Here is a 115343-nt window from a genome sequence, read left to right as displayed (position 1 = left end):
CGCGCGGCAGAAGACGGCCTGGTGCGCTCGGTAATCATCAACAGTTCGCTCGCTGAAGATATACGCAGAGCTGTGGGAAAACTGATGCCCTTGTTGGGGCTGAGGATGCTGGGAGAGCTGGGTCAGCCTCTGCAGTTTGATACGTTGAGCCGGCTGCTGAAAAGCCACTTGAGCCCGCCGACATCGCCAGCGGGTTTTCATCACGCGCATCTGATAGCCGATGAGGACGAGGTCTGCTGCGCAGTAAGACAAGGTCAGATGGAGACCTACTTCCAGCCAAAAATCAATCTGTTGAACAACCAAGCCTTTGGGGTCGAAGCGCTTACGCGTTGGAACCATCCGTCAAGTGGCCTGGTTTCGCCGGCAGTGTTTATGCCGACCATTGAACGTTGCGACTTGCTCAATGAGTTGTTTTTTGCCCAGCTCGATCATGGGCTGCAGCTGCAGCGATATTTCTTGATGCATGGCTTGCCCCTGAACGTTGCGTTCAACCTGCAGCCTTCGCAGCTTTGCGATGTGACTTTGGTCTCCAGGATTAAAGCAACCCTGGCGAGTTTCAAGCTGCCAGGAGCTGGAGTGACCTTCGAGTTGACGGAGACAGGGTTGGTGGAGGCATCGGCAATCTGCATGGAGAACCTGGTGCGTTTGCGCATGATGGGCTGCCGATTATCCATTGATGACTTTGGTAGCGGTTTTTCGTCTCTGCAACGCCTGTGTCAGTTGCCCTTCAACGAAATCAAGCTCGACGGTGAGTTCGTCCAGGCGCTTGGTGGTGACCCACGCTGCCGGGCGGTTATCAGCAGCACCCTCGCCTTGGGTAAATCCCTGGGCATGACAGTGGTCGCCGAAGGTATCGAAACACAGGAACAACACCACCAATTGATTGATCTGGGCTGCGTTCAAGGCCAAGGCTATTTCTTTGCCAAACCGATGACGAGGGATGAGCTGTGCGTGTGGTTTCATTCAAGAAAGCATCCGCCTGAAGAACGCAATGAACCACTGCCCATCACTTATCCATGACACTCCAAGCGAATCGGTACGCCGATATGAAGGATCAGCAATGCCAACACCGTCTTTACGGATACTGATTGTGGATGACCAGCCGGCGCAGCGCCTGAGCATCGAGAAAATGCTGAATCAACAGGGTTATCATCGAATAGCTCCAGTGGCTTGTTTCAAGGAGCTGCAGGCAATGCTCGAAAACGCGATAGAGCCTTTTGACCTGTTGCTAATCAACAGTGATCTTGCCGCGGATTTCGCGCTAGACCTGGATGATTTTTTTCGCCATTGCCCGGCCATTCGCCACACATTGATCTACAAAAACCTGCCGCTTCACGAGCAGGTCATGGTCCTGGCCCCCAGTTCGAAGGTGATCAAAACGCTCTCAAGACCGCCTGATAACCAGGCGCTAAAAAACCTGATGCAGATGATCGATCCGCAAAAGAGCAAAGCTACTCGCCGTCCTTGGCTGCGTAAGGTGCATTGAGTCTTGGGGCCCTTGTTACGTGAGCACAGCGCCTTTTCGATATCATTTCAAAAATGAAACGGCCTATCAGAAAGTAGGCCGTTTTTATGTCCGCCAGAAAGTTACACGATCGGCGCCCCAACACCCCTCACTCGCTGATCCGCCAGGTCAAGCGTCAAGTCATGGCTCGGCAGCATGCCCAGACGATCGTCCAGCGTCATCCTCAAGGGCTTGTCCGCATCTACCCCATACTCAAGCTCGGCACTCAGCCGTTTTTGGGAATGGCTAAGTCCGGCGCTGCTCGAGAACCCTATGTTGGTCATTGGCGGGAACGACATGGCGTGGGACTGGCTGGCGGTATAACTGAGACTCAGGCTTTTGATCCGCAGGTTTTCGCGGTTGCTCAGTGCTTGCTCGATCAGTTGTGTCTGGGGTTCACCCTCAAGGCACTTGCGCTCGATAATGCGCAGCACTTGCGGCTTGAGCTCCAGGCCGATGCTCATCGAGGTGCCTTCACCGCTCTTCAACTGGTCGAGCACTTGGGCAAACTGCGGAGCGTCCTTGAGCCATTGCACGATTGCAGCCTTGTTGGCCGGCGCAACATCATCCAGCCAGGTATGTCGTTCATCATCCTGCAAGCCAACCCGCGTGACTGTCGCTTCGACCGAGGCTAACTGACGCAACTGGTTCTGCTCCAGATAGTGCTGGTGAGCCAGGTTATCCAATGATTGGCCGATGGCCTGATACGCCTGCGACTTTGTCGGCAGTGGCGAATGGGTCGCAAAAAACTGCTGCAGCTTGGTCAGTTGTTCACCCGGCGGAAGACCAGGTAGTTCAAGGGCAGCCAAATCCGTCCTGGTCGTCGGGGAGTACCGAGACAATCGGCGCACGATGTCATCAATTTTCGACTGATCCACAGGTTCAGGTTGCTTGAAAGAGAAACTGAAGTTGCAAGACTGTGTGCGATCAAATCTCACCATGACCGAAACTTCTGGCAGGGCAAATGCAGCAACGGCGGGGCCGCCCTCCTGCCCGCTACCCAGCGTCACCATGTTCAGGGGTGCGGCGTTAAAGCCTATGCCACCCTGTCGCAAAAATTGCGCATTCGCCGCCCCCCCCTTGTCGGTAGCCGTTGCGCTGCGGCTGGTTGTCTGGCCTTTGTCCAAATGAACCAGATTGACGTTGGCGATAGGCCCGATGCCCGCACGAAGCACTGAAGCCAGCTCGGGGATATTTTCTTGTGGATTGTAGTTAAGCCGCAGTTGTGCAAGCACGTCCAGATTGAGATCGACGTTGGTTTTGGTGCTTTCACCCGTGACATGCTTTGCCCCCAGATCCAACAGATCAAGGGCATTGCCCTGCTCTGCCGTAAGGATCGCCATCATCTTGGCAAAGTCGGCTTCTTCTACATCGAAACTGACGGATGAGCCGTTGGTCCTTGCCACCGCAGCCGTCAGTTCCGCCCCCACCCTCAGGCTAGGGCCCACCGCCGCTGTACCGCGTCCAAGGGTTAACCCCGAAGCGAGCGAAGTCGCCACCCGGCGGGTGTCGTCCATGCTGATTTCAACCCTGGCTCCTTTATCGGTGCGGCTGATACTGACGCCGTTGGCATGAGACTTGGAAGCACCGACAAAGAACTCCAGTGGCGATACTGGTTTTATCCCCGTCACCATCACCCCAAGGTTTTTCCCTTGAGTGCGACTCGGCGCCAGCTTCTGGCCGCGATCTAGTTGGCGGACCTCCTGGGTCATTGCCTCTTTGATACTTGCATCGGCCGGCAACCCGAGCACGTGCGTAAGGTGCCAATGAAGGGCGGACCCAGGGGTTCCTAGGTCCTTTGCCAACAGTTTGAAGTTTTTGTATAAGGATTCTGCCTGGCCATAACTGGCGATGTTTTGGCTGGACAGTTTATGCACCGGGCTTTGAGCATAATCCTGCATCAACGTCTTCAGGGACTGCTCCACTCTTGCCAGGGCCGATGGGCTTTGGCCACTGGCATGTTCAAGTTCGGCCACCAGCTCATTGAGTTTTTTCAGGGTGTCAGCATGATGGATCAGATCGCCCACGATCAGTGCTGAAGGGTGGCTGGTATCGCGTGTACGTTCGAGATCTTTTGCCGGAAGCAACAGAGCCTGCCCTTCAAAATTGGCAAGCAGCGCAGCTGTTGGCTTGCCCGGCGAGGGCGATACTCTTTTGAACGCTTCATACAGTTGATGCAAGGTTGAGTCGGGTTGCACGATCGCGCGGTTCAGCCTGGGCTTGGCATCAAGCACCACGCCATGCGTCTCCCCTAGACGCCGGGCGCAGGACTCACTGCTTTTTTCCACCTGTACCAGCGCGGCGCCGATTTCCTTGGCCAATGCCTGTCGCGGACCGGGCTCACTCAACGCGGCAAGACGCTGCTCCAGGTCGACAGGAGCAGGCCGTTCTAGTGAAAGCGGCCTGAGCCGTTCATGCAGACGCTTGTCGTCCGCGTAGACATTCGCCAGCCCCTGACGGCCCTTGAAGTGATGCTGAATATCCATCCCCGTTTGCTTGATCCCCTCCAGAGGATGGAAGTGCGCCTTAAACCCCTGGAAAAAACCGCGCTTGAGCCCGACACCGTCACTGGTTTGCCCCATTACATTGCTGCCGACCGACAGAGCCCCATCCAGAAACGGTGCCCTCATTTGGTTGCCAGCCATTTTTTCAGCCAGTGAAAAGCCCCGCGCCTGCGTCGAAGAGGACACCGCTCGCCACTCCAGCAGCCCATCGACGGAGGTATTCAAACTATGGAAACAATTACCCCAACCGCCAATCAGCTGTTTATCCGCGCCCATTCGTAACGAGTCCAGCCGCTGCGAATCGGGTAGCATGACCCTGGTCCAGCTCAATGCTGCATCGCTACCGCCCTGCCAGTCCTGACGTGCCAACCTGAGCAGCTCACCGCCTTGGGTGTGTGCGTAAAGATGACCATCGCCATCCAGGGCCAGCGCTTGCACAGCAACGGGCTGGGCAAACGCCAACGACTTGACCTGGCCATCCAGATGAACCTGGAACCGGTTGTTTTCATCGACAGTTACGAACTTTCGTCCATCCTCGACGGCGAACCCGGTGATTCGCGCCGGCCCGCAAGCCAAGGCCTGATCAAGCGCGGCCTGGGTACGCGGTACCGCAAACCCCGACAACAGGTAACTGGCGCCTTCATGGACCGGCGCGCAAACCTGCTGGGTCGCCACTGTCTTTAACTGGCCATCGTGCAAGGCATAGGCACGGCCATCGAGCCCGCGCTCCATCCGCTCAATACCGTCTTGTGAGGTTTCTTCCCACCTTTGCGAGCGAGCATCCCAACACAACAGGCTACCCTCGTCACACGCGACCTTGCCCCGCGGCCCGAGATCAACCGCGCCAGCGAGCGCCTGGAGGCTGGGCAAGGGCAGGCCTTTCTCAATACCCTTGACCAGCACATCGCTGAGGTTCCATTCCGGCGCCAGAGAGTTCGGCCCCGTCAATGGGCAACTATGCAGTTGTTCACGCGAGTCACGTACCAGTGCGTGGAGTTGCCCCTCATCTGTATGGAAAAATCCTTCAACGCTGACCGCCCCTTTCAGCGACCGCTCCAGTGACTCAACAGGCTGCCAGGCCATCGGCAGTACACCGTCCCGAGCCTGGCTACGCTGGCCCTGGAACAGTTCGCCATAAGCGTTGCACCCATAAAGCGTATCGCCTGCCAGTCCTATGCGCGTGAGCGCCAAGGGTTTTCCGGCCTCATCCACCGGGCTCAAGGACTGCTCGCCAGCGCCCAGCAAATGCAAGACTGAAGCGCCTTGGACGTGACTCAGGGACGCCGATTTTTTGCCTTCGACGCTGCTATCTGCCACACCCACTGGAATTTTCAGCAACTGCCCCTGCGCAGTCAGGCCAATACGGCTGAGCGCACGCTTTTCAACATCTGGAAGCCAACTGTTGGTCTGTGACTCAAAACGAAACAAGCGCCCTTTGGCCAGCCGGAACTGCTCGCCGTCAACCGTGGTTTGCACATGGCTGATCTGCCCAAGGTGAGCTCTGCCCGGGTTGTCGGGAGGTGGCGCAGGCGCGCTGCCTGGTGCCGCGGCGCGACTACTGTTGATCACCGCCGCCACAGCGGGCGTGGACTGGATATGAAGCACCTGGTGCTGATCAGATTTGATACGTAGTGTGTTCGCAGCAACTGCGTGGCTATCGCAGACGTAGTGCTCATTCGCCTGGTTGAGATGACGCGCGATATCTCGACCCACTACTGTGGCGTCAGCCTGTACTCGCCCTTGCACCAGCTTGGCACCCAACAACATCGAGGTCGGGTGCAGCGATTCAAAGCGCGTCAATTCGATGGGAGGCTCTGCACTGTGATTTTTCGATAACGTACTTGAAAAACCTCGTTGAATAAGTTCGTTCGTCGTTTCTCGAGGCGGCTTCTGCGCATCCTTTGCCACAGCTTTGTCAATCGTGGTCCGCAGCGTTCTTGCCAAAATATCTAATCCCAGGTGCATAGCAACTCCAGAAATACGTCCATTGATAAAACGTAGTGATTTTCTGAAGAGCTCGGTTCCGAACCAGACCTCGACACAGCATTTCAAGAGATATGCACTTGGGCGGTTTGACGCTTTCGTTTTATTGATCAGAAATAACGAACTCTCTATCCACAACCTGCCGGCTTATCTTTGAAGCCGCGCTGTTTAGGTCGGCGCTCTCTAGCACAGGCCTCACCGACATCCAGGACGTCAACCCCTTCATTCGCCATCTGATCAGTGATGGTTGGTGAATTACCGGGCAGCTATACGACCAAGCAGATTTACGTTCGCAAACAGCAACCGGCCGATCGACACGCGGGAAGTACCAACACCGATGGATAAAGTTGACCAGTCCCGCGTGTTCGTCCGCGTCGCAGAGATGGAGAGCTTCATCAAGGCGGCCCACGTGCTCAAGCTACCCCGGGCCACTGTCTCGGCTGCTATCCAGCACCCCGACGACCTGAGTAAAGGGCATATCAGTGTTGGTTATGCTTCAGATATTTCAAGTAATGAGTCAGCGTGGGAATATCATCTGGCGGGTGTCGAGCAAGCCCTGCGATTACCCAGCAATATCATTGTCAATAACGCGGAAAACTACATTGCGTGCTGCTGTGCAGGGTTGGGATTGATCCAGGTGCCGCTGTTCGATGTACAGCACTTGATCGATTCAGGGCAGTTGGTGGAAGTTATGTCCAGGTATCGACCAGCACCGATGGACGTCTCGGCGCTGTATCCGGATCGGCGCCAGCGCTCGTTGCGCCTGGATGTGTTTATCGAGTGGTTTGAAGGGCTCATTTCGCCGTATCTCGAACAGCGACTTTCCCGCCAAAACGCCTGACCCCAGGTGCCACGCTGTATCTGCAACCCCAGGTTTACCTGTCGCGCGTCATCCCAGGAGCAACAGATCATTCTCAAAATGAACGGAGTTCACCACGTGCTTTCCTTCCAGCGCTTCAAGCCTGTTACGACCCTCTCGGTAATAGTCGCTGCCCTGACCTTGAGTGCCTGCCACAGCGCCACTGCCCCAGAGTTGCCGCCGGCTCCGGAACTGGGTTCGGGTTATCGCACCGACTTGAGCGTGCGCCACGCCGAGCGCCATATGGCTGCCGCCGCCAACCCGCTGGCGGCTGAAGCCGGACGCGACATATTGCGCCAGGGCGGTTCGGCGATTGATGCCGCCATCGCCATGCAAGCCGTGCTGACGCTGGTGGAGCCTCAATCATCCGGGATCGGCGGCGGTGCCTTTATCATGCTGTGGGACGGTAAGCAGGTGCGCGCCTATGACGGACGCGAAACCGCTCCAGCGGGGGCCACCGCAAACTTGTTCCTGAACGCCGATGGCTCCCCGATGACGTTTCCCCAGGCGCAGATCGGTGGACGCTCCGTGGCCACGCCCGGCGTACTGCGCGCATTGAAGATGGCGCACGAACAGAGCGGTAGACTGCCTTGGGCACAGCTGTTTGAACCCGCGATCCGCTTATCCGAACAAGGCTTCCGGATTTCCCCACGCCTGCACAGCCTGATCGCCGCCGACCGTTACATCAGCCAGTCGCCGGAGATGAAAGCTTACTTTCTCAACGCCGACGGCACCCCCAAAGCCGTCGGCACGCTGCTGAAAAACCCCGCATTGGCCCACCTGCTCGAACGCATCGCCAAGGAAGGCCCGGACGCTCTTTACCACGGCGCAGTTGCCGAAGAGATTGCGCGCAAGGTCCAGGGCCACCGCAACGCCGGGAGCCTGTCGCTGAGCGATCTCGCAGGTTATCGCGCCAAGGAACGTGCACCGCTGTGTACCGACTACAAACGCTGGCAAGTCTGTGGCATGCCGCCGCCGTCTTCGGGCGGAGTCGCCATTGCGCAGATCCTCGGCACCCTGCAGGCCCTGGAAGCTCGCGACCCACGCTGGGCGCTGGCACCACTCAAGCCGTTGAAGGCCGCAACGCCAGCCGGTCTGGAGCCCGCCCCTGAAGCCGTGCACATGATTGCCGAAGCCGATCGCCTGGCCTATGCTGATCGGGCCCAATTTATCGCCGACGCAGATTTCGTCCCGGTGCCGGTCGCAGGTCTCGTCGCCCCTGCTTACCTGGCGAGTCGCGCTGCCCTGATCGGCGAACGCAGCATGGGTGTCGCCAAGCCTGGCCAACCGGCAGGGATTGAAGTGGCGTATGCACCCGATCGCTCGCCCTTGCGTATTTCCACTTCCCAAGTCGTGGCGGTGGATGACCTGGGCGGCGCGGTGTCGATGACCACCACCATCGAGGCGGCGTTCGGCTCACATGTCATGGTCCAGGGCTTTTTGCTCAACAACCAGATGACCGACTTTTCCTTTATTCCCCAGGAACATGGTCAACGTGTGGCAAACCGAATCGAACCGGGTAAGCGCCCGCGCTCGTCCATGGCGCCCACCCTGGTGTTTGATCGACAGACAGGCGAGTTGCTGGCCGCAGTCGGCTCGCCTGGCGGCTCGCAGATCATCGAATACGTCAGCAAATCCCTGGTGGCCATGCTCGATTGGGGCCTCGACCCGCAAGCTGCCATCAGCCTGCCCAATTTTGGCAGCCGTAACGGCGCGACCGAGTTGGAGCAAGGGCTGTTCAGTGCGCAATTGAAGCAGGCACTCAAGGACAAGGGCCACGCCCTCAGCGAGATCGACATGACCAGCGGCACCCAAGCCATCGTCCGCGTGCGCGATGCCCGAGGCAAGGCTGCGTGGAGCGGCGGCGCGGACCCTCGACGTGAAGGGGAGGCGCTGGGGGATTGAGCAGAGCTGTGTCGATCAGCGGTTAGCCACCAGATGGGCGCCGAAGAGGACGTAGCAACCGCCGGCAAAACGATCCAGCCATTTGCGAGAACGGCTGTAGAGGCTGGTCATGCGTGCGCTGGAAAACACCAGCGCCACGCTGGTATACCAACTGAATGACAAGCTTGCCATGGTGATAACAGCCAGGGTCAATAATATCGGCGAAGGCGACGGGGGCATGGTGGAGGCGAAGATAGTTGCAACAAACAATGCCGCCTTGGGGTTGGACAGGTTACCCAGCAAGCCCAGGCGCCACGCGTAGAACAGTGAGCGTCGGGGGCCGTCGGGCACCAGGTTCTGCTCTACCTGCGGCGGCGCACGCTTGAACAGCTTCAGTCCCAGGTAGATCAGGTAACAGCCACCGATGATCTTGAACGCCAGGTACAGCATGGGTGCGGCAGTGAACAGCGATTTGATCCCCAGCCCGCCCGCCAGCCCCCATATCATGGTTCCTGTGGACACGCCCGCTGAGGTCATCACGCCATGGCGTCGCGAACAACTGGCGGCCAGCCGTGCGGTGTTGAAGAAATTCGGCCCCGGCGTTACCACCGCCACGGTCCACAACAAAGCCAGAGACGCCAGGGGCGCGGTGTAGGCCGAGTTGAAAAAGTCCATTTTTAACGTCCGAGGCGGTGTAGGAAAAGCAAGCATAGGCCAGTGTTCACGCGGCGCACAATCGTACAAGCCTGTGGCAGACAGCCGGCTCATACTCGGTTAACGTAATGCCATCCGACACTTTTCGAAAAACATCCCATGGGCAAACCCACCGCGAATATCGACTGGCTGCACCGCGCGCCACCTGCCAGTGGCCTGGAGCGCATCGAAGCGTACTTTTCCGGGTTCGGCTATGACCCTCATCGCCATGACACTTACGCCATTGGCCATACATTGCTTGGGGTGCAGAGTTTTCACTATCGCGGCAGCAAGACCCACAGCCTGCCGGGCACGACCATGGTCTTGCACCCCGACGAACTCCACGACGGCTGGGCCGGCAGTGACGAGGGCTTCAAGTACCGGATGATTTATGTGGAGCCGGCATTGATCCAACAGATTCTCGGCGGCAAGCCGTTGCCTTTTATCCACAATGGGCTGTCCAGCGATCCGCGGCTGCACCGTGCCTGCCAAGTGCTGGTACAGCGTCTCGACTGCCCGCTTGACCCATTGCTGGAACAGGACGCGCTGTTTGACCTGGCCCATGCCCTGAACAATGCGTCGGGCATCAACGTCAGCCGCAAGACCTTCGACTACCTGGCTGCCGAGCGTGCCCGAGAGTTCATCCACGGCGCCCTGAACCGCACTATCACCCTGGACGAAATGGCCGAGCACTGCGGACGTGATCGCTGGGCCTTGTCGCGGGATTTTCGGCTGCTGTTCGGCACCAGTCCCTACCGTTATCTGACCATGCGCCGCCTTGATCTGGTGCGTACCTTATTGGGCCAGGGCAGCTCGTTGGTTGACGCGGCGTTGACCGCGGGGTTTACCGATCAGAGTCATATGACCCGGCAGTTTCGCAGCACCTATGGATTGCCGCCTTCGCGCTGGGTGAAGATGCTTGGGCGCTAGGCACCCCGCCCAACTGGCCTTGCGGTGACCTGAGCCGCAACGCCAACGCCGCCCCCACCAGCGCAACCATTGCACTCCCCCACAACGCCCACTCAATCCCCTGCGCCTGGGCGCCCCCCGTCCCACTCGCGCTGTTGGCCAACGACACCAGCAACGCCAGCCCCAGCGCGCCGCCAATCTGCTGGGTGGTGGAGGCCATTCCCGCCGCCACGCCCTGCTCCCCCGACCTGACACCCAACCCCGCAGCGACCCACATCGCCGTCCACGTCATGCCCTGGCCAATGCTCAAGATGAAGATCCCCGGCAGCAACCACCAGAACCCCGCACCATTGGGCAGTGCCAGGCACATCAGGGCAATCCCCAGCGAACCGGCCAATTGGCCGCAGACTAACGTGTTGCGCAACCCGATATTGACCAGCGCGCGTTCCGCCAGCCAGATCCCCAGCGTGCACACCAGCGTCGCCGGCAAAAACGCCAACCCCGCCTGCAGCACGCTGTAGCCGTAGATCTGCTGGTAGTACAGCGCCAGAAAATAATACTGCACGCCAAAGCTGCTCATGAACACGGCAGTCAGCAGCATGGCCATGCGCAACTCGCGATAGCCCAGCAAACGCAGGGGCATCAATGGATCGCGGCCCCGATGTTCGATCCAGGCAAACAGGCCCAGCAAGGCCAGCGCCACCAGCATGCACCCCAAGGTCAGCGGCGACGTCCAGCCCCACTCGGGCCCTTGCACCAATGAAAACACCAGCAACGTGCCGCCAACGGTGACGGTCAACGCACCGCTCAGATCGAAACTGCGACCCCGTGCGCGCTCGCCGTCTACGGGGATCCAGTAGCGCGCCGCCCATGCGCAGCCACCCGCCAACGGCACATTCACCAGGAACACGGCTTCCCAGCCCCACCACTGTGTCAGCACTCCGCCCAACAAGGCACCCAGCGCCAACCCAGCCGCCGAGGCCGCGCTCCACACGGCAAAGGCACGGTTGCGCTCCGGCCCCTGCGCGTAGTGGGTATTGATCAAGGCCAGCGTCGCGGGGAACAGCAGCGCCCCGCCCACACCTTGCACCGCGCGGGCCAGCACCAGCAACAACGCGCTGCCCCCCAGCACCGCCGCCAGGGACGACAGCGCATAGAGCGCCTGGCCAAGCCGGTACATACGTCGCTTGCCGAGCAAATCCGTCGCCCTGCCGCCCAGCAGCAGAAAACCACCAAAGGCCACCGTGTAGGCGCTGACGACCCACTGCAACTGCTGGGCGTCAAAGCCAAGATGACTGCCGATCTGTGGCAAGGCGACGAACACGATGGTGGCGTCCAGGGCGATGATCAGTTGTGCGCAAGCCAAGAGCACAAGCATCCGGCTGGCGGGGCGATTCAAAGAAGTGGCGGGCATCACGGCATCCTGTCCAAAAAATAAACAGGTGCCAGTGTCTTTCATGCTCAACAGATGATAAATAGCCATACAACTCTTTCAATAATGACTTTAATCATGGATCTGAACGCCGTTCGACTCTTGGTTCGTGTCGCCCAAGCCCGCAGCTTCACCCGTGCGGCCGGTGATCTTGGCTTGACGCAATCGGGACTGTCCCGCGCCATTTCACGCCTGGAAAGCCAGTTGGGCGTGCGCCTGCTGCAACGCAACACCCGTAGCGTCAGCCTGACGCCCGACGGACAGATGTTGTATGAACGCGCCGCACCGCTGCTGGCCGAACTGGCCGAAACCGAAAAGCTGATGCTCGACCGCCGCTGCACGCCGTCCGGCCTGTTGAAAATCAGCACACCGTCGTTGTTCGGGCGCAAGGTGGTGATGCCGGTGATTGGTGAGTTGACCCTGCGTTACCCCGATCTGTGCATCGAAGCTGTGATGACCGACCGCCTGGTGGATATCGTCGACGAGGGCTTCGATGCCCTGCTGCGCACGGGCGAAATCCAGGACCAACGCGTGATCGCCAGAACGTTGAAACCATTGCGCTGGATCACGGTGGCGTCACCGGCCTACCTGGCGCGCTTTGGTACGCCACAGACCGTCGAAGACCTGAAGGATCACAGCTGCCTCACAGTGCGCAACCTGCGTAGCGCAAAGCTGGTCGACTGGCAGTTCATGCTCGACGGCAAGGTGCGCGACGTCAGTGTCGAGGGTCGGTTGATCTTTGATATTGGTGATGCACTGGTGGACGGCGCAGTCGGTGGCTTCGGCATCGCCCAGGTGATGGAGTTTGCCGTGCGCGAGGACTTGGCTGCCGGCCGCCTGGTTGCGCTGCTGGAAGACTTCGCCGGTCGCAGCCGGGCAATTTCCCTGGTGTACCCGCCGTCGCGGCAATATTCGCCAAAATTGATGGCGTTTGCCCAAGCACTTGGCCACGCGCAGTGGTAGCGCACCCTTGAATCCATCCGTCGAGTGTGAGAATAAGCACCCTGCGCTAAACCAACAGCGAGGCTATCCAAGGATGAACCTGACACTGACGCCCCCGCAGTGGGAGGACGTAAATGAGTTGCTGACGTTCGAACTGGCCAACCGCGCGTTTTTCGAGAGTTGGATCAATGCCCGACCGGACACTTACTACAGCATCGACGGTGTAACCCGAGCCATCGAGAGCGCTTTGCAGGACGCCAATGAGGACCGGGGCTACCAATACCTGGTACGCGAAAACGGTGTTCTGGTGGGGCGGATCAACTTCAGCCCGGTGCGCCGCCGGTACTATCACTCGGCATCCCTGGGCTATCGCATGGGCGCCGAGTACACCGGTCGCGGCCTGGCCCGCCAAGCCGTAGCGCTGGGCCTGGAGAAAGCCTTTGGCGAGCACGCCCTGAAACGGGTCGAAGCCACGGTGCGCCCACAAAACCAGGGCTCGTTGCGGGTGCTGCAGCGCAGCGGCTTTACCCAGTACGGTCATTCACGCAACAGCTTCCTTTTTCACAACCAATGGTTCGACCTGCTGCACTTCGAAATCCACGCACCGTGAGGCTTACGTGGACAACTGGTTGGCAAACTGTCCGACGGCGCTGACCACCTTCTGCGCACCGTCCTGAATCTCGACGATGACCGTGCCCGCCTCAGCCGCCAGGGACAATCCTTGCTCGGCCTGGGCTCGACCGTCGGTCATCAACGCCACGGCGTCGCGGGCCATGTCCTGGTTCTGACGTACCACGCCGATAATCTCCTCGGTGGCCTTGCTGGTTCGGGACGCCAGTTGCCGCACTTCATCGGCTACGACGGCGAAACCGCGCCCCTGTTCACCCGCGCGAGCCGCTTCGATGGCCGCGTTGAGCGCCAGCAGGTTGGTCTGCTCGGCAATCCCGCTGATGGTTTTGACGATACTGCCGATCACCTGGGATTGAGCGTTGAGCGCTTCGATACCTTCGCCGGCCTGTTGCATGTGCCTGGCCAGGTCACGCATCACATCCACCGCTTGGGTGACGACCGCGGTACCACGCTGGGCGCTGCTGTCGGTTTGGAGCGACGTGCTGTAGGCAATGTTCGCAGCCTCGGCCACGGCCAGCTCCTGATTGATCTGATCGGTGATCACCGTGGCGAATTTGACCACTTTATACAGGCGATGGCTGGCATCCAGCACAGGGTTATAGGAGGCCTCCAACCAAACCTCGCGGCCGTGGGCGTCGATACGCTTGAAACGCCCGGCAACAAACTCACCGGCGTTCAAACGCTTCCAGAACGCCAGGTATTCGGGGCTGTTGTAATTCTGCGGCTCACAAAACAAACGGTGATGCTTGCCCTGGATCTGCGCCAGGCTGTAGCCCATGCCATTGAGAAAGCGATCATTGGCGGTCAGCACGTTGCCGTTGAGGTCGAACTCGATCACCGCCATGGAACGCACCAGGGCGCTGATCAGGTTTTCGTGGTCCCGGGAGGTCTCGATGGTGCGGGTCAGATCGCTGGAGTACACCGAAAAACACTTGATCTGCCCGTCCACGCCACGCACCGGCTGCACGATCGAGCGCAGCCAGGCCTCCTTGCCATTGCCCCGCAGCAGGCGCACGGTGCCCGCGAAGTGCTCGCCACGGCTCAATGCCTGGTTAAAGCGCTGTTGAAATTCATCATGCTTCAAGTGGGCCGGTACAAACTCATGGATGACACGGCCGAGCAAGTCGCTGGACTTATAGACCATCTCTTCGAGGAAGTTCTGGTTGACCGATACGACACGGCCCTCAGGATCAAGGTTCAGGGCAAGCATCTCACTATCAAGGCTGTGCTTGATCTGGTGGAGGCTGGACAGTTCTTCGCGAAGAGCCGACAGCTCCTGCTTCAGGCGGGTATTGAACATGAGGGCACCGGGTGGCAAGTGAGACACTGATGTCCTAACCATCAGCGCTGGCGGTTTTTTCTGAAGAGCGCGTGATCGCCTGCCTCAACTATATTTTCAACACGCTCAACTGCCGTTGTTTCGGCACTGCCCCATGACCTGATATTCGAGAGTCTTGATGTTGCCAGCAGAGTCTTCATAGGTCATGCGCGACGGCACCACCTTGCAGGCACGAATCGGCGGCGTGACGCTGACCACCCGGGCAATATCCAGCTTCATGTCATATCGATAAACCTGCACCTCTGGTGCCGGCTTGCCTCGGTTGGCGGCGTACAAGGCCATGGCTTTCTGGTTCTGCTCCATCAGTTGGGTAAAGGTGCGATCACCGCCACCTTCGGCCCTTGCGCCAAGGGACAACGATAAAATAGCGATACCCAACATTCCTGTTAAACGGTTCATAAAATGTATCCTCGTCTGATCTGAAAAACTGAAAACTCAGATTCAAGAGTAACTAATACAACCTGTCAGAAGGTTCACCAAAAGATTACGTATTCGTCAGTTTCCATTTAACCGGCAAACGGCGAGCCGCACGTTCCCAAGGCGCCGATGGCTCTGGCCTGGATGTGCTGGAGATGCCTGAGCTCAAACCCGACCCGCGCACGGGCTGCAATGCAAATGCTTACATTCACTTGCGGTTAACTAGCACTTCTTCACAGATACCAGCCTGTCAGAACTGTAATATTGCCCTCACCTTCTTGTTAAGTTGCGCTTCATATACTGGCTGCATCGGCCGGCCAAACAGTTTTTCCAACTAATGGCGCAGGCTTTATCCGGAGAAAGTTCATGAAACCGCTTCACGTGTTATTGATCACCTTGCTGGCCGCGGCTTCGACCGGGGCCCTGGCGGAGGACGGTAGCGACCGTTCCCGCCAGAACCTGAGCCAATTTCGTCAGCAACAGCTGCAAATCCACGGTATCGGGAACGTCTCCCGACCCGCTACCGCCGTATCGGACACTCCCGTCTCCAAGGCCGTCTGATCGGCGTACACCGAGCAACATTCATCTCTGAAGCTTTTTCTATGAGGCTCCTTTGGAAAGAGATGAGTTTTTAGCGCCCCCTCCGGGCGCTTTTTTTTGCCTGATCGCCGGAATCGAATCCTCGGGCCAAGCGACTAAACGTCGCACCTGGCCCCAAATGGCGCCATAACACAGGCCGCGCCTTGACCCTGAAGCTACTTCAAGGCTCAGAATTTTCCTACACCCCGGACTACAGCCCTTTTCTGCGTAGATCCAATCACCTATTCGATCATCGCCAAGAGGTAAACCTGCATGCGCATCCTTGTCATTGAGGACGAGCTGAAAACCGCCGACTACTTGCATCAAGGCTTGAGCGAGAGTGGTTATGTCGTCGATTGCGCTGCCACGGGCATCGACGGTCTTCACCTGGCCGCACAACACCGCTACGAACTGGTGATCCTTGACGTCAACCTGCCAGTCAAGGACGGCTGGCAGGTGCTCGAGCAACTGCGCCAGGACAACACCCTGCGCGTGATGATGCTCAGCGCCCGTGGTCGGCTGACCGACAAGATCAAGGGCCTGGACATGGGCGCCGATGACTACCTGGTCAAACCCTTCGAGTTTCCTGAACTGCTGGCCCGGGTGCGCACGCTGCTGCGGCGCAGTGAGCCGATCGCCCTGCCGGAGATATTCCGCGTGTCGGACCTGGAACTGGACCCGCGTCGCCATCGGGCGTACCGGGGTACCCGGCGTATTGACCTGACCACCAAGGAATTCGCGCTGTTGCAGGTATTGATGCGCCAAAGTGGCGAGGTATTGACTCGCACGCAAATCATCTCGCTGGTCTGGGACATGAACTTCGACTGCGACACCAATGTGGTGGAAGTGTCTATCAGCCGGTTGCGGGCCAAGGTGGATGACCAGAGTGAGGTCAAGCTGATCCACACCATTCGTGGCGTGGGCTACGTGCTGGAAGCGCGTCAATGAGATCCGGCAGCCTGTCCATGCGCCTGGGGTTGACCGTCAGCCTGATGGGCGCGGGCCTGGTGTTGCTGCTGGCGACCCTGGCGTACCTGGCCCTCACCCATGAGTTGGAAAACCTCGCGCGCAAGGGGCTGGAGAACAAAATGGAGCAAATCCAGCACAGCCTGGCCCAAGGCCTCGATCCCCAAGATATCCGCGCCAGCCCTCATTCCTTGCTGGACCTGGTGATGGGGCATGACAACTTCTACCTGACCATCACCGGTCCATCGCCCGCAAACAGCGTATTGCTGAGTGTCGGCGCAAAAAGCCAGAAACCCTTGCTGCTCGACGCCGCCGCCGGACAAACCCTGGGGTTTGTGAACTGGACAGACGCGAGCGGCAATCAGATTCTCAGTGCATCAAGCCTGATGCGCCTGCGCACGGGCGAGAACGTGCGCGTGTTGCTGTCCCTGGATCGCTCGGATGATCAAGCGCTGCTCAGTGCCTACCTGCGCTCCACGGTAATCGCCCTGCCGCTGCTGTTGATGCTGATTGGCATCGGCGCCTGGTGGCTGGTGCAACGGGGGCTGGCACCGTTGCAGCAGTTCAGCCACGTCGCCGCCAGAGTCACCACACAGGACCTGACCCACCGCCTGGCGGTGGACAATCTGCCCAAGGAACTCAGTGAACTGGCCCAGGGCATCAATTTCATGCTGCACCGGCTGGATGCCGGTGTGCAGCAACTGTCGCAATTCTCCGATGACCTGGCTCACGAACTGCGCGCGCCGATCACCAATTTGATGGGCAAGGCCCAGGTCACGTTATCTCGCGCCCGAGCACCGGAGGAATACAAGTCGGTCCTGGAGTCCAGCACAGAAGAGCTGGACCGATTGGCACGGATTGTTTCCGACATGCTGTTTCTCGCCCAGGTCAGCCATCCGGCGGTGCGGGTTTCGTTTCAAACGGTGTCCCTGGCCGATGAGGCCCGGCGAGTCATGGAGCTGTTTGCCCTGAGTGCCGAAGATAAACAGTTGAACCTGAGCCTGTCCGGGGACGGATGGGTGCGGGGTGACCGGTTGATGATCCAGCGGGCGATTTCCAACCTGTTGTCCAATGCAATCCGCCATAGCCCGCGCGATTCTTGCGTGTCCTTGCTGGTAGAGAATCACGCCGGTGGTGTGTCGCTGTCGGTGAGCAACCCCGGCGCCGGAATTGAAGCACGGCACTTGCCGCATCTGTTCGAGCGTTTCTACCGCGTCGACAGCAGCCGCGCCCGCACCGAGGGCGGTACCGGGTTGGGGCTGGCTATCGTGCGCTCGATCATGAACGTGCATGAAGGGCAGGCCGAAGCCAGCAGCCTGCCGGGTGGCATCACTTTGTTCAGGTTGGTGTTTGCTCTTCGCGTCGATGCGCCCACTGATACAGTGCCGGCAACACCAGCAAGGTCAGCAGCGTCGACGAAATAATCCCGCCAATCACCACCGTTGCCAACGGACGCTGCACTTCGGCACCCGTGCCGGTGGCCAGGGCCATGGGAATAAACCCCAGAGAAGCCACCAGCGCGGTCATCAACACCGGGCGCAATCGGGTCAGCGCACCTTCGTTGATGGCCGCCGACAACGAACGCCCTTCCTCTCGCAGGTTGCGGATAAACGCAATCATCACCAGGCCGTTGAGCACCGCGACGCCCGACAGCGCAATAAAGCCCACCCCTGCCGAAATCGACAACGGAATGTCCCGCAGCCACAGCGCCATGATCCCGCCAGTCAGGGCGAACGGAATCCCGGTAAACACCAACAATCCGTCCTTGAGGTTGTTGAACATCATGAACAACAGCCCGAACACCAGCAGCAGCGCCACCGGGACCACGATCTGCAAGCGCTCGGACGCCTCCTTGAGTTGCTCGAACTGGCCACCCCAGCTCGTCCAGTAACCGGCAGGGATTTTCACCTGTTTGGCGATCGCGGTTTCGGCCTCGGCAACAAAGGAGCCAATATCGCGCCCGCGCACATTGGCACTGACGATCACCAGGCGCTTACCGTTTTCGCGGCTGATCTGGTTCGGGCCGAGGATCAGGTCCAGGCTGGCCACCTGCGACAAGGCGATAAAACCAAGCTGGTTACTCGCGCTGCCGACCAGCGCCGGAATCGGGATCAACAAGCGCGACAAGCCTTCAATGTCAGTGCGCAACGCTTCAGACAAGCGCACGACCATGTCAAAACGACGGTCGCCCTCGTACAGGGTCCCGGCCTGGCGCCCGCCCACGGCGACGGCGATGGTGTCTTGTACATCACCGATATTCAGGCCAAACCGGGCCGCCTTGTCACGGTCGATATTGATCGTCAGCACCGGCAGGCCGGAGGTCTGTTCCACCTTCACTTCTGACGCCCCATCAAGGGTTTGCAAGGCTTCAGCAATTTCCCCAGCGGTCTTGTTCAGTACCGCCATGTCATCGCCGAACACCTTCACCGCCACATCACTGCGCACTCCGGAGATCAGCTCGTTGAAGCGCAACTGAATCGGCTGCGACAACTCGTACTGGCTACCCGGCACAATGGCACTGGCGCGCTGGATATCGTCGACAAGGGCTTCGCGGGATTTGTTCGGGTCAGGCCACTGCGCCTTGGGCTTGAGCATCACATAGCTGTCGGAAATATTTGGCGGCATGGGATCGGAGGCAATTTCCGCCGTGCCGGTACGGGCAAAAACTCGCTCGACTTCCGGCACTTGAGCCATCAAGGTCTTCTCCAACTGCTGCTGCATCTGCACCGATTGCGTGAGGCTGGTGCCCGGCACGCGCAAAGCCTGCAGGGCAAAATCACCCTCGCTGAGACTGGGGATGAACTCGCTGCCCATGCGGCTGGCCACGACACCGCAAGCCACGATGCTCAATATCGCCAGCCCGAACGCCCATGAACGGTGCGCCATCACCCAATCGAGCACCGGTGCATAACCTCGACGCGCGGTGCGCATCACCCAGTTTTCTTCTTCCTTGACCTTGCCGGTGACGAACAGCGCAATGGCGGCCGGCACGAAGGTCACCGACAGGATCATCGCTCCCAGCAGGGCGAGAACCACGGTAAACGCCATGGGATGAAACATCTTCCCGGCCACCCCGGTCAGGGCAAAGATCGGCAGGTACACCACCATGATGATCAGTTGCCCGAAGATCAACGCCCGCCGCGCCTCCTTGGCGGCGGCGAACACCTCGTGCAGGCGCTCGCTGCGCGTCAACAGCCGGCCGTGGCGCTGTTGCGCGTGGGCCAGGCGGCGAATGGCGTTTTCCACAATCACGACCGCGCCATCGACAATAATCCCGAAGTCCAGCGCGCCGAGGCTCATCAGGTTGGCACTGACTTTGTTGGTGAACATCCCGGTAAAGGTGAACAGCATGGCGAGCGGAATCACCATCGCGGTGATCAATGCTGCGCGGATGTTGCCCAGGAACAGGAACAGAATCACGATCACCAGCAGCGCACCTTCGAAAAGGTTTTTCTTCACGGTGGCGATGGCTTTTTCTACCAGATTGGTGCGGTCGTAGACGGTGATCGCGACCACGCCTTCAGGCAGTGAGCGGTTAATCTCTTCAAGTTTTTTCGCCACGGCCCGGGACACGGTGCGGCTGTTCTCGCCGATCAACATGAACACCGTGCCAAGCACCACCTCACGGCCATTTTCCGTGGCCGCGCCGGTACGCAACTCACGGCCGATATCGACCTGGGCGACGTTGCGCACACGAATCGGGGTGCCATCAACGGTGTTGATCACGATGTTGGCGATGTCATCGATGGACGCCACTTGGCCTGGTGCGCGGATCAACAATTGCTCGCCACTGCGCTCGATATAGCCGGCGCCGACATTGGCATTGTTGCGCTCCAGCGCCGTGACCAGATCGTTCAAGGTCAGGTTGTAGGCCGCCAGGCGCTTGGGGTCCGGGGCGATCTGGTATTCCTTGGCAAAGCCGCCAATGGTGTTGATTTCGGCCACACCCGGCACGTTGCGCAACTGTGGCTTGATGATCCAGTCCTGGATCACCCGCAGATCTGTAGGCGTGTACGCTGAACCATCGTCCTTGCGCGCACCGTCCTGCGCCTCCACGGTCCACAGGAATATTTCCCCCAGCCCGGTGGAAATCGGCCCCATCGCCGTTTCGATACCCTCTGGCAATTGCTCGCGCGCCAGCTGCAAACGCTCGTTAACCAGCTGCCTGGCGAAAAACAGGTCGGTGCCGTCCTTGAAAATCACCGTCACCTGGGACAATCCCGAACGGGACAGTGAACGGGTCTGCTGCAATCCCGGTAACCCGGCCATCGCCGTTTCGATGGGAAAGGTGATGCGCTGCTCGGTTTCCAACGGTGAAAATCCCGCCGCCGCCGAGTTGATCTGCACCTGGACATTGGTGATATCCGGCACCGCGTCGATGGGCAGTTTCTGATAGCTGGCGATACCGATACCGGCCATCAACAGCACCGCCAGCAGCACGATAATGCGCTGCTCGATGGCAAATTGAATAAGACGTTCAAACATGGGGAATCACTCGCAGAATCAATGGGCGTGCTCGGCCGAGGCCTTGCCCAGCTCGGACTTGAGGATGAAGCTACCGACCGTCGCCACCTGCACTCCGGCATCAAGCCCTTGGCGCACTTCGACAAAACCGTCTTCGCTCAGCCCCAGTTCGACATGGCGGGTCAAGAAGCCTTCAGCAGTGCGTACAAAGACCGAGGGTTTGTCCTCCACAGTCTGGATCGCGGCCTGGGGTACCGTGATCGCGGCCTGATAGGTATCGGTCGCCACCTGCACCGCCACGAACAAACCGGGGCGCCAGGAGTCGTCGGGGTTGGGGACGGTGACCCGCACCGTCGCCGTTCGGGTTTGCTCTCCCAGCAAGCTGCCGACATAAGCCACCGTGCCCATCACCTCGGTGCCCATTTCCGTAGAACTGACCTTCACCGGCTTGCCGACCCGGACCTTGTTCAGGTCCTTGGGAAACACGCCAAACGTGACCCACACCTGGGACAAGTCCGAGAGGGTGAAGGCATTGCTGGTTTCGCTCACCACCTCACCGACTGCCAAGTGTTTTTCCACCACCACGCCGTCAAGCGGTGCCCGTAGCTCATAGCGATTGCCGCCGGCCAATACCGCGCTGCCACTCAGAGCCTGCATTTTTTGCCGGGCGTTATTCAGGGCTATCTCGGCTTCTTGCAGGGTCTGGCGCGCCAGCAGGTAATCTTGCTCCGCTGAGATCTTGTCCTGCCACAACCGGCGCTCACGCTGGAAGGTAATACGCGCCAATTCGACCCGGCGCTCACTGGCCGCCAGCTCGCTGCGCTGATCGGAAATCTGCTGGCTGGCGATCACGGCCAGCAGGTCGCCCTTTTTCACCTTCTGCCCCAGATTGATCTTCACCGACTCCACCACCCCGGCGGCACGGGGAACGATATGCGAGGTGCGGTCCTCATCAAATCGTACTTCTGCCGGCAGCGACAGCAAGGTGCTGATCTGCCGCGGTCCGGCCTGGGCCAGTTGAATGCCGGCGGCCTGGATTTGCTGTTCGCTGAGCACCAGCGTGCCTTCATCCTCCACATCCGCGTGGGCCGGTGCCTCGACGTCGGATGCAGGGGTTTGAGGCGCGACGCCTGTGGCCGGCCAAGAAACCATCAACCCGAGTGCAACAGCCAATGCAACGGCCAACGCCGCGCCTTGTTTTTTGTTCATGGGGGGAACTCCTGAAAAATCAAATGCGGGCGAGGTCGCCGTAGATTCGTTCGATCCGCACCCAGGCGTCGGTGGCCTGGGCGAGCGCAGCCAGGTATTGGGTGCGCGCGTCGATCAAGGTGCGCTGGGCGTCAAGCACCTCGAGGAAGTTGAACTTGCCCATTTCGAAGCCTCGGGTGGCGCTGTCCACGGCACTTTGGGCGGCGGGCAGGATCACCTCGTTGAAAGAGCGCACTTCGTTGTTGGCGCTTGCCCACAGGTCCAACGCCTGGCGGGTTTCAGTGCGCAGGCGCAGTTCAGTAGCGTTACGCACATCACGCGCTTGATCGGCGCGACGGCTGGCGGCGAGCACATTGCCCTGATTGCGGTTGAATAACGGGATCGGCATTGATACGCCGAGCACATTTACCCGCTCCCGGGCGCTGGCGTCGTACTGGCTACCGATGGACACATCGAGGTCCGGAATGCGCTGGGCCTTTTCCAGGCCTAATCCCGCTTCACGCTGTTGGATCTGCAACTCGGCCAGCCGCAGTTCGGCAGTCTCTTCGAGACGCGCCAGCAATTGGGTGGTGGGTGGCAGCGCTGGCGTGGCGAGGGTCCGCGACTCGACCGCCTGAAAGTCGATGCTGGCGGTGCCGGTAATCGCGGCCAGTCGTCGATAGGCATCGGTGACGCCCATTTCGGCGCGACTGAGTTCCAGTTGAATCTGCGAAAGTTGTACCTGGGCGCGAGTAGCCTCCACCGGCGACGCTTTACCCGCCGTCACCCGACCATCGGCCACCATTCGCCCGCGCTCGGCCAATGCCACCGAACGTTGCGCCAGCTCCAGCCGCTCCTGGGCCCGCAGCGCCGCATAAAAGCCATCAATGACCTCGGCCCGTAACAGGTTGCGGCGCTGTTCAAGTTCCTGGGCTGCCGCTTCCTGCCCTCGCGACGCGACATCAATCCGCGCGCCGCGCTTGCCACCCAGCTCCAGGGTCTGGGTCAATTTGACAGTGGTGGTGCGCGAATCGCGACGGGTGTCTTCGGCATCCCAGGACACCAGCGGATTGGGCAGCAACCCGGCCTGTTGCCGCCCGCCCTGGGCAATATCGATTTCCCATTTCGCTGCGGCCAGCTCCGGGCTGTTGGCGAAGGCGTTGTTTAGCGCAGATTCGAGAGTCAGGGTCTGGGCCAGCACCACTTGCCCCGTCGCCAACAACCCCATCACCGACCACAGAATTGTTCTTACACACGTTGGCATAACAAGAGTTCCACACCCATGAATTAACGGATAAATCCAAGCCGGGGCAATGTAGCCCTGGGGACTTATCAGAGGGGTGTCCGGAACATTACAAATCTGTCAGCAACAGCTCTGGGACGGGCTTTTCTCTAACCTGCCCAGCGCGAGTCGGGGGTTGCAGCAGCAAACGAAGCTCAGGCAGGCGAAAGGTGACGCCTGCCGAACAACGCCACACTCAGCACGCCCACCGCGCCCATTACCACGCAATAGCCCACGCAGATCCATGGGCTGGTGGGCATCAGCGCAATCAACATCAACGGCGTGGTGCTTGCCCACAGTGCATAGGCGATGTTGTAGGTGAAGGAAATCCCTGACACCCGCACCTGGGGCGGAAACAGGCTGACCATCACCGAGGGCACCGCCCCCACTATGCCGCAGCTCAAGCCCGCCACCGCATAGGCCGCGCCCAACCATACGCCGCCACCGATCAGGCTGGCATACAAGAGCGCGATCCCCACCGGCAACAACAGGCTGTACACCAACACTGCGCGCCAGGCGCCGATGCGGTCCACCAGCAAACCCGCCAGCACGCAGCCGATATTCAGGAAGACTATGCCCAACGCACTCAAGGCGAAGGTATGGCTGGGGCTCATGCCGAAGGTTTTCTGCATCATGGTCGGGGTGATGACCACCAGCACCACCACCGCCGAGGTGAGGACACAGGTGAGGATCATTGCCGGTAACAACGCACGGCGGTGGTCGCGCAAGACCGTGCGCAAGGGCAGTTCGGCAGCGGCCTGGCGGCGCGCCTGCATTTCCAGGAACACTGGGGTTTCGTTGAGCCAGCGCCGCAACCACACACCAATCACGCCAAACACACCGCCCAGCAGGAACGGAAAACGCCAGGCGTAATCGAGGATCTGCTCCGGGGTGAAGACTTGTGCCAACAGCGTCGCTGTCAGCGCACCGAGCAGGTAGCCGAAGGTCAGCCCGGCCTGCAGGATCCCCAGGGCATAACCCCGGTGATTGTCTGGCGCATGCTCGGCGACAAACACCCAGGCACTGGGCACTTCACCACCGACTGCCGCGCCCTGCAGGACGCGTAGCAACAACAGGATCAGCGGTGCGAAATAGCCGATCTGCGCGTAGGTCGGCATGATGCCGATCAGCAGGCATGGCAGTGCCATCATCAGGATGCTCAGGCTGAACACCCGCTTGCGCCCCAGATGATCGGCGAAGTGCGCCATCAGGATCCCACCCAGGGGGCGCGCCAGGTAACCGGTGACAAAAATTCCGAAACTTTGCAGCAGGCGTAGCCATTCGGGCATGTCTGGCGGGAAGAACAACTGGCTGAGTGTCAGCGCAAAGAACACAAAAATAATGAAATCGTAGATTTCCAAGGCGCCGCCCAAGGCAGCCAGGCCCAGGGTTTTGTAGTCGGAGCGGGAGAATCGCTGCGCCTGTGGATAAGCGGTGGCAGTCATGAACAAGCTCGGCAGACAAACAAAATGGCGTGCAGGTTATGAGCTGCGCCCAGTCATGGCAATCGCAGTCGATATATTCGTTTTACTCATTGATCGATGAAAATTACAACATTCCCAAAGCGGCAACCTTGGGTGAAGATGCTTCGATACCTTGCGAAAAATCGACAGTGGATGTCATCCAAAGGCTGAGGGACACGACTGCCGGCCCCATGGTCAGCGTCGTCAGGCTTGCCGACACCCCACTCCATAATAAATACAAGAGGTAACAAACGTGGCCGATCCTATCGACGAAAGCCGCTATGCCCGATTTGCCCTGCGTTGCTCCAACTTCGCCGAACGCTGGTTTCCTGACTCCTGGGTGTTTGCGGCCCTCGCCGTGATCATCGTAGCGGTGGCGGCCCTGGGTATGGGCGCAGCGCCCACCGAGGCGGCCAAAGCCTTCGGTGATGGCTTCTGGAGCCTGATTCCGTTCACCATGCAAATGGCTTTCGTCGTGATTGGCGGCTATGTGGTCGCCAGTTCGCCGCCGGCCGTGAAGTTGATTGACCGCCTGGCACGCATCCCGAAGAACGGCCGTTCTGCCGTGGCCTGGGTAGCGTTGATCTCAATGGTCGCGTCATTGCTCAACTGGGGCCTGTCCCTGGTGTTTGGCGGTTTGCTGGTGCGGGCGCTGGCACGTCGTACGGATTTGCGCATGGACTATCGTGCCGCCGGAGCGGCGGCCTACCTGGGTCTTGGTGCGGTGTGGGCGCTGGGCTTGTCGTCGTCGGCCGCGCAACTGCAGGCCAACCCCGCCAGCTTGCCTCCGTCGATTCTGGCGATCACCGGAATGATTCCCTTCACCGACACCATCTTTCTCTGGCAGTCAGGCGTACTGTTACTGGCGCTGGTCGTGGTATCGCTGATCATTGCCTATGTCACCGCGCCGGGCCCCAGCTCCGCGCGGGACGCCAAGGCCTGCGGCGTCGACCCAGCATTCAACCTGCCCAAGCTACAGCCGCCGACCCGCCCGGGAGAGTGGTTGGAGCACAGCCCGTTGCTGACCATTTTGCTGGCGCTACTGGCGGCTGGCTGGCTGTTTCATGAGTTTTCCACTAAACCTGCGATTAGCGCGATCTCGGGGCTCAACACCTATAACTTTCTGTTTCTGATGGTCGGAGCCCTGCTGCACTGGCGACCGCGCAGCTTCCTCGATGCGGTGACCCGTGCGGTGCCTACCACCACTGGCGTGTTGATCCAATTCCCGTTGTACGGTTCCATCGCGGCGCTGATGACCGTGGTCAAAGGCGGCGACGGCCAGACCCTGGCTCACCATATCTCGACGTTCTTCACCTCCATCGCCACCCATGACACGTACGCCCTGCTGATGGGTGTGTACTCGGCCGTACTGGGCTTCTTTATCCCGTCGGGCGGCGGCAAGTGGATCATCGAAGCGCCCTATGTGATGCAGGTGGCCAATGACCTGCAATACCATCTGGGCTGGTCCGTACAGATCTACAACGCTGCCGAAGCATTGCCGAACCTGATCAACCCGTTCTATATGCTGCCGTTGCTGGGGGTACTGGGGTTGAAGGCACGAGACTTGATCGGGTTTTCGTTCGTGCAACTGCTGGTGCATACGCCACTGGTGCTGCTCCTGCTGTGGGCGCTGGGAACCACATTGACGTATTTGCCGCCGGTAATGCCTTGACCTCATTGATAACCGCACCCGTCATTGCGACGGGTGCAGGGCAGGAAGACGCTTGAAGGTCAGCCAGAGTTGGAGCAACTGCGCCTTTAATTGTCGCCCAGCGGACGCAAGCGGTATTGCGGCGGCAACTGCTCGAAACCACTGATCGTGGTGTTCAGGCTCTTCCAGCGGCCATCCTTGATCCCATAGATACAGCCGTGAATCGACAGGCTCTGCCCGCGATGCCAGGCATTTTGCACAATGCTGGTGTGGCCGACGTTGGCCACTTGCTGGATGACGTTCAGTTCACACAGACGGTCGACGCGCTCTTCTTCAGTGGGCAATTGCGCCAGGACTTCGCGATTCTCGTAGTAAAGATCGCGGATGGTACGCAGCCAGCCGTCGATCAGGCCAAACTGGCGATCCTGCATCGAGGCGCGCACGCCACCGCAGCCGTAGTGACCGGTGACCAGGATATGTTTGACCTTGAGCACGTCAACCGCGTACTGGATCACCGACAGGCAATTAAGGTCAGTGTGCAGCACTACGTTGGCCACATTGCGGTGCACAAACAGATCGCCTGGCAGCATGCCGACGATTTCGTTGGCCGGCACACGGGCGTCTGAACAGCCGATCCACAAGTACTCCGGGGTCTGCTGGCGGGCGAGCTTGGCGAAGAATTCGGGATCTTCCTGTTTGATCGCATCCGCCCAGCGTTCATTGTTATCAAGCAGGTCTTGTAATTCGTTCATCGGGGAAAGCCTCAGGAATGATGCTCACGTATGACACAGGTCCGTTCGTCCGGGTCACGCCTTGCCGGCAGAAAGCCAAAGTGAATTTAGCTTGAATCTTGGGGCGTCATACCAGTCCACACACTATAAGCCCCACAGTATGAGGATTGGCCATGACTGAATCACGACGTCCCTACGGCGCTACACAGCCCGAACCGATTGACGACAATGAAGATCGCATGGGTTCGATGCGCGAATTGGATTTTGACGAGCGAGAGCCCACCGCCGAGATTGGCGACGAGATTCCGGCTGGGGAGCGCGAGCACCTGATGCCCGATGAACGGGTGCGTGAAGCCGGGTTGACCGGCGCCTCTACCGAGGATCATGAGCCGACCGATGACGATCTGAGCCCGCAAACGATGATCCACGAAGATGGTGCACGGGATGCCAGGGAAGAAGGTGAAGGCGAACAGGCCGATTGGGACCTGAGCATCGTCGATGAAGATGAGATTGGCGGCGGCAATGGGCTGGATGAAGCGCAGATGGCGGAGCGCGATCCAGTAGATGGTAATCGCTGAAGCACAGCAGAGCTCATTGTGGAACAGGGTCACTGTGGGAGCGGGCTTGCCTGCGATAGCATCACCTTGGTCTCACTGAAACACCGAGGTGCCTGCATCGCGGGCAAGCCCGGCTCCCACATAGGAGCCGTGTAAGCACTAGGCCTGGCGTTCAGTCGACCAGGGTGCAGGCCATGACGACCGCATCTTCGCGACCACCGATGGCGGGGTAGTAATCCCGTCGACGACCAATCTCGTTAAAACCATATCGCTCATACAGGCGAAACGCGCCGGCATTGCTGTCACGCACTTCCAGAAAGCATTCCCGTGCGCTCGCCGCATAGGCCCGGGACATCAGGTGTTCCAGCAACTTCAGGCCCAAGCCGCGGCCCTGGTTTTCAGGCTTGACGGTGATGTTCAGCAAATGGGCTTCATCCAGGATAATCTGCACCACGCCGTGTCCCACCTGCTGTTCACCTTCAAACATCAACCAGATCTGGTACTTGCCCAGCCCGTCGAGAAAAATCCCCCGGGTCCAGGGGTGACTGAACGCTGCGTATTCGATCTTCAGCACAGCGTCGAGATCCGCCTCGGTCATCGGACGGAAGGATACAGCGTCACTCATCGGTACTTTTCCAAAGCGCCATCAGCCGGCGCATGGCTTGCCAGACTTCAGCCTTACGCTGTGGCTCTTCCATTAATAATTCGAGACCCGGCAATGCCCAGGCAGAGCCGAGACCTTCGACCTGTAGCTGGCGGTACCAGGACTCGGCGTTGGCTTCGCCGGCGAAACGCACGGCGGGCAGGCCAATCAGCCACAGGCAGGCACAGGGTTCATCTTCCAGCCGGGCCGAGACAAAGCCTTGCACAAAGTCGCGCGCAGCTTCCGGGCCCTGATCCATGGTGCCGCGCACCAGCAGCGGCCAGCGCACCGGCTCGCCGACGATTTGCGGACTGTCGGGCAGGCCGGCAGCCCGCAACATGTCCTTGAGCAGCAAATAGGCAGGATCGCGGGTCTGGAAGCGCTCGCCGGTGGGCAACTCCACCAACAGCAAACAACGCCCGGCCCGCAGCAGTTGCAGGGCAAAACGTGGTGGCGGCACGACCGGGGCCTTGACCACCGGGGCCACTTCTTCGGCGACTGTGGGCTTGGCCAGCGGCGACGGGCGAGGCACTTCAATCTTCGCGCGCTCTACCGCAGGTCGCATTGGCGGGGCTGGCTGGACCACTGCCACCGGCACAGCGGCCTCCTCCCCTGAAATCTCAAGCGCCTCATAGGGCTCAAGCGTTTGCAGCAGCTCGGGCCGCGAGGGGGCAGCAAAGGGCAACTCGGTGCGCGGCAGCCAGTTGACCACTTGCATGGCGGTCAAATAAGCACGACGTCGGGACTCGATAAGCAAGGCGCGGCCACTTGTGGATAACTAAAGAGCGGGGATTCTACCGCCCTTCGGGGTTGATCGCCCACCGTTACAGTCAGCGCCCTGACCGGCTGTGGATAAATCCCGCCGCCGATGCAGTACAATCGCTGCTTTTAATCGCCAACCAGCCGGCCATTCCGATGATCGAACCCAAGCGCGTCTTGCGCGCCCTCGCCGAACACTGGGCCCTGCTTGAGCCACTGTGCGAGCACTTCGACCAAGGCACCTTGAGCCTTGGTGAGCTGCGCACACAACTGGCGGCCCAACAACTGGACAGCACGCCGCAGGACATTACCAGCCTGCTGGACGTGTGGATCCGCCTGGATATCCTGGTGCCTGTCGCCAAGAGCCCGAACCGTTTCGAGCTCAACGCACAGATCCATGACTTCCTCGCTTACCTGCGCAAGGAGCACCGGCTAGGCTTGTGCCTGGAAATCGAAGCCTACCTGCGCCACCTCGAACGCCTGGCCGGTTATATCCAGGATGCCTTCGACATCCGCGACGGACATGATCTGGCCCGCCAACTGAGGTTGCTGGACATGCGCGTGCGCGACGTGCTGAAAAAGCTTGCCAACGATGAGCAGGCCCTGGCCGCCGTGGCCGACCGGGCCAAGACCAGCGACCGGCAAATTCCGTTGCGCCAGCGCTATGCCGAAGTCCTGGCGACCTGGGACGAGTACGTCGAACCGATGATCCAACTGGTGAACGCCGACGGCGCGTTCGAGCAAGGTGTGCGCAAGGTCGAAAACGTCCTGCTGCGCATGCTCACCGAACAGCAGCGCCTCGGTCATCTGGTGGACGACGACATGCTGTTGCGCACCCACGCGCGCATCCTCGAAATGCAGACCAGCGCCCAGTTGACCCTGCGTCATGCCCGGGAACTGCTGCTACCGCTGCGAGAAGAGGCACGCCGGCACAACGCGGTGACCCGTGGCGCAGCATTGGCCTTGTCGGCCATCCGCCGCAAGGGCCTGGACGCGGTACCGCAAGCAGCAATGCCGATGTTTACCCGCCCGCAAAGCACATTCCTTGGCAGTGCCAGTCAGGTCGAAGCCTACGTGTACGCGCTGGCGAATTTCGAGCCCAAGCCTGCGCGCTTCCCCAAGGCCCACAAACTCCACAAGGGCGAAGCCCAGCGTGCGCCGCGCACGGTCAAGGAAATGCTCGAGCGTTGCGAAGACGCGCTGCCAATGCCAGACCTGATGAGCTGGCTGCTGGAGCAGGAACCGGACGGCGCAACCGACGAGTTGCTGTACTGGTTCTCGCGTCTGTCGCGGGAGAAGCGTTTCAAGCGCGAGCGCCTGGAACGCCGGGATTACCATACTCACGAGCACCAGGTCAGCCTGCGCTCATTCGCCCTGCTCCCGGCCAGCCTTGACGCGGCCGAGCATTCTGCGAGCACCCCTCATGCATCTTGATCTATCCGAACTGTCCCAACTGGCACCGATCTTTCGCGAACTGTTCAAGGGTTACCACGTCAGCCGCCGCGACCCGGAGCTGTACGCGCAACTGTCGAACTTCCAGGACCAGTACCGCACGCTGTTCAAGGCCCTGGGCTTTGAGCTGGTATGCGACACCCGTGGTTTCTACTATTTCGTACCGGACACCGCCGTCGCTGCCGCGCAGGTCAACAAGACCGCGCAGCGCCTGGCGCTGTTCACCTTCATCATTGTCGAGCACCTCGCCGACCAGGGCCGTGACCCGATCGCAGTACTCGACGGTGGCAGCCTGGGCCGTGACGAATTGCCGTCCCTGCTGGATAAGTACCGCGACCTGTTTATCCAGGCCGAAGTGCAGACCCAGGAAGAACTCGAAGAAAAAATCATGCGCCGCATGACCCAGCTCGGCTTTGCCAGTGAAGAGAACGGTGCCTATCGCTTCCTGCCGCCGATGCACCGCTTCCTCGACGTTTGCCTCTCGGTCCAGGCAGACCGCGACCTCGCCGCCAGCGTACACAGCGTGCTGCCATTGCCGGCACCGGTGATCATCGACGAAGACAGCGATGAAAAACTGCTCAGGACCGACGACCCGCTGGACCTTAGTGACTTCGCAGAAGAAAGCGAAGAAGACGCGCTGGCCCGTGCCATCGCCGAAGAACAGGAGACTGATGCATGAGCAAGGAACGCTACGGCATTCGCCGCTTCGCCCTTTTGAACACTGCAGGTTACAGTTTGGGTCTGTTCCCGCTGGAAGAGCCTTTGTCGGTGTACGGTGCGAACAACCTGGGCAAATCGGCCTCGATCAACGCCTTGCAGTTCCCGATTCTGGCGCGCATGTCAGACATGAGCTTCGGCAAGTACACTCTGGAACAGTCGCGACGCTTCTACTTTGCCACCGACACCAGCTACATCCTCGTGGAAGTCCTCCTGCCCCACGGTCCGCATGTGATCGGCGTCGTCGGTCGTGGCCCGGGCGGCGGTTTCGGTCACCAGTTCTTTGCCTACGCAGGCAAGCTCGACCTGGCCCACTACCAGAAGAACGACACCTGCCTGCGCCAGAAAGAGCTGTTTACCAACCTGGAGCGCGAAGGCCTGAAAGCCTATGAGCTCAAGCCCGATGAACTGCGGCGCTTGCTGGTGGGCGGCCACACTTCGATCCCGTTGGACCTGACCCTGATTCCGCTGCGCTCTACCAGCGAGCAAAGCCTGAAGACCTTCCGCGCACTGTTTATCAACCTGCTGCATATGCGCGAAATCACTGCGGCCAAGCTCAAGCAACTGTTCCTCGACGCGTTCGAACACAGCCTGCGCTCCGGCAGTGTTGATTACATTGCCGCGTGTGAAGAAGCGTTCCGCGATGTGCGACGCATGGAACAGGACTACAACTCGCTGGTCGCCGCAGGCCCATTGGTCGAGGCGCTGGCTAACGGTGTGAAGCAGCGCGACATCCTGCGCGGTAAATTGCATCGCCTGTCGCCGCTCCTGGATTCGCTGCTGGGCACTTGGTCGGACTACGCCGGTGCGCGCAAGGAAGAGCTGACCATCCAGGCCGAGCATTATCGCAACGAGCAAGACGCCCTGCAGAACGATCAGCGCGGCGGCACTCAGGAGCTGATGCGCCTGGAGCGCGAGATCAGCGGGATTCAGCGTTGGCTGGGAGAGCTGTCGGTACTCAAGCACCGCTTTGCCCTGGTGGATAACGTCAAGGTGCTGGAACAGCAACTGTTGGCGGCCAAGGATGCCCACGATGAATTGGCGGGCGCCCTGGCGCAGTCCCGGCAGTTCAGTGCCGAGGACCTGGACGAACGCTTGCGTGACCTGGAAAAACGCCTGAAGTCGGTCAAGCAGCAGCTGGATCATGCGGACAACAACAGCTACGCCAAGCTGCGCGAGGAGTTTTCACAGCAGGATGTCGAGCGGCTGATGCGTCTGTTCAACAGCTCGTTGTTCAGCCTGCCGCTGGGTGAGCACGGCATCACCCTGGATGAGGATGGCCAGTGGGTGAAGTCGCTGGAACTGATCCTCGATGGCTTCAAGGGCGAACGTTTCGAAGTGCCGGGATTGTCGATCGATATCTCGCACATCGAACCGCCAGCGCTGCAGGCTCTCGCCGATCGCGCGGCATTGCGCGACCAGAAGGAGCGCCTGGAAAAAGAACTCAAGCAACTGAAAACCCAGGCGGCGGTAGTATCTGACCGCGCGGCGAGCAAAACCCAGACGGAAGCGCTGTACCAGCAAGTGCTGGACGCCCAGAAAGCCCTGGAAGATTTCCGCCGCACGCAAACCTTGAGCGCCGAAGAAGGCGAAAAACACGAACAACTGGCGCAGATGGAAGCGGCGCAGGACGAGTTGAAGCGTTCCAGTGATGCTTTTACCGAGCGCGTCCAGCAACTGTCGGCCAAGCTGCAACTGGTGGGCCGCCAGATCGCTGACATGGAAGCCAAGCAACGCACGTTGGATGACGCCTTGCGCCGTCGTCAGTTGCTGCCGGCAGACTTGCCATTCGGTACACCGTTCATGGATCCGGTCGATGACTCCATGGATAACCTGCTGCCGCTGCTCAACGACTATCAGGACAGCTGGCAAGGCCTGTTGCGCGCCGATGGGCAAATCGAAGCACTGTACGCTCAGGTACGCCTCAAGGGCGTGGCCAAGTTCGACAGCGAAGACGATATGGAGCGCCGCCTGCACCTGCTGATCAACGCCTATGCCCACCGCACTGACGAAGCCCTGACGCTGGGCAAGGCACGACGTGCCGCAGTTACCGATATCGCGCGGACACTGCGCAATATTCGCAGCGACTACGACAGCCTCGAGCATCAACTGGCGCTGTTCAACCGAGAGATCAACAAGCGCCAGGTGTCCAACCTGCAAAGCTTCCGTATTGTGCTGGCGCCGAACAAGGAAGCCCTCAAGCATATCGACCAGATTATCCACAGCGCCGGTCAGTATGAAGAAGGCGAAACCCTGTCGGTGTTCGATCTCAGCCAAAGCGCCGAGCAGGACAACAAGAACGAGGAGGCCAAGGAATACCTGGCACGCCTGGTCGCGGCGAACCATAACCAATTGGGCCTCAAGGATCTGTTCGAGCTGGCATTCGAGATCACCAAGGTCAACGGTCAGCCAGTGATCCATACCGACATCGACGGTGCAGCGTCCAACGGCACTACCATGACCATCAAGGCGCTGACCAACATGTACTTGTTGCTGCACTTGATGGATCGCGACCAGGCTGGTCGCGTGCGCCTGCCCTACTACCTTGACGAAGCGGCAGACATCGACGAGAAGAACCAGGCAGCGTTGCTGGAAACCAGTCTGCAACTGGGCTTCGTGCCGATCCTGGCCAGTGTGAAACCACAGGTTTGCGCCCAGGTCGCCATCGACCTGGAGGGTGGCAGCGGGCCGAACGGGATTTACATCGATGAGGCGGACTGGAAATACATTCGCCGCCACGATGTGGTGAAGTCGACGGTAAATGTACAGGCAGATGAGCCAGAGCTCAATGAGGTCTGATCGGCTGCACTGAAATGCAAAAAGGCCGCGATCCATTGGATCGCGGCCTTTTTCATGGGCTTACCTTTACTTACCTAGCGGGATCTTCGGCGCCCAGATCAGCCATTCGTCTTCAAACTTGTCGAACAATGGAAAAGTCTGTTCGGGCAGCGCGCGGTTACCCATGCGTTCACCTTCAGGAGTGGCAAACGCAATACCACCCTGGATCAGGGTTTCCAGCGACTCAGTACGCACGGTCGCCCCTTTGAACAGACCGAAGTCGACACCAAAGCCACTGGTGTTCCAGAAACGGCTTCCGCCGCGTACCAACGGCGCATATTTGGGCTCGATCAGCACATGGATCAACACACGGTCGGCGCTCTGGCCCAGTTCATAACCGGTGACCTTGCCCACGGTGACTTCACGGTAGGTCACCGGCACCCCGACCTTAAGCGAACCGCGACGGGCAGCACTGAGCACCAGGCTCAATCCGGCCTCCGGCACATGGACCTCTGGCGGCTGGGCCAGGGCCACGAAGTTTTTTTGCGGGCCAGCGCTTTTTACCGGTGGCAATACTTCAATGTACTGACCGGTCACCAGCGTCTCCAGGTTCGCGGTTTTCATCAAGCCAAGCTCAGGCTTGACTACCCAGAACTGGCTGCCGGCACGGGCAATTCGCTCGGGCACCTGCGTGATGCGCGCACTGAGCAACACAGACTGCATATCGGCGCTCAAATCGACACTTTCGATCTTGCCCACATCCAGGCCCTTGAAACGGATCGGTGTGCCGGGACTCAGGCCATCGGCCCGATCGACCTTGATCGTCACCAGGGTCCCGCTCTGACTGGCAGCCTCATGATCAGCAAACAGGCGGAAGCGTGGAATGCGGTTCTTCAGTTTCACGTTTTGCTCAGGGGTCTCAAAGGCGATACCTCCAGCCATCAGGCTTTGCAGGGACTCGCTTTTCACCTGGATGCCGCCGGTGAGTCCACCGGTCAAGGTCACGCCGCTGGCATTCCAGAAACGTGTCGAGCCGTTGACCAGCCCTTCATATTCCTTCTCGATATGGACGCCAATCACCAACTGTTTGCGCTTGCGCGAGAACTGATAGCTTTGCACCGAACCGACCTTGACCTGTTTGTAGAGGATCGGGCTTCCGACCTCCAGGGACCCGAGGTTGTCGGTGAGCAAGACGAGGTGCAGGCCAGGTGAGCGCAAGTCCAGTGGCGGGGCTTTGGGACGTGCCTCGAACTCACGCTGGGGAGTGGCGCCTTTATCGCCAGGACGGATAGCGATGTAGTTACCCTTGACCAGGGCTTCCAGGCCGGTGATGCCCGCCAGGGATATGGACGGCTTGACCACCCAGAATTGCGTACCTTCGACCAGATAATCTTCGGCCAGTGGATCCAGGGTCAGTTCGGCGCTGGCGCTGGAAAGGTCGGCATCGACCTTCAGGGCCTTCAAGCTGCCAACCTGGATGCCTTTGTACATTACGGGTGTACGACCTGCTTGCAGCCCTTCGAAGTCACTGAGTTTGACCTTGATCCGGATACCTGCCGCAGCGGCGTCAAAGTCTTCGTACAGACGGAACGGCAGGCTTGGGTCTGTCGGCGGACTGTCCTTGCGATTTTCCGGGGTGGCGAAGGCGATCCCGCCGGATACGATGCTGGCCAGGGATTCGCTGCGAACCTTGACGCCTGACAGGTTGGCGTCGATGCTGATGCCGCTGGCATTCCAGAAACGCGTATGTTTACGCACCAGATTGGCGTAAGTCGGCTCGATGTAGAGCTTGATCTCGACGGTGCTCTGATCGGCGGAGAGCAGGTAGCTTTTAACCTGGCCGACCTGGATCTGCTTGTAGAACACTGGGCTGCCGCGGTCGAGTGAGCCGAGTCGGTCGGCCTTGACGGTCAGGTGCAGGCCGGGCTTGGCGTCGGACAATGGCGGCTCTTCGGAGAGTGCCTTGAACTTGCGGGTGGGTTCGCCATCGCCAGGACTGGCAGCGATGTAGTTACCCGAGACCAGGGTTTCCAGGCCAGTGATCCCGGCCAGGCTCACGCTGGGCTTGACCAGCCAGAAGCGCGTGTTGGACTTGAGGTACTGCTCGACGTCCTTGTTCATCTCGATCGTGGCAATCACCCCACGATTACTGCCCTCATCATCCAGCGCGAGGGTCTTGACCTTGCCCACGGGCATGCCTTTGTAAACCACCTCGGTCTTGTTGACCTGGATCCCTTCACCACTGTCAAAACGTACCTGGATCTCGATACCCGTCTGGCTGTAGGCCCGCCATCCGAGCCAGCCGCCAATCACCAAGGCGATCAGAGGCAGCACCCAAATGGCCGACCAGTTCGAAGCTGGGCGGGTTTTAGCCGTTGGCAAATCAGTCATGGTCGTTGTCCGACTCCGTGTTATCCCAAATCAGTCGGGGATCAAAAGTTACTGCAGCAAGCATCGTCAAAATCACCACGCTGGCGAAAGCCACGGCGCCGAGATTGGCCTCGACACTGGCAAGTCGCCCAAAGTTGACAACCGCCACGAGGATGGCGATCACAAAGATATCCAGCATCGACCAGCGTCCGATGAACTCAATGAAGCGGTACATGATAATGCGTTGCCGGGCGGAAAGCGGCTGATGGCGTTGCACCGAAAAGAGTAACAACCCGATCCCTACCAACTTGAAGGTCGGCACCAGGATACTCGCGACAAACACCACGGCGGCAATGGGGAACATGCCATGCTGAACCAGCTCGATTACACCTGCCATGATGGTACTTGGAGCACCCTGCCCCAGTGAGCTGACCGTCATGATCGGCAACAGGTTAGCCGGGATGTACAAGATCGCGGCAGTAATCAGCAACGCCCAGGTACGCATTAAACTGTTCGGGCGCCGCGCATGGACCAACGCACCGCAACGGGTGCAGGTTTGCTCATCGGCATCAAGCTCTTGCCTGTTCAGTTCGTGACATTCCATACAGATCAGAATGCCTGCATCAATCGCCCGCATGTGCATCCTCTCCAGACAACGCTTGCCAGATCTGGTGAGGCGACATCACCACCTCCAGCAGGACCTGAACTATCAACAAGCTGACAAAACATGCCAGCCCCAGCCCCAGGGTGAGGGACGCCATGTCGGCCAATTTGACGATAGCGACCAGCACGCCCATCAGATAGACCTCAAGCATTCCCCAATCCCGCAGGTGGTGATAAATACGGTAGAGCAACAGGCCATAGCTACGGCCAATGTTCCAACGAATACTGAGCAATACCGCGAGCTGGCAGAGAAGCTTGACCAACGGAATGCCCATGCTGCAAAGGAACACCACCCCGGCAACGCCCTGCATGCCGGTATTAAACAAAGCGACAACGCCACTCCAGACCGTGTCCTCAGAGGACTGCCCGAGCAGATTGAGCTGCATGACAGGTAGAAAGTTCGCAGGGACGTACAGCAGCAGGGCCGCGAGCACCAAGGCTAGGCTTCGTTCGATGACATTGTGGCGATGGGCATACAGCTCATAACCACAGCGTGGGCATTGGGCTTTTTCACCGTGGGCAAGCTCTGGCTTACGCATCAGCAAGTCGCACTCGTGGCACGCCACCAAGTCATCGAGCGGCAAATCCGACACCTTTAGGGTATCAACCGGATCGGGCATATAGGGCTCGAACTCTAAAAATGATTAGGGGCCTATTCTAGTGTTCTGGCTCGGAAATAACTGTGCAAATTTGTCGGCACTACACAGAGTGGTCTGCCGCCACTTTTCGACCATGCAAAACAAAACCCCACCTGCTTTCGCAAATGGGGTTTCGGAATTTAATCTTGACGATGACCTACTCTCACATGGGGAAACCCCACACTACCATCGGCGATGCATCGTTTCACTACTGAGTTCGGGATGGGATCAGGTGGTTCCAATGCTCTATGGTCGTCAAGAAATTCGGGTACTGAGTCGTGACCAGATGGCCTCGCTTCAGCAAATTGGGTATGTGACAGCGTTCGGTGTTTTGTGAGCGCAAACTTTCGGTTTGTATCGTCTTCACACACCGCAATCTGATGCTCTTTCGAGTACTCAAATTGCTTGGGTGTTATATGGTCAAGCCTCACGGGCAATTAGTATTGGTTAGCTCAACGCCTCACAGCGCTTACACACCCAACCTATCAACGTCGTAGTCTTCGACGGCCCTTCAGGGAACTCAAGGTTCCAGTGAGATCTCATCTTGAGGCTAGTTTCCCGCTTAGATGCTTTCAGCGGTTATCTATTCCGAACATAGCTACCCGGCAATGCCACTGGCGTGACAACCGGAACACCAGAGGTTCGTCCACTCCGGTCCTCTCGTACTAGGAGCAGCCCCTCTCAAATCTCAAACGTCCACGGCAGATAGGGACCGAACTGTCTCACGACGTTCTAAACCCAGCTCGCGTACCACTTTAAATGGCGAACAGCCATACCCTTGGGACCGGCTTCAGCCCCAGGATGTGATGAGCCGACATCGAGGTGCCAAACACCGCCGTCGATATGAACTCTTGGGCGGTATCAGCCTGTTATCCCCGGAGTACCTTTTATCCGTTGAGCGATGGCCCTTCCATACAGAACCACCGGATCACTAAGACCTACTTTCGTACCTGCTCGACGTGTCTGTCTCGCAGTCAAGCGCGCTTTTGCCTTTATACTCTACGACCGATTTCCGACCGGTCTGAGCGCACCTTCGTACTCCTCCGTTACTCTTTAGGAGGAGACCGCCCCAGTCAAACTACCCACCATACACTGTCCTCGATCCGGATAACGGACCTGAGTTAGAACCTCAAAGTTGCCAGGGTGGTATTTCAAGGTTGGCTCCACGCGAACTGGCGTCCACGCTTCAAAGCCTCCCACCTATCCTACACAAGCAAATTCAAAGTCCAGTGCAAAGCTATAGTAAAGGTTCACGGGGTCTTTCCGTCTAGCCGCGGATACACTGCATCTTCACAGCGATTTCAATTTCACTGAGTCTCGGGTGGAGACAGCGCCGCCATCGTTACGCCATTCGTGCAGGTCGGAACTTACCCGACAAGGAATTTCGCTACCTTAGGACCGTTATAGTTACGGCCGCCGTTTACCGGGGCTTCGATCAAGAGCTTCGCGTTAGCTAACCCCATCAATTAACCTTCCGGCACCGGGCAGGCGTCACACCCTATACGTCCACTTTCGTGTTTGCAGAGTGCTGTGTTTTTAATAAACAGTCGCAGCGGCCTGGTATCTTCGACCGGCATGAGCTTACGGAGCAAGTCCTTCACCCTCACCGGCGCACCTTCTCCCGAAGTTACGGTGCCATTTTGCCTAGTTCCTTCACCCGAGTTCTCTCAAGCGCCTTGGTATTCTCTACCCAACCACCTGTGTCGGTTTGGGGTACGGTTCCTGGTTACCTGAAGCTTAGAAGCTTTTCTTGGAAGCATGGCATCAACCACTTCGTCATCTAAAAGATGACTCGTCATCAGCTCTCGGCCTTAGAATCCCGGATTTACCTAAGATTCCAGCCTACCACCTTAAACTTGGACAACCAACGCCAAGCTGGCCTAGCCTTCTCCGTCCCTCCATCGCAATAACCAGAAGTACAGGAATATTAACCTGTTTTCCATCGACTACGCTTTTCAGCCTCGCCTTAGGGACCGACTAACCCTGCGTCGATTAACGTTGCGCAGGAAACCTTGGTCTTTCGGCGTGGGTGTTTTTCACACCCATTGTCGTTACTCATGTCAGCATTCGCACTTCTGATACCTCCAGCAAGCTTCTCAACTCACCTTCACAGGCTTACAGAACGCTCCTCTACCGCATCATCCTAAGATGATACCCGTAGCTTCGGTGTATGGTTTGAGCCCCGTTACATCTTCCGCGCAGGCCGACTCGACTAGTGAGCTATTACGCTTTCTTTAAAGGGTGGCTGCTTCTAAGCCAACCTCCTAGCTGTCTAAGCCTTCCCACATCGTTTCCCACTTAACCATAACTTTGGGACCTTAGCTGACGGTCTGGGTTGTTTCCCTTTTCACGACGGACGTTAGCACCCGCCGTGTGTCTCCCATGCTCGGCACTTGTAGGTATTCGGAGTTTGCATCGGTTTGGTAAGTCGGGATGACCCCCTAGCCGAAACAGTGCTCTACCCCCTACAGTGATACATGAGGCGCTACCTAAATAGCTTTCGAGGAGAACCAGCTATCTCCGAGCTTGATTAGCCTTTCACTCCGATCCACAGGTCATCCGCTAACTTTTCAACGGTAGTCGGTTCGGTCCTCCAGTTAGTGTTACCCAACCTTCAACCTGCCCATGGATAGATCGCCCGGTTTCGGGTCTATTCCCAGCGACTAGACGCCCTATTAAGACTCGCTTTCGCTACGCCTCCCCTATTCGGTTAAGCTCGCCACTGAAAATAAGTCGCTGACCCATTATACAAAAGGTACGCAGTCACCCAACAAAGTGGGCTCCCACTGCTTGTACGCATACGGTTTCAGGATCTATTTCACTCCCCTCTCCGGGGTTCTTTTCGCCTTTCCCTCACGGTACTAGTTCACTATCGGTCAGTCAGTAGTATTTAGCCTTGGAGGATGGTCCCCCCATATTCAGACAAAGTTTCTCGTGCTCCGTCCTACTCGATTTCATGACTAAGAGATTTTCGCGTACAGGGCTATCACCCACTATGGCCGCACTTTCCAGAGCGTTCCGCTAATCTCAAAGCCACTTAAGGGCTAGTCCCCGTTCGCTCGCCACTACTAAGGGAATCTCGGTTGATTTCTTTTCCTCAGGGTACTTAGATGTTTCAGTTCCCCTGGTTCGCCTCTTGCACCTATGTATTCAGTACAAGATAACCATCTTATGATGGCTGGGTTCCCCCATTCAGACATCTCCGGATCAAAGTCTGTTTGCCGACTCCCCGAAGCTTTTCGCAGGCTACCACGTCTTTCATCGCCTCTGACTGCCAAGGCATCCACCGTATGCGCTTCTTCACTTGACCATATAACCCCAAGCAATCTGGTTATACTGTGAAGACAACATTCGCCGAAAATTCGCAATTACTCACAAATTTTACCTTAGCCTGATCCGTTACCAGTGAAAGTAACGTCCAGTCTATCTTTCTATCACATACCCAAATTTTTAAAGAACGATCTAATCAAAGACTAGAAATCAATATTCGCTTAAGAATATTCATTTCTAAACTCTAACAAGTAGAAGCAGTTAATGGTGGAGCCAAACGGGATCGAACCGTTGACCTCCTGCGTGCAAGGCAGGCGCTCTCCCAGCTGAGCTATGGCCCCGCTTTTTAACGGGTTGCGACACTAAAATTGGTGGGTCTGGGCAGATTCGAACTGCCGACCTCACCCTTATCAGGGGTGCGCTCTAACCAACTGAGCTACAGACCCAATTTTGATGCGTTACGCAATCAAACTTGAAGCTTGTAGCTTAAAGCTTGAAGCTGCTTCTATCGTCTTCTTCAATGAATCAAGCAATTCGTGTGGGAACTTATGGAGCAGCTGATGTCGTCGATTAAGGAGGTGATCCAGCCGCAGGTTCCCCTACGGCTACCTTGTTACGACTTCACCCCAGTCATGAATCACACCGTGGTAACCGTCCTCCCGAAGGTTAGACTAGCTACTTCTGGTGCAACCCACTCCCATGGTGTGACGGGCGGTGTGTACAAGGCCCGGGAACGTATTCACCGCGACATTCTGATTCGCGATTACTAGCGATTCCGACTTCACGCAGTCGAGTTGCAGACTGCGATCCGGACTACGATCGGTTTTGTGGGATTAGCTCCACCTCGCGGCTTGGCAACCCTCTGTACCGACCATTGTAGCACGTGTGTAGCCCAGGCCGTAAGGGCCATGATGACTTGACGTCATCCCCACCTTCCTCCGGTTTGTCACCGGCAGTCTCCTTAGAGTGCCCACCATGACGTGCTGGTAACTAAGGACAAGGGTTGCGCTCGTTACGGGACTTAACCCAACATCTCACGACACGAGCTGACGACAGCCATGCAGCACCTGTCTCAATGTTCCCGAAGGCACCAATCTATCTCTAGAAAGTTCATTGGATGTCAAGGCCTGGTAAGGTTCTTCGCGTTGCTTCGAATTAAACCACATGCTCCACCGCTTGTGCGGGCCCCCGTCAATTCATTTGAGTTTTAACCTTGCGGCCGTACTCCCCAGGCGGTCAACTTAATGCGTTAGCTGCGCCACTAAGAGCTCAAGGCTCCCAACGGCTAGTTGACATCGTTTACGGCGTGGACTACCAGGGTATCTAATCCTGTTTGCTCCCCACGCTTTCGCACCTCAGTGTCAGTATCAGTCCAGGTGGTCGCCTTCGCCACTGGTGTTCCTTCCTATATCTACGCATTTCACCGCTACACAGGAAATTCCACCACCCTCTACCATACTCTAGTCAGTCAGTTTTGAATGCAGTTCCCAGGTTGAGCCCGGGGATTTCACATCCAACTTAACAAACCACCTACGCGCGCTTTACGCCCAGTAATTCCGATTAACGCTTGCACCCTCTGTATTACCGCGGCTGCTGGCACAGAGTTAGCCGGTGCTTATTCTGTCGGTAACGTCAAAATTGCAGAGTATTAATCTACAACCCTTCCTCCCAACTTAAAGTGCTTTACAATCCGAAGACCTTCTTCACACACGCGGCATGGCTGGATCAGGCTTTCGCCCATTGTCCAATATTCCCCACTGCTGCCTCCCGTAGGAGTCTGGACCGTGTCTCAGTTCCAGTGTGACTGATCATCCTCTCAGACCAGTTACGGATCGTCGCCTTGGTGAGCCATTACCCCACCAACTAGCTAATCCGACCTAGGCTCATCTGATAGCGCAAGGCCCGAAGGTCCCCTGCTTTCTCCCGTAGGACGTATGCGGTATTAGCGTCCGTTTCCGAACGTTATCCCCCACTACCAGGCAGATTCCTAGGCATTACTCACCCGTCCGCCGCTCTCAAGAGAAGCAAGCTTCTCTCTACCGCTCGACTTGCATGTGTTAGGCCTGCCGCCAGCGTTCAATCTGAGCCATGATCAAACTCTTCAGTTCAAACATCTTTGGGTTTTTAAGAAACCCTAAACTTGGCTCAGCAATCGTTGGTTACATCTTTGATTTCTCGCGGAGTAACTTGTGATGCTGATAATCTTGTTGACTATCAGTCTGACTCCACAAGCACCCACACGAATTGCTTGATTCAGTTGTTAAAGAGCGGTTGGTTAAGATCTTTCGTCTCAACCGAGGCGCGCATTCTACAGCAGCCTCTGTTGCTGTCAAGCGGTTATTTTAAGAAGTTTTCAAAGTTTCCTCTGCAACTTCAACCACTTGCGCTTCCGATCTCTCGTTAGCGGGAGGCGAATTCTACAGCGTTACACGCTGCTGTCAACACCTCTTTTTCTCCGCTTTCGACCGAGAAGATCGAACCGTTAATAGAGCCAAACAACCTTGCTCTACCAACTCCTTCCAGGCTTCGATGATCTGAAGCAGGTCGCTGTCGAATTCCGCATAACTCTTTGTTTACCAAGGAGTTTTCCGTTTCGACTGCGCCGGAAGTGGGGCGAATTATAGACAGATATAAATCGCCGTCAACAGTTAATTACGCTTTTATTGCCCAAAGCACTTATTTGGCCGTCAAACGCGGAATTCGGCGCATTACCGGGGGCAAACGAAGCATCAGAAGCAGCGCACCTATAGATGCATAAATAGCCCACTCCTTCAGATCTGCCCGAACGATCCATAACATATGCAACAGGCCAAGCCCCAGAATCACATAGACCAAGCGATGCAGCTTTTTCCAGCGCGCGCCCAGCCTGCGCTGACTATACCGGTTCGAAGTCACCGCCAACGCCAAGAGCCCCATAAACCCCAGCGCCCCGACAATAATGTATGGGCGCTTAAGCAGCTCGACACCCAGTTGCGACCAATCAAGACCCAGGATAAACACACAGTAAGCCGCCAAATGCAGCACCGCATAAGTGAAACACCACAACCCCAACTGGCGGCGTACGGCAATCCACCCCGCCCAACCGCTCAACTTTTGCAGCGGAGTCATGCTCAAGGTCACCAGCAACAAAATCAGCACACCCAACCCCAGCCGATCTACCAGCACTTTTCCTGGGTCAGGCCCGAGCGCAAGGTTCCACGCTTCATATAACCAAAGCAACGGCCATACTGCTGCCGCGACGAAGACGCCGAAACGCCAGACCGGATAACGCATCAATAGTTCTTCCGCAGGTCAAGGCCGGTATAAAGAGAAGCGACTTCTTCGGCGTAACCGTTGAACATCTGCGTCTCCCGCACGTTAGGACTGAACAACCCACTCGGTAATCGACGCTCCCGCGCCTGCGTCCAACGCGGGTGATCAACCGTGGGGTTAACATTGGCATAGAAGCCATATTCATCCGCGGCTATGCTTTGCCAAGTAGTTTTCGGCTGCTCGCTGACCAGGCTGATACGCACAATGGACTTGATGCTCTTGAAGCCGTACTTCCAAGGCACGACCAATCGCAACGGCGCACCATTCTGATTTGGCAGCTCGCGACCGTACATCCCGACCGCCAGGATCGCCAAAGGATTCATCGCCTCATCCAGACGCAACCCTTCTATATAAGGCCAATCGATCAGCGCAAAACCGGATCGTTGCCCTGGCATACTTTTCGGGTCCTGCAACGTCTCAAAGCGGATGTACCTGGCCTTGGATGTCGGCTCGACCTGCTTGAGCAATGCCGAAATCGGAAACCCGATCCACGGAATAACCATCGACCACGCCTCGACACAGCGCAAACGGTAGATTCGCTCTTCCAATTGATAGGGCTTCATGAAGTCCTCCAAGGCATAACGCCCCGGCTTCGCGACCTCACCATCGATTACTACGCTCCAGGGGTCGGTCTTGAGTGATCCTGAATTGGCAGCCGGATCCCCTTTGTCAGTCCCGAACTCATAGAAGTTGTTGTAATGGGTCGCGTCCTTGAACGGTGTAATAGCCTCGTCCTTGACGGTAATTGCTTGCCACTTTGTGTCAGGCAGCTTTTCGACAAACCAGCCAGGAGCCTTGCCAGGCTCTACATCGGAATAACGCGCCGCGTCGTCGGCACTGGCCCAACGAGGAAGGCTACTCGCAGCGACACCAACCAGCGCTCCGCCGAGGAGGCTGCGGCGAGAAAAATAGAGGGATTCGGGGGTTACTTCCGACTCGTGACAATCGGAAGTTTTTGGCACTTTGATCAACATGGCAACTCCGCAGTCCTGGAGGGTTATGCACCAATAGACTGCGGAGTATGGGAGAAATTACATTAAGACAACGTTTTGCGCCGGCGAAGATGCAGCAAGTATTGCACCGGGCCAGACGCTGCATAAGCGAGGAATACCAAGAGCAGGATACGCGGCGGGTCACTGAAGACCACTGCAAATACCAGGACCACCGCAAGAATGGCCACAAATGGCACGCGGCCCTTAAGGTCCAGCTCCTTGAAGCTGTTGTACTTGATATTACTGACCATCAGCATTCCCGCTGCCGCCACCATCAAGGCCACCAGGAACGACATCTTGGAGCCCTGGATCCCGTAGTCACTGAACGCCCAGACAATACCCGCCACCACGCCCGCCGCAGCCGGACTCGCCAAGCCGATGAAGTAGCGCTTATCCGCCGTCCCCACCTGCGTGTTGAAACGAGCCAACCGCAATGCCGCGCCCGCCACATAGATAAAGGCAACCATCCAACCGACCTTGCCCATATCCCCCAGCGCCCAGGCAAATGCCAGCAGCGCCGGCGCAACACCAAAGGCAACCATGTCCGATAGCGAATCATATTCGGCGCCAAAAGCACTCTGGGTATTGGTCATCCGGGCCACGCGCCCGTCCAGGCCATCAAGGACCATGGCAACGAAGATCGCAATCGCGGCGAAACCGAAATACTTGCTCGCACTGGCGGCATCACCGGCTGCCAGGGCGCTTTGGGCGCTCATGGAGTTGATGATGGAATAGAAGCCGGCAAACAGGTTCGCCGTGGTGAACAGGTTGGGCAGAAGATAGATACCACGGTGCCGGACTTTACGGCCTTCAGCGTCATGCCCTTCTTCGACATGCTCATCTATCGGCAGCAGGCTTTCGGCGTCAGAGGCCTGGTTTGGCTCTTCGGGACGTTCGCTCATGGACTTTACCTTGCAACGGTGTGAAAAAATTCGACAGACATTTACGGCATATGTTCGACCGCAAACGATGCAGCTTTATACCAGAAGCTGCCCTCCAAACGAAAAAACGCGGCCTAAGCCGCGTTTTCTCTTGATGCGTACGACTTAGTTCTTGGCTTTGTCGACAATCTTGTTGGCGCCGATCCACGGCATCATGGAGCGCAGTTGCTCACCAATGATTTCGATACCATGGGCAGCATTGTTACGGCGCTTGGCGGTCATCGAAGGATAGCCGGTGGCACCTTCGCTGATGAACATTTTGGCGTATTCGCCGTCCTGAATACGTTTCAGGGCGTTGCGCATCGCCTGGCGGGACTCAGCGTTGATCACTTCCGGACCCGTCACGTACTCACCGTATTCGGCGTTGTTGGAGATCGAGTAGTTCATGTTGGCGATACCGCCTTCGTACATGAGGTCAACGATCAACTTCAGTTCGTGCAAGCACTCGAAATAAGCCATTTCTGGCGCGTAGCCAGCTTCAACCAGGGTTTCGAAACCGGCTTTGACCAGTTCGACGGTACCGCCGCACAGAACAGCTTGCTCGCCGAACAAGTCGGTTTCGGTCTCGTCCTTGAAGGTGGTTTCGATGATGCCGGTACGACCGCCACCAACGCCGGCAGCGTAGGACAGCGCAACGTTTTTCGCGTTGCCCGAGGCGTCCTGGTAGATCGCGATCAGGTCAGGGATACCGCCGCCTTTGACGAATTCGGAACGTACGGTGTGACCTGGCGCTTTTGGCGCGATCATGATCACATCAAGGTCGGCACGCGGAACAACCTGGTTGTAGTGAATCGCGAAGCCGTGGGAGAAGGCCAGGGTGGCGCCCTTCTTGATGTTCGGCTCGATTTCGTTCTTGTACAGGGACGATTGGAACTCGTCCGGGGTCAGGATCATGACCAGGTCGGCAGCTGCAACCGCGGAAGCAACGTCAGTCACTTTCAGGCCGTGGGCTTCTGCCTTGGCAACAGTGGCCGAGCCTTTGCGCAGACCCACAGTCACGTCGACGCCGGAATCTTTCAGGTTGCACGCTTGAGCATGGCCCTGGGAACCGTAACCAATGATGGCGACTTTTTTGCCCTGGATGATCGACAGGTCACAATCTTTATCGTAATAAACTTTCATGAGGTTCCTCTATATATCCAGGCCGTAAGGCCATTCGCTAATTTGGGTTAAATGCTGAGTACTTTGTCGCCACGGGCAATCCCGGTGACACCACTGCGTACGGTTTCCAGAATCGAGGCCGTCCCGATCGACTGGATGAAGCTGTCCAGCTTGTCGCTTGTACCGGTCAGTTGCACGGTATAAACGCTGGCACTCACATCGACGATCTGCCCGCGATAAATATCGGTGGTGCGTTTTATCTCGGCACGTTGGGCCCCCGTGGCCTTGACCTTAACCAGCATCAACTCACGTTCGATGTGGGCGCTTTCCGATAAGTCGACCAGCTTGACCACTTCGATCAGCTTGTTGAGGTTCTTGGTGATCTGCTCGATCACCTCGTCATGCCCTACCGTAGTCAATGTCAGACGAGACAGAGTCGGGTCTTCGGTGGGTGCCACGGTCAGGCTTTCGATGTTGTAGTTGCGCTGCGAAAACAGGCCGACCACACGAGACAGAGCGCCCGGTTCGTTCTCCAGAAGCAGGGAGATAATGTGCCGCATGATTAGGTACGCTCCGTCTTGTTCAGCCACATGTCGCGCATAGAGCCGTCTTTGATCTGCATCGGGTAGACGTGCTCGCTGGTGTCGACCTTGATATCGATGAACACCAGGCGATCCTTCATGGCAAACGCCTCTTCCATCTTCGGCTTCAGATCCTTCAAATCGGTGATGCGAATACCGACGTGGCCATAGGCTTCAACCAGCTTGACGAAGTCAGGCAACGATTCCATGTAGGAATGCGAGTGACGGCTGCCGTAGCTCATGTCCTGCCACTGGCGAACCATACCCAGCACACCATTGTTCAGGCAGACGATCTTAACCGGCAGACCATATTGCAGGCACGTGGACAGCTCCTGGATGTTCATCTGGATACTGCCTTCACCCGTGACGCACGCCACATCAGTGTCCGGGAAGCTCAGCTTCACACCCATCGCCGCCGGAAAACCAAAGCCCATCGTGCCAAGGCCGCCGGAGTTGATCCAACGGTTAGGTTTGTCGAACTTGTAGTACTGCGCCGCGAACATCTGGTGCTGGCCCACGTCCGAAGTCACGAAGGCATCGCCCTTGGTCACTTCGCACAAGGTTTCGATCACGGTTTGTGGCTTGATGATGCTGCCATCGCCCTTGTCATAGGGGAACAGGCCGCGGTCACCGCGCCATTCGTCAATCTGCTTCCACCAACTGGCGACAGAATCCTTGTTCGGTGTTTCGCCGATGTCCTTGAGCGCCGCGACCATTTCGGTCAACACGCTTTCCACCGGGCCCACGATTGGCACATCGGCCTTGATGGTTTTGGAGATGGACGCCGGGTCAATGTCGATATGGATAATCTTGGCATTCGGGCAGAACTTGCTCGCGCCATTGATTACCCGGTCGTCAAACCGCGCACCCACAGCCAGAATCACATCGGCATGGTGCATGGTCAGGTTGGCGGTGTAACTGCCGTGCATCCCGAGCATGCCAACGAACTGACGGTCCGAGCCCGGGAATGCGCCCAAGCCCATCAGCGTGTTGGTTACCGGCAGATTGAGCATCTTGGCCAATTCGGTCAGTGGCGCGGAACCACCACCCAGAATCACGCCGCCACCCGAGTAGAGCACCGGACGCTTGGCCGCCAGCAGCATTTCTGCCGCCTTGCGGATCTGACCCGAGTGCCCACGAACGGCCGGGCTGTAGGAGCGCAGCTTGGCTTTTTTCGGAAAAATGTATTCGAATTTTTCCGCAGGATTGGTCATGTCCTTCGGAATATCCACCACCACAGGGCCCGGGCGACCGGACTGCGCAAGGTAGAACGCCTTTTTCATGACGTCAGGGATTTCCGAAGCATGCTTGATCATGAAGCTGTGTTTCACGATCGGCCGGGAAATACCGATCATGTCGGTTTCCTGGAATGCATCGGTACCGACCATGGTGCTTGCCACCTGGCCAGAAATGATCACCATCGGAATGGAGTCCATATACGCAGTCGCGATACCGGTGATGGCATTGGTCGCGCCAGGGCCGGAAGTCACCAGTACTACACCGGCTTTACCGGTGGCACGGGCATAACCGTCAGCCATATGGGTCGCGGCCTGTTCGTGGCGAACCAGGATGTGGGTAACAGCAGGTTCCTTGAACAGTGCGTCGTAGACATGCAGCAGAGCACCACCTGGGTACCCATAGATATAATCGACGCCTTCGTCACGCAAAAAGCGGACGAGCATCTCACCGCCAGATAAAAGCTCCACGTTGTTCACCTCTAAAACGCCAGAATACCGTCCGTTGAAAACCGACGGGTCTTAATAGGTTTACTTCTCAACAGAGCATGAGCGACGGTGGTCGCCGACTACGTCAGCACTGACTGAGCAAGTATTGGGAGCGTCCCAAGTGTTGCGGGATTTTCCCACCCAGCGCGAGGTAACGCGTTGCGGGTGTTACAGGTCGGCGCGGATATGCACCTCATGATCTGCTGAGTGGGTCTGCTTCTGGCAGTCCCTCTACAGCGGCCATTGGATTCTTGTGTTTCAGCCTCTTCAAGTCAAGCAATAATTGCGCTTTTTTACGACTAAGCGCATGAGAACGCACAAGAAAGAGGTTTGAGGAGGGATAAAACTCGCCTGAATGTCGTCAAGCGGTAGAAATATGCGCGAGACTGCCGAAAAACCCGGCAGTCAGGCAATTAACGAGCGCCGACGATCAATTGATCGATTTTTTTCAGCGCGGCACGCAAGCCCTGGCTCTCGCGTGGTTTGTCGGCATAGACCATCTCGGCCATTTCCATAATTCCAGAAGCGCTGGGCAATGGCAGGTCCTGCTCAAGGATCTGCTTCATCCGCACAAGGAAGATCCATTGCAGCCACTGGTGAAAATCCAGCGTATCGACCGAAAACGGTTCGACGCTGCTCAGTGCCTCGGCGCTAGGCGATTTTTCATCCCACCAGCCCTGCAGGCGCAATTCACGCTCGATCAGCAATAGCTGTTCAGCGATCTGCGGAAAACGTGCATCCATCAGAGGCTTACCTTGGCCTTTTGACGAGCCTGGGCAGCACCCGCAGCATCACCCTGCTTCTCGCGAGCCTGGGCAATCAAGCCCCACAAGCTGGCCTGCAGATCAGGACGGCCATTGGCCATTGTTAGGCCACGACGCGCGAACTGTTCGGCTTGCGGCGCATCGCCCTGGGCCATGCGCACTTGCGCCAGGCGATAGAGCACTTGCGGTTCACGCGGCGCCACGCGCTGGGCGCGCTCAAGGCTGGAGGACGCACCGTTCAAGTCGCCGCCGGCTTGTTGTTGCTGCGCGGTAGTCAACAAAGCCAGCACGGGGCCGTCCAATTGCTCGTCGGCCGACAAGCCCCCGGCACTAGTGGAAGGAATTCCGCTCGGGGTGGAGGGCATGCTGTAGGAACCCTGATTGACCGGCCCGGGCTGGATTGGCGTGGACTCAACCGGACCCGGCGTGATCGGCCCCGGTGTAAATGGCTGGCTGCTGATTGGCGCGGAAGCCGTGGCACCACCGCCTGGCACCATTACCACCACACCCGACGCCTGAGGCACAGCTTGTGCGGTCGTGGGTGTCGGACGGGTGGTCACTGTCTGACGGAAACCACCCTTTGCCGAGATTCGATCGTTATTGGAAACAGCTGTACCGGCATCCACCACCGGGATGGAACCGCGCTGCACACTGGAGCAACCGCCGAGCAAAGCCAGCGTTGCAATAGCTGGAATCAACCACTTGTTCACTTGAAATCCTCTTTGCTTAATTCATCCAGCCCTTGACCCAATCCATTACCGATTCGGCGTCTGTGGGAATTGCGCTATTGCACGCCGGACCAGCTGGCGGCTCGCTGCCGCGAATATACGGCATCTGTACCGCACCCGGACAGTTGGCGTCGGAACCTTGGCCGGTTCGGGCATCAATCCAGGCCTGAACTATATTGTCTGGCTGCGGCATATTCAGGGGCAACGGGTCGGCCTTGCGCATGAAGCTGGTCCAGACCTGCAATGCCCCCGTGGCACCGGTGAATGGTGTCTTGCCATTGTCATCGCGGCCCAGCCAGACCACGGCGAGCAAGTCCTGGCTGAAGCCTGCGAACCAACTGTCCCGGGAATCGTTACTGGTACCGGTCTTGCCGGCCAGCGTCAGGTTGGCCGGCAACGAGTTATAGACCGAACGGCCCGTGCCTTCGCGCATTACCCGTTGCATGGCGTTCTGCACCAGATAGATCGACGCCGGGTCAAAGCGTTGTTGAATCTGGAACGGGTAACGCTTGAGCGGCTCCCCTTCTGCCGTCAGGACGCTACGAATCCCACGCATCGGCGTATTGAATCCACCGTTGGCAAGCGTCTGGTACATAGTTGCCACTTCCATCGGGCTCAAACCACCAGCCCCCAGCAACATTGAGGGAAATGCAGGAAACTCGCGGCTTACACCCAGTCGAGCCAGGGTCTTGAGCACGTTGGGCACACCCAATTCCAGACCCAGCCGGGCCGTCGACAAGTTGTAGGAATGCGCCAGCCCCTGGTACAGGAACACCGTACCGTGGGAGCGCCGATCATAATTCTGTGGTTTCCATACCTGACCATCTGCGCCCTTGACCGAGAATGCCTCGTCGGACAGCCAACTGGTCAACGTGTACTTGCTGGGTTTCTCCAACGCGGTCAGGTAGACCGCAGGCTTGATCAGCGAGCCTATCGGTCGCACGGCATCCAGAGCACGGTTGAAACCGGCGAAGCTGGCCTGGCGACTGCCGATCATCGCCTGGACTTCGCCCGTTTCCGGGTTAGTCACCACCATCGCGGCTTCGACCGCATCAGAGCCTTTACGCCCGGACAGTCGCTTGAATGTGTCAGCGACCGACGCTTCGGCCTTCATCTGCAGGATCGGGTCGAAACTGGTAAAGATCCGCAGGCCTTCCTCGGTCAAGTCCTCGTCGCGATAGTCTTCACGCAGTTGGCGCTTGACCAGGTCGATAAAGCCGGGGAACGAGCTGTCCGCCAACTTGCCACGAGTGGTCACACCCAGGGGCATTTTCTTGGCTGCGGCAATCTGTTCGGCCGTGGCAACACCTTGCTGCTCAAGCACATCAAGCACCAAGTTACGTCGTTCGAGGGCGCGCTCGGGGTTGCGCCGAGGGTTGTAATAGGACGGCCCCTTGACCATGCCCACCAGCAAGGCCACTTGATGCAGCTTCAGCTCGGCCAGCGGCTGACCGAAGAAAAACTGACTGGCCAGGCCAAAGCCATGCACCGCGCGCTGACCGTCCTGGCCAACGAATACTTCGTTGAGGTATGCCTCAAGGATTTCCTGCTTGCTGTAATGCAACTCCAGCAACATCGCCATCATGGCTTCAGTGAGCTTGCGGGTCAGGCTGCGTTCGCTAGTCAGATAGAAGTTCTTGACCAACTGTTGCGTCAGCGTACTGCCGCCCTGGGTCATCTTGCCGCCTGAAGTATTGACCCAGACAGCGCGGGCAATGGACTTTGGCGACACCCCCCAGTGACTGTAAAAGTCCCGGTCTTCCACCGCGACCAGCGTTTCCAACAGGTAAGGAGGCACCTGGTCGATCTTGATCAGGATGCGATCTTCAAGGTTCTTCGGGTAAATCCCGCCGATCAACAGCGGTTCCAGACGAACCACCGGTAATTTCCCACCGTTAAGCGACGAAAGCTCGGCGACGTAGTCTCCGGAAAAACGCACGCGTACCGGCTGCGCCTTTTCGAGGCCTTCATAGAACTGGAACCCCCTGGTGTTCAAGTCCACGGTATTACCGCTGACGGCCGCCGCGCCGGGACCATTGCTTACGCTTTCACGCCGATAGCCCAATGCATCAAGCTCGGTGAGGAAGTCTGCCTTGCTCAGCTTCTGGCCGGTGAACAGCTCCAGCGGGCGTGCATAGACCTTCGCGGGAATGGTCCAGCGCTTGCCAGAGAACTTCTCCTGAACCACGGCATCAAGGTAAACCGCTATGCCAGCGATCACCACCAGGCCAACCAGGCCAAGCTTGATCGCCCAGCCCAGCCAGGGGCGCAGGCTGCGGGATGGAGGTTTTTTTCGGGAACGAGGGGATCGGGTACGAGTCATGGCGGCGGATTATACGCACTTTATCGATGATCAACATGAGCCGGACAGCGGTTTGCACGACCGACGTGAGCCGCCATAATGGCCACTATTATTTCCCCCAGACTCCGAAGGATCGCCCGTGAGCCAGTCCCTGATTGCTGCCCTGCAAAACCCGGCCCTGTTTCCACATCCGGTAGAAGAGTTTCAAGTCATTGAAACCCATATTTCATGGGTTCTGCTCACCGGGCCCTATGCCTACAAGATGAAGAAGCCGGTGAATTTCAGTTTCCTCGACTTCACCCATCTGGACGCACGCCGCCACTTTTGCAACGAAGAGCTGCGTCTTAACCAGCGCCTGACGCAAGATTTGTATCTTGAGGTTTTACCGATCACCGGCAGCGCCGAAGCGCCGCAGCTCAATGGCAACGATGGCCCGGTAATCGATTACCTGCTGAAAATGCGCCAATTCCCACAAAGTCAGTTGCTAAGCACCTTGCAGGCCAACGGCGAACTGACCACCGCGCACATCGACGAAATGGCCCGGCAGATTGCCAAGTTCCATCTGAGTGCTCCGCAAGTCCCAGCCGATCATTCCGCCGGTACCCCGCACGATGTGATGGCGCCAGTACGCCAGAACTTTGAACAGATCCGCCCATTCCTCAGTGAAAAATCTGACCTGGAGCAGTTGAACGCGCTTGAAGCGTGGGCTGAAAGCAGCTTCACCCGCCTCAAGCCATTGTTCGAGCAACGCAAGCTCAACGGTTTCATCCGCGAATGCCACGGCGATATCCATCTGGGCAACGCCACCTTGATCGACGGCCACGTGGTGATCTTCGACTGCATTGAGTTCAATGAGCCGTTTCGCTTTACCGACGTCTACGCCGATACCGCTTTCCTGGCCATGGACCTGGAGGACCGCGGCCTGAAATCCCTGGCCCGACGCTTTATCAGCCAGTACCTGGAACTGACAGGCGACTATCAAGGCGTGGAGTTGCTGAACTTCTATAAAGCCTACCGTGCGCTGGTACGGGCCAAGGTAGCGTTGTTCAGCATGCCAGCCGAAGCCGCCGGGGTGCAGCGTGCAACGACTTTGCGCCAATACCGCAACTACGCGAACCTGGCGGAAAGCTACAGTGCAATCCCATCGCGTTTCCTGGCGATCACCCATGGTGTATCGGCCACCGGCAAAAGCCATGTGGCAATGCGCCTGGTGGAAGCCTTGGGCGCGATCCGCGTGCGCTCCGACGTGGAACGCAAGCGCCTGTTCGGCGAACAGACAATCGAAAACACCCCGCAGGCGGGTATCTACGCAACGAACGCCAGCGCTGCGACCTATACACGGCTGCACGAGATCGCCGACACCCTGCTGCGCGCCGGTTTCCCTGTGGCGCTGGATGCCACCTACCTCAAGCGCGAGCAACGCGACGCCGCCGCCAACATTGCGCAAGCTACCGGCGCTCCCTTTTTGATCCTCGACTGCAATGCCCCCCACGCCGTTATCGCCAACTGGCTTGCACAACGCCAAGCGGACCAGAACGATCCGTCCGATGCCACATTGGCGATTATCGAAGAGCAACAGGCCGCCCGCGAACCACTCAGCGCCGAAGAAACCCTGCTGAGCAAGCGTGTCGAGACCAATGAAAGCGGCACGCTGGACGCCCTGGTTGCACACATCCGCCAGCGCCTGCCAGGCCTGTAGGAAAACTATCTTGGCCGTGCAGCTGTGCGTAGCTCACGGCCGGGCGACAGTGATACTATAATGACATCACCCATCCGGCAGGAGACGCCGTTGTGAGCCAGCCGAAGCTTCTTGACTCTGCGCTTTATGTGCTGCTGCACAAAGATGATATTCGTGGCTTCAATCAACAGCGAGCCAGAGACGGCACCGTGGATATGCGCGGCGGCGACTTTCGCGGACTTGATCTGCGCGACCTGCATGCCGAGGGCGTGGATTTCACCGATGCGTACTTCCGCTCTGCCGACTTGCGCGGCCTGGACCTGCGGGGATGCTCCCTGGAAGGGGCCAGCCTGGCCCACGCACAGATTTCGGGGACTTATTTCCCAGTTGAACTGAGCGCCGACGAAATTCTCATGTCGGTCAATTTTGGTACCCGGCTGCGCTACCGGACCAAGTAATACCTGCACATCCATTCACGCCCTGCGCAGCGCAAGCCGGGCGTTTCACGCCTGCCCGCCGTCAAAAATCAAGCGCCAGCCTTAGAAGCATTTACGTCGTTTCTTAGCAAAGAACTACGCTTTTCCTACTGAGCGCTACACTCCTTTGCAGGCTTGCATGGTCACGATACCCACCGCACCTTCGGCCCGTTGCAAGGAGGCTTGATGAATGATGAGCTGCAACACCTGAAAAACCTGGGCAAGACGTCAGCGCAATGGCTGCATGCGGTGGGCATCCATAGCGCTTCGGATCTGCGGCGCCTGGGAGCGGTTGATGCTTACCGGGCGGTGCGGTCCCGCGGCTTCCGGGCATCCAAAGTGTTGTTGTATGCCATCGAGGGTGCATTGATGGATGTGCATTGGAATGACATACCGACAGAGCGCAAGGAAGCCTTGAATCGTCAATTCGAGACCTTGTCCGTGCGGCAGAAGAATTGAAAAGCCACGAATGCGCTACGTGCGCGAATTTCACACGAACGTTTGACGGAAATGGCAAAGAGCGCAAAACAAAGGTTGACTCTCAAATGAGAATCGTTATGATTATCACAACTGATCGCGAGATCAGCCGATAACTGAAAGACCATTGGTTCGGACTCTCAGATTATCTCCTCATCAGGCTAATCACGGTTATTTGACCCGGCTCTTGCCGGGTCTTTTTTTGCCTGCGCAAAAGTCAACGCGCGATGATCAGCGGATGCCCTCGCTCGGGATGTGGCTGCACTAATACATCCAGGCCAAACACTGCCTTGAGCGGCTCGGGACGCAGAACCTGGGCCGGGACATCAAGTGCATGTGGGCGGCCACTTTCCAGCAGCAGGATGCGGTCACAGTAGCGGGCGGCCAGGTTCAAGTCATGGAGGATCACCAGCACCGCGGCGCCACGATCAGCAAACCGGCGAATCGCCTGCAAAGTCGTGTGCTGATGCAGGGGGTCGAGCATCGAAGTCGGCTCATCGAGCAATAACGTCTGCCCCGCCTCACCCGGCCAGAGTTGCGCCAGCACCCGTGCCAGATGTACCCGCTGACGCTCGCCGCCCGACAAGGCCAAATAGCTGCGCCCGCTCAGATGGCTGACATCTGCGGCCTCTAAGGCAGCGCAGATAATATCATCGTCACGCACTTTGCCGGTCTGGTGCGGCAGACGCCCCATACCGACCACTTCCTCCACCCGAAAAGCAAAATCCAGGGTGGATGTTTGTGGCAGCACCGCAAGGCGCCGGGCGCGCTCTGCACCACTCCAGTGTTTCAGCTCGCGCTGATCCAACCATATCTGGCCCTGATCAGCGGGCAATTGCGCGCACAGCGCAGCGAGCAACGTACTTTTGCCTGCGCCATTGGGCCCCAGGACGCCCAGCACTTCACCAGGCCTGAGCTCCAGGCTCACATCGCTGAGAACGATCTTGTGCCCGCGAAGGATCTGCAGGTTTTCCACGCGCAGCATCAGGCACGACCTCGCAGCAACAGGTACAGAAAAAACGGGGCACCGATAAACGCGGTAACGATACCAATGGGCAGTTCCGCAGGTGCCAAGGCCAAGCGGGCCACCAGATCAGCAAACAGCAGCAGGCTTGCGCCGGCCAGCAGCGAAGCGGGTAAGAGCACCCGATGGTCAGGCCCCGCCAGCAGGCGTACCAGATGCGGCACCACCAGCCCGACAAAACCTATCATCCCCGCCGCCGCAACGGCTGCACCGACACCCAGCGCAGTGCAAAACACCAATTCACGCTTGAGCCGTTCGACATCGACTCCCAAATGACTGGCCTCAGACTCACCCAGTAACAAAGCATTCAGCGCCTTGGCCCGGCGCGGCAGCCACAGCGCAACGCCGGCACTGACCAGCAACAGCGGCCACAACCGCGAGTAACTGGCCCCATTCAAACTGCCCAGGTTCCAAAAGGTGAGTGTGCGTAACGTGGCGTCATCCGCCAGGTAGGTAAACAGCCCCACTGCCGACCCGGCCAGGGCCGTCAAGGCGATCCCAGCCAGCAACATGGTCGCTACGTTGGTCTGGCCGTTGCGCCGCCCTAGGTGATAGACCAGCGCGGTCACTCCCAGGCCACCAAGAAAGGCACACAACGACAGCAGATAAGGGCCCGATACGTCCGGCAGGCCACCCAGCAACGACCCTCCCACAATCGCAAGCGCTGCTCCCAACGCCGCACCGCTGGAAACTCCGACCAAGCCGGGGTCGGCCAACGGGTTGCGAAACAATCCCTGCATGGCAACCCCCGAAAGCGCCAGCACGCCACCTGCCGCAAGCCCCAATAACGTGCGCGGCAGGCGTATCTGGCCGAGAATTAGCTCGGCCTGCTCCAGACCCGCCGCTTCAATCGGCACGCCCAGCAAGCGCAAGGCGGCGCGCAACGTATCGATCAACGGCAGGCTGACCGGCCCCAGGGCCAGTGACAGCCAGATCGCCAGTACACATAACAGCGTCAAGCCGATAAACAAGGTACGCGGTTTAACCAGAGTACTCATGGAGCGGCTTTATCCTGAGAAGGGTAGAAGCCCTTGGACAGCCTCGTCAGGCTGGCCGGCAGCCGCGGTCCCAGGCCTCCTACCAGTAGCGTAGGATCCAACTCAAACACCCGGCCTTGCCGGGCTGCGGGCGTGGATGCAAGCACCGGGTTCTCCTTGAACAGCGCCTCGCGGGCGGCATCGCCACTGAGGGCGCGATCCGAAAACACCAGCACCTCTGGATTCAGGCCCGCCAAGGACTCAACGGAAAACGGCTTATAACCACTGTGAGTCGCCAGATTGCGCCCGCCTGCTTGTTGCAGCACCCAATCGGCAGCCGTGTCCTTACCCGCGATCAACGGCTTGCCGCCGGCGTGCCCCAATACCAACAGCACGCCTGGCTCTTGTTGTGTGGCCTGGGCATGCATCACCCAGTCTTTTTGCTGCTCTAGCTGCTGCTGATAACCGCTGAACAATACCAATGCCTTTTCATCGCTGCCCAGCAACCTGCCCAAGTGGTGCAGGTTGCGTTCAAGCGTCGGCAAGTCAGGCTGGGCCGAGAAGAGTTCCACAGTTACACCTGCCTTGCGGATCTGCGCCAGCACCGGCGGCGGCCCCATTTCCTCGGTACCCACCAGGATTTCCGGACGCAGGCTCAGAATGCCTTCGGCCGATAACTGACGCTGATAACCGATGCTGGACAAGGCCTTGAGGGATTCTGGATGCTGACTGGTGGTGTCGACCCCCACCAACTTTGACTCACCGCCCAAGGCCACGACCCATTCCGACAACGCACCGCCAGCGCTGACCCAGCGTTGCGCCAGCTCCGAGGCTTGCACGCCATGATTGATCAGCAGTCCGACAACAAGCGCGATAGCGCTGGCACTCAGGCGCATAAAAGGGTTTCCTTCCAAGGGTAGACCCGCTGGATCACTCGCCCATGTGACAGATCGACAAGACCTGGCATCGTAATGAGCACGCAGTCAGCTTACGGGCGAAGACAGCATTTGATAATTGTTTGCATTTGAACGTCAAGCGCCAGGAACACCGGCACAGCCTGAACAAACCTGCAGCCCTTTATCTGCGCGCCCGCCCCTCCGAGAGCCATCATGAAGTTTCTTTGCCCCTCACAAGCACTCGTTGAAGCCGGCAGTCGCGGCTTCGATATCGATGGCCGCAAGTTGTTTGCCGTGCGCCGGGGCGGCATCGCCTACTTCTACATCAATCGCTGCCCCCATCGAGGCATCCCGCTGGAATGGCAGCCCGACCGATTTCTCGATCAAAGCGCGAGCCTGATCCAGTGTGCAACCCACGGCGCGCTGTTTCTCGTGGAAAGCGGCGAATGCGTCGCCGGCCCTTGTGCGGGGCAAAACCTGACAGCCCTGCACGGTCGCGAAGACGAGCAGGGCTTGTGGGTGCAACTCTAGACGTCAAGCAGCACAGCCAAGGGCCGGTCGATGCAGATTTCCTGCTCAGTCACCCGTACACCGTAAGCCAGGACTTGCACCCCGGCTGCCTTGGCTTCACGCAGCGCGGCAGCGTAACCCGCGTCGATCTCCTCGGCGGGACGCACCCCATCAATGCCGGACAGATTGACACAATACAACTGCACCGCCCGTACGCCATCACGCGCCAGATGTGCAAGCTCGCGCAAGTGTTTGGCCCCGCGCTGAGTCACCGCATCAGGGAATGCGGCGATGGATGTCCCGTCAAATCCCAGCGTGACGCTTTTGACTTCGACATAGGCCGCGCCCAGGGGGTATTCCAGACGAAAGTCGATACGACTGTTCTCCTGCCCGTAGGCCACTTCACGCCTCAATCCGGTAAAGCCATTGAGCTCGCTGATAATTCCTGCACGTAACGCCTCCTCAACCAACTGATTGGCGCGCGCGGTGTTGATGCAGGCCAGGCGTCCTTGCGGGGTTTCGCTGATTTCCCAGGTGCCGGGCAATTTGCGCTTGGGATCATTGGAACGACTGAACCAGACCTGGCCACCTTCAACCATGCAATTGAACATCGAGCCGGTGTTTGGGCAGTGAATGGTGAGTAACTCGCCACCAATGGTTTCGATATCGGCCAGAAAACGCTTGTAACGACGGATCAGCCGGCCCTCTTCGAGGGGAGGATCAAAACGCATCAGCCTTGCCAACTCTTCAGGCCGCGGGCGATTCGTTCCACCGCTTGCTGCAAGCGTTCCAGGCTTTGGGTGTAGGCAAACCGCACATGATGACCGGCCTGATAACGCCCAAAATCCAGCCCGGGAGTAAAAGCCACATGCTCGGTCTCGAGAAAATGGCGACAAAATGCAAAGGCATCGCCGCCGAACGCGCTGATATCCGCGTACAGGTAAAACGCACCTTCGGGTTCGACTGCAATCGAGAAGCCCAACTCGCGCAGCGCCGGCAACAAGAAATCACGGCGCCGGCCAAATTCGGCTCGCCGCTCCTCGAGAATGCTCAACGTTTGCGCAGTGAAACATGACAACGCAGCATGCTGAGCCATGCTCGGCGCACTGATATAAAGATTCTGCGCCAATTTCTCCAACTCACCGACTGCCGCAGGTGGTGCTACCAGCCAACCCAAGCGCCAGCCGGTCATCCCGAAATACTTTGAAAAGCTATTTAAGACAAAAGCTTCGTCATCGACCTCCAGCACACTGCAGGCATCGGTGCCATAAGTCAGGCCATGATAGATCTCGTCCACCACCAAGTGGCCGTCACGCGCCTTGATCGCACTCGACAGCCCGGCCAATTCGTCACGCGTGAGAATTGTCCCGGTTGGATTGGCCGGGGAAGCAACCAATGCCCCGACACTGTCCTGGTTCCAGTGGCGCGCAACCAGGTCGGCGGTCAGTTGATAACGTACTTCAGGGCCTACCGGGACCAACTGGGCAGCACCCTCCACCAGGCGCAGGAAATGCCGGTTACACGGATAACCCGGGTCCGCCAGCAGCCAGTGCTTGCCCGGATCCACCAGCAAACTGCTGGCCAAAAGTAACGCTCCCGAACCGCCCGGCGTGATCAGAATTCGCTCGGGATCGATATCCAGGCCGTAACGCTGCTGGTAGAAGCCACTGATCGCTTCGCGCAGTTGCGGCAAGCCACGAGCGGCGGTGTAACGGGTCTTGCCATCAGCCAGCGCGGCCTGCCCTGCCTTGATGATGGGCTCAGCCGTGGTGAAGTCCGGTTCACCAATCTCCAGGTGAATCACATCATGACCTGCTGCCTGCAGTTCGTTGGCTCGCGCCAGCAACGCCATGACATGAAAAGGTTCGATAGCGCGACTGCGTGCGCTGTAGGGCTGAGCCATTAGCCTTCCTTACGGTTAAATGCAAACCCCGATTCTACCCAACCGGTAGCGTAAAACATGCCGTATTCCAAATGCATCACGGCAGATGTTCCGGGCAGGGCCTGGCAAAGCGGCTAAAATTATCGTTCAGGGCCTGTCTTGCTAGAGAGCTCGCGGTTTGCCACCCGCACACAAGGGTGCCTCGACAACCGGGAGTGGCGCACCCCGAATCTATCTGGTAAGTTCGCCCGCTTGCAGCCGCAGGGCCGGCAGGTGTCGGTAGTGTTGCAATCCTGCGCAATGGATTAGAAGAGTGAGAGGCGGTCTATTCATGTCCACCCAAGCAAAGCAACAGCAGACTCAAGGCCTCGGCGGCTTCGAACCCTACGTGGAAAAAAAGGGCGAGGAGTACATGGGCGAGCCCATGCGAGAGCACTTCACCAAAATCCTGAACAAGTGGAAACAGGATTTGATGCAGGAGGTCGACCGCACCGTTGACCATATGAAGGACGAAGCAGCCAACTTTCCTGACCCGGCAGACCGTGCCAGCCAGGAAGAAGAGTTCGCCCTTGAACTGCGGGCCCGCGATCGCGAGCGCAAGTTGATCAAAAAGATCGACAAGACCTTGCAACTGATCAAAGACGAAGAATACGGCTGGTGCGAATCCTGCGGCGTCGAAATTGGTATTCGCCGCTTGGAGGCCCGTCCGACCGCAGACCTGTGCGTAGACTGCAAGACCTTGGCGGAAATCAAGGAAAAACAGGTCGGCAAGTAATTACCGCCGGGCTGAACGAATGGGGCGTGCAAACGCCCCATTTTTGTTTCTGGCATTTGCGACTTTTCCAGTAATATCCAGCCCATGACAGCCTCCTCTTACATCGGGCGTTTCGCCCCCACACCCAGCGGCCATCTACATTTCGGCTCCCTGGTTGCCGCCCTCGCCTCCTATCTCGACGCTCGCGCCAACAATGGCTTGTGGCTGATGCGCATGGAAGACCTCGACCCACCACGAGAAGAGCCAGGCGCCCAGGCAGCAATTCTCGATGCCCTGGAACGCTATGGCTTTGAGTGGGACGGCGAACGGGTCCGACAAAGCGAAAGGCACGAGGCCTACGCCGAGGTCCTCAATCGCTTGTTCAACCAGGGTCTGGCTTACGCCTGTACCTGTTCGCGCAAGCAACTTGAGCCGTATCACGGCATTTACCCAGGCTTATGCCGCAACGCTGGCCACGGCCAGGTAGATGCCGCCATCCGACTGCGGGTACCGGAGCTGGAATACCATTTTACCGACCGGGTCCAGGGCCAATTCCGACAACATCTCGGCCGGGATGTGGGCGACTTCGTCATCCAGCGTCGCGATGGCCTGTATGCCTACCAATTGGCCGTCGTCCTCGACGATGCCTGGCAAGGTGTTACCGATATCGTGCGGGGCGCCGACCTGCTCGATTCCACCCCGCGCCAACTGTACCTGCAAGAATTGCTCGGCCTACCCCAGCCCCGTTACCTGCACGTCCCGCTGATTACCCAGCCAGACGGCAACAAGTTGGGTAAATCCTACCGTTCACCGCCGCTGGACAGCGATCAGGCCACCCCGCTGCTGCTCCGAGCATTGCGCGCCCTCGGTCAGCAGCCGGGGGATGAACTGCACCACGCCAGTCCACGAGAGCTGTTGGATTGGGGCATCCGCCACTGGGATGCCCGCCAGATCCCGCGGGTGCTCACCCTGGACGAAGCGCAATTGCACTGAAGACGCTTGCAGCCTGCCAGCCATCCGTTACCATCGCCGCAGTTTTTCAATCAGAGGCCAGTATGTATATCTATCGATTGGTCCTCCTGTTGGTTGTCGGGATCTATCTGTTTTCTCCCGCCATCATGGATTGGTGGATTGACGCCACAGGCGCCTGGTACCGACCCTATCTGCTTTGGCTGATTCTGATCGTGGTGACCTTCATTCTGCAGAGCCAAAAAGATGCCGATGAGCTTTAGCCTGACCCAGATGCTGCTGATCAGCGCCGCCTACCTGGCCACGCTGTTCGGGGTGGCCTGGATCAGTGAGCGTGGAATGATTCCACGGGCGATCATTCGCCATCCGCTGACCTACACGTTGTCGCTGGGCGTATATGCCAGTGCCTGGGCGTTCTACGGTACGGTGGGCCTGGCCTACCAATACGGCTACGGCTTTCTCTCCAGCTACCTGGGGGTTTCCGGGGCGTTCCTGCTGGCGCCGGTGCTGCTATACCCGATTCTGAAGATCACCCGCACCTACCAACTGTCGTCATTGGCGGATCTGTTCGCCTTTCGTTTCCGCAGTACCTGGGCGGGGGCGCTGACCACGATCTTCATGCTGATCGGCGTATTGCCGCTGCTGGCCTTGCAAATCCAGGCGGTGGCAGACTCCATTGGCATTCTCACCCAGGAACCGGTGCAACACCGGGTTGCCCTGAGCTTCTGTGCGCTGATCATCCTGTTCACGATCTTCTTCGGTTCAAGGCATATCGCCACCCGAGAAAAACACGAAGGCCTGGTGTTCGCGATTGCCTTCGAATCGGTGATCAAACTGATCGCCATCGGTGGCGTTGGTCTGTATGCGCTGTACGGCGTATTCGATGGCCCGCATCAGTTGGAGTTGTGGCTACTGCAAAACCAGACCGCCCTCGCCGCCCTGCACACGCCCCTGCAAGAAGGTCCCTGGCGCACGCTGCTGCTGGTGTTCTTCGCCTCGGCTATCGTCATGCCGCACATGTACCACATGACTTTCACCGAAAACCTCAACCCGCGCTCGCTGGTCAGTGCCAGTTGGGGTTTGCCGTTGTTTTTGCTGCTGATGAGCCTGGCGGTGCCGCTGATCCTCTGGGCAGGCCTGAAGCTGGGTGCTACCACCAAACCGGAATACTTCACCCTCGGCATCGGCATCGCCGCCAATAGCAAGGCCTTGGCGCTGCTGGCCTATGTCGGTGGCCTATCGGCGGCCAGCGGATTGATCATCGTCACCACTCTGGCACTGTCAGGCATGGCGCTCAATCATCTGGTGCTGCCGCTTTACCAACCGCCCGCCGAGGGCAACATCTATCGCTGGCTGAAATGGACGCGCCGGGCGCTGATCGTGGCGATCATCATGGCCGGCTACGGTTTCTACCTGATGATGGCTGCCGAGCAGGACCTGGCAAACCTGGGAATCGTTGCCTTCGTTGCCACCCTGCAATTCTTGCCTGGCGTACTGTCGGTACTTTACTGGCCAACCGCCAACCGTCGCGGGTTCATTGCCGGGCTGCTGGCAGGCATCTTGGTATGGCTGGTAACCATGCTCTTGCCGCTAGTCGGAAATCTGCAGGGGTTCTACATTCCGCTGTTGAACATGATCTACGTGTTGGACGACACCAGTTGGCATATGGCAGCGATTGCTTCACTGGCGGCCAACGTGCTGATGTTCACACTTACATCGCTGTTTACCAACGCCAGTCCTGAGGAAGTCAGTGCCGCCGAAGCCTGCGCGGTGGATAACGTACGCCGCCCGCAACGACGTGAATTGCATGCGGCCTCGCCTCAGGAGTTCGCCACGCAACTGGCCAAACCCCTCGGTGCCAAGGCCGCGCAAAAGGAAGTGGAACAAGCGTTGCGCGATCTATACCTGCCTTTCGATGAGCGCCGCCCCTACGCCCTGCGCCGCCTGCGCGACCGCATCGAGGCCAACCTCTCGGGCCTGATGGGCCCCAGCGTGTCCCAGGACATGGTGGAAACCTTCCTGCCCTACAAGGCCGGCGGCGAAAACTATGTTACCGAAGACATCCACTTCATCGAGAGCCGGCTGGAGGATTACCACTCGCGGCTTACCGGCCTTGCCGCCGAACTCGACGCCCTGCGCCGCTACCACCGCCAGACCTTGCAGGAATTGCCCATGGGGGTCTGCTCCCTGGCCAAGGATCAGGAAATCCTGATGTGGAACAAGGCCATGGAAGAGCTGACCGGCATTGCCGCCCAGCGGGTGGTGGGTTCGCGCCTGAATACGATTGGCGATCCCTGGAAGGAACTGCTCCAGGGCTTTATCAACCTGCCTGACGAGCATTTGCACAAACAGCACTTGGCACTTGATGGGCAAACTCGTTGGCTCAATCTGCACAAGGCAGCGATCGATGAGCCCCTGGCCCCCGGCAACAGCGGCCTGGTGCTATTGGTGGAAGATCTGACTGAAACCCAGATGCTCGAGGACAAGTTGGTCCACTCCGAACGGCTGGCCAGCATCGGTCGCCTGGCGGCAGGTGTGGCTCACGAAATCGGCAATCCGATCACCGGTATCGCGTGCCTGGCGCAAAACCTGCGGGAAGAGCGGGAAGAGGACGGCGAGATCATCGAAATCAGCGGCCAGATCCTTGAACAGACCAAACGCGTGTCGCGCATCGTGCAGTCGCTGATGAGCTTTGCCCATGCCGGAGGCCATCAAAATCACGATGAAGCAGTGTGCCTGGCCGAAGTCGCCCAGGATGCCATTGGGCTGCTGGCCTTGAACCGACGCAATTTCGAAGTACAGTTCTTTAATCTGTGCGACCCGGACCATTGGGTCGACGGCGACTCGCAACGCCTGGCACAAGTGTTGATCAACCTACTGTCCAACGCCCGTGACGCAACACCGGCCGGTGGCGCGGTACGCGTCAAGACCGAGGGTTTCGAACATACGGTCGATCTGATCGTCGAAGATGAAGGCAGCGGTATTCCACAGAACATCATGGACCGATTGTTCGAACCTTTCTTCACCACCAAGGATCCGGGTGAAGGTACCGGTCTGGGCCTTGCACTGGTCTATTCCATCGTTGAAGAGCATTATGGACAAATCACCATCGACAGCCCGGCTGACACCGAAAGCCAACGCGGCACCCGTATCAGGGTGACCTTGCCGCGTCATGTCGAAGCGACGTCCGCTGTGAACTGAGACCGTCGAGAGAACTGAATCAATGCCGCACATTTTGATCGTCGAAGACGAAACCATTATCCGCTCTGCCTTGCGTCGCCTGCTTGAACGTAATCAGTACCAAGTCAGCGAAGCCGGCTCGGTGCAGGAAGCACAAGAGCGTTTCAGCATTCCCACGTTCGACCTGATCGTCAGTGACCTACGCCTGCCCGGCGCACCTGGCACCGAGCTGATCAAGCTCGGCCAGGGCACTCCGGTGCTGATCATGACCAGCTACGCCAGCCTGCGCTCAGCAGTGGACTCGATGAAGATGGGCGCGGTGGATTATATTGCCAAGCCTTTCGATCACGACGAAATGCTCCAGGCAGTGGCCCGCATCCTGCGTGACCGGCAAACTGTCGGTAACAGCTCCGCCGAGCGCCCCGCCGGCAAGGCCGTCAACGGCACCGAAAAACCCGGCGCCGATAACTGCAACGGCGAGATTGGCATCATCGGTTCCTGCCCGCCCATGCAGGAGCTGTACAGCAAGATCCGTAAGGTGGCACCCACCGACTCCAATGTCCTGATCCAGGGCGAGTCCGGTACCGGCAAGGAACTGGTGGCCCGCGCCCTGCACAACCTGTCCAAGCGCGCCAAGGCACCGATGATCTCGGTAAACTGCGCCGCGATCCCCGAATCCCTGATCGAATCCGAACTGTTCGGCCACGAAAAAGGCGCCTTTACCGGCGCCAGCGCGGGTCGCGCAGGACTGGTGGAAGCGGCAGACGGCGGGACGCTGTTTCTCGACGAAATCGGTGAACTGCCGCTGGAAGCACAGGCCCGTCTACTGCGGGTGCTGCAGGAAGGCGAAATCCGCCGCGTCGGTTCCGTGCAATCACAAAAGGTTGATGTGCGCCTGATTGCAGCCACTCACCGAGACCTGAAAAGCCTGGCGAAAGTCGGCCAGTTCCGTGAGGACCTTTACTACCGGCTGCACGTCATCGCCCTCAAGTTGCCGGCTTTGCGCGAGCGCGGGGCAGATGTCAACGAGATTGCCAATGCGTTCCTGGTACGCCAGAGCGCACGAGTCAACCGGACCGACCTGAAGTTCGCCGCCGACGCTGAGCAGGCCATTCGACATTACTCCTGGCCTGGCAACGTGCGAGAGCTGGAAAACGCCGTGGAGCGGGCGGTAATCCTGTCGGAGAACCCGGAAATCTCTGCTGAATTGCTTGGCATCGACATCGAGCTGAGTGACCTGGACGACGAAGACTTCATCGGCCTGGGACCACAGCAGGGCGCAAGCAACACCAGCCACGAGCCAACGGAAGATCTGTCACTGGAGGACTACTTCCAACACTTCGTTCTTGAACATCAAGACCACATGACCGAGACCGAATTGGCACGCAAACTGGGTGTCAGCCGCAAGTGCCTGTGGGAACGCCGCCAACGTCTGGGCATTCCACGCCGCAAGACCGGGGTTGCCAGCGAAAGCTGAGGCGATCTAGATGGGGTAACACCCCAAACGTGAAAAAACTGTTACCTCAGATATTCACGTAACAAAAAGCCGGGGCTTACGGTAACGAAGCCCCGGCTTTTTTTGGCCCATCAAAAACCAGAACACGCCCCAAACCCCTTATTTTGCTGGGGATTGTAAAAGTTGGCACGCCCCCTGCTATATGCTTGGTACAAGAACAATAACAAGCACTGTACAAGACAATAAAAATAAGACGAATCGACTCACGCATAATAAAAACAACACGGCGGAGGCGCAGCTAACTGATTCTTTTGGAGAGGCGTTGCATTTGGGGCTTGCCCCGCAACCAGGCCGAGAACAACAAAAACTGCCCTAAGGCAGAGCCTGAACTGGTTGGATCATTGATCATAGCAACACAGCGACCAAAGCAATCCGTTTGCTCTTTACTCCCGATTGGGAGTGTCATGAAGGTGAAATCTCATGACAAGGGCGTTCAACAAAAACAAGAAGCCCGAAATCAATAATAAAAATAGAGCACGCAACTACTTTCTGGGGGAGCTTCGGCTCCCCTTGTAGTTTCCGCAATCCAGCTTCTGAATTTGCCCCCTCGTTTAAGCCTCTGGCTCAACGCTTGCAGCTAGTTCCTACACCATCCCCTGACTAAATGCTAGAATCCCGGCCCATCATGCGGTCATTCTTCGTTTTGGCCGAACATTCCTTCAAACAGTGCATCCCATGCTGAAGAAGTTGTTCCAGTCATTCCGTTCTCCCTTGCGTCGTACGCAACACATTCGCAGCACGCCTGAAGTGCTCAACAGCAATCAACATTCGCTGCAGCGCGCCCAGTTCAGCCGTTATGCGGTGAACATTGTCGAACGCCTGCAGAACGCTGGTTACCAGGCCTATCTGGTCGGCGGTTGCGTGCGCGATATGTTGCTCAACATCACCCCTAAAGATTTCGACGTCGCTACCAGTGCCACGCCAGAACAGATACGCGCCGAGTTTCGCAATGCGCGCATCATCGGCCGACGCTTCAAGCTGGTGCACATCCACTTCGGTCGCGAGATCATCGAAGTAGCGACCTTCCGCGCCAATCATCCGCAAAACGATGAAGATGAAGACAGCAACCAGTCTTCGCGCAACGAAAGCGGGCGAATCCTGCGCGACAACGTCTACGGCACGCTGGAAGACGACGCGCAACGCCGCGACTTCACCATCAACGCCCTTTATTACGATCCAGTCAGCGAACGCATCCTCGACTACGCCAACGGCGTACATGACATTCGCAACAACCTGATCCGCCTGATAGGCGACCCGACGCAGCGCTATCAGGAAGACCCGGTGCGGATGCTGCGCGCAGTGCGCTTCGCTGCCAAGCTGAACTTCGGCATCGAGAAACACACGGCTGCGCCGATTCGTAACCTTGCACCGATGCTGCGGGAAATCCCCTCGGCGCGCTTGTTTGAAGAAGTGCTCAAGCTGTTCCTCTCCGGGTATGCCGCTGACACCTTCGAAATGCTGGTGGACCTGCAGTTGTTCGACCCGCTGTTCCCAGCCAGCGCCGACGCCCTGGAACACAACCCGACCTACACCCACACCCTGATCAGTGAAGCGTTGATCAACACCGACCTGCGGATCAAACAGAACAAACCCGTGACCCCGGCGTTCCTGTTTGCCGCCTTGTTGTGGCCAGCTTTGCCGGCTCGTGTCTTGCGCCTGCAAAACCGTGGCATGCCACCGATACCGGCGATGCAGGAAGCAGCGCACGAACTGATCGCAGAGCAGTGCCAGCGCATTGCGATTCCCAAGCGCTTCACCATGCCGATCCGCGAGATCTGGGACATGCAGGAGCGCTTGCCGCGCCGCAGCGGCAAACGCGCCGACCTGTTGCTGGACAATCCGCGCTTCCGTGCCGGCTACGACTTCCTGCTGCTGCGTGAAAGCGCCGGCGAGCAGACCGACGGCCTGGGTGAATGGTGGACCGACTATCAGGACGCCAACGACAGCGAGCGTCGCGAAATGATTCGTGACTTGAGTGGCAAGGGCGATACCAGCAGCGAAGCACCGAAAAAGCGTCGGCGCAGTAGTGGCAGCAAGCGCAAGCGCAGCGCCGCCGACACATCAGGTGAGTAGCTACGGTGGAACGCATCTACATTGGCATGGGCAGTAACCTGGCTGCCCCGCAGCAGCAATTGCACAACGCTATAGAAGCGCTGGCGCAATTGCCCGACACCACCCTCGTCGGTGTGTCGGCGTTTTATCAAAGTGACTCTCTGCTCCCAGGTCAGCCGCGCTATACCAATGCGGTTGCCGCCCTGGACAGCAATCTCGCGCCACTCGCGTTGCTGGACGCCCTGCAAGCTATCGAAAACGACCAGGGCCGCGAACGCCTGGTGCGCTGGGGTCCACGCACGCTCGATCTGGATATCCTGCTGTTTGGCGATCGACTGATCGACGAGCCGCGCCTCAAGGTACCGCACTACCAGATGCACCTGCGTGCGTTCGTGCTGTACCCGCTGGCTGAACTGGCACCTGCCACGCTTCAACTACCGGATAAGCAAACCCTCGGCGACTTGCTTTCAGCCTGCCCGTTTGTCGGCCTGGAACGCGTGACTCAAGCCTGACTCGATCGATGTAGGAACTGGCTTGCCTGCGATAACATCACCTCGGCAGCACTGAAAGACCGAGTTGCCTACATCGCAGGCAAGCCAGCTTGTGTCTTGCGTCGCGCAAACCACACTCAACATGCTGAATCGCATCAGTAACACGGGTAACACCGCCAGCGTAACAATGCGGTAACACATCCAATTGACTTCCGGTGTCCTCCTCACGACTATAGGCGTCCCGCTGTCGCCAACCCGGCGCTAAAGGGCGCAATCCAGGCCTTATAAGCACTGCTCTCAAGAAAGTGCGCCTGTATAAACGAAGACTCACGCGCGTTACTCGCTGTTTCCAAGCGCCTGAATGAGGACCCTTTTCATGCCAGACATTACCCTGACCACCTTGCAGAGCCTCAAACTCAAAGGTGAGAAAATCACCATGCTGACCTGCTATGACGCCACTTTTGCCCAGGCTTGCTGCCAGGCCGGGGTAGAAGTGTTACTGGTGGGCGACTCCCTGGGCATGGTTCTACAAGGGAATGACAGCACGCTGCCCGTCACTACCGCAGAAGTTGCCTATCACGTGGCCAGCGTCAAACGTGGAAACGACGGGGCCTTGATCATCGCCGACCTGCCGTTCATGGCCTACGCCACCCTTGAGCAGACCCTGAGCAACAGTGCACAACTGATGCAGGCTGGTGCGCACATGGTCAAGCTGGAAGGCGCCGCCTGGTTGGCGGAATCGATTCGCCTGCTGGCCGAGCGTGGCGTGCCGGTGTGCGCCCACATGGGCCTGACACCGCAATCGGTCAATATCCTCGGCGGCTACAAGGTCCAGGGCCGTAACGAAGCCCAGGCGCGGCAGATGCGTGCCGATGCCATCGCCCTGGAACAAGCCGGCGCTGCCATGATTGTGCTGGAGTGCGTACCCAGCGAATTGGCCGAAGAAATCACCCAGGCCGTGAAGATCCCCGTCATTGGTATCGGCGCCGGTAGCGCCACCGACGGCCAGGTACTGGTTCTGCACGATATGCTTGGCTTGGCGCTCACCGGCCGCGCACCGAAGTTCGTCAAGAACTTCATGGCTGGTCAGGACAGTATCCAGGCCGCCTTGAGCGCCTACGTCACCGAGGTCAAAGCCGTTACCTTTCCTGGCATCGAACATGGATTCTCTGCATGAACACCGTCAAAACCCTGCGTGAGTTGCGCGCTGCCGTGACTCACGCGCGCAGTGCCGGCAAACGTATCGGCTTCGTTCCCACCATGGGTAACCTGCATGCCGGTCACGCCACGCTGGTAACCAAGGCGGCCGAACAAGCAGACTTCGTGGTCGCGAGTATTTTCGTCAACCCGCTGCAATTCGGGGCCGGCGAAGATCTGGACAAATACCCCCGTACCCTCGCAGCAGATCAGGAAAGACTGCTGCAGGCTGGCTGTAACCTGCTGTTCGCGCCAACCGTCGATGAGATGTACCCCGACGGCATGGCCGTCCAGACCCGGGTCAGCGTGCCGCATCTGTCCGAAGGCCTGTGCGGCGCCAGCCGTCCGGGGCATTTCGAAGGCGTGGCGACCGTGGTCAGTAAGCTGTTCAATATGGTTCAGCCCGACATGGCGGTATTTGGTCAGAAGGATTACCAGCAACTGGCGGTGATTCGGGCCATGGTGCGCGACTTGAACATGCCGATCCAGATTATCGGCGAACCTACCGTCCGTGCCGAAGACGGCCTCGCGCTGTCATCGCGCAACGGCTACCTAAGCGAAGAACAACGCGTCATTGCCCCGGTGCTGTATCGCAGCCTCAGCCATATCGCCAGCGCCATCGAGCACGGTGATCGGGATTTTGCCAGGCTGCGCGCCGAGCAAATCCAGAAGATCGAGGCTGCCGGCCTGCGTATGGACTATCTGGAAATCCGCCAAGGCCAGCACCTGCGCCCGGCCAGTGCCGAGGATCGGGACGTGGTCATCCTTGTCGCCGCCTACCTGGGCGCGACCCGGCTGATCGACAACCTGCACCTGAATCTTCCCGCCTGAATAACCCTTTCGTAGCACAGCCTGGACGGCCGGTATAAAAAAGTACCGGCCACAGCGCAGACAAAGCCAAGACAGATCGACACGCTAGGTTTAATGTAATCGCCCGACGCCATGTGTTGGCGTTGACGCAGTTGGCCGGAACCCGCCCTTTTATAACATCAGCTATAAAAGCTGGACGTTCCGGGCTTTCAAGTGTCTTAAAGGCAGTCCCAGTAATAAAAGGAAACCCGCAGCGATGGCGTATTACCGCACTCCCCACGACGTTACCGCTCTGCCCGCCTGGCAAGCGCTCAATCAACATCGCCAAGCCATGCAGGATTTCAGCATGCGCGAAGCCTTTAATGCCGATCCCCAGCGCTTCAATCAGTTCACCTTGAGCAGCTGCGGACTTTTCCTCGATTACTCGAAAAACCTGATCACCCAAGAAACCCGCGACCTGCTGGTGGGCCTGGCCAAGGAAGTCGACCTGCAAGGCGCGATCAAGGCATTGTTCGACGGCGACCCCGTCAACTCCTCCGAAGGCCGCCCGGCGCTGCATACCGCGTTGCGCCGCCCAGTGGGTGACAAGCTGTCGGTCAACGGCACGAATATCATGCCCGACGTGCACAAAGTGCTGAACCAGATCACCGATCTGGTGGGTCGCATCCACGACGGCCTGTGGCGCGGCTACACCGAGAAGCCGATTACCGACGTGGTCAATATCGGTATCGGTGGTTCGTTCCTTGGTCCCGAGCTGGTGTCTGAAGCGCTGTTGTCCTACGCCCACAAAGGCGTGCGCTGCCACTACCTGGCGAACATCGACGGCAGCGAGTTCCACGAACTGACCATGAAGCTGCGGGCCGAAACCACGCTGTTTATCGTCTCGTCGAAATCCTTCAATACCCTGGAAACCTTGAAAAACGCCCAGGCCGCCCGCGCCTGGTACCTGGCCCAGGGTGGCTCGGAAGCCGAGCTGTATCGTCACTTCATTGCCGTATCCAGCAACAATGCCGCTGCCGTGGCCTTTGGTATCCGCGAAGAGAACATCTTCCCGATGTGGGACTGGGTAGGCGGCCGTTATTCGCTGTGGTCGGCCATTGGCTTACCGATCGCACTGGCCATCGGCATGTCCAACTTCAAGGAGTTGCTGTCTGGGGCCTACACCATGGACCAGCATTTCCAGAGCGCGCCATTCGAACAGAACATGCCGGTGCTGCTGGCGTTGCTTGGCGTGTGGTACGGCAATTTCTGGGGCGCGCAAAGCCACGCGATCCTGCCGTATGACCACTATCTGCGGAACATTACCAAGCACCTGCAGCAACTGGACATGGAATCCAACGGCAAGAGCGTACGCCAGGACGGCACTCCAGTGGCCACCGATACTGGCCCGGTAATCTGGGGCGGTGTGGGCTGCAACGGTCAGCACGCCTACCACCAACTCTTGCACCAAGGCACCCAACTGATCCCGGCCGACTTTATTGTGCCGATCGTCAGCTTCAACCCGGTCTCCGACCACCATCAATGGCTGTATGCCAACTGCTTGTCGCAAAGCCAGGCACTGATGCTGGGCAAGACCCGCAGCGAAGCCGAGACCGAGCTGCGCGAAAAAGGCCTGAGTGAAGACGAAGTGCAGAAACTGGCACCCCACAAGGTGATTCCAGGCAACCGGCCGAGCAACACGTTGGTGGTGGAACGTATCAGCCCGCGTCGTCTGGGCGCGCTGGTGGCGATGTATGAGCACAAAGTGTTCGTGCAAAGCGTCATCTGGGGCATCAACGCCTTTGACCAATGGGGCGTGGAGCTGGGCAAGGAACTGGGCAAAGGCGTCTACAACCGTCTGACCGGCAGCGAGGAAACATCTGCCGAAGATGCTTCGACCCAGGGCTTGATCAACTACTTCCGCGGTCGCCACCGCGGTTGATGTAAAGCCCCCAAGGCCAACGTTCGTTTGGACGTTGGCCTTGAACCCACCCGCCGCAGGGTGCATCTTTATCTCTTGTCGCACATAACAAGAATAAGGATCCCTCATGTTCGATATCAGCACTTTCCCCAAGGCCGATGCCGTCCGCCAGGCTGCGCAACTCAGTCAAGAGGACTACCAGCGCCTCTACCGCCAGTCCATTGAACAGCCGGAAACTTTCTGGGCCGAACAGGCCAAGGGACTCCTCGACTGGATCAAACCCTGGACCAGCGTCCACCAATCGAATATCCAGACCGGCGAGGCCCATTGGTTTGCCGGCAGCCAGTTGAACGTCAGTTACAACTGCATAGATCGCCACCTACCCCAACGCGCTGATCAACCCGCGTTTATCTGGGAGGGCGACGATCCGTCCAAATCGTCGCGAATCACTTACCGCCAACTTCATCAAAACGTCTGCCGCCTGGCCAATGTGCTGAAAAGCCGTGGCGTGAAGAAAGGGGATCGCGTCTGCATTTATATGCCGATGATTCCCGAAGCGGCCTACGCGATGCTCGCCTGTACCCGTATCGGTGCCGTGCATTCCGTCGTCTTCGGTGGATTCTCGCCGGATGCCCTGCGCGACCGAATCCTCGATGCCGATTGCCGTACCGTGATCACCGCCGACGAAGGCGTGCGTGGCGGCAAACCTGTCGCCCTGAAACAAAACGTCGACAGAGCATTGGCCAGTTACCCGGATGTCAGCTTGGTGCTGGTGGTAGAGCGAACCGGCGTGCCAATCAATTGGGTTGAAGGTCGCGACCTCAAGTATCAGCAGGCACTGGAAGCGGCGAGCGATGATTGCCCACCGCAACCGATGGGCGCCGAAGACCCGCTGTTTATCCTCTATACCTCCGGCAGCACCGGCAAACCCAAAGGCGTATTGCACACGACCGCTGGTTATCTGCTGCAAGCGGCGATGACCTTCAAGTACGTGCTCGACTACCGCGACGGTGAGGTGTTCTGGTGTACCGCCGATGTCGGCTGGGTTACCGGTCACAGCTACATCGTCTATGGGCCACTGGCCAATGGCGCGACATCGTTGATGTTCGAGGGGGTACCGAGCTACCCGGACAGCTCACGTTTCTGGCAAGTGATCGACAAGCACCATGTCAATATCTTCTATACCGCCCCCACCGCACTGCGCGCGTTGATGCGTGAGGGCCACGGCCCACTTGAAAGCACCTCGCGCGCCAGCCTGCGATTACTGGGCAGCGTCGGAGAACCAATCAACCCCGAAGCGTGGGACTGGTACTTCAATGCCGTCGGCGAGCAGCGCTGCCCGATCGTCGATACCTGGTGGCAGACCGAAACCGGCGGCATCATGCTCAGCCCGCTGGTCAGCGCAAAACGAATCAAACCCGGTTGTGCGACCCGGCCAATGTTTGGTGTTGAACCCGTCCTGCTGGACGAACAAGGCAAGGAAATCAGCGGTGCCGGCAGTGGCGTGCTGGCCATAAAATCCAGTTGGCCAGGACAGATCCGCAGCGTCTACGGTGATCCGCAGCGGATGATCGACACCTACTTCAAACCCTATCCCGGTTATTACTTTACCGGCGATGGCGCTCGGCGGGACGAGGACGGTGACTATTGGATCACTGGGCGAATCGACGACGTGATCAACGTCTCCGGCCACCGTATCGGCACCGCAGAGGTTGAAAGTGCCCTGGTCCTACACGATAAGGTGGCTGAGGCCGCGGTGGTGGGTTACCCCCATGACCTCAAGGGCCAGGGTATTTACGCCTTCGTCACGCCGATGAACGGCGTCGAACCCAACGACGAGTTGAAAAAGCACCTGCTGGAACTGGTCAGCAAAGAGATCGGCAGCTTCGCCAAGCCGGAGTTGATCCAATGGGCGCCAGCCTTGCCTAAAACCCGTTCAGGCAAGATCATGCGGCGTATCCTGCGCAAGATCGCCTGCAATGAACTGGACAGCCTGGGAGATACCTCGACCCTGGCTGATCCGAGCGTGGTCGATGGCTTGATCGATAAGCGCCTGAACCGATAGGAACCCCAGAGTCACCATGGAATTTCTGCGTAGCCGTATCGAATCCCAGTTGATGAGCCTTACCGGCTTGTCCCTGGGCAATCTGGACCTGGAAAGCCCCAAGGGCGATCCGGGGCTGTTCGGGCCAGACTCGGTAAGCTGGAAAGTCCATGGAGACTTCAGCAGCATGTTGATCGGTGGTATCAGCGCCTTGATGCTGCAAGCGTTGCACCCTCTTGCGCTGGCCGGCGTATGGGACCACTCGAATTTTCGCCAGGACATGCTCGGCCGCCTCCGGCGCACTTCACAGTTTATTTCCGGCACCACATTCGGCTCGCGCCGCGACGCCGAGTGGCTGATCGAGAAAGTGCGCACCATCCACCTGCAAGTGGTTGGCCATGCACCTGACGGGCGCGCTTATGCGGCCAGCGACCCTGACTTGCTGACCTGGGTGCATGTCGCCGAGGTCAGCAGCTTCCTTGCTGCACACCTGCGTTACCGAAACCCGGACCTGTCGACCCGGGATCAGGATCGGTACTACAGCGAAATTGCCCTGGTTGCCGAGCGACTGGGTGCACGCCAGGTACCGAGCTCACGGCAGGAGGTTGCTGATTACCTGCAACATATTCGCCCGCAACTGCTGTGTGATGAACGTAGCCATGAAGTGTTGCGCCTACTGCTTGCTGCACCCGCTCCGAGCACGCTGGCCAAGCCGTTCGGTTCGCTGATGATGCAAGCCGGCATTGACCTACTGCCGGACTGGGCCAGCAACATGCTTGGGCAGCAGCAAAGCCCGATACAACGCCAACTGATCCGCGCCGGCGTCAGACGCAGCGCACCGCTCTTGCGTTGGGCAATGCGCAATGGCTCGGTACAGCGCGCGCATCGGCGAATGGGGCTGCTGTAGACGCTGCCCCATAGCTGCTAAACTCCTGCGCCCTCATTACCCAGCAAGGCGCGCTCCATGTCTTCCCTGAATCAGGCGCTGCGCGCCGCTCTCGATCATCGTCAAGACCTGCTCGCCGAGCTGCATGCCCAAGGCACCGACTGTTACCGATTGTTCCATGGTAGCCAGGAAGGCGCCGGCGGCTTGACCATCGACCGCTATGGTCCGCAACTGTTGGTACAGAGCTTTCACCAATCCCTGGAAAACGAGGCCCTGCTGCAACTGCATCAGTTGGTTAACCAGCACCTTGGCCTTGAGCTGCTGCTGGTCTACAACGACCGCTCCCGGGGCAACTCACGTATTGATCGCGAAGACACGGTTTACCGCGCCGAGGCCGCTGCCCTGGAAGACTTGGTCGGCCATGAATGGGGCCTCAATTATCGCGTACGTGGCCGCCATGCCGGGCAGGACCCGTTGCTATTCCTTGACCTGCGGAATACGCGCGGCTGGGTCAAGGCACACAGTGCCGGCAAAAGTGTGCTGAACCTGTTCGCCTACACCTGTGGCGTAGGCCTGAGCGCAGCGGCCGGTGGTGCCCGTGAAGTGTGCAACCTGGATTTTGCCGAGGGCAACCTGGCGGTCGGTCGCGAAAACGGTGTACTGAACCCGCAACTACCACAAATGCAGTTTGTACAATCGGACTACTTCCCCGCAATCCGCCAACTGGCAGGCCTGCCGATTACCCAGCGTCGCGGCCAGAAACTGCCCAGCTACCCACGCCTGGAACAACGCCAATATGACTTGGTGCTGCTCGACCCTCCGGCGTGGGCCAAAAGCGCCTTTGGTACTGTCGACTTGCTGCGCGACTACCAAAGCCTGCTCAAGCCGGCGCTGTTGGCAACAGCCGATAACGGCGTGCTGATCTGTTGCAACAACCTGGCGAAAGTCAGCATGGACGATTGGCGCGACCAGGTACTGCGTTGCGCCGAAAAGGCCGGGCGAGCGGTGCGTGAGTGGAAAATCATGACACCCGGCGCCGATTTCCCCTCCCAGGACCAGCAACCTCCGCTGAAGACCCTGATCCTGCAACTGTAGGAATTTTCCCAAGCAGCCTGGTGAAGCGTAATAAACGCGCGGTTCTTCGGAACCGCAAACCCGTGCCATACTCCAAGGCACTCTTTGATCGACATAGATGGCGTCACACATGCCCAAAGGATTGATTCGCGCCACTGGCGCCTTGCTGACCGCCCTTGCACTCTACAGTTTGCTGGGTTTCCTGATCTTACCTGGCATTGCGCTTCGCGTGGCCAACCAACAGTTGGCCAACTATGCCACGGTGCCCGCCCGTATCGAGCGTATCGAGCTGAACCCCTTCAGCCTTGAGCTGACCCTCTGGGGGCTCAAGATCGGCGAGCCGGGCAAGGAACAGGTCGGCTTCGAGCGCCTCTATGCCAACCTGCAGATCGACAGTCTCTGGACCAAGGCCCTGCATCTGACCGACGTGCAGCTGGACAAGCCAAAGACCGAAGTACTGTTCGACAAATCCGGCACGCTCAACCTGGCGCAATTGTTCAAACTGCCTGCCAGCGAACCTACCCCGGATGATCCCGAGAGCAAACCATTCCCACTGCGCATCGAACGCATCAAGCTGGCCGGTGGATACGTCCACTTCGAGGACTTGCGCCCCAGCGAACCCATCGAATTTCTCTACGACACACTCGACTTCGAGCTGAAAAACCTCAGTACGCTGCCCGAAGACAATGCCGACATGACACTGGTTGCAGCCGGCCCCGACGGCGGCCAGATCGACTGGACCGGAAACTTCAGCCTGGTGCCCATCGCCTCGCAGGGCACGCTGAAAGTCACCGACGGCAAGATGAAGGCCTGGTGGCCGTACGTGCGTGACGCCCTGCCACTGGTATTGGAAGACGGTGTGCTGAATTTCAGCACCGACTACAAGCTGAGCCTGGCCAAAGAAACCGAACTGAACCTGACCAATACCGCTGCAAGCATTGCTCCCTTTGCAATCAAGGCGCCAGATGGCCGGCCTCTGGCACGCCTGGAGCGCCTGGACATCAGCGAAACGTCCATAGACCTGGCCAAGCAGCAGGTTGTCGTCGGCAAGATCCGCAGCAACAAGCTCGAAACCTGGGCCGCACGTGAAGCCGACGGCCAACTGGATTGGCAGAAGCTGTTCGCCAGCCAGCCGAGCAAGCCAGCTGCAGCCCCTGAACCTGCGAGCACTCCCGCGACAGCCGACTCCCCGAAACCTGAACCCGCAGCACCGGGCAAGCCTTGGCAAGTACTGCTAAAGGACGTCCAACTGCGCAATTACCACGTGCATCTGGCAGACCGCCAGGTAAAACCTGCGGTGGCGTTGGAGCTTGGCCCGCTGAATGTCGACGTACAAAATTTCGACAGCCTCAACCAAAGCCCTTTCACGCTCAAGATCGACTCTGGCCTGGGTAAACAGGGCAAGATCCAGGCGAGCGGCCTGGTTAACCTGAACCCAGTCAGCGCCAAGCTGAAAGTTGACACCAAAGATATCGACCTGCGGGTTGCCCAGTCCTATATCAGTCCGTTCATACGCCTGGAACTGCGTAGCGGCATGCTGGGCAGCAACCTGGATGTAAACCTCAAGGGAACCGAACCCTTGGCGCTGCAAATCACTGGCCGTGCGCAGGTAGATCAGCTACACACTCTGGATACCCTCAAGACCCGTGACTTCCTCAAATGGCAGCGCCTGGTCATTGAAGGCTTGAACTATCAGCACGGTAACAGTGTGTCGATCGACAAGGTCAACCTGCTGCAACCCTATGCCCGTTTCATGATCAACGATGATCGCACCACCAACATCGATGACCTGTTGATTCCCCAACCGGCCGACAGTGGCGCCAAATCAGCCTCCAAATCCACTGCAGGCAACGAGAAGCCCCTGGGCATTCATATCGGCCAGATTGCGATCAATGACGGCTCGGCCAACTTTGCCGACTTCAGCCTGACCCCTAACTTCGCCACCGCAATCCAGCAACTGAACGGCAAGATCGGCACCATCGACAGCCGTCAGGCCAAACCTGCCAGCGTCGACATCAAAGGCAAGGTTGACCGCTATGCACCCGTGACCATCAAGGGTAGCGTGAACCCGTTTGACCCGATGGCAGCGCTGGACATCGCCACCAGCTTCAAGCGGGTCGAACTGACCACCCTGACGCCCTACTCGGGCAAGTTTGCCGGGTTCCGTATCCGCAAGGGTCGACTTAACCTTGATCTGCACTACATCATCACCAAAGGCCAGTTGAAAGCCGAGAACAAGGTGGTAGTGGAGCAACTGCAATTGGGCGAGAAAGTTGACAGCGCGGACGCCGTGGACCTGCCGATTCGCCTGGCGATTGCCTTGCTCAAAGACACCGACGGCAAGATCTCCATCGAGTTGCCAGTGACCGGTGACTTGAACAACCCACAATTCAGCGTGATGCCGATTGTCTGGCAAACCCTGCGCAATCTGGTGGTTCGCGCGGCCACGGCGCCGTTCAAGTTTATCGGTGGGTTGGTAACAGGAGGCGGTTCGCAAGACCTGGGCAACGTGTCGTTCGCAGCCGGCTCCAGCGAGTTGAGCAAGGATGCGCAATCCGCACTGAACAGCCTGTCCAAGGCACTCAAGGAGCGCCCCGCCCTGCGCCTGGAAATCGAAGGTACTGCCGCTGCCAGCAGTGACGGCCCGTTACTGGCCGCTCAACGCCTGGAGCGCGAGTATCAATACAACTACTACAAAATCCTCCAGCGCCGTGGCGACAAGGTTCCGGCCCAGGCTTCACTGCTGGAGGTGCCGGAGGGCGAGAAAGCCCCTCTGCTGGAAGGCATCTACCGTACCCGTCTGAAACAACAACCACCGGCCGAATGGAAAGACCTGAGCCGCGACGAGCGCACGGCGAAGCTGCGCGACGGGCTGATCAAGTTCTGGGGTGCCAGTGACGTGCTGCTACGGAAACTGGGCCAGGATCGAGCCAGCACCATCAAGGATTACCTGGTGGACAAAGGGCAGTTGGAAGACGACAGGGTGTACTTTATCGATGCAAGCCTGGGGCAAGCCGAGAAGGATGGCCGTGTGATCACCCCGATGCATCTGGACGCAGAATAATCACTCGCTGGCAAATTCCCGCCCTTAAATAGAACGGGCCCCGACACTAGTGCCGGGGCCCGTAATGACCACATCCATATGGTCGTCGCATGAACCGGTAAGGTGCATTAAGCGGACATCTGACTCGCTCGTGGCCGCCGTTGCTTGGTTCAGTCGAATGGTTGCACGTTACTCTGCTTTCAGGCCGTCGGCCGATACAGCTTTAACGCCTTTGATTTTCTTCGTGATTGCTACTGCCGTTTCCTTCTGCGACTCGGTTACAGCGACACTCGAGGACAGGGAAACCACACCTTTATTGGTTTCAACCTTGATGTCGGTGCCAGGAATACCTTTTTCGGTTACCAGGTCAGCTTTGACTTTGGTGGTGATCCAGGTATCAGAGGTAGTTTCTTTAGCTTTATCGACATTGTCAGCCTTGGCAGCACCACCGGCCATCAGGCCATCAGCCGACACAGCGCTCACACCTTTGATTTTCCCGGTGATTTCTACAGCTTTAGCTTTCTGCGAATCAGAGATCGCGACGTCCGAGGACAGGGAAACCACACCTTTATTGGTTTCAACCTTGATATCGGTGCCAGGGATATCTTTCTCGGTCAGCAGGTCAGCTTTGACTTTGGTGGTGATCCAAGTGTCTGAAGTCGACTCCTTAGCTTTAGTCAGTTCACCTGCCGCCAGTGTCATAGGAGCCTGGGAAGGTTGAGCGAAGGCCGCGTTAGCCATTGCCAGGGTCAGAGCTGTAGCAGTTGCAGTAGCGAGAGCGAACTTCTTCATACGAGTAACTCCTGTTTTATCGAAAGCCTGCAGCGCTTAAACCTTGATGCGGCAGGATTACAAGTGATATTGCAGGCAGTGTGCCAAGTCGCACCTAAAAATTAATCCTTATAAAACAACAACTTAAAAAACACACATTTTACGAAATCGTGCAACTTGCATGAAGGTGCCCGTACCTGCATGCAAGTTGCAGGTTGAGAAAAGCTAAGCATCTGATTCCATTCATTTTCCGGGCCCATAAAAAAAGGACTCCGAAGAGTCCTTTTTCAGCGTAAAGCGAAGGGTGATTAAACGCCCGAGGCCTTGGCTGCCGCTACGTCCTTGATGGAGAGCTTGATACGGCCGCGGTTGTCCACGTCCAGTACCAGCACTTCCACTTCCTGGCCTTCTTTCAGAATGTCGGTCACTTTCTCGACGCGAGCATCGCTCAGCATGGAAATGTGAACCAGACCGTCTTTGCCTGGCAGGATGTTGACGAATGCGCCGAAATCGACGATACGCTCAACCTTGCCCACGTAGATCTTGCCAATCTCGGCCTCGGCAGTGATGCCCAGGACGCGCTGACGTGCAGCTTCAGCAGCTTCCTTGGATTCGCCAAAGATCTTGATCGAACCGTCGTCTTCGATATCGATCGAAGCCTTGGTTTCTTCACAGATCGCACGGATCGTCGCACCACCTTTACCGATGACATCACGGATTTTGTCGGTGTCGATTTTCATCGCGATCATGGTCGGAGCATTTTCCGACAGCTCGGTGCGGGACTGGCCAATGATCTGGTTCATCTGGCCGAGGATGTTCAGGCGCGCTTCCAGGGCTTGGCCCAGAGCGATTTCCATGATCTCTTCGGTGATGCCCTTGATCTTGATGTCCATCTGCAGCGCGGTAACACCCTTGGCGGTACCGGCTACCTTGAAGTCCATGTCGCCCAGGTGATCTTCGTCACCCAGGATGTCGGTCAGGATGGCGAACTTCTCACCTTCTTTAACCAGACCCATCGCGATACCGGCAACTGGCGCCTTCATCGGTACACCGGCATCCATCAGCGCCAGGGAAGCACCGCAGACCGAAGCCATGGAGCTGGAACCGTTGGACTCAGTGATTTCCGACACAACACGAATGGTGTACGGGAACACGTCAGCAGCCGGCAGCATCGCCTGAACCGAGCGACGAGCCAGACGACCGTGACCGATTTCACGACGACCAGCACCGCCCATGCGACCACACTCACCCACCGAGAACGGAGGGAAGTTGTAGTGCAGCATGAAGGGGTCTTTTTTCTCGCCTTCCAGGGTGTCCAGCAACTGTGCGTCACGGGCAGTGCCCAGGGTTGCAACTACCAGGGCCTGGGTTTCACCACGGGTGAACAGCGCCGAACCGTGAGTCTTCGGCAAAACACCGACTTCGATGTTCAACGGACGTACGGTGCGGGTGTCGCGGCCGTCGATACGTGGCTTGCCGTTAACGATGTTTTCGCGAACGGTGCGGTATTCGATTTCACCGAAGGCCGCTTTGACTTCGCTGGAAGAAGGCTGGCCTTCTTCACCGGACAGCTTGGCAACAACCTGGTCCTTCAGCTCACCCAGGCGAGCGTAACGGTCAGCCTTGATGGTGATGGTGTAGGCATCGGAAATCGCAGCGCCGAACTCGGAGCGGATAGCGCCCAGCAATGCGGTGGCTTCCGGGGCTGCTTTCCAGTCCCAAATTGGCTTGGCAGCTTCGGCGGCCAGTTCTTTAACGGCGTTGATCACAACCTGGAACTCGTCGTGAGCAAACAGTACAGCGCCCAGCATCTGGTCTTCGGTCAGCTCTTTGGCTTCCGACTCAACCATCAACACGGCTTCCGAGGTACCGGCAACGACCATGTCCAGGCTTGACGCTTTCAGTTGCTCGTAAGTCGGGTTCAACAGGTAGCCGGTGCTTTCGTGGAAAGCAACGCGGGCAGCGCCGATCGGACCATCAAAAGGAATACCAGAGATGGCCAGGGCAGCCGAGGTACCGATCATTGCAGCGACGTCCGGATCGGTTTTCTTGCTGGTGGAGAGAACGGTGCAGACAACCTGCACTTCGTTCATGAAGCCTTCTGGGAACAGCGGACGGATCGGACGGTCGATCAGTCGGGAAGTCAGGGTTTCTTTCTCGGAAGGACGGCCTTCGCGCTTGAAGAAACCGCCAGGGATCTTACCGGCAGCGTAAGTCTTTTCCTGGTAGTGAACAGACAGCGGGAAGAAGCCCTTGCCTGGATCGGCTTGCTTGGCACCGACAACGGTCACCAATACGCTGACGTCGTCGTCAACGGTGACCAGCACTGCGCCGGAGGCTTGACGGGCGATACGGCCTGTCTCGAGGGTAACGGTCGACTGACCGAACTGAAATTTTTTGATAACCGGGTTCACGGTGTCCTACCTTCTTTGTGGCTCTTGGGGAACTTGTCTTCTTGCGAAATTCTTGGGCAATGTCGGGAGTCGGCCCAACCCTTGTCCAGGGTAAAACGTGTATCCAGATAAAACTTGAGGCTGGGAGCCTGCCATGGGCCAGCGGGAACCCCACCGACACACGACAGACAACCAACCTCTAGCGCAATCGCTTATTAGCGACGCAGACCCAGGCGACCGATCAGAGTCTGATAACGACCCAGATCCTTGCCTTTCAGGTAGTCCAGCAGCTTGCGGCGCTGGTTTACCATGCGGATCAGACCACGACGGGAGTGGTGATCTTTACCGTTGGCCTTGAAGTGACCTTGCAGTTTGTTGATGTTGTGGGTCAGCAGTGCAACTTGCACTTCTGGCGAACCAGTGTCACCAACAGCTTGCTGATAGTCAGCTACGATTTGTGCTTTTTCTTGAACGTCGAGAGCCATGAGGCAATCCTTTTTTCAGGAAACCACCCAAAGGGTGATCTCAACAGGCCAGGGACAAATCCCTGTATCTAAAAATGAGTAGTGACCGTGCCTGTTAACAGCCACCCTCGTCCGGTCATTCTGACCGAATCAGTCGACGCGGCGCGATCCGCCCGTCTTCGCTCACTTCACCGATGCCGATAAAGCGACCGTTATGATCCTGTACACGCACCATGCCGAACTTCGGAGCATCCGGGGCACGTACCGGCTGGCCATTTAGCCAGTAGAACGCGCTGTGTTCCGAAAAATGCAGCAAGGGCCAATCCTGCAAACCACTGTCCGATGGCATCAGGAAACGATCTACCGCTTCGTTGCCACCTTCGGCATGCACTGCTTCCAACTCTTCCAGCGTGACCGTTTGAGCCAGGGTGAAAGGGCCGGCCTGGGTGCGTCGCAACTCAGCAACGTACGCACCGCAACCAAGTTGCTCACCAATATCTTCCACCAGGGTACGGATATAGGTGCCTTTGCTGCAGTCCACCGCCAACCGGGCAGTGTCACCTTCACAGGCGAGCAATTCCAAGCGCGCAATAGTAACAGAACGCGGTTCGCGCTCCACTACTTCACCGGCACGCGCCAGCTTGTATAGAGGCTGGCCGTCACGCTTGAGAGCCGAGTACATCGGCGGTATCTGACTGATTTTCCCGCGAAAAGCAGGTAAAGCGGCCTCGATATCAGCACGACCAACGGTCACCTCGCGAACCTGCAAAACATCACCTTCGGCGTCGGCCGTGGTGGTGGTCTTGCCCAATTGCATCAGGGTTTCATAACCCTTGTCGGAATCGAGCAGGTATTGCGAGAACTTGGTGGCCTCGCCAAAGCATAATGGCAATACACCAGTAGCCAAGGGATCGAGACTGCCGGTGTGCCCTGCCTTCTCGGCATTGAGCAGCCAGCGGACTTTCTGCAACGCGGCATTGGAGGTAAAGCCAATGGGCTTATCGAGCAGAATGATCCCGCTGACGTTACGACGGATACGCTTGACCTGAGCCACCGCTTACTCCTTGGCGTCTTCAGGTGTGGACGGGTGCTGATTGCCTTCAGCCACCGCACGCTCGATCAATGCAGACAGGTGCGCACCACGCACGACGCTTTCGTCGTAGTGGAAATGCAACTGAGGCACGCTACGCAGCTTCATCTCGCGGGCCAACTGCATGCGCAGGAAGCCTGCGGCAGAGTTGAGCACCTTGATGCTTTGCGCGATTTCTTCGCTGTTGTCCTGGCCCATCACGGTGATGAAGATCTTGGCGTGACCAACGTCACGGCTCACTTCAACGGCGGTGATGGTGACCAGGCCAACCCGTGGATCCTTGACTTCCCGACGGATCAGTTGTGCCAGCTCACGCTGCATCTGATCGCCGATACGTTGGGTGCGGCTGTATTCTTTTGCCATGTCTTGTTACCTGTTACTGCCACACGGTGAAACCCGTGGGGTCTGAAAGCGGCAAACGCCCGGCCTGACAAAAGCCAGACCGGGCGTTGCGTTTAGAGTCCGGACACTGCGCGGGGCATTTGCATGCCCACACGCGGCGTGGCCCTTGAAGTGCGCGAGTTAGAGGCTGCGAGCAACCTGAACCTTCTCGTAGACTTCGATCTTGTCGCCAGGCTTGACGTCGTTGTAGCTCTTGACGCCGATACCGCATTCCATGCCGGCACGTACTTCGGAAGCGTCATCCTTGAAGCGACGCAGGGATTCCAGCTCGCCTTCAAAGATAACGATGTCTTCACGCAGTACACGGATTGGACGATTGCGGTGCACGGTACCTTCGATAACCATGCAACCTGCGATCGCACCGAATTTCGGCGAGCGGAACACGTCACGGACTTCAGCAATACCCAGGATATTTTCCCGAACGTCACTGCCAAGCATGCCGGTAAGGGCCTTCTTGACGTCTTCGATGATGTCGTAGATGACGTTGTAGTAACGCATGTCCAGGCCTTCCTGCTCGACGATCTTGCGAGCGCCAGCATCGGCACGCACGTTGAAGCCGAACAGTACAGCGTTGGAAGCCAGTGCCAGGTTGGCGTCGGATTCGGTGATACCACCGACACCGCCACCGACAACACGCACTTGCACTTCGTCGTTACCCAGGCCATTCAAGGCGCCGTTCAACGCTTCGAGGGAACCACGGACGTCAGATTTGAGGACGATGTTGAGCGTCTTCTTCTCTGCCTGCCCCATGTTTTCGAAGATGTTTTCCAGCTTGCCGGCGTGAGCACGAGCCAGTTTGACTTCGCGGAACTTGCCTTGACGGAACAGAGCCACTTCACGGGCTTTCTTCTCGTCGGCAACCACGCTCATCTCGTCGCCAGCGTCCGGAGTACCGTCCAGGCCGAGAATCTCGACAGGGATGGATGGGCCGGCTTCCTTGATTGGCTTGCCGTTCTCGTCGAGCATGGCACGTACACGGCCATAGTTCGAACCAACCAGAACCATGTCGCCCTGGCGCAGCGTACCGTCTTGAACCAGAACGGTTGCAACCGGGCCACGGCCCTTGTCAAGACGCGATTCAACCACAACACCGCGACCTGGGGCCGATGGGGTTGCTTTCAGTTCGAGAACTTCAGCTTGCAGCAGGACTGCTTCAAGCAGTTCGTCTACACCTGTACCGACTTTCGCCGATACCGAAACGAATGGCGTATCACCGCCCCACTCTTCGGAAGTTACGCCGTGAACCGAAAGCTCGCTACGGATGCGATCGAGATCAGCGCCCGGCTTGTCGATCTTGTTCACTGCAACAACCAGCGGAACACCAGCGGCCTTGGCGTGCTGGACAGCTTCAATGGTCTGCGGCATCACGCCGTCGTCCGCTGCAACTACCAGAATCACGATATCCGTTGCCTTGGCACCACGAGCACGCATTGCGGTAAACGCAGCGTGACCAGGGGTGTCGAGGAAGGTGACCATGCCGCGCTCGGTTTCAACGTGGTATGCACCAATGTGCTGGGTGATACCGCCGGCTTCGCCAGCAGCTACCTTGGCACGACGGATGTAGTCGAGCAGCGAGGTCTTACCATGGTCAACGTGGCCCATTACGGTCACAACTGGCGCACGGGAGAACGTCTCACCTTCAAACTTCAGGGACTCGGCCAGGGAGTCTTCCAGGGCGGTGTCGCTGACCAGGGTCACTTTGTGGCCCAGCTCTTCGGCTACCAGTTGAGCAGTTTCCTGATCAAGCACCTGGTTGATGGTCGCTGGAGTACCCAGTTTGAACATGAACTTGATGATTTCAGCAGCCTTGACCGACATCTGGTTGGCGAGATCGCCAACAGAGATGGTCTCGCCGATCTGCACATCACGCACGACAGGACCGGTTGGGCTCTGGAAACCGTGGGCGTTGCGCTTCTTCAGCTTGGCCTTGCCACGACCACCACGACGGAAGCCATCGCTTTCTTCGTCGGTAGTGCGTGGAGCAACCCGTGGAGCAGGCGCTTTTTCTTTGACAGAGGCACGATGTGGAGCGTTTTTGCGCTCGCCATCGCCACCACCACCGCGACGATTGTTATCGTCAGCACGTGGTTTATCCGGACGACGAGGTTCGTCGCGTTTGCGGGCATCGGCTGCAGGAGCTGGTGCCGGAGCAGCCGGAGTGGCCTCGCGCACAGCTTCTACCGGTGCAGCGACCGCTTCAGTACCAGCAGGTTGCGCAGCAGCAGGCTGGCGACGCGCTTCTTCTTCGGCGCGACGCTTGGCTTCTTCTTCAGCCTTCTGACGAGCAGCGTTTTCTACTGCGCGACGTTCGTCCAACTCGCGTTTGCGCTCGGCTTCGATTTCTTCCGGGCTGCGCTGTACGAAGACTTTCTTCTTGCGTACTTCAACGCTGATGCTCTTGCTGCCAGCAACACGCAGGGTGCTGGTAGTTTTGCGCTGCAGTGTAATCTTGCGCGGTTCTTCCACTTTCGCCTTGTGGCTGCTTTTCAAGTGAGTCAGCAAAGACTGCTTCTCACTGTCGCTCACATGTTCCTCGGCGGCGGTGTGCGGCAGACCTGCCTCACGCATCTGCTGCAACAGGCGCTCTACCGGTGTTTTGACCTCATCGGCCAGTTGTTTCACCGTGACTTGCGTCATGCACTTCTCTCCTCAGGCCGCGCCTAATTACTCGAACCAATGGGCTCGGGCGGCCATGATCAACTTGCCGGCACGATCATCGTCAATGCCGTCGATGTCGAGCAGATCGTCAATAGACTGCTCGGCCAGGTCTTCGCGGGTAATTACGCCGCGCACCGCCAGTTCCATCGCCAAATCCTTGTCCATACCCTCAAGCGAGAGCAGGTCTTCGGCCGGATGGGCGTCTGCCAGCTTTTCCTCAGTAGCGATGGCTTTAGTCAACAAACGATCCTTGGCCCGAGCGCGAAGCTCGTTGACGGTGTCTTCGTCAAAGCCGTCGATGTTGAGCATTTCTTCCAACGGTACGTAGGCAATCTCTTCCAGGCTGGTGAAGCCTTCATCTACCAGCACCTGTGCCAGGTCTTCGTCGACTTCCAGCTCGTCGATGAAGTTGCGCAGGATGTCACCGGTTTCAGCTTGCTGCTTAGCCTGGATGTCCGATTCGGTCATGACGTTCAGGGTCCAGCCGGTCAACTGGCTGGCCAGACGCACGTTCTGACCTCCACGACCAATGGCCTGGGCCAGATTGTCTGCGCCGACGGCGATGTCCATGGCATGGGCATCCTCGTCCACGATAATTGCCGCCACTTCAGCCGGCGACATGGCGTTGATCACGAACTGCGCCGGGTTATCGTCCCACAGCACGATGTCCACACGCTCACCGCCCAACTCGCCCGACACTGCCTGGACGCGCGAACCGCGCATACCGATGCAAGCACCTTGCGGGTCGATGCGCTTGTCCTTGGAGCGAACCGCAATCTTGGCGCGCGAACCCGGATCGCGGGACGCAGCCATGACTTCGATCAGCCCTTCGGCAATTTCCGGCACTTCGATACGGAACAGCTCGATCAGCATTTCCGGCGCAGTACGCGACAGGATCAACTGGGGGCCGCGGTTCTCAGTGCGGATTTCCTTGAGCAGCGCACGCAGACGCACGCCGACACGGAAGGTTTCGCGAGAAATGATGTCTTCGCGGGCCAACAACGCTTCGGCGTTATTACCCAGATCGACGATCACGTTATCGCGGGTGACTTTTTTCACGGTGCCGGAGATGATTTCACCCAGGCGCTCGCGATAGGCGTCAACGACTTGAGCGCGCTCGGCTTCGCGGACCTTTTGCACAATGACCTGCTTGGCGGTCTGTGCAGCAATACGGCCGAACTCGATCGATTCGATCTTATCTTCGACAACATCGCCGACCTTGGCGCCAGGATGCGTTTCAGCAACCTTGCTCGGCCAGGTTTCGATGGCCGGATCATCAAGATCGGCCTCTTCAACTACCGTCCAGCGACGGAAAGTCTCATAGGCACCGGTGTGGCGGTTGATTTCCACACGCAGGTCAACTTCGTCTTCAAAACGCTTTTTGGTAGCAGTGGCCAGGGCCAGCTCCAGCGCTTCAAAAATCACGTTTGCCGGTACGCCCTTTTCATTGGATACCGACTCAACAACCAGCAGTACTTCTTTGCTCATCGTACGCCTCGCCTTTCGCAAGCCATTGGATCCGCGGGATCCGCAGTTTCTGGCACGTCTCAGTCAAAACTGGGAATAATGTTGGCCTTGTCGATCATATCGATCGGCAACAAGAACTCATGGTCTTCTACCTGCACCACGACATCCTGTTCTTCTACACCGCGCAGAAGGCCCTGAAAATTGCGTCGCCCCTCGAAAGGGGAGCGCAGCTTGATCTTCACTTGTTCACCGACATATTTGGCAAACTGCTCGATAGTGAACAGTGGGCGCTCCATGCCAGGCGAGGAAACTTCGAGGGTGTACTCAACGGCAATCGGATCTTCAACATCCAGTACACCACTGATCTGACGGCTGACAATGGCACAATCGTCCACCAGCACACCGCCCTCTTTATCGATATAAACGCGCAACATTGAGTGGCGACCTTGAGCCGAAAACTCAATACCCCAGCATTCATAGCCTAGGGCCACGACCACCGGGGCCAGCAAGGCCTGCAACTCTTCTAGCTTGCTCGACACCTGAACCCCCTCGTGCATGTATGTGCATGCTGTGCAAAATAAAAAAATGGGCGAAACGCCCATCCTTGAAACGCCGTCGAACAGCGGCGTTGAAAGTGTCCAGCTAACAAAAAGCCCCTTAAAAGGGGCTCCGCTAAAACTGGTTGCGGGGGCCGGATTTGAACCGACGACCTTCGGGTTATGAGCCCGACGAGCTACCAGACTGCTCCACCCCGCGACAAAGCTGGGGCGGAAGTATACGACCGATCCCTTACAGGGTCAATGTTACCTCCACCTACAAGAAAGCCCGCAACAGCGGGCTTTCCTGATAATTGGTACCGAGAAGGGGACTCGAACCCCTACACCCTATGGGCACAACCACCTCAAGGTTGCGTGTCTACCAATTCCACCACCTCGGCAATACTGCGTTTACAACCCTTCTTACTTTTGCTCTTGAGCTGGAGGTACGTCAGTCGCTGGAGTAGCCGACTTTTGCTCTTGAAGCACCGGGACATCATCAGAAGCCGGTTTTGCTTTTGGAACTTCCAACACTGCTGGATCTGGCAAACCTGCTTGAGTCAGCACATGAGCTTTCTCTTTAGCAAAGTAACCTAACCCCAAGCTGGTTATGAAGAAACCGGCGGCAAGTATAGCAGTAAACTTACTAAGAAAGGTAGAGGAACCTTGGCTTCCGAACACAGTATTTGAAGCACCTGCCCCGAAAGACGCACCGGCGTCCGCACCTTTACCCTGCTGCAGCAATACCAAGGCAACAACGCCCAGCGCACCCAGCAGATGAAAAACAACGATGACTGTTTCCAGCATTTTTTCAGTTTCCCGCGGCGCGACAAATCGCACCGAACTCATCTGCATTCAGGGAAGCTCCACCAATGAGCCCCCCATCGATATCCGGCATGCCGAACAGTTCGACCGCATTGGCCGCCTTCACGCTGCCGCCGTATAGAAGCCGCACACCTCGCGCGACTTCAGAATTCTCTTCCGCCAACTGGGCGCGAATAGCTGCATGCACATCCTGCGCCTGTTGCGGTGTAGCAGTCAGCCCGGTACCAATGGCCCAGACCGGCTCGTAAGCAATCACTGCCTTTGCAAATGCACCGACACCCAGCTCCTCGATGATGCTGCCAAGCTGACGCGAGACAACTTCAAGAGTTTTGCCTGATTCGCGCTGCTCAAGGGTTTCCCCTATGCACAACACAGGAACCAGGCCACAAGCCTGTGCCGCTGCGAACTTGCGATTGAGTATCCCATCACGCTCGCCCATGATCTGGCGACGCTCGGAGTGCCCGACAAGCACATAGGAACAACCCGCATCGACCAACTGGCTCGGTGCAATCTCACCAGTCAACGCACCTTGCATCGCTTCCACCGCAGAGTTCTGCGCGCCGACCTGGATCGACTTGCCTTTCAAGCCATCAACCACTTGGTTGACATACAAGCAAGGCGGAAACACCGCAATATCAACACCGCTCGGCAAGGCCAGATGACGAAGGCCGTTGATCAGCTCAGCGACACTGGCGCGGGTACCGTGCATTTTCCAGTTACCAGCTACCATAGTGCGACGCATGCTGTACCCCGTCGGTCAAAGTGGGCGCAGATGTTACCCAACCGCATCAACACTGGCAAGCCGAATTCAGGCGCAAACTTCAGTTACTAGTTTTGCCAGCTCTTCGGCATAGCCACGAACCTGTGCTTCGTCGTCACCTTCGACCATGACGCGCACCAGAGGTTCTGTTCCCGACTTGCGCAACAAGACCCGGCCACGCCCCGCCATAGCAAGGGTAACGCGTTCACACGCTTCCTTGATGGCAGGATGCTCAATAGGGTTCTCGCCACCCGCGAAGCGGACGTTAAGCAGTACTTGCGGGCACTTGCGCAGCGCTTGCCGCGCCTGGGCGAGACTCTCATCACGACGACGCAATGCCAGGAGCACCTGCAGCGCCGCGATGATCGCATCTCCGGTGGTCGTATGCTGGAAGCAAACGATATGCCCCGAATTTTCTCCTCCCACGACCCAGTTGCGCTCCAGCAACTCAGCAATCACGTAGCGATCGCCTACGTTGGCGCGCACGAACGGAATTCCAAGGTCCGCCAGGGCCAATTCCAACCCCAGGTTGCTCATCAGGGTGCCGACAACGCCCCCTTGCAGCTTGTTACGCTCATGCAGGTCCCGGGCAATGATGAACAAGAGGTCATCACCGTCCACAATCGCGCCAGTATGATCGACCATCAACACCCGATCACCATCGCCATCGAAAGCGATCCCGAGATCAGCGTGCTCGGCCAATACCGCAGCCTGCAACTGCTCCATATGGGTCGAGCCGCAGTTATCGTTGATATTCAAGCCGTTGGGTTGCGCCGAAAGCACAGTGACCTGCGCACCCAATTCCTTGAATACACTTGGGGCAACCTTATAGGTCGCACCATGGGCGCAGTCGATAACGATCTTGAGCCCGGCAAAACTGGTGCTGGTTGGCACGCTGCTTTTGCAGAACTCGATATAGCGACCGGATGCGTCGTTAATCCGCGAAACCTTGCCCAACTTGCTCGACTCGACGACAGTCATCGGCGCATCCAGCAACTCTTCAATCATGTGCTCGATCTCGTCCGGCAGCTTGGTGCCCTGGCCAGAGAAGAACTTGATTCCATTGTCATCATGGGGATTGTGCGAGGCACTGATCACGATACCGGCTTCAGCGTGAAAGGTACGGGTCAGGTAAGCGATCGCTGGCGTAGGCATCGGCCCCAGCAGCATCACATCCGCCCCGGCGGCAGACAGGCCCGCCTCGAGCGCGGACTCGAACATGTATCCGGAAATCCGCGTGTCCTTGCCTACGAGAATGCGACATGCGCCCATACTGCGAAACGCCATGCCAGCGGCCCAACCGAGCCGGAGCATAAAATCCGGGGTAATAGGAAACTCACCGACCCGACCACGAATACCGTCGGTGCCAAAATATTTTTTAGTCATAAGCGCTCCATCATTCTTATTCGGCTGATTCTACTGCTTGAATCATCCGTACCACGTCCATCGTCTCGGCAACGTCATGTACACGCAAAATGCGCGCACCCTTGACCACCGCAAGCGCCGCGAGAGCAAGGCCGCCATGCAGCCGCTCACCCACCGGACGATTCAATGCCATGCCTATCATGCTCTTGCGCGAAACCCCGACCAGCAGGGGGCGACCAAGGGCATGCAGGGCCTCCATATGTTTGAAAAGACTTAAATTGTGCTGCAGGGTTTTGGCGAAGCCAAACCCTGGATCGAGAATGATACGCCCAGGAGCAATCCCCGCTCCAGCGCATATAGACATGCGTTCGGCGAGAAACCCGGTCACTTCGCCAACAAGATCATCATAATGCGGGTCATTCTGCATCGTCCCGGGCTCGCCGAGCATATGCATCAGGCATACCGACAGCCCCGTGGCCGCCGCAGCTTCAAGCGCCCCGTCACGCTGCAGCGACCGTACATCATTGATCAACCCAGCGCCCAACCGAGCGGCTTCACGCATGACCGCCGGCGTTGAAGTGTCCACCGAAATAATCACATCAAGCTCGCCATGAATGCGCTCGACTATCGGCGCAACACGCTCCAACTCCTCTTGGGGGGAAACGGCACGCGCGCCAGGCCGGGTCGACTCACCCCCAACATCGATCAGGGTTGCACCGGCAGCAACCATCGCCTGCGCATGACGCAACGCGGCATCGAGCCGGCTGAACCGGCCACCGTCAGAAAAGGAGTCTGGGGTTACATTGAGAATACCCATGACATGCGTATGGGCCAAATCAAGAACCCGATTGCCGCAAGGCAACCGGGTGGAGGGAAACGCAGAAGTCATTTCAAGCCTTAAAGATCGGCAGCGGGGCCGCCGATTGGGGTATCAGGACGTTCACTCTGCACTACCGGCGGAGTACCGGAGGTACCCGAGCCACCCTCCCAATCCTTAGGCTCACGCGGAGTACGGCCCGCCATGATGTCGTCAATCTGCTCGGCATCAATGGTTTCGTACTTCATCAAGGCATCGGCCATGGCATCGAGCTTATCGCGGTTATCCGTAAGGATCTGCTTGGCCGTGCCATAACACTGATCAATGATGCTGCGCACTTCGGAATCGATCAACTTTGCAGTTTCACCGGAGAAACTGGCACCTTGACCACCACCGCCACGCCCAAGGAATACTTCACCCTCCTCTTCGGCGTACATCAGCGGACCGAGCTTCTCAGACAGACCCCATTTGGTAACCATATTCCGCGCAATCTGGCTGGCGCGCATGATGTCGTTGGAGGCCCCCGTGGTAACGCCGTCAAAGCCCAGCGTCATTTCCTCGGCGATCCGGCCGCCATACAGCGAGCAGATCTGACTGATCAAGGCACGCTTGGAGAGACTGTAACGGTCCTCTTCCGGCAGGAACATGGTCACACCCAGCGCTCGACCACGTGGAATGATCGATACCTTGTAAACCGGGTCATGCTCAGGCACAACGCGGCCAACAATGGCGTGACCGGCCTCGTGATACGCGGTGTTTTGCTTTTCTTTCTCAGACATAACCATGGATTTGCGCTCGGCGCCCATCATGATCTTATCTTTCGCCAATTCGAACTCTTTCATTTCAACGATGCGTTTGCCGGTACGGGCGGCAAACAGCGATGCCTCGTTGACCAGGTTGGCGAGGTCCGCACCGGAGAAGCCGGGTGTACCACGGGCTATCACTGCTGGAGCCACATCGTCGCCCATCGGGACTTTGCGCATGTGCACTTTCAGGATCTGCTCACGACCACGAATGTCTGGCAGACCTACAACAACCTGACGGTCGAAACGACCAGGACGCAGCAGCGCCGGGTCGAGTACGTCAGGACGGTTGGTAGCCGCGATCACGATGATGCCATCGTTCATTTCGAAGCCATCCATCTCCACCAGCAACTGGTTGAGTGTCTGCTCTCGCTCGTCGTGACCGCCGCCCATGCCAGCACCACGATGACGACCCACAGCGTCGATCTCGTCGATAAAAATGATGCATGGCGCGTGCTTCTTGGCCTGTTCGAACATGTCGCGAACACGACTGGCGCCAACACCGACGAACATTTCAACGAAGTCAGAACCGGAGATGGTAAAGAAAGGAACCTTGGCCTCACCAGCAATCGCCTTGGCCAGCAAGGTTTTACCGGTACCCGGAGGACCGACCATCAGTACGCCGCGAGGAATACGGCCACCCAGGCGCTGGAACTTGCCTGGATCACGCAGGAATTCAACCAGCTCACCGACCTCTTCCTTGGCTTCGTCACAACCAGCAACGTCAGCCAGCGTGGTCTTTACCTGATCCTCGGAAAGCAGTCGCGCCTTGCTCTTGCCGAAACTCATCGGCCCGCCCTTGCCTCCCGCACCGCCTTGCATCTGGCGCATGAAGAACATGAACACAGCAATAATCACCAAGATCGGGAAGCTGGCCACCAGAAGCTGGGTCCAGATACTCTGCTGCTCGGGCTGCTTGCCTTCAACGATGACCTTGTTATCCACAAGATCACCTATCAGGCCATTGTCGGCTATCGCTGGACGAATGGTCTTGAAGCTGTCGCCATCGTTGCGCTTACCAGTAATCACGTAGCCATCAACCGCTACGCGCTCGACCTTGCCATCCTTAACTTGCTGGATAAAGTCAGAATAGTTGAGGGTCTGCGGCTCGTTAGGGCTGGAGAAGTTGTTCATCACCGTCACCAGGACAGCCGCGATGATCAACCACAGGATCAGATTCTTTGCCATATCGTTCAATTAACTACCCTCTGAAGCAAGCTCCGCTACTGGCGCGCGCTTCGCATGATATTCACCGGCCTAACTTACTACATTACCTACAACTCTGGCAGGCGCCGTCTGTAACCCTTTGTGAAACTTTGACTACACAATATTCGTAAAGCTTCGTGACGAAAGCGATATAAAAAAACCTATCGACTCCCTTGAATCTCTCAAAGACGCTCATCACTGGCAGCACCTTCGACGCCACGATAACCGCGGCCCAGCAAATACTGCTCGCGAGACCTGTCTCGCGATGAGTCAGGTTTGCGTGTCTGCACCTTGTCGAACAGCTTGCGCATGTTCTTGTGATACTCATCAAAACCTTCACCCAGGAAGACCTTGACCAGAAAATCACCGCCTGGACGCAAAACCCGTCCGGCCAGATCCAATGCCAATTCGCAGAGGAACATCGCACGCGGCATATCCACGGCTGGTAATCCACTCATATTGGGGGCCATATCGGAAATCACAAGGTCTACCTGCGAATTTCCCACCGCGTCGAGAATCTGCGCCAACACGTCATCGCGTGTAAAATCGCCATGAACGAAGGTCACGTCGGGAATACTGTCCATTTCCAGAATATCGGAAGCAATCAGACGACCCTGCCCACCAATCAGACGACTGGTCACCTGGGACCAGCCCCCCGGAGCCGCACCCAAGTCGATAACGCTCATGCCTGGCCGGATCAACTTGTCCTTTTCCTGGATCTCCAGCAGCTTGTAGCTGGCCCGGGAACGGTAGCCATCCTTTTGCGCCTTTTTGACGTAAGGATCGTTGAAATGCTCTTTGAGCCAATTAAGGCTGGTTTTGGAACGGGCCACGGGCCACCTCGAAAATAAAACGGGTCGTGATTAACTGGGCGGTCCCGGACTCGCTCGGGTAAACTGGCCGCCGCTTTTTACAAGATCAGACGCAGGGGTCAGATTATGCCGCTCACTCAAGAGCAGAAGAAACAGTACAAATCCATTGGCCACCATCTGAAACCGGTTTTGATCGTGGCTGACAACGGTTTGACTGAAGGTGTGTTAGCCGAACTTGAACGCGCATTGGGCGATCACGAACTGATCAAGATCAAGGTCAGCATCCTTGATCGTGAAGCGCGCCTTGCCGCGATTGCAGAACTCTGCAAGTCCGGCAAAGCCGATCTGGTTCAGGTCATCGGCAAGATGGCACTGTTGTATCGCAAGAACTTCAGCGCCAACAAGCAACTGTCGAACGTTCATCGCTTCAAATGATATAAGGGTCAAGGGCGTGCTTCGCGCGCCCTGCCGCTCCACCCTGGCACCGGTTGCACAACCAGTACCAAGCCGGAGAACCCTAGCACAAGATAGCTGAATAACTGCCAGCGCAACGCTTCCGGCAACAGTATGCGCACCACGCAATACATTGCGCACGCATACAGCGCCATCAACAGCAGTTGGCCGCGCATATCCCGCCACAAACTCCCCAAGCCCATGGCCTTGATCAGAACCAGCGCCTGAAGCGCCACGCACACCGCCGCAAAACCAACCAGCAGCGCACTCAATAATCCGCCGATCTCTTCGATCAGCAACGGCGCCAAGCCAATCAGGCCCAGCGCCGGCAATACACCGAGATGCAACAGCCACAAACCGCCAACCCAGAGCATCTGGGCCAGTTGCCAGAGCATTGCGCCCGCACGAAACGGGCGCCACGCTTCAGATGTGACGTACTTCGACAATCTCGTACTCAATCACGCCACCTGGCGTCTTAACGGCCACCACATCACCCTCTTCCTTGGCGATCAAGGCACGAGCAATCGGCGAACCGACAGAGATTTTGCCTTGCTTGATGTCAGCCTCGTCCTCACCCACGATGTGATAAGTCACGCTTTCATCTGTCTCGACGTTGGCGATTTCCACAGTGGTGCCGAAAATCACTTTGCCGGTCTTCGGAATGGTCGTTACATCGATAATCACTGCATTCTGCATGCGACCTTCGATATCACGGATCCGCGCCTCGACCATACCTTGCTGCTCACGGGCAGCATGGTATTCGGCGTTTTCCTTCAAGTCGCCCAACTCGCGGGCCGTCCCGATGTCCTGGCTGAGCTTCGGACGAACGACCTTGGTCAGGTGAGCGTGTTCCTCTTCCAGGGCCTTGGCGCCCTGGACGGTCATTGGGTATTTGATCATGCCTTCAATCCTGCGTGTAAATCCTGCAAGCGACGCACGGTCTTTTCCGGACCGAACTTGAGCGCTTCGCAGATAGCTTCGCCAGCAGCAATGGTGGTGGTGCAATAAATCTTGTGCTGCAAGGCATTACGACGAATGGAATAGGAGTCCGCGATCGACTGGCGACCTTCGGTGGTATTGATGATCAGGGTGACTTCGTCATTCTTGATCATGTCGACCACGTGCGGACGGCCTTCCGTCACCTTGTTCACGCGACGCACTTTCAAGCCTGCCGCTTCAATCAGCTTGGCAGTCCCGGCGGTGGCCACGACCTCAAAGCCCAAGTTGATCAGATCACGTGCCACACCTGCAACCAGTGGCTTGTCGTCATCACGCACACTGATGAAGGCAGTCCCGCCAGTCGGCAGCACTTCACTGGCACCCATCTGGGCCTTGGCAAACGCCTCGCCGAAGGTATCGCCCACGCCCATCACTTCACCGGTGGACTTCATTTCCGGGCCCAGGATCGGGTCCACGCCAGGGAATTTGGCGAATGGGAACACTGCCTCCTTCACGCTGTAGAAGTTCGGGATGATTTCCTTGGTGAAGCCGATTTCCTTCAAGGTCTTACCAGCCATCACACGCGCTGCGATCATGGCTAGGGAGACACCGATGCACTTGGAAACAAATGGCACGGTACGCGAGGCGCGCGGGTTGACTTCGATGACGTAGATATCCTCACCCTGCAGAGCCAACTGAACGTTCATCAGGCCGACCACGCCCAGTTCCAGGGCCATTTTCTTGACCTGCTCGCGCATTTCGTCCTGGATGTGCGCCGGCAGCGAGTACGGTGGCAGCGAGCAGGCGGAGTCACCTGAGTGAACTCCGGCCTGTTCGATGTGCTGCATGATTGCGCCGATCACCACGTCGGTGCCGTCGCAGACCGCATCCACGTCCATTTCGATGGCACAGTTGAGGAAGTGATCCAGAAGCACCGGGCTGTCGTTGGACACTTTCACCGCATCGCGCAGGTAACGCTTGAGCTCTTCTTCTTCATAGACGATTTCCATCGCCCGACCGCCCAGCACGTAGGAAGGACGCACCACCAGCGGATAACCGATCTTGCTGGCCGCACGAATGGCTTCCTCTTCGCTGCGCACGGTGGCGTTCGGCGGCTGACGCAGGTTCAGGCGCTCAACCATTTGCTGGAAGCGCTCACGATCTTCTGCACGGTCAATGGCGTCCGGGCTGGTGCCGATGATCGGCACGCCAGCGGCTTCGAGGGCACGCGCCAGTTTCAACGGGGTTTGGCCGCCGTACTGGACGATCACGCCTTTTGGTTTCTCGACGCGACAGATTTCCAATACGTCTTCCAGCGTTACCGGCTCGAAGTACAGACGGTCGGAAGTGTCGTAGTCAGTGGAAACAGTTTCCGGGTTGCAGTTGACCATGATGGTCTCGTACCCGTCTTCGCGCAGTGCAAGGGCGGCGTGTACGCAGCAATAGTCAAACTCGATGCCCTGGCCGATACGATTCGGACCGCCGCCCAGGATGATAATCTTGTCGCGACCCGACGGCGCGGCTTCGCACTCCTCCTCATAGGTGGAGTACATGTACGCAGTGTCGGTGGCGAACTCGGCTGCGCAGGTGTCAACGCGCTTGTAGACCGGGAAGATATCCAGCTTATGGCGATGAGTACGCAGGTTTTTCTCGGTCACACCCAGCAGCTTGGCCAAGCGCTGGTCGGAGAAGCCCTTGCGCTTGAGGCGGAACATCATGTCGCGATCAATGCTGGCCAACCCCAGGGTTTTGACCTTCTCTTCTTCCTTGATCAGATCTTCGATCTGCACCAGGAACCACGGATCAATCATGTTCATGCCGAAGATATCTTCGACGCTCAGGCCCGCGCGGAACGCGTCTGCCACGTACCAGATACGCTCGGCGCCCGGCACGGTCAGCTCGCGCTTGAGGATGCTCATGCTTTCCGGGTTGCCCAGGTCAAGCTTCTCGTCCAGGCCGCAAACACCAACTTCCAGGCCACGCAGGGCTTTCTGCAGGGATTCCTGGAAAGTACGACCGATCGCCATGACTTCACCGACCGACTTCATCTGGGTAGTCAGGCGCGCGTCAGCCTTGGGGAATTTCTCGAAGGCAAAACGTGGCAGCTTGGTCACGACATAGTCGATGGACGGCTCGAAAGACGCCGGCATAGCACCGCCCGTGATTTCGTTTTGCAGCTCGTCCAAGGTATAACCGATAGCCAGCTTGGCAGCGATACGCGCAATCGGGAAGCCGGTAGCTTTCGATGCCAGCGCCGAGGAACGCGATACACGCGGGTTCATCTCGATCACGACCATGCGGCCTGTGTCCGGGCAGATGCCGAACTGAACGTTGGAACCACCGGTTTCAACACCGATCTCACGCAATACCGCCAATGAGGCGTTACGCATGATCTGGTATTCCTTGTCCGTCAGAGTCTGCGCCGGTGCAACGGTGATCGAGTCGCCGGTGTGCACGCCCATCGGGTCGAAGTTTTCGATGGAGCAGACGATGATGCAGTTGTCCTTCTTATCACGGACAACCTCCATCTCGTATTCTTTCCAGCCGATCAACGATTCGTCGATCAACAGCTCCTTGGTCGGCGACAGATCCAGGCCCCGGGCGCAGATCTCTTCGAACTCTTCACGGTTGTAAGCGATGCCACCACCGGTGCCGCCCATGGTGAAGGACGGACGGATAATGCATGGGAAGCCCAGTTTTTCGAGAACTGCGTTGGCCTCTTCCATGCTGTGGGCGATACCGGAGCGCGGGCAGTCAAGGCCGATGGACTTCATGGCCTTGTCGAAACGCGAACGGTCTTCAGCCTTGTCGATGGTGTCGGCATTGGCGCCGATCATCTCTACGCCGAATTTTTCCAGGACACCTTCGCGCTCCAGGTCCAGAGCGCAGTTGAGTGCGGTCTGGCCGCCCATGGTCGGCAGCAAGGCGTCCGGACGCTCTTTCTCGATGATCTTGGCAACGGTCTGCCACTTGATCGGCTCGATGTAGGTGGCGTCGGCCATGGCCGGATCGGTCATGATGGTCGCTGGGTTGGAGTTCACCAGGATGACGCGATAGCCCTCTTCGCGCAGGGCTTTACAGGCCTGGGCGCCGGAGTAATCGAATTCGCAGGCCTGGCCGATCACGATCGGGCCAGCGCCGAGAATCAGGATGCTTTTTATGTCTGTACGTTTTGGCATGGGTTTGTCACTCAAATCCGCAGGTCAGTCGGCAAGCCGTCTTGAACAATCTTTGAAGAGCCCGCGGGGGCCACCGATAACCGGGGCCGCCCGCGAGCCACTCACTCAGCGTCGCTTGGCCATCTCATTGATGAAACGGTCGAACAGCGGTGCTACGTCGTTCGGGCCCGGGCTTGCTTCAGGGTGGCCCTGGAAGCTGAACGCGCTCTTGTCGGTGCGCTCGATGCCTTGCAGGGAGCCGTCGAACAGCGACTTGTGAATCGCCCGCACGTTGGCCGGCAAAGTAGCCTCATCCACGGCAAAACCGTGGTTCTGGCTGGTGATCATCACAACACCGGTGTCCAGGTCCTGCACAGGGTGGTTGGCACCGTGGTGGCCGTGCCCCATTTTCAGGGTCTTGGCGCCGGAGGCCAGGGCCAGCAGTTGGTGACCGAGGCAAATGCCGAATACCGGGATCTCGGTTTCCAGCACATCCTTGATGGCCTGGATGGCATAGTCGCAAGGCTCAGGGTCACCCGGGCCGTTGGACAGGAACACGCCGTCCGGCTGCAGGGCCAGTACATCGCTGGCCGGAGTCTGTGCCGGCACCACTGTCACGCGGCAACCGCGCTCGACCAGCATGCGCAGGATGTTGTGCTTGACGCCGTAGTCATAGGCCACGACATGGTACGGCAGCTCGGCCGCATCGATAGTCGCATGGCTGTCGGTCTTCAAATCCCAGACAGTGGAGCGCCACTCGTACTTCTCCTTGGTACTGACGACTTTCGCCAGGTCCATGCCTTTCAGGCCAGGGAAACCTTGGGCTGCGGCAATCGCCGCGTCTTCGGAAATATTGTCACCGACCATGATGCAACCGTTCTGCGAGCCTTTTTCACGCAGGATGCGTGTCAGGCGGCGCGTATCGATACCCGCGATAGCCACGACGTTATTGGCTTTCAGGTAATCGGACAGGGACATCGTGTTACGCCAGTTGCTCGCAACCAGTGGCAGGTCGCGAATAACCAGGCCCGCCGACCAGACACGATCAGACTCGGCATCTTCCGGCGTAGTACCGGTGTTGCCGATGTGCGGATAGGTCAGGGTAACGATCTGTTGGGCGTAGGAAGGATCGGTAAGGATTTCCTGATAGCCGGTCATGGCGGTGTTGAACACCACCTCTCCAACGGTCTGACCGTCGGCTCCAATGGCTTCGCCGCGAAAAATGCTGCCATCAGCAAGGGCGAGTATGGCTGGCTTAGTCAAGAAGACCTCCCGTAAATAAAGCCTGAAAGGGCGATCGCAGGTTGTAAAAAAGCGGAGTGACGTATGGACACGTCACCCCGCTTCTTCACTGAATTATTCTGCGCGCTTTTAGTGGACACACTAAAGCTGTAGCTTACAGAAAAAGGCTTTTTTGGTCCACCGCTAATGAGCCTTAAAGGCAGGAGAATGCGACAGGACGTCGCCTAGCGGGTAAAAACGGGGCCTCATGATAATTCTGGGGCCCCGTTTTAGCTACTGCTTAATGCAGATCAAGCACATCGCGCATGTCGTACAGGCCCGGCTCGCGACCTTCCAGCCAGAGTGCAGCACGTACCGCCCCCTTGGCAAAGGTCATGCGGCTGGACGCCTTATGCGTAATTTCGAGGCGCTCGCCTTCGGTGGCAAACAGCACGGTGTGATCACCGACCACATCGCCGCCGCGCACGGTCGCAAAGCCGATAGTGTCACGCGCACGCGCACCGGTATGGCCTTCACGACCGTATACCGCCACTTTCGACAGATCACGACCCAGGGCATCGGCGATTGCCTCACCCATGCGTAGCGCCGTACCCGAGGGAGCATCGATCTTGTGGCGATGATGGGTCTCGATGATTTCGATATCCGCCTCATCCCCCAGAACACGCGCCGCCATATCGAGCAGTTTCAGCGACAGATTGACGCCAACACTGAAGTTGGCCGCAAACACGATAGCAATATCCTTGCCCGCATCAGCCAGCAGCTGCTTTTGCTCAGCACTCAGCCCTGTGGTGCCGATAACCATGGCCTTGCCTGTCTTGCGACAGAAGGCCAGGTTCTTCAACATCACTTCCGGCAGCGTGAAGTCGATCAACACATCGAACTCGTCGGCGACCTTTTCCAGGCTGCCGGACAACGACACGCCAATTCGACCCAACGAAGCCAACTCACCTGCATCCGCACCGACCAGGGTGCTGCTCGGACGAACGATCGCCGCCGTAAGCCCCGAAGCCGGCGAACGCTGCTGCACCGCCTCGACCAGAGTCTTGCCCATACGTCCGGCAGCACCCATCACCGCTATACGTCGCATACTCACTTCCTTACAGGTCGCCGAAGAAGCGCTTCACGCCTTCGAACCAGCCAGTGGTTTTCGGCGAATGAGTGTCATCGCCCGCCAGCGAACTGCGTAACTCTTCCAGCAGCTCACGCTGACGACGCCCCAGATTCACCGGCGTCTCTACCGCCACACGACACATCAAGTCGCCCGCGCCACCGCCACGCACCGGCGCAACGCCCTTGCCACGGATACGGAACTGCTTGCCAGTCTGCGTCCCCTCAGGAATCTTGAGTTTGACCCGGCCATCCAGGGTCGGAATCTCCAACTCTCCACCCAGGGCGGCATCGACAAAGCTGATCGGCACCTCACAGAACAGATGCTTGCCGTCGCGCTGGAAGATCGAGTGCTCGCGCACATTGATCACCACGTACAGGTCGCCGGTCGGACCACCCTGCGCACCAGCCTCACCTTCGCCAGACAGGCGGATGCGGTCGCCAGTATCAACGCCAGCCGGCACTTTTACCGACAATGTCTTGTATTCCTCGACACGCCCTTCGCCATGGCAGGAGTCGCACGGATCAGAAATGATCTTGCCCTGCCCATGGCAACGTGGGCAGGTCTGCTGCACAGAAAAGAAGCCTTGTTGCATGCGTACCTGGCCAATACCGCCGCAGGTCGGGCAAGTGATCGGCGAGGAGCCTTTCTTTGCCCCCGAACCGTCACACGGCTTGCAGTTGACCAACGTCGGAACGCGGATATTGACGCTGGTGCCACGCACTGCTTCTTCGAGGTTCAGCTCCAGGGTGTAGCGCAGGTCGCTACCACGCTGGGCGCCGCCACGCTGACCGCCGCGACCACCACCAAAGAAGTCACTGAACACATCCCCGAAAATATCGGAGAAGTTCTGCCCGCCAAATCCTGCGCCACCGCCACCCATGCTTGGGTCCACGCCAGCATGACCATATTGGTCGTAGGCTGCACGCTTGTTCGGATCACACAAGCACTCATAGGCCTCATTGGCCTCTTTGAACAATTCTTCGGATTCTTTGTTATCCGGATTACGGTCCGGGTGGTGCTTCATAGCCAAGCGACGATAGGCCTTTTTCAGGTCTGCCTCGCTGGAACCGCGCTCAACACCCAACACTTCGTAATAGTCACGCTTTGCCATAAGTCTTCATACCCCTAAGGACGTTCGGCAAACCCCTCCTGAGCCTCGCCAAACTCGTTGAGCCCCAATACAGGCCCGGACCCAACTCACGTCAATTTCAACGATCCTGGTCTTGGATTCTTTCAGCCGGGAACCCAGCCAAAAAAAGCGGTGACTGTCGATCGCAAAGCAGGAGCATTCCCGATCACACCGCCAGCATCCGAGCGATGTCGCATGCTGTAAAAATTCGCTTACCCCAGACACGCCAACGCGGGAGCAAGCTCCCGCGCGGCGACATCCTACCAGTCACCGCTTGATAGCGGTCAACCGGACGACCAACTTACTTCTGGTCTTTGACTTCTTCGAACTCAGCATCGACAACATCATCGTGCTTGGCTTCAGGCTCTGCTTGTTGCGCAGCACCATCAGCCGGCTGGCCCTGCTCGGCATACATTTTCTGAGCGACTGGCGCAGAAACTTTCGACAGTTCCTCGACCTTGGCTTCGATGGCAGCCTTGTCGTCGCCCTTGATGGCGGCTTCCAGAGCAACCACGGCAGCTTCGATTGCAGACTTCTCTTCGGCAGTCACTTTATCACCAGCATCAGCGACCATCTTGCGCGTCGAGTGAACCAGTGCATCTCCCTGGTTACGGGCGGCAGCCAGCTCCGCGAACTTGGCATCCGCATCAGCGTTGGCTTCGGCATCACGAATCATCTGTTGAATTTCTTCATCAGACAGACCGGAGTTGGCCTTGATAGTGATCTTCTGCTCTTTGCCGGTAGCCTTGTCTTTAGCGCCGACGTGCAAGATCCCGTTGGCGTCGATGTCGAAAGTCACTTCGATTTGTGGCACGCCACGTGGTGCTGGCGGAATCTCGGCCAAGTCGAACTTGCCCAGGGATTTGTTCTGAGCCGCTTGTTTGCGCTCACCTTGCAACACGTGAATGGTTACAGCGCCCTGGTTGTCATCGGCAGTCGAGAACACCTGAGATTTCTTGGTAGGAATCGTGGTGTTTTTCTCGATCAGCGCAGTCATCACGCCGCCCATGGTTTCGATACCCAGAGTCAGCGGGCTCACATCCAGCAGCAGCACGTCTTTAACGTCACCGGCCAATACCGCGCCCTGGATGGCAGCACCCATGGCAACCGCTTCGTCCGGGTTCACGTCTTTACGCGCTTCTTTACCGAAGAACTCGGTGACCAATTTCTGAACCAGCGGCATACGGGTCTGACCGCCGACCAGGATCACATCATTGATCGAGCCAACGTCGATACCGGAGTCTTTCAGTGCGATACGGCAAGGCTCGATGGTGCGCTGAACCAGGTCTTCAACCAGTGCCTCGAGCTTGGAGCGCGAGATTTTCACGTTCAAGTGCTTAGGACCGGTAGCGTCTGCAGTGATGTAGGGCAGGTTAACGTCGGTCGATTGAGAAGACGACAGCTCGATCTTGGCTTTCTCAGCGGCTTCTTTCAGGCGCTGCATCGCCAGCGGGTCACCCTTGAGGTTCATGCCGCTTTCTTTCTTGAATTCGTCAACGAGGTAATCGATCAGACGAATGTCGAAGTCCTCACCGCCCAGGAAGGTGTCACCGTTAGTGGCCAACACTTCAAACTGGTGCTCGCCGTCAACTTCAGCGATCTCAATCACGGAAACGTCGAAAGTACCGCCGCCCAGGTCGTAGACGATCACGGTGTGGTCGCCCTTGGCCTTGTCCATGCCGTAAGCCAGAGCAGCTGCGGTAGGTTCGTTGATGATGCGTTTTACATCCAGGCCCGCGATGCGGCCGGCGTCTTTGGTCGCCTGGCGCTGGCTGTCGTTGAAGTAGGCAGGAACGGTGATCACCGCTTCAGTCACCGCCTCACCGAGGTAGTCTTCGGCGGTTTTCTTCATCTTTTTCAAGATTTCAGCCGAGATTTGCGGCGGCGACATTTTCTGGCCGTTTACTTCAACCCAGGCATCACCGTTGTCAGCCTTGGCGATTTTGTAAGGGACCATCTTGATGTCTTTCTGTACGACTTCTTCGTCGAACTTGCGGCCGATAAGACGCTTTACCGCGTACAAAGTGTTATGCGGGTTGGTCACAGCCTGACGCTTGGCCGACTGGCCGACGAGGATTTCACCGTCGTTGGCGTAAGCAATGATCGACGGCGTGGTACGCGCGCCTTCGGCGTTTTCGATGACTTTTGCAACGCCGTTTTCCAGCACGGAGACGCAGGAGTTGGTGGTCCCCAGGTCGATACCGATAATTTTGCCCATGATTTACTCTCCCGAAACTTGAATTTGGTTGCCGCAGCAGTGGTGGCTAACTGCGGTAGCACTTAATCGCTTGACTTATAGATGGGGGCCTTGCGGCGGATTTCAAGCCTGCTCATCAATAGAAGGTGCAACAGGTGCAGGAGCCTTGCTCACCACCACCATCGCCGGGCGCAACAAGCGACCATTGAGCAGATAACCCTTCTGGAACACTTTCAACACACTGTTAGGCTCAACGTCATGGCTTTCCTGCATAGCCATGGCTTGATGATGCTCAGCGTTGAACGGCTCGCCGCCTTGCGGATCAACGGCTTCAAGCTGATAACGCTTCAGGGTGTCCTGGAACATCTTCAGGGTCAGCTCGATCCCTTCGCGCATGGCGCGGATGTTCTCGTCTTCCGGATCGGACAACTCAAGACCACGCTCCAGACTGTCAATCACCGGCAGCAAATCACCGGCAAATTTTTCCAGCGCGAACTTGTGGGCTTTTTCTACATCCTGCTCGGCACGGCGGCGGACGTTCTGCAGATCGGCAGCGACACGCAACGACTGATCCTGCGCAGCTGCCAATTGCTCTTCGAGCACTTGTACACGAGCTGCCACATCTTCACCGGCAGCCTGGGTGGCGTCTGGAGTTTGCGTATCCTGCGTCTGTTCGTCAGCCATAGTTTTCTCCTTTCAAAATCGTGCGCGAACTCAACTCGCGCTTCTGTTCCGGTATATGGGGCCACAATTTCCAGGTTCAAGGGCTCAGGCGTCACCAAAAGTCTTTCACTTGCCTTCAGTCAATTTCAGCCTTCCATTCCTTGTAACGCTAAAAATGACCAACGACCAAGCAAATAGACCTAAGCATCAGGATTGTCAGCTCCCAACAAAACACTGTATAAATAACCAGACATAAAGCCTGGGAGCGGCCATCATGCTCGTGCACCTGTCCGTACATAACTACGCCATCGTTGAACACCTGGATCTCGAACTGGATCGCGGGATGAGCGTAATCACCGGCGAAACCGGTGCCGGCAAGTCGATCATGCTCGACGCACTGGGCCTGACCCTGGGCGACCGCGCCGACAGCGGCGTGGTGCGCCCCGGAGCAGACAAGGCCGACATCCTTGCGACCTTTGACCTGGCGGACATCCCTGAAGCCAGCAATTGGCTTGCCGAGCGCGACCTCGATAGCGACGGCCCCTGCATCCTGCGCCGCGTCATCACAGCGGAGGGACGTTCGCGCGGCTATATCAACGGCACGCCCTGCCCGCTTGGCGACCTGAAGGCCCTGGGCGAACTGCTGATAGATATCCACAGCCAGCATGAGCACCAATCGCTGCTGAAAACGGACACCCACCGCCGCCTGCTGGATGAATACGCGGGTGCCACCGACCTAGCACGCCAGGTACAACTGGCAGCACAGCGCTGGCGCCAGACTCGCCAGGAACTGGAGCGCCTATCCAATTCCGGTGACGAACAACGAGCCCGCCATCAGCTCCTCAGTTATCAGCTGGAGGAACTGGAAAGCCTGGGCCTGGGTGAAACAGAACTGGAACAACTCGAGCAAGAGCACAAGAACCTGACCAATGCCGAAACCCTGCTGGGCATTTGCCGACAGGTGGTCGAGCAATGCAGCGAGAGTGACTCTGGCAATGTACTGAACGCACTGACCGCCAGCCTCAATCGCCTGTCGAGCGTGAACAGTGGCTCTGGCTCACTAAGCGAAGCCACGACCCTGTTGACCAGTGCACAGATCCAGGTAGAAGAGGCCGTAGGCGAACTGAACCGCTTCCTTGACCATTTCGACGCAGACCCGGCACGCCTTCAAGAAATCGAAGAACGCCTGGACACCATCTATACATTGGCGCGCAAACATCGAATCCAGCCGACCGAAGTGGCCACAATGCAGCAAAAGCTCCTGGACGAGATCGAAACCCTGAATGCCAACGACGAATCCATCGAGCGCCTTGGAGATGAACTAGCCTCCTTCGCCCGCCACTATCAAGAAAAGGCCCGGGAACTGAGCGATCTGCGACATCAAGCTGCCAGGGGACTTGCCGACGCCGTCGAACAGGAAATTCAGCGCCTGGGCATGCCGGGCGGGCGCTTCACCATTGAACTGCACGCCAATACCAGCAATGAGCTACTGCCCAACGGCCTGGAACAAGTGGAGTTACTGGTCAGCGCCAACCCTGGACAACCGCTCAAGGCATTGGCAAAAGTAGCGTCGGGTGGCGAACTGTCCCGGATCAGCCTGGCGATTCAGGTCATTACCGCCCAGACATCACGCGTGCCGACACTGGTCTTCGACGAGGTGGACGTCGGAATCGGCGGACCGACTGCAGAAATTGTCGGTCAGCTGCTGCGTCGCCTGGGTGATCGCGGGCAAGTCTTGACTGTCACTCACCTGCCACAGGTGGCTGCCCAGGGGCACCAACACTTGTTCGTACATAAAGTGCGGGGCAGCGATGCAACCCACACCGCCGTATCCAAACTGAACAAGACGGAACGGGTAGAGGAAGTAGCGCGAATGCTGGGCGGGATTGATCTCACCAAGGAGTCCTTGGCCCACGCAAAGAAAATGGTTGTCGCAGCCAAAGCATAAGCACAACCAAGCGAAAATCCCTTTTATATAGAAAGCACGAAGGCGACCCTAGGGTCGCCTTCGTGCGTTTCGCAGAGTGGATCTGCGGCGCTTTTTACTTTTTCTTACGGATGTACAGGACCAGATTGTGGTCTATCAAATCGAATCCGTGCTCCTCAGCGATTTCATGCTGGAGCTTTTCGATTGCCGGACTGGTGAACTCGATAACCTCATTGGTATCCAGGTCAACCATGTGGTCATGATGACCACCGTCAGCCAATTCAAACACTGCATGACCGCCGTCGAAATTATGACGAACCACCAGTCCTGCGGCTTCAAACTGGGTTAGCACACGGTAAACCGTGGCCAGGCCGACGTCCTCGTTAGACTCCATCAGCGCCTTGTAGACATCTTCGGCACTCATGTGGCGCTGCTCAGCAGAATCGAGCATTTGTAGAATCTTGACTCGTGGAAGAGTCACTTTAAGACCGGCTTTGCGTAGTTCGCTATTTTCAACCATGGTTAGCTTTCTCGCGGATGCTGCTTCGCAGCTTCTCTTAATACGGGTATGATCGGCGTTTACGTTGTCCCAGCCAAGATAGTGGAAGTCGCCCACCGATGCAAAACACCAAGCTCTTGCTAACCAGTTTCACCTTTGTGGGACTGCTCGCACTCGCCGGTTGTTCATTCCCCGGGGTTTACAAAATCGACATCCAGCAGGGCAATGTCGTCACGCAGGATATGATAGACCAGTTACGCCCGGGAATGACCCGACGGCAAGTACGGTTTATCATGGGCAATCCCCTGCTGACCGACACATTCCATGCCGATCGCTGGGATTATCTCTATAGCCTGCAGCCTGGAGGCGGCGAGCGCCAACAGGAACGTGTCAGTGTCATTTTCAATGACACTGACCAACTCGTTAGCCTGTCCGGCGATTTCATGCCCGGCGTGAGCCGCGATGAAGCCTTGCTCGGCAAGGACAGCGGGACCAGTGTCACGGCCCCTGTACAAAATACCGAGGAACCAAAATCCGAGGTGCCGGCCAAGCCAGGCTCCCTGCTGGACCAGATCCAGAAAGAAATCGATGGTGTGGAAACCGTTCCGGTTCCAACGCCAGAGCCGCTGGATGCCAGTCCGCAGTAATTTTGAAACACAAAAAAAGCCCGGCCTGCCGGGCTTTTTGTTGCCTGTCATTTCACAATTCAGGAGTTTCGCTGCTTGGCCTGAGCAGCCTTGGCCGCACGCAATCGACGTACTTCTTTCGGATCAACCAGCAAAGGCCGGTATATCTCGATGCGATCTCCACTGCAGACGCTGCGAGTATCTGCATCCACGACCACCTTGCCAAAAATCCCCAACGGGCAATTGGCCAGATCCAGCTCGGGAAACTGCTCCAAAATACCTGATGCCAACACCGCGACTCTTAAGCTCGTACCCGGCTCGACGGCCAAGGCCAGCAAAGCCTGGCGCCCCACGGAGGCATACGCCACTTCGATCTCGATCAATGACTCAGCCATGCAGTTGCTTGGCCCGCTGACAAAATGCATCCACCAGGGTATTTGCAGCCTGATTGAACAGCGGCCCCAAGGTCGCCCGCACAATCGGGCCCGCGTATTCAAATGACAAGTCCAGGCTGATCTTGCAAGCCTTATCAGTCAGCGCCTTGAACACCCACACACCATGCAACTGCGTAAACGGCCCCTCTTGCAAGTTCATTTCGATCGATTGCCCAGGCACCAAAATATTGCGCGTGACAAAGTGCTGGCTGAGACCCCCTTTGGCCACTCCCACACTTGCAACCATGTGCTCGCCACTGCTCTCCAGCACCTCGGCGGTCGAGCACCAAGGCAGGAATTCCGGGTAGCGCGCCACGTCGTTGACCAGGTCATAGAGCGCCTGCGCCGGGTAAGGCAGCAGGGCCGAACGTTGAATATGCGTCGTCATGTGAGCGTTATTTCCACAGCTGAACGGCAAACATCGCGAAAAAACAGCCTGATTCGCGAAAGAAAAAAACCAGAAACCTGCCTGTATTGTCCGGGATTCATCCAACACGCTCAAGCACGCAGGTTGACCGTAGCCGACGCGCTCGCAACTCCCTATAATGCCGCCCCTATGGCTAAACAAAAGAAACACCCAACAGGAACCATCGCGCAAAATAAAAAAGCGCGACACGATTACTTCATCGAACATCGGTTCGAGGCTGGTCTGGTCCTGGCCGGCTGGGAAGTGAAAAGTCTGCGTGCCAGCAAGCTACAACTGGTCGACAGTTACGTACTGCTCAAAGATGGCGAAGCATGGCTGCTCGGCAGTCATATCACGCCCCTGATGACCGCCAGTACACACGTGATTGCCGACCCGGTGCGAACCCGCAAGTTGCTGCTTAACGCCCGCGAACTGGAAAAACTGGCCGCCGCCGTGCAGCAAAAGGGCTACGCGTGCGTCTGCCTGTCGTGGTACTGGAGCAAACACTTGGTCAAGTGCGAAATCGCCTTGGGCAAGGGCAAGAAGGAATACGACAAGCGTGATACCGAGCGCGAGCGCGACTCCAATCGAGAGTTGCAACGCGCCGTGCGCAACAAAGGCAAGGAAGACTGACGCCCTCATAGCCTGATGCGATGCTGGCCAGGGAGACTGCTCCTTTGGCCAGCATCGGCATTACATATCCCGGCGTCGCTCCGCCCGGGCCATGCGCTGAACCTCCTGACGCACCTCTTCCAACACTTCCTGCACATACAGCAGGTGCAGTGTTGCAACCTCCCGCGCCTGCTCCGCCCGCCCTTCGATAATCGCCAGGTACAAATCTCGATGCTGATTGATCAGCATGTCCCGGGTTTCCGTGCGCTGCTGATACATCCCGCCGATATTGGTCACCACGTTGCGCTTGAGCAGGTCGAACAAACCACGAATGGTGTGCAGCAACACCGCGTTATGGCTAGCCTCGGCGATAGCCAAGTGAAACCTGGCGTCAGCCGCGCCCTCCTCGATCCGACTCACCTCATCATCTCGCGCGTAGCAATCCTGCAATGCATCAAAGGCAGCCGTCAGCCGCTCACGATCCACTTCGGTGGCGCGCAACGCTGCGTAATAGGCACAAGATGCTTCCAGGGTCTGGCGAAACTCCAGCAAATCGCGCTGCGCTTCCGGGTTACTTTCCAACAAGTGCAGTAATGGATCACTGAAGGTTGAGCCCAAGGTTTCGACTACATAATTGCCACCACCCTGGCGACTGACCAACAGCCCCTTGGCCGCGAGCTTCTGGATAGCCTCGCGCAACGACGGGCGCGACACGCCGAACCGTTCGGCCAGTGCGCGCTCGGCAGGCAATCGCTCACCCGACTTCAACGTGCCCTCAAGGATCATTCCCTCAAGCTGCTCGACGATATCGTCAGACAAGCGGCGCTGACGCACCTGATCAAACCCCATAACAGACTCTCCACGATCCCGACCACTCGCCGGGGCCTCTATTCTGGCCTATTGCCGTGCCATCGGCACCTATCAGAACCGCATTGTTTCGTCCGATCAGATCAAACGGCCACCTACAGGCGACCAAAGTTTCTCAAGCGGCAAATTGACACATCACCCCGAACGCTTTTAACCTAGCCCACAGCGATTGTAAATTGGTATTACCAATTATCCAAATCAGCAAAGCAGTGCCTGACCAACAACAATTAGGGGCCATCCCACATGCAAACCTGGCAACAGATCTACAGCCCACTCGGCAGCCTCGGCCTGTCCGCACTGGCCGCCGTTATTCCTATCGTATTTTTCTTCCTGGCCCTGGCCGTGTTCCGCCTCAAGGGTCATGTCGCCGGGACTATTACCCTGGCACTGTCGATTCTCGTCGCGATCTTCGCGTTCCAGATGCCAGTGGACATGGCCCTTGCTGCTGCCGGCTATGGCTTTGCCTACGGCCTGTGGCCGATCGCCTGGATCATCGTTGCGGCAGTATTTCTCTACAAACTGACGGTCAAGAGCGGCCAGTTCGAAGTCATCCGCAGCTCCGTGCTGTCGATTACCGATGACCAGCGCTTGCAAGTCCTGCTGATCGGCTTCTGCTTCGGCGCGTTCCTGGAGGGGGCCGCAGGTTTCGGCGCGCCCGTGGCGATCACCGCCGCATTGCTGGTAGGGCTGGGCTTCAACCCCCTGTATGCCGCCGGCTTGTGCCTGATTGCCAACACCGCGCCCGTCGCCTTTGGTGCCCTGGGAATCCCGATCATCGTTGCAGGCCAGGTTACCGGCATCGACGCATTCAAGATCGGCGCCATGACCGGTCGCCAATTGCCCCTGCTGTCGCTGTTCGTACCCTTCTGGCTGGTGTTCATGATGGACGGTGTGCGCGGCGTCCGGGAAACCTGGCCAGCGGCATTGGTGGCCGGCTTGAGCTTTGCGATTACCCAGTACCTCACCTCGAACTTCATCGGCCCGGAACTGCCGGATATCACCTCGGCCCTGGCCAGCCTGATATCCCTGACCCTGTTCCTGAAAATCTGGCAGCCCAAGCGCACCGCGGGCGCGCAAATTGCTGGTGCAACCTCCAGCGCAGCCATCACCAGCAGCGTCGGTGGGTTCGGCCTGCCTCGCACCAGCGTGGCCTCGCCTTACAG

Annotated in this window: 92 protein-coding genes, 4 tRNA genes, 3 rRNA genes and 1 pseudogene (2 of these 100 running past the window's edge); 38 read left to right on the top strand and 62 right to left on the bottom strand. The window is 58.0% G+C overall.

All coding sequences use genetic code 11. The features are described from left to right. On the top strand, positions 1-1020 hold the 3' portion of the coding sequence (locus OQ460_RS04305; RefSeq protein WP_410020648.1) for an EAL domain-containing response regulator. Its footprint begins 213 nt before the window's first position; 1020 of the gene's 1233 nt are visible here — the last part of the coding sequence; its start codon lies beyond the left edge, outside the window; it ends in the stop codon at positions 1018-1020. A 70-nt stretch (positions 1021-1090) separates the two neighbouring features. Continuing rightward, entirely contained in the window at positions 1091-1486 is a 396-nt protein-coding gene (locus OQ460_RS04300) for a chemotaxis protein CheY (RefSeq protein WP_410020647.1), read from the top strand. Between the two features lie 101 nt (positions 1487-1587). On the opposite strand, the gene OQ460_RS04295 is transcribed toward OQ460_RS04300, so the two are convergent. Then, the gene (locus OQ460_RS04295) at positions 1588-6129 is read right to left on the bottom strand and encodes an AvrE-family type 3 secretion system effector (protein ID WP_410020646.1); all 4542 of its coding nucleotides are present in this window, start codon (positions 6127-6129) and stop codon (positions 1588-1590) included. 35 nt (positions 6130-6164) lie between these two features. Here OQ460_RS04295 and OQ460_RS04290 point away from each other — a divergent pair. The 3 genes and pseudogenes from OQ460_RS04290 to ggt all read left to right on the top strand — a co-directional run. Continuing rightward, positions 6165-6245: pseudogene (locus OQ460_RS04290) on the top strand (short-chain dehydrogenase); the annotation flags it as partial. Positions 6246-6328: 83 nt separating this feature from the next. Beyond that, the gene (locus OQ460_RS04285) at positions 6329-6832 is read left to right on the top strand and encodes a LysR family transcriptional regulator (protein WP_410020645.1); all 504 of its coding nucleotides are present in this window, start codon (positions 6329-6331) and stop codon (positions 6830-6832) included. 78 nt (positions 6833-6910) lie between these two features. After that, the gene (gene ggt, locus OQ460_RS04280; protein WP_410020644.1) at positions 6911-8755 is read left to right on the top strand and encodes a gamma-glutamyltransferase; all 1845 of its coding nucleotides are present in this window, start codon (positions 6911-6913) and stop codon (positions 8753-8755) included. Positions 8756-8770: 15 nt separating this feature from the next. Here ggt and OQ460_RS04275 read toward each other — a convergent pair whose 3' ends face one another. Next, positions 8771-9409 (bottom strand): LysE family translocator, encoded by a 639-nt coding sequence (locus OQ460_RS04275; RefSeq protein ID WP_410020643.1) that lies wholly within the window; start codon positions 9407-9409, stop codon positions 8771-8773. A gap of 138 nt (positions 9410-9547) precedes the next feature. Here OQ460_RS04275 and OQ460_RS04270 point away from each other — a divergent pair, with 138 nt between their 5' ends. Beyond that, entirely contained in the window at positions 9548-10357 is an 810-nt protein-coding gene (locus OQ460_RS04270) for an AraC family transcriptional regulator (RefSeq protein ID WP_410020642.1), read from the top strand. Here OQ460_RS04270 and OQ460_RS04265 read toward each other — a convergent pair. After that, on the bottom strand, positions 10272-11750 hold the full coding sequence (locus OQ460_RS04265; protein ID WP_410020641.1) for an MFS transporter: 1479 nt from the start codon (positions 11748-11750) through the stop codon (positions 10272-10274). The two genes, OQ460_RS04270 and OQ460_RS04265, sit on opposite strands and share 86 nt — an antisense overlap. A 96-nt stretch (positions 11751-11846) precedes the next feature. On the opposite strand from OQ460_RS04265, the gene OQ460_RS04260 reads away from it, so the two are divergent. Both OQ460_RS04260 and OQ460_RS04255 read left to right on the top strand, forming a co-directional pair. Then, complete coding sequence (locus OQ460_RS04260) at positions 11847-12731, top strand: LysR family transcriptional regulator (protein ID WP_410020640.1); 885 nt, start codon at positions 11847-11849, stop codon at positions 12729-12731. Between the two features lie 73 nt (positions 12732-12804). After that, on the top strand, positions 12805-13320 hold the full coding sequence (locus OQ460_RS04255) for a GNAT family N-acetyltransferase (protein ID WP_410020639.1): 516 nt from the start codon (positions 12805-12807) through the stop codon (positions 13318-13320). A gap of 3 nt (positions 13321-13323) precedes the next feature. Here OQ460_RS04255 and OQ460_RS04250 read toward each other — a convergent pair whose 3' ends face one another. Together OQ460_RS04250 and OQ460_RS04245 are read right to left on the bottom strand one after the other, a co-directional pair. Further along, positions 13324-14640 carry a methyl-accepting chemotaxis protein gene (locus tag OQ460_RS04250; protein ID WP_410020638.1) on the bottom strand — a complete coding sequence of 439 codons (1317 nt, stop codon included), beginning with the start codon at positions 14638-14640 and terminating at the stop codon, positions 13324-13326. A 105-nt stretch (positions 14641-14745) separates the two neighbouring features. Then, positions 14746-15078 carry a DUF2790 domain-containing protein gene (locus OQ460_RS04245; protein ID WP_410020637.1) on the bottom strand — a complete coding sequence of 111 codons (333 nt, stop codon included), beginning with the start codon at positions 15076-15078 and terminating at the stop codon, positions 14746-14748. Between the two features lie 384 nt (positions 15079-15462). On the opposite strand from OQ460_RS04245, the gene OQ460_RS04240 reads away from it, so the two are divergent. The 3 genes from OQ460_RS04240 (at position 15463) to OQ460_RS04230 (ending at position 18065) form a co-directional block, all read left to right on the top strand. Continuing rightward, the gene (locus OQ460_RS04240; protein WP_410020636.1) at positions 15463-15657 is read left to right on the top strand and encodes a co-regulatory protein PtrA N-terminal domain-containing protein; all 195 of its coding nucleotides are present in this window, start codon (positions 15463-15465) and stop codon (positions 15655-15657) included. 291 nt (positions 15658-15948) lie between these two features. Then, positions 15949-16623, top strand: coding sequence for a heavy metal response regulator transcription factor (locus tag OQ460_RS04235; RefSeq protein ID WP_410020635.1), 675 nt, complete (start codon positions 15949-15951; stop codon positions 16621-16623). Next, positions 16620-18065 carry a heavy metal sensor histidine kinase gene (locus OQ460_RS04230; protein ID WP_410020634.1) on the top strand — a complete coding sequence of 482 codons (1446 nt, stop codon included), beginning with the start codon at positions 16620-16622 and terminating at the stop codon, positions 18063-18065. Before OQ460_RS04235 ends, OQ460_RS04230 begins: the two co-directional genes overlap by 4 nt. On the opposite strand, the gene OQ460_RS04225 is transcribed toward OQ460_RS04230, so the two are convergent. The 4 genes from OQ460_RS04225 to OQ460_RS04210 all read right to left on the bottom strand — a co-directional run bounded on the left by OQ460_RS04225 (position 17980) and on the right by OQ460_RS04210 (position 25020). Next, positions 17980-21126 carry a CusA/CzcA family heavy metal efflux RND transporter gene (locus OQ460_RS04225; RefSeq protein WP_410020633.1) on the bottom strand — a complete coding sequence of 1049 codons (3147 nt, stop codon included), beginning with the start codon at positions 21124-21126 and terminating at the stop codon, positions 17980-17982. The two genes, OQ460_RS04230 and OQ460_RS04225, sit on opposite strands and share 86 nt — an antisense overlap. Positions 21127-21144: 18 nt before the next feature. After that, the gene (locus tag OQ460_RS04220; protein WP_410020632.1) at positions 21145-22314 is read right to left on the bottom strand and encodes an efflux RND transporter periplasmic adaptor subunit; all 1170 of its coding nucleotides are present in this window, start codon (positions 22312-22314) and stop codon (positions 21145-21147) included. Between the two features lie 19 nt (positions 22315-22333). After that, complete coding sequence (locus OQ460_RS04215; RefSeq protein WP_410020631.1) at positions 22334-23557, bottom strand: TolC family protein; 1224 nt, start codon at positions 23555-23557, stop codon at positions 22334-22336. 173 nt (positions 23558-23730) lie between these two features. Next, positions 23731-25020 (bottom strand): MFS transporter, encoded by a 1290-nt coding sequence (locus OQ460_RS04210; protein ID WP_410020630.1) that lies wholly within the window; start codon positions 25018-25020, stop codon positions 23731-23733. A 271-nt stretch (positions 25021-25291) separates the two neighbouring features. Here OQ460_RS04210 and OQ460_RS04205 point away from each other — a divergent pair, with 271 nt between their 5' ends. Continuing rightward, positions 25292-26710 (top strand): short-chain fatty acid transporter, encoded by a 1419-nt coding sequence (locus OQ460_RS04205; RefSeq protein ID WP_410020629.1) that lies wholly within the window; start codon positions 25292-25294, stop codon positions 26708-26710. Positions 26711-26796: 86 nt separating this feature from the next. Here the strand turns inward: OQ460_RS04205 and can are convergent, their stop codons facing one another. Continuing rightward, positions 26797-27441, bottom strand: a complete 645-nt coding sequence (gene can, locus OQ460_RS04200; protein ID WP_410020628.1) for a carbonate dehydratase — start codon at positions 27439-27441, stop codon at positions 26797-26799. 152 nt (positions 27442-27593) lie between these two features. On the opposite strand from can, the gene OQ460_RS04195 reads away from it, so the two are divergent. Continuing rightward, positions 27594-27998: a serine kinase/phosphatase gene (locus tag OQ460_RS04195; protein WP_410020627.1), complete on the top strand. Its 405-nt coding sequence runs from the start codon at positions 27594-27596 to the stop codon at positions 27996-27998. A gap of 151 nt (positions 27999-28149) precedes the next feature. Here OQ460_RS04195 and rimI read toward each other — a convergent pair whose 3' ends face one another. Together rimI and OQ460_RS04185 are read right to left on the bottom strand one after the other, a co-directional pair. Continuing rightward, positions 28150-28602, bottom strand: coding sequence for a ribosomal protein S18-alanine N-acetyltransferase (rimI, locus tag OQ460_RS04190; RefSeq protein WP_410020626.1), 453 nt, complete (start codon positions 28600-28602; stop codon positions 28150-28152). Then, positions 28595-29338: an energy transducer TonB gene (locus tag OQ460_RS04185; protein ID WP_410021924.1), complete on the bottom strand. Its 744-nt coding sequence runs from the start codon at positions 29336-29338 to the stop codon at positions 28595-28597. Before OQ460_RS04185 ends, rimI begins: the two co-directional genes overlap by 8 nt. A 197-nt stretch (positions 29339-29535) precedes the next feature. Between OQ460_RS04185 and mksB the strand changes: the two genes are divergently transcribed. Genes mksB through mksF form a run of 3 tightly spaced genes read left to right on the top strand, consistent with a single transcriptional unit; the run spans position 29536 to position 34347 of the window. Continuing rightward, a complete protein-coding gene (gene mksB, locus OQ460_RS04180; protein WP_410021923.1) occupies positions 29536-30813 on the top strand; it encodes an Mks condensin complex protein MksB in 1278 nt (425 codons plus the stop codon). After that, entirely contained in the window at positions 30803-31510 is a 708-nt protein-coding gene (gene mksE / locus OQ460_RS04175) for an Mks condensin complex protein MksE (protein WP_410020625.1), read from the top strand. The genes mksB and mksE overlap by 11 nt, the downstream gene beginning before the upstream one ends. Beyond that, positions 31507-34347 carry an Mks condensin complex protein MksF gene (mksF, locus tag OQ460_RS04170; protein ID WP_410020624.1) on the top strand — a complete coding sequence of 947 codons (2841 nt, stop codon included), beginning with the start codon at positions 31507-31509 and terminating at the stop codon, positions 34345-34347. Before mksE ends, mksF begins: the two co-directional genes overlap by 4 nt. Before the next feature lie 66 nt (positions 34348-34413). On the opposite strand, the gene OQ460_RS04165 is transcribed toward mksF, so the two are convergent. The 17 genes from OQ460_RS04165 to mrcB all read right to left on the bottom strand — a co-directional run bounded on the left by OQ460_RS04165 (position 34414) and on the right by mrcB (position 53733). Then, positions 34414-36717, bottom strand: coding sequence for a PqiB family protein (locus OQ460_RS04165; RefSeq protein WP_410020623.1), 2304 nt, complete (start codon positions 36715-36717; stop codon positions 34414-34416). Next, the gene (locus OQ460_RS04160) at positions 36710-37333 is read right to left on the bottom strand and encodes a paraquat-inducible protein A (RefSeq protein ID WP_410020622.1); all 624 of its coding nucleotides are present in this window, start codon (positions 37331-37333) and stop codon (positions 36710-36712) included. The genes OQ460_RS04165 and OQ460_RS04160 overlap by 8 nt, the downstream gene beginning before the upstream one ends. Continuing rightward, positions 37320-37979: a paraquat-inducible protein A gene (locus tag OQ460_RS04155; protein ID WP_410020621.1), complete on the bottom strand. Its 660-nt coding sequence runs from the start codon at positions 37977-37979 to the stop codon at positions 37320-37322. Before OQ460_RS04155 ends, OQ460_RS04160 begins: the two co-directional genes overlap by 14 nt. Positions 37980-38141: 162 nt before the next feature. Then, positions 38142-38257: ribosomal RNA gene (gene rrf / locus OQ460_RS04150) — 5S ribosomal RNA — on the bottom strand. A 156-nt stretch (positions 38258-38413) separates the two neighbouring features. Next, positions 38414-41307, bottom strand: a 23S ribosomal RNA gene (locus tag OQ460_RS04145). Positions 41308-41532: 225 nt separating this feature from the next. Next, positions 41533-41608, bottom strand: a tRNA-Ala gene (locus OQ460_RS04140). Between the two features lie 28 nt (positions 41609-41636). Further along, positions 41637-41713 (bottom strand) — tRNA-Ile (locus tag OQ460_RS04135). Between the two features lie 125 nt (positions 41714-41838). Then, positions 41839-43375, bottom strand: a 16S ribosomal RNA gene (locus OQ460_RS04130). The 16S, 23S and 5S rRNA genes sit together here with 2 tRNA genes alongside, the layout of an rRNA operon. Before the next feature lie 568 nt (positions 43376-43943). Further along, on the bottom strand, positions 43944-44540 hold the full coding sequence (msrQ, locus tag OQ460_RS04125) for a protein-methionine-sulfoxide reductase heme-binding subunit MsrQ (protein ID WP_410020620.1): 597 nt from the start codon (positions 44538-44540) through the stop codon (positions 43944-43946). Continuing rightward, positions 44540-45553 (bottom strand): protein-methionine-sulfoxide reductase catalytic subunit MsrP, encoded by a 1014-nt coding sequence (gene msrP / locus OQ460_RS04120; protein ID WP_410020619.1) that lies wholly within the window; start codon positions 45551-45553, stop codon positions 44540-44542. The genes msrQ and msrP overlap by 1 nt, the downstream gene beginning before the upstream one ends. A 62-nt stretch (positions 45554-45615) precedes the next feature. Beyond that, on the bottom strand, positions 45616-46473 hold the full coding sequence (gene pssA / locus OQ460_RS04115; RefSeq protein ID WP_410020618.1) for a CDP-diacylglycerol--serine O-phosphatidyltransferase: 858 nt from the start codon (positions 46471-46473) through the stop codon (positions 45616-45618). Positions 46474-46617: 144 nt separating this feature from the next. Continuing rightward, the gene (ilvC, locus tag OQ460_RS04110; RefSeq protein ID WP_160088600.1) at positions 46618-47634 is read right to left on the bottom strand and encodes a ketol-acid reductoisomerase; all 1017 of its coding nucleotides are present in this window, start codon (positions 47632-47634) and stop codon (positions 46618-46620) included. A 47-nt stretch (positions 47635-47681) separates the two neighbouring features. Continuing rightward, positions 47682-48173 carry an acetolactate synthase small subunit gene (gene ilvN, locus OQ460_RS04105; RefSeq protein ID WP_003176102.1) on the bottom strand — a complete coding sequence of 164 codons (492 nt, stop codon included), beginning with the start codon at positions 48171-48173 and terminating at the stop codon, positions 47682-47684. A 2-nt stretch (positions 48174-48175) separates the two neighbouring features. Beyond that, positions 48176-49900, bottom strand: coding sequence for an acetolactate synthase 3 large subunit (locus tag OQ460_RS04100; RefSeq protein WP_410020617.1), 1725 nt, complete (start codon positions 49898-49900; stop codon positions 48176-48178). Between the two features lie 431 nt (positions 49901-50331). Then, complete coding sequence (locus OQ460_RS04095) at positions 50332-50661, bottom strand: YqcC family protein (RefSeq protein WP_410020616.1); 330 nt, start codon at positions 50659-50661, stop codon at positions 50332-50334. Next, a complete protein-coding gene (locus OQ460_RS04090; protein ID WP_410020615.1) occupies positions 50661-51392 on the bottom strand; it encodes a hypothetical protein in 732 nt (243 codons plus the stop codon). Before OQ460_RS04090 ends, OQ460_RS04095 begins: the two co-directional genes overlap by 1 nt. Before the next feature lie 16 nt (positions 51393-51408). Further along, the gene (mrcB, locus tag OQ460_RS04085) at positions 51409-53733 is read right to left on the bottom strand and encodes a penicillin-binding protein 1B (protein WP_410020614.1); all 2325 of its coding nucleotides are present in this window, start codon (positions 53731-53733) and stop codon (positions 51409-51411) included. A 118-nt stretch (positions 53734-53851) separates the two neighbouring features. Between mrcB and OQ460_RS04080 the strand changes: the two genes are divergently transcribed. From OQ460_RS04080 to OQ460_RS04070, 3 genes are all read left to right on the top strand, one after another. Then, the gene (locus OQ460_RS04080; protein ID WP_410020613.1) at positions 53852-55411 is read left to right on the top strand and encodes an AAA family ATPase; all 1560 of its coding nucleotides are present in this window, start codon (positions 53852-53854) and stop codon (positions 55409-55411) included. Positions 55412-55503: 92 nt separating this feature from the next. Then, the gene (locus tag OQ460_RS04075; protein ID WP_410020612.1) at positions 55504-55848 is read left to right on the top strand and encodes a pentapeptide repeat-containing protein; all 345 of its coding nucleotides are present in this window, start codon (positions 55504-55506) and stop codon (positions 55846-55848) included. A gap of 204 nt (positions 55849-56052) precedes the next feature. Further along, positions 56053-56325 carry a TfoX/Sxy family protein gene (locus tag OQ460_RS04070; protein WP_410020611.1) on the top strand — a complete coding sequence of 91 codons (273 nt, stop codon included), beginning with the start codon at positions 56053-56055 and terminating at the stop codon, positions 56323-56325. A 235-nt stretch (positions 56326-56560) separates the two neighbouring features. Here the strand turns inward: OQ460_RS04070 and OQ460_RS04065 are convergent, their stop codons facing one another. The 3 genes from OQ460_RS04065 to OQ460_RS04055 are packed head-to-tail and all read right to left on the bottom strand — an operon-like array spanning position 56561 to position 59240. Continuing rightward, positions 56561-57271 carry a heme ABC transporter ATP-binding protein gene (locus OQ460_RS04065; RefSeq protein WP_410021922.1) on the bottom strand — a complete coding sequence of 237 codons (711 nt, stop codon included), beginning with the start codon at positions 57269-57271 and terminating at the stop codon, positions 56561-56563. 56 nt (positions 57272-57327) lie between these two features. Next, positions 57328-58365, bottom strand: coding sequence for a FecCD family ABC transporter permease (locus OQ460_RS04060; protein ID WP_410020610.1), 1038 nt, complete (start codon positions 58363-58365; stop codon positions 57328-57330). Beyond that, entirely contained in the window at positions 58362-59240 is an 879-nt protein-coding gene (locus OQ460_RS04055; protein ID WP_410020609.1) for a heme/hemin ABC transporter substrate-binding protein, read from the bottom strand. Before OQ460_RS04055 ends, OQ460_RS04060 begins: the two co-directional genes overlap by 4 nt. Positions 59241-59453: 213 nt before the next feature. Here OQ460_RS04055 and OQ460_RS04050 point away from each other — a divergent pair, with 213 nt between their 5' ends. Next, positions 59454-59771 (top strand): Rieske (2Fe-2S) protein, encoded by a 318-nt coding sequence (locus OQ460_RS04050; protein ID WP_410020608.1) that lies wholly within the window; start codon positions 59454-59456, stop codon positions 59769-59771. On the opposite strand, the gene sfsA is transcribed toward OQ460_RS04050, so the two are convergent. Together sfsA and OQ460_RS04040 are read right to left on the bottom strand one after the other, a co-directional pair. After that, positions 59768-60481, bottom strand: coding sequence for a DNA/RNA nuclease SfsA (gene sfsA / locus OQ460_RS04045; RefSeq protein ID WP_410020607.1), 714 nt, complete (start codon positions 60479-60481; stop codon positions 59768-59770). The two genes, OQ460_RS04050 and sfsA, sit on opposite strands and share 4 nt — an antisense overlap. Next, positions 60481-61653 carry a pyridoxal phosphate-dependent aminotransferase gene (locus tag OQ460_RS04040; protein ID WP_410020606.1) on the bottom strand — a complete coding sequence of 391 codons (1173 nt, stop codon included), beginning with the start codon at positions 61651-61653 and terminating at the stop codon, positions 60481-60483. Before OQ460_RS04040 ends, sfsA begins: the two co-directional genes overlap by 1 nt. Before the next feature lie 310 nt (positions 61654-61963). Between OQ460_RS04040 and dksA the strand changes: the two genes are divergently transcribed. From dksA to OQ460_RS03975, 13 genes are all read left to right on the top strand, one after another. After that, positions 61964-62407: an RNA polymerase-binding protein DksA gene (gene dksA, locus OQ460_RS04035; RefSeq protein WP_003194150.1), complete on the top strand. Its 444-nt coding sequence runs from the start codon at positions 61964-61966 to the stop codon at positions 62405-62407. Positions 62408-62491: 84 nt separating this feature from the next. Continuing rightward, positions 62492-63379: a tRNA glutamyl-Q(34) synthetase GluQRS gene (gene gluQRS, locus OQ460_RS04030; protein ID WP_410020605.1), complete on the top strand. Its 888-nt coding sequence runs from the start codon at positions 62492-62494 to the stop codon at positions 63377-63379. Positions 63380-63601: 222 nt separating this feature from the next. Continuing rightward, entirely contained in the window at positions 63602-66556 is a 2955-nt protein-coding gene (locus tag OQ460_RS04025) for a sensor histidine kinase (RefSeq protein WP_410020604.1), read from the top strand. 22 nt (positions 66557-66578) lie between these two features. Beyond that, entirely contained in the window at positions 66579-68012 is a 1434-nt protein-coding gene (locus OQ460_RS04020; protein WP_410020603.1) for a sigma-54-dependent transcriptional regulator, read from the top strand. Between the two features lie 714 nt (positions 68013-68726). Further along, positions 68727-70124, top strand: a complete 1398-nt coding sequence (locus OQ460_RS04015; protein ID WP_410020602.1) for a polynucleotide adenylyltransferase PcnB — start codon at positions 68727-68729, stop codon at positions 70122-70124. Positions 70125-70129: 5 nt separating this feature from the next. Continuing rightward, positions 70130-70615: a 2-amino-4-hydroxy-6-hydroxymethyldihydropteridine diphosphokinase gene (gene folK, locus OQ460_RS04010; RefSeq protein ID WP_410020601.1), complete on the top strand. Its 486-nt coding sequence runs from the start codon at positions 70130-70132 to the stop codon at positions 70613-70615. A gap of 355 nt (positions 70616-70970) precedes the next feature. Further along, positions 70971-71771 (top strand): 3-methyl-2-oxobutanoate hydroxymethyltransferase, encoded by an 801-nt coding sequence (gene panB / locus OQ460_RS04005; protein WP_410020600.1) that lies wholly within the window; start codon positions 70971-70973, stop codon positions 71769-71771. Further along, positions 71768-72622, top strand: coding sequence for a pantoate--beta-alanine ligase (gene panC / locus OQ460_RS04000; protein ID WP_410020599.1), 855 nt, complete (start codon positions 71768-71770; stop codon positions 72620-72622). Before panB ends, panC begins: the two co-directional genes overlap by 4 nt. Before the next feature lie 235 nt (positions 72623-72857). Further along, entirely contained in the window at positions 72858-74522 is a 1665-nt protein-coding gene (gene pgi, locus OQ460_RS03995; RefSeq protein WP_410020598.1) for a glucose-6-phosphate isomerase, read from the top strand. Positions 74523-74628: 106 nt separating this feature from the next. Then, positions 74629-76566, top strand: a complete 1938-nt coding sequence (gene acs / locus OQ460_RS03990; protein ID WP_410020597.1) for an acetate--CoA ligase — start codon at positions 74629-74631, stop codon at positions 76564-76566. A gap of 16 nt (positions 76567-76582) precedes the next feature. Then, entirely contained in the window at positions 76583-77452 is an 870-nt protein-coding gene (locus OQ460_RS03985) for an oxygenase MpaB family protein (RefSeq protein ID WP_410020596.1), read from the top strand. A 57-nt stretch (positions 77453-77509) separates the two neighbouring features. Beyond that, positions 77510-78526 (top strand): class I SAM-dependent rRNA methyltransferase, encoded by a 1017-nt coding sequence (locus OQ460_RS03980; protein WP_410020595.1) that lies wholly within the window; start codon positions 77510-77512, stop codon positions 78524-78526. Between the two features lie 109 nt (positions 78527-78635). Continuing rightward, positions 78636-81569, top strand: coding sequence for a DUF748 domain-containing protein (locus OQ460_RS03975; RefSeq protein WP_410020594.1), 2934 nt, complete (start codon positions 78636-78638; stop codon positions 81567-81569). Positions 81570-81737: 168 nt separating this feature from the next. On the opposite strand, the gene OQ460_RS03970 is transcribed toward OQ460_RS03975, so the two are convergent. The 16 genes from OQ460_RS03970 to rlmE all read right to left on the bottom strand — a co-directional run bounded on the left by OQ460_RS03970 (position 81738) and on the right by rlmE (position 97938). Then, complete coding sequence (locus tag OQ460_RS03970; RefSeq protein WP_410020593.1) at positions 81738-82340, bottom strand: BON domain-containing protein; 603 nt, start codon at positions 82338-82340, stop codon at positions 81738-81740. 287 nt (positions 82341-82627) lie between these two features. Continuing rightward, positions 82628-84733, bottom strand: coding sequence for a polyribonucleotide nucleotidyltransferase (gene pnp, locus OQ460_RS03965; protein ID WP_410020592.1), 2106 nt, complete (start codon positions 84731-84733; stop codon positions 82628-82630). Positions 84734-84927: 194 nt separating this feature from the next. Then, positions 84928-85197: a 30S ribosomal protein S15 gene (rpsO, locus tag OQ460_RS03960; RefSeq protein ID WP_003177875.1), complete on the bottom strand. Its 270-nt coding sequence runs from the start codon at positions 85195-85197 to the stop codon at positions 84928-84930. A gap of 115 nt (positions 85198-85312) precedes the next feature. Next, positions 85313-86230, bottom strand: a complete 918-nt coding sequence (gene truB, locus OQ460_RS03955; protein ID WP_410020591.1) for a tRNA pseudouridine(55) synthase TruB — start codon at positions 86228-86230, stop codon at positions 85313-85315. 3 nt (positions 86231-86233) lie between these two features. Further along, complete coding sequence (gene rbfA / locus OQ460_RS03950; RefSeq protein ID WP_410020590.1) at positions 86234-86629, bottom strand: 30S ribosome-binding factor RbfA; 396 nt, start codon at positions 86627-86629, stop codon at positions 86234-86236. A gap of 159 nt (positions 86630-86788) precedes the next feature. Beyond that, positions 86789-89305: a translation initiation factor IF-2 gene (gene infB, locus OQ460_RS03945; protein WP_410020589.1), complete on the bottom strand. Its 2517-nt coding sequence runs from the start codon at positions 89303-89305 to the stop codon at positions 86789-86791. A 27-nt stretch (positions 89306-89332) separates the two neighbouring features. Next, positions 89333-90814 (bottom strand): transcription termination factor NusA, encoded by a 1482-nt coding sequence (nusA, locus tag OQ460_RS03940; RefSeq protein WP_410020588.1) that lies wholly within the window; start codon positions 90812-90814, stop codon positions 89333-89335. 59 nt (positions 90815-90873) lie between these two features. Next, positions 90874-91332 carry a ribosome maturation factor RimP gene (rimP, locus tag OQ460_RS03935; RefSeq protein WP_032862957.1) on the bottom strand — a complete coding sequence of 153 codons (459 nt, stop codon included), beginning with the start codon at positions 91330-91332 and terminating at the stop codon, positions 90874-90876. Between the two features lie 140 nt (positions 91333-91472). Further along, positions 91473-91549 (bottom strand) — tRNA-Met (locus OQ460_RS03930). Positions 91550-91644: 95 nt separating this feature from the next. Further along, positions 91645-91730, bottom strand: a tRNA-Leu gene (locus tag OQ460_RS03925). 22 nt (positions 91731-91752) lie between these two features. Further along, complete coding sequence (gene secG, locus OQ460_RS03920; protein WP_410021921.1) at positions 91753-92136, bottom strand: preprotein translocase subunit SecG; 384 nt, start codon at positions 92134-92136, stop codon at positions 91753-91755. Between the two features lie 4 nt (positions 92137-92140). Next, the gene (gene tpiA / locus OQ460_RS03915; protein WP_410020587.1) at positions 92141-92896 is read right to left on the bottom strand and encodes a triose-phosphate isomerase; all 756 of its coding nucleotides are present in this window, start codon (positions 92894-92896) and stop codon (positions 92141-92143) included. Positions 92897-92962: 66 nt separating this feature from the next. Further along, on the bottom strand, positions 92963-94300 hold the full coding sequence (gene glmM, locus OQ460_RS03910) for a phosphoglucosamine mutase (protein ID WP_410020586.1): 1338 nt from the start codon (positions 94298-94300) through the stop codon (positions 92963-92965). A 16-nt stretch (positions 94301-94316) separates the two neighbouring features. Then, the gene (folP, locus tag OQ460_RS03905; protein ID WP_410020585.1) at positions 94317-95168 is read right to left on the bottom strand and encodes a dihydropteroate synthase; all 852 of its coding nucleotides are present in this window, start codon (positions 95166-95168) and stop codon (positions 94317-94319) included. 8 nt (positions 95169-95176) lie between these two features. Then, positions 95177-97087, bottom strand: a complete 1911-nt coding sequence (ftsH, locus tag OQ460_RS03900) for an ATP-dependent zinc metalloprotease FtsH (protein WP_410020584.1) — start codon at positions 97085-97087, stop codon at positions 95177-95179. A gap of 200 nt (positions 97088-97287) precedes the next feature. Next, positions 97288-97938, bottom strand: coding sequence for a 23S rRNA (uridine(2552)-2'-O)-methyltransferase RlmE (gene rlmE / locus OQ460_RS03895; RefSeq protein WP_410020583.1), 651 nt, complete (start codon positions 97936-97938; stop codon positions 97288-97290). A 105-nt stretch (positions 97939-98043) separates the two neighbouring features. On the opposite strand from rlmE, the gene yhbY reads away from it, so the two are divergent. Next, the gene (gene yhbY / locus OQ460_RS03890; RefSeq protein ID WP_410020582.1) at positions 98044-98352 is read left to right on the top strand and encodes a ribosome assembly RNA-binding protein YhbY; all 309 of its coding nucleotides are present in this window, start codon (positions 98044-98046) and stop codon (positions 98350-98352) included. Between the two features lie 8 nt (positions 98353-98360). Here the strand turns inward: yhbY and OQ460_RS03885 are convergent, their stop codons facing one another. The 8 genes from OQ460_RS03885 to grpE all read right to left on the bottom strand — a co-directional run bounded on the left by OQ460_RS03885 (position 98361) and on the right by grpE (position 108830). Further along, entirely contained in the window at positions 98361-98765 is a 405-nt protein-coding gene (locus OQ460_RS03885; RefSeq protein ID WP_410020581.1) for an MFS transporter, read from the bottom strand. A 28-nt stretch (positions 98766-98793) separates the two neighbouring features. Further along, on the bottom strand, positions 98794-99270 hold the full coding sequence (greA, locus tag OQ460_RS03880) for a transcription elongation factor GreA (protein WP_410020580.1): 477 nt from the start codon (positions 99268-99270) through the stop codon (positions 98794-98796). Further along, on the bottom strand, positions 99267-102488 hold the full coding sequence (gene carB, locus OQ460_RS03875; RefSeq protein ID WP_410020579.1) for a carbamoyl-phosphate synthase large subunit: 3222 nt from the start codon (positions 102486-102488) through the stop codon (positions 99267-99269). The genes greA and carB overlap by 4 nt, the downstream gene beginning before the upstream one ends. Positions 102489-102593: 105 nt before the next feature. Continuing rightward, a complete protein-coding gene (carA, locus tag OQ460_RS03870) occupies positions 102594-103730 on the bottom strand; it encodes a glutamine-hydrolyzing carbamoyl-phosphate synthase small subunit (protein ID WP_410020578.1) in 1137 nt (378 codons plus the stop codon). 259 nt (positions 103731-103989) lie between these two features. Then, positions 103990-104796, bottom strand: coding sequence for a 4-hydroxy-tetrahydrodipicolinate reductase (gene dapB / locus OQ460_RS03865; RefSeq protein ID WP_410020577.1), 807 nt, complete (start codon positions 104794-104796; stop codon positions 103990-103992). A 10-nt stretch (positions 104797-104806) separates the two neighbouring features. Beyond that, positions 104807-105931, bottom strand: coding sequence for a molecular chaperone DnaJ (gene dnaJ / locus OQ460_RS03860; protein ID WP_410020576.1), 1125 nt, complete (start codon positions 105929-105931; stop codon positions 104807-104809). 319 nt (positions 105932-106250) lie between these two features. Continuing rightward, on the bottom strand, positions 106251-108167 hold the full coding sequence (dnaK, locus tag OQ460_RS03855) for a molecular chaperone DnaK (RefSeq protein ID WP_410020575.1): 1917 nt from the start codon (positions 108165-108167) through the stop codon (positions 106251-106253). Positions 108168-108269: 102 nt separating this feature from the next. Further along, complete coding sequence (gene grpE, locus OQ460_RS03850; RefSeq protein WP_410020574.1) at positions 108270-108830, bottom strand: nucleotide exchange factor GrpE; 561 nt, start codon at positions 108828-108830, stop codon at positions 108270-108272. Between the two features lie 253 nt (positions 108831-109083). Here grpE and recN point away from each other — a divergent pair, with 253 nt between their 5' ends. Continuing rightward, positions 109084-110757: a DNA repair protein RecN gene (gene recN / locus OQ460_RS03845; RefSeq protein WP_410020573.1), complete on the top strand. Its 1674-nt coding sequence runs from the start codon at positions 109084-109086 to the stop codon at positions 110755-110757. Positions 110758-110851: 94 nt separating this feature from the next. Here the strand turns inward: recN and fur are convergent, their stop codons facing one another. Further along, complete coding sequence (gene fur / locus OQ460_RS03840) at positions 110852-111256, bottom strand: ferric iron uptake transcriptional regulator (protein ID WP_003176156.1); 405 nt, start codon at positions 111254-111256, stop codon at positions 110852-110854. Between the two features lie 98 nt (positions 111257-111354). On the opposite strand from fur, the gene OQ460_RS03835 reads away from it, so the two are divergent. Further along, a complete protein-coding gene (locus tag OQ460_RS03835) occupies positions 111355-111882 on the top strand; it encodes an outer membrane protein assembly factor BamE (protein ID WP_410020572.1) in 528 nt (175 codons plus the stop codon). Positions 111883-111941: 59 nt separating this feature from the next. On the opposite strand, the gene OQ460_RS03830 is transcribed toward OQ460_RS03835, so the two are convergent. Next, the gene (locus OQ460_RS03830; RefSeq protein ID WP_410020571.1) at positions 111942-112256 is read right to left on the bottom strand and encodes an RnfH family protein; all 315 of its coding nucleotides are present in this window, start codon (positions 112254-112256) and stop codon (positions 111942-111944) included. Further along, positions 112249-112683, bottom strand: coding sequence for a type II toxin-antitoxin system RatA family toxin (locus OQ460_RS03825; RefSeq protein ID WP_410020570.1), 435 nt, complete (start codon positions 112681-112683; stop codon positions 112249-112251). Before OQ460_RS03825 ends, OQ460_RS03830 begins: the two co-directional genes overlap by 8 nt. 168 nt (positions 112684-112851) lie before the next feature. Between OQ460_RS03825 and smpB the strand changes: the two genes are divergently transcribed. Continuing rightward, positions 112852-113334, top strand: a complete 483-nt coding sequence (gene smpB, locus OQ460_RS03820) for an SsrA-binding protein SmpB (protein WP_029299012.1) — start codon at positions 112852-112854, stop codon at positions 113332-113334. Positions 113335-113394: 60 nt separating this feature from the next. On the opposite strand, the gene OQ460_RS03815 is transcribed toward smpB, so the two are convergent. Next, entirely contained in the window at positions 113395-114162 is a 768-nt protein-coding gene (locus tag OQ460_RS03815; RefSeq protein WP_410020569.1) for an FCD domain-containing protein, read from the bottom strand. Between the two features lie 261 nt (positions 114163-114423). On the opposite strand from OQ460_RS03815, the gene OQ460_RS03810 reads away from it, so the two are divergent. Further along, a protein-coding gene (locus tag OQ460_RS03810; RefSeq protein ID WP_410020568.1) for a lactate permease LctP family transporter crosses the window boundary here: on the top strand, positions 114424-115343 show its 5' portion. Its footprint extends 775 nt past the window's final position; 920 of the gene's 1695 nt are visible here — the first part of the coding sequence; its start codon is at positions 114424-114426; the stop codon falls past the right edge of the window.

This window comes from Pseudomonas imrae (genome assembly GCF_046352735.2).
In the GTDB taxonomy this organism is placed as follows: domain Bacteria; phylum Pseudomonadota; class Gammaproteobacteria; order Pseudomonadales; family Pseudomonadaceae; genus Aquipseudomonas; species Aquipseudomonas imrae.
This window is presented reverse-complemented; position numbering and strand designations above follow the sequence as displayed.

Excerpts from the sequence above, each read along its gene's own strand:
- OQ460_RS03835 (WP_410020572.1), top strand. The coding sequence starts at position 111,355 with ATGCAAAACACCAAGCTCTTGCTAACCAGTTTCACCTTTGTGGGACTG.
- fur (WP_003176156.1), bottom strand. The coding sequence starts at position 111,256 with ATGGTTGAAAATAGCGAACTACGCAAAGCCGGTCTTAAAGTGACTCTT.
- OQ460_RS04165 (WP_410020623.1), bottom strand. The coding sequence starts at position 36,717 with ATGACTGATTTGCCAACGGCTAAAACCCGCCCAGCTTCGAACTGGTCG.
- OQ460_RS04070 (WP_410020611.1), top strand. The coding sequence starts at position 56,053 with ATGAATGATGAGCTGCAACACCTGAAAAACCTGGGCAAGACGTCAGCG.
- ftsH (WP_410020584.1), bottom strand. The coding sequence starts at position 97,087 with ATGGCAAAGAATCTGATCCTGTGGTTGATCATCGCGGCTGTCCTGGTG.
- rimI (WP_410020626.1), bottom strand. The coding sequence starts at position 28,602 with ATGAGTGACGCTGTATCCTTCCGTCCGATGACCGAGGCGGATCTCGAC.
- rpsO (WP_003177875.1), bottom strand. The coding sequence starts at position 85,197 with ATGGCTCTCGACGTTCAAGAAAAAGCACAAATCGTAGCTGACTATCAG.
- OQ460_RS04160 (WP_410020622.1), bottom strand. The coding sequence starts at position 37,333 with ATGCGGGCGATTGATGCAGGCATTCTGATCTGTATGGAATGTCACGAA.
- OQ460_RS04215 (WP_410020631.1), bottom strand. The coding sequence starts at position 23,557 with ATGCCAACGTGTGTAAGAACAATTCTGTGGTCGGTGATGGGGTTGTTG.
- OQ460_RS04050 (WP_410020608.1), top strand. The coding sequence starts at position 59,454 with ATGAAGTTTCTTTGCCCCTCACAAGCACTCGTTGAAGCCGGCAGTCGC.
- OQ460_RS04230 (WP_410020634.1), top strand. The coding sequence starts at position 16,620 with ATGAGATCCGGCAGCCTGTCCATGCGCCTGGGGTTGACCGTCAGCCTG.
- sfsA (WP_410020607.1), bottom strand. The coding sequence starts at position 60,481 with ATGCGTTTTGATCCTCCCCTCGAAGAGGGCCGGCTGATCCGTCGTTAC.
- smpB (WP_029299012.1), top strand. The coding sequence starts at position 112,852 with ATGGCTAAACAAAAGAAACACCCAACAGGAACCATCGCGCAAAATAAA.
- OQ460_RS04250 (WP_410020638.1), bottom strand. The coding sequence starts at position 14,640 with ATGTTCAATACCCGCCTGAAGCAGGAGCTGTCGGCTCTTCGCGAAGAA.
- ggt (WP_410020644.1), top strand. The coding sequence starts at position 6,911 with ATGAACGGAGTTCACCACGTGCTTTCCTTCCAGCGCTTCAAGCCTGTT.
- OQ460_RS04020 (WP_410020603.1), top strand. The coding sequence starts at position 66,579 with ATGCCGCACATTTTGATCGTCGAAGACGAAACCATTATCCGCTCTGCC.
- OQ460_RS04155 (WP_410020621.1), bottom strand. The coding sequence starts at position 37,979 with ATGCCCGATCCGGTTGATACCCTAAAGGTGTCGGATTTGCCGCTCGAT.
- OQ460_RS04060 (WP_410020610.1), bottom strand. The coding sequence starts at position 58,365 with ATGAGTACTCTGGTTAAACCGCGTACCTTGTTTATCGGCTTGACGCTG.
- mrcB (WP_410020614.1), bottom strand. The coding sequence starts at position 53,733 with ATGACTCGTACCCGATCCCCTCGTTCCCGAAAAAAACCTCCATCCCGC.
- mksE (WP_410020625.1), top strand. The coding sequence starts at position 30,803 with ATGCATCTTGATCTATCCGAACTGTCCCAACTGGCACCGATCTTTCGC.
- pssA (WP_410020618.1), bottom strand. The coding sequence starts at position 46,473 with ATGAGCGAACGTCCCGAAGAGCCAAACCAGGCCTCTGACGCCGAAAGC.
- OQ460_RS03975 (WP_410020594.1), top strand. The coding sequence starts at position 78,636 with ATGCCCAAAGGATTGATTCGCGCCACTGGCGCCTTGCTGACCGCCCTT.
- rbfA (WP_410020590.1), bottom strand. The coding sequence starts at position 86,629 with ATGGCAAAAGAATACAGCCGCACCCAACGTATCGGCGATCAGATGCAG.
- dksA (WP_003194150.1), top strand. The coding sequence starts at position 61,964 with ATGTCCACCCAAGCAAAGCAACAGCAGACTCAAGGCCTCGGCGGCTTC.
- OQ460_RS04240 (WP_410020636.1), top strand. The coding sequence starts at position 15,463 with ATGAAACCGCTTCACGTGTTATTGATCACCTTGCTGGCCGCGGCTTCG.
- OQ460_RS04015 (WP_410020602.1), top strand. The coding sequence starts at position 68,727 with ATGCTGAAGAAGTTGTTCCAGTCATTCCGTTCTCCCTTGCGTCGTACG.
- OQ460_RS04040 (WP_410020606.1), bottom strand. The coding sequence starts at position 61,653 with ATGGCTCAGCCCTACAGCGCACGCAGTCGCGCTATCGAACCTTTTCAT.
- glmM (WP_410020586.1), bottom strand. The coding sequence starts at position 94,300 with ATGACTAAAAAATATTTTGGCACCGACGGTATTCGTGGTCGGGTCGGT.
- folP (WP_410020585.1), bottom strand. The coding sequence starts at position 95,168 with ATGACTTCTGCGTTTCCCTCCACCCGGTTGCCTTGCGGCAATCGGGTT.
- OQ460_RS04245 (WP_410020637.1), bottom strand. The coding sequence starts at position 15,078 with ATGAACCGTTTAACAGGAATGTTGGGTATCGCTATTTTATCGTTGTCC.
- gluQRS (WP_410020605.1), top strand. The coding sequence starts at position 62,492 with ATGACAGCCTCCTCTTACATCGGGCGTTTCGCCCCCACACCCAGCGGC.
- panC (WP_410020599.1), top strand. The coding sequence starts at position 71,768 with ATGAACACCGTCAAAACCCTGCGTGAGTTGCGCGCTGCCGTGACTCAC.
- OQ460_RS04210 (WP_410020630.1), bottom strand. The coding sequence starts at position 25,020 with ATGACTGCCACCGCTTATCCACAGGCGCAGCGATTCTCCCGCTCCGAC.
- OQ460_RS03980 (WP_410020595.1), top strand. The coding sequence starts at position 77,510 with ATGTCTTCCCTGAATCAGGCGCTGCGCGCCGCTCTCGATCATCGTCAA.
- OQ460_RS04185 (WP_410021924.1), bottom strand. The coding sequence starts at position 29,338 with ATGCAAGTGGTCAACTGGCTGCCGCGCACCGAGTTGCCCTTTGCTGCC.
- nusA (WP_410020588.1), bottom strand. The coding sequence starts at position 90,814 with ATGAGCAAAGAAGTACTGCTGGTTGTTGAGTCGGTATCCAATGAAAAG.
- OQ460_RS04260 (WP_410020640.1), top strand. The coding sequence starts at position 11,847 with ATGGATCTGAACGCCGTTCGACTCTTGGTTCGTGTCGCCCAAGCCCGC.
- OQ460_RS04235 (WP_410020635.1), top strand. The coding sequence starts at position 15,949 with ATGCGCATCCTTGTCATTGAGGACGAGCTGAAAACCGCCGACTACTTG.
- infB (WP_410020589.1), bottom strand. The coding sequence starts at position 89,305 with ATGACGCAAGTCACGGTGAAACAACTGGCCGATGAGGTCAAAACACCG.
- OQ460_RS04255 (WP_410020639.1), top strand. The coding sequence starts at position 12,805 with ATGAACCTGACACTGACGCCCCCGCAGTGGGAGGACGTAAATGAGTTG.
- OQ460_RS03815 (WP_410020569.1), bottom strand. The coding sequence starts at position 114,162 with ATGGGGTTTGATCAGGTGCGTCAGCGCCGCTTGTCTGACGATATCGTC.
- acs (WP_410020597.1), top strand. The coding sequence starts at position 74,629 with ATGTTCGATATCAGCACTTTCCCCAAGGCCGATGCCGTCCGCCAGGCT.
- OQ460_RS03985 (WP_410020596.1), top strand. The coding sequence starts at position 76,583 with ATGGAATTTCTGCGTAGCCGTATCGAATCCCAGTTGATGAGCCTTACC.
- OQ460_RS03825 (WP_410020570.1), bottom strand. The coding sequence starts at position 112,683 with ATGACGACGCATATTCAACGTTCGGCCCTGCTGCCTTACCCGGCGCAG.
- OQ460_RS04270 (WP_410020642.1), top strand. The coding sequence starts at position 9,548 with ATGGGCAAACCCACCGCGAATATCGACTGGCTGCACCGCGCGCCACCT.
- panB (WP_410020600.1), top strand. The coding sequence starts at position 70,971 with ATGCCAGACATTACCCTGACCACCTTGCAGAGCCTCAAACTCAAAGGT.
- OQ460_RS04220 (WP_410020632.1), bottom strand. The coding sequence starts at position 22,314 with ATGAACAAAAAACAAGGCGCGGCGTTGGCCGTTGCATTGGCTGTTGCA.
- msrQ (WP_410020620.1), bottom strand. The coding sequence starts at position 44,540 with ATGCGTTATCCGGTCTGGCGTTTCGGCGTCTTCGTCGCGGCAGCAGTA.
- OQ460_RS04095 (WP_410020616.1), bottom strand. The coding sequence starts at position 50,661 with ATGGATGCACGTTTTCCGCAGATCGCTGAACAGCTATTGCTGATCGAG.
- grpE (WP_410020574.1), bottom strand. The coding sequence starts at position 108,830 with ATGGCTGACGAACAGACGCAGGATACGCAAACTCCAGACGCCACCCAG.
- OQ460_RS04275 (WP_410020643.1), bottom strand. The coding sequence starts at position 9,409 with ATGGACTTTTTCAACTCGGCCTACACCGCGCCCCTGGCGTCTCTGGCT.
- mksB (WP_410021923.1), top strand. The coding sequence starts at position 29,536 with ATGATCGAACCCAAGCGCGTCTTGCGCGCCCTCGCCGAACACTGGGCC.
- dnaK (WP_410020575.1), bottom strand. The coding sequence starts at position 108,167 with ATGGGCAAAATTATCGGTATCGACCTGGGGACCACCAACTCCTGCGTC.
- msrP (WP_410020619.1), bottom strand. The coding sequence starts at position 45,553 with ATGTTGATCAAAGTGCCAAAAACTTCCGATTGTCACGAGTCGGAAGTA.
- greA (WP_410020580.1), bottom strand. The coding sequence starts at position 99,270 with ATGATCAAATACCCAATGACCGTCCAGGGCGCCAAGGCCCTGGAAGAG.
- secG (WP_410021921.1), bottom strand. The coding sequence starts at position 92,136 with ATGCTGGAAACAGTCATCGTTGTTTTTCATCTGCTGGGTGCGCTGGGC.
- carB (WP_410020579.1), bottom strand. The coding sequence starts at position 102,488 with ATGCCAAAACGTACAGACATAAAAAGCATCCTGATTCTCGGCGCTGGC.
- OQ460_RS04025 (WP_410020604.1), top strand. The coding sequence starts at position 63,602 with ATGCCGATGAGCTTTAGCCTGACCCAGATGCTGCTGATCAGCGCCGCC.
- dnaJ (WP_410020576.1), bottom strand. The coding sequence starts at position 105,931 with ATGGCAAAGCGTGACTATTACGAAGTGTTGGGTGTTGAGCGCGGTTCC.
- can (WP_410020628.1), bottom strand. The coding sequence starts at position 27,441 with ATGAACGAATTACAAGACCTGCTTGATAACAATGAACGCTGGGCGGAT.
- OQ460_RS04265 (WP_410020641.1), bottom strand. The coding sequence starts at position 11,750 with ATGCCCGCCACTTCTTTGAATCGCCCCGCCAGCCGGATGCTTGTGCTC.
- ilvC (WP_160088600.1), bottom strand. The coding sequence starts at position 47,634 with ATGAAAGTTTATTACGATAAAGATTGTGACCTGTCGATCATCCAGGGC.
- OQ460_RS04055 (WP_410020609.1), bottom strand. The coding sequence starts at position 59,240 with ATGCGCCTGAGTGCCAGCGCTATCGCGCTTGTTGTCGGACTGCTGATC.
- tpiA (WP_410020587.1), bottom strand. The coding sequence starts at position 92,896 with ATGCGTCGCACTATGGTAGCTGGTAACTGGAAAATGCACGGTACCCGC.
- yhbY (WP_410020582.1), top strand. The coding sequence starts at position 98,044 with ATGCCGCTCACTCAAGAGCAGAAGAAACAGTACAAATCCATTGGCCAC.
- ilvN (WP_003176102.1), bottom strand. The coding sequence starts at position 48,173 with ATGCGGCACATTATCTCCCTGCTTCTGGAGAACGAACCGGGCGCTCTG.
- recN (WP_410020573.1), top strand. The coding sequence starts at position 109,084 with ATGCTCGTGCACCTGTCCGTACATAACTACGCCATCGTTGAACACCTG.
- mksF (WP_410020624.1), top strand. The coding sequence starts at position 31,507 with ATGAGCAAGGAACGCTACGGCATTCGCCGCTTCGCCCTTTTGAACACT.
- OQ460_RS03885 (WP_410020581.1), bottom strand. The coding sequence starts at position 98,765 with ATGCTCTGGCAACTGGCCCAGATGCTCTGGGTTGGCGGTTTGTGGCTG.
- OQ460_RS03830 (WP_410020571.1), bottom strand. The coding sequence starts at position 112,256 with ATGGCTGAGTCATTGATCGAGATCGAAGTGGCGTATGCCTCCGTGGGG.
- OQ460_RS04285 (WP_410020645.1), top strand. The coding sequence starts at position 6,329 with ATGGATAAAGTTGACCAGTCCCGCGTGTTCGTCCGCGTCGCAGAGATG.
- OQ460_RS03970 (WP_410020593.1), bottom strand. The coding sequence starts at position 82,340 with ATGAAGAAGTTCGCTCTCGCTACTGCAACTGCTACAGCTCTGACCCTG.
- dapB (WP_410020577.1), bottom strand. The coding sequence starts at position 104,796 with ATGCGACGTATAGCGGTGATGGGTGCTGCCGGACGTATGGGCAAGACT.
- OQ460_RS04225 (WP_410020633.1), bottom strand. The coding sequence starts at position 21,126 with ATGTTTGAACGTCTTATTCAATTTGCCATCGAGCAGCGCATTATCGTG.
- OQ460_RS04195 (WP_410020627.1), top strand. The coding sequence starts at position 27,594 with ATGACTGAATCACGACGTCCCTACGGCGCTACACAGCCCGAACCGATT.
- pgi (WP_410020598.1), top strand. The coding sequence starts at position 72,858 with ATGGCGTATTACCGCACTCCCCACGACGTTACCGCTCTGCCCGCCTGG.